Raw genomic sequence first — 115,343 nt, 5'->3', positions numbered from 1 at the left:
GTACCCTGACAGGTCCCAAGCAAGTGGAGAAGCTTGTGGGCGTCAACGGTTATGACGTGGAAATCCCCATCAGCGAGCACTTGGTCGTCGTGGCGTACGCAGACCGTCCCGGTGTCATTGGCACCATCGGCCACATCCTGGGCATGAACAACATCAACATCGGTGGCATGCAGGTTGCGCGCCAGACCGAGGGTGGCCAGGTCCTGGCACTCCTGACCATCGACAGCTCCGTTCCGCAGCAGGTACTGGAAGCCATCAAGGCAGGAATTGGCGCCGATATGGTCCGCGAGGTTGACCTGGAGGACTAGGACTGACAACCATCAGCCAAGTTCGCGTGCTCGCGACACACCACTGACACGCAAGGGTGGCCGGTCTGCTTACAATGGCTGGGTCCGGGATTCGGACCCGGCAGCAGGCCGGCCACTACTTTTTGCACATAAAGCCCGGGATTCCTTTGTGTTTTTCGAGGATTCACGGACCATGTGTGCGCGCCCGCAATCAAGGTCTCAGGGAGCCCAATGAACGCCGTCCAAAGGTTCATCAGAAGCCGTGTGCTGCTGCTGACCGCGGCCATTTTGATCGTCGCTATGTGCTTGTCCGTCCTAGTCCAGAGCCAGTCACAGGCCGCTCTGAACAGGACTGTGGATGAGAACTCGCGGGGACTCTACGACATCCTGGTCCAGGCAAAGCCGGACCCCTCACAGGACGGAGACGGCGGTGCCCTCATCCAGCCGGAGATCGCCAATGGCCAAGGCGGGATCAGCTTTGAGCAGTTGGAGAAAATCCGGACGATGGGACAGACAGCCGTAGCTGCTCCCATCAGCCTGGTTTCGCGGGTATCGCAGAACCTCGAGGCTCCGCGCCTCAATGCCATGGACTATCTGGGCTACAACGCCGGCCTGGCCGGTGGAGTAACTGCCGGGGACCCCTCCGCCATGGACTCCAGCAAGTGGCCTGCCGCTGAATCGGTCTTGTCCGACAAGCCCAAGAAGTACCGGCTGACGGCCTCCGCCACAAGCTCAGACGGGGTCAACCAGCAAACGCTGTTCAAGACCAGCGCCGAAGGTACCCTCGGCAAGGGCCGCTTGATCCAGGAACAGGCTGCCGGGGGCACGAATGTCCGGATCGCAGGCCCGGACGGCGAGACCGGGATTAAGTTCCCCGCTCCCGCCCTTGGCTCGGAGCACAACCTCTTCAATCTTTCCGTTGCGCTGCCACTGGCGCCCGAGGTGACAGAGTCCGTCGTCGCCGTCGATCCTGCCTCCGAGCGTGCCCTCCTGGGCTCTGCAGGTGACTTCCTTGCACCCTTGCAGAAGGCTCCGCCAGCGGACGCCCGCAATGCGGGCGCTATTGGCCGGCATTTCGAAAGCCTTTTCACCAGCGGCCTCAGCATGGACCAGCTTGAAGAAGGCCCAGATTTCCTCGGCGTGAAGCTGAAGTACTGGGCTCCTTTGATGACGCAGTACCAGCAGGCAAAGCGTGACGGATTGCTGACCAATGATTCCCAGGCCATTCCGCTGATTGTTCGCTCGGGGACGTCCCTTGATTTGAAATACTCCGTCAAGATCGAGGAAATCGACAACAGCGGCAAAGTGGTCAATGAGGTGGGCACAGTAACGCGCTCCCTGGACAAGGACTACCTGCCTTTTGTTTCCAAGGCCCCCTTTGCCCTTGAATGGCCGGGTTCCACTGATCACAGCCAGCTCCTTGGCAGTACTGCCTCCTTCGGCCAAGGGCTTTACAACCCGGCCACCTGGAGTACCGCTTTTGCTGCCGCGCCCAAGTACAAGGAGGGCGGCGAGGCCTCCAACGGTGCTTCGGACAAGACGGCAACGCCGGGGGACTGGGTGACGGTCAACCGCCTTCCCGAAAAGTCGTCCTTCGGTGCAGCTGTGGACCAGACCCAGCGCAAGCCTGTGGATGAGCGCTCCTACCGGGAAGACCTGGAAACCGGAAAAAAGCCCGCTGCTCCCATGCCCATGGTCTACGGAACCTTTGATCCGGCGGACGTTCAGGCTGCGGCCGGCGACGTCAACAAGCTCCCACTCGGTGGCTATGACCCCGCTCCCTTGACCCTGAGCAAGGACGCAGAGGGCAAGGACGTCGATGGCACTGTGCTGAAGCCTTCACTCAGCGCAACAGGCCTGGTCAGCCAATCGGCCGGTGCCATCACCGATTACTACGGCCTGGCCGCAGCCCGCGGCTACGACACCAACGCCGACGTCATCGATGCCATCCGCGTCCGCGCAAACGCCACTGGAACGTGGAAGCAGGCCCAGCCGGACGTTGAAAAACTGGCCGCCCAGATCCGTGAACTCGGACTTGAAGCGACCGTCGTTGCAGGTTCCGCCCGTGAAGACGCCAATATCTTCGTCCCGGGCTACAGCAAGGACGACGCCGGCAAGGAATCTCCGCTGGGCACCGTCCAGCAGTCCTGGGTGCGGCAGGACGCCGCCGACGCCGTATCGGGTTCCCTGACGGGCACCAACATCACGTTGCTCTTCCTGACACTTCTTGGCGCTACTCTCCTGACGGGTGCTTCGACTGTCAGCTACATCCGCCAGCGCAGGAGCGAAGCCGGCATCCTGAGGGCCATGGGCTGGACACAGAAACGCATCAGGTCCTGGGTGCTCGAAGAGTTTGCCGTCGGCGCTGCTGCTTTGGCCGCGGCAGGAGTCATTTTGAGCCTGCTGAGTTGGAACCTCGCTACCGTGATCGTCTCGGTGACCATGCTCATCATCTACGTGGGCGCAGCTTTGCTGGCTGCCCAGCAACTACGTCACCGTGTGGTGGTGGACCAGGAACCGCAGCACGATGAACGCCTTGTAACTGTTGACTCGCCTTTGACGTTCGCCAACAGGCAGCTCACCACCAACCGGTTCAACTCCGTCTCCCTGGCCGTCGCGGTGGGTGTGTTCGGTGCCGCTGTGGGGGCCTTGATCGCACTGCTGATCGACATTCCCCGGGCGGCCGGAGCCAGTGCCTTGAGCGGTCTGGCAGCTGCGAGCATTGCGTTGCCAAGCGTCACCCTGGCGGTCTTCGGCGTGGTTGTGGGCCTACTGCTCACTCTTGTCACAGGGCGGTTCGAACTCCACGCGAAGCGCGAGTATCTGGGCACTTTGCGTGCCATGGGCTGGAACCCGGACATGCTTGGCCAGGTCCGCTTCTTTGAAAATGCACTTGTCGGCACTGTGGCGCTTCCCTTGGGCGTCCTTGGTGCCCTTGGACTGGGGCTCCTCCTTGCTCCGTACGCAGCACTCTGGGCCGGATTGGCCGGGCTGCTGGCCGTAATTTGCTGGATTCCGATTGCAACGAAAGTAGTCAAATGACTGACAACCTCAAACCCGAGCTGACGGCGACCCCGGAATCCACGGACGAGTCGCTGCAGACGCGCGCCAACACCATCGTGAAGTCATCCGACCACGCCACCCCGCTGGAACTCAGCCGTGTCACTATCCACTACGGCGGAGACAAGGGCGGCGCGGAGGAAGTCGACGTCGTGGATGACTTCAACCTCACACTGCACGCAGGCGAGATGCACTGCATCGCCGGCCGAAGCGGCTCAGGCAAGACCAGCATCCTGACCGTCAGCGCAGGACTTACCCTCCCGACGTCGGGCACCGTGTTCTGGGAAGGCCAATCCCTGGCGTCAATGGGCGACGACGAGATCGCTGACCGGCGCCGTGCCTTGATTGGCTACGTGGATCAGGGCGGCGCCTTGATCGACGGCATGAGCGCCCTCGAGAACGTGCTGCTCCCCGCCGTTCCGGATGGAGAAGTGGAGCAGCGCACGGAGATGGCCAAGGACCTCCTTGACCTGGTGGGTCTCGGACGCCGCATGCGGCACCGTCCCGCACAGCTTTCCGGCGGTGAGCGCCAGCGCGTAGCAATCGCACGGGCCCTGATCCTGGGGACCCGCGTGCTGGTGGTGGACGAACCCACTGCCAGCCTCGACCGTGCTGCGGCCAACCGCATCATCGGCATCCTGAAGGACACGACGAGCGATGGCATTGCTGTACTCGTAGCTTCGCACGACCATGAACTGGTGCGGCTCAGCGATACGCTCACCGAACTGAACTAGTCCACAAGACTGCTCCTTCGCCGGAATGTCCGGCACAGACCGGACCGGCCGTCATTTGCGGCCGGTTCAGTCATTCCATCCGAAAAAAAGGTAACTTCTTAGAGTGACGTCTGCAGAGAAATCCCCGTTCTACATCACCACCGCCATCAGCTACCCCAACGGCGTGCCCCACATCGGGCACGCCTATGAGGTCATCGCCACTGATGCCATGGCGCGTTTCAAGCGCCTCGACGGCCATGAGGTGTTCTTCATGACCGGAACGGACGAGCACGGGCTCAAGATGCAGCAGTCGGCCGAGAAGGAAGGCATTACCGCCAAGCAGCTCGCCGACCGCAACTCGGCGGCATTCAAGCAGATGAGCCAGGACCTGGGAATCTCCCATGACCGCTTCATCCGCACCACGGACCCGGACCACTACGCGGCGTCGCAGGCCATCTGGAAGAAGATGGAAGCCAATGGTGACATCTACCTGTCCAAGTACGAGGGCTGGTACTCGGTCCGCGACGAAGCGTACTACGTCGAAGACGACACCGTCGTCAAGGAAGACGGCCTCCGCTATTCCAAGGAGACGGACACCCTGGTGACCTGGACGGCAGAGGAAAGCTACTTCTTCCGCTTGTCCGCATATCAGGAGAAGCTCCTGGCGCTCTATGAGGCCCGGCCTGAGTTTGGTGCGCCTCAGTCCCGGTTTAACGAGGTCATCAGCTTCGTGAAGCGCGGCCTGGAGGATCTGTCCATCAGCCGCACCACGTTCGACTGGGGCGTCCCTGTCCCGGGCGATGAGAAGCACGTCATGTACGTCTGGGTGGATGCCTTGACGAATTACCTCACCGGTGCCGGATACCCGGATGTCGAGTCCGAGTCCTTCAAAAAATTCTGGCCGGCCGATGTCCACATCATCGGCAAGGACATTTCGCGCTTCCACGCGATCTACTGGCCCGCCTTCCTCATGAGCGCCGGCCTCGAGTTGCCCAAGCGCGTCATGATCCACGGCTTCCTGACCAACAATGGCGTGAAGATGTCCAAGTCCCTGGGCAATGTTGTCGCCCCACAGGACTTCGTAGCGCAGTACGGACTGGACCAGTGCCGGTTCTTCTTCCTCCGGGAAGTCCCGTTTGGCGCCGATGGCAGCTACAACCATGAGGCCATTGTGGGTCGCATGAATTCGGACCTGGCTAACAACTTCGGCAACCTGGCGCAGCGTTCGCTGTCCATGGTCGCGAAGAACTGTGACGGTAAGGTGCCCGTCCCCGGAGACTTCACGGCGGAGGACAACGCGCTGCTCGCCAAGGCCGGAGAACTGCTGGCTACGGCCCGGGGGGCTTTTGACAAGCAGGAGTTCAGCCGTGCCCTGGAAGCTATCTGGACAGTGCTGGGCGACACCAATGCCTACTTCGCTGACCAGGCGCCGTGGGTACTGCGGAAGACCGACGTCGAGCGTATGAATACGGTGCTGTACGTCACCCTGGAAGTTGTCCGTATTGTGTCGATCCTCGCCCAGCCGGTCATGCCTTCCTCGTCCGCCAAGCTCCTTGAGGTGCTCGGGCAGCCGGAAGGTGAGGCCAGGCAGTTCTCGGCCATCGCCACTCCGATCGTCCCGGGAACTGAACTTCCGGCCCCGGCGCCGATCTTCCCGCGCTACGAGGAACCTGCCGAAGCATAACGTTCTCTCACATAACAGCCATTAATCAGAAATGCTCTCTCACTTCCTCCCACTCGGGAGAGGGAAGTGAGAGAGCATTTCCCGTATGGCGTGATGATGTGAGAGAACGTCTAGGCGGTGGCCAGGCCCTCAACCGGAGAAAGGCGCGCCGCACGACGGGCCGGAATCACAGAGGCAAGCAGGCCCGCCACCACGGCAACACCGAAAACAGCCGCGATCTGCAGCCACGGAACTGCAGGAACAACATCAGCCACTCCGCCCAGGGTGGCCTGCGCACCGAGCCAGCCATAGACGATGCCCATGCCCGCACCAAGGACTGCGGCCACGCCGGCCACGAGCACCGCTTCGATGGCGAGCATGCCGCGGAGCTGGCCCTTCGTCAGGCCCAGTGCCCTCAGCAAGGAGTTTTCCCGCGTTCTCTCAAGTACGGAGAGGGACAGAGTGTTCGCCACACCGATCAGGGCAATCACCACGGCAACTCCCAGCAAGCCTGTGACCACCAGCAGGAGCACGTCGATGATGCTGTTGAACGTCACGCGCTCGATCGCTGCGCCGCTGACGGTGCGTTCATGCACGCCCAAAGCGGCTGCCATCTCCTTCTGGATTGCTTGGACGCGGTCACCGGAAACGGAATCGTCCAGTTTGACCCACACCATGGCGGGTGCGTCCTGCAGCGCTCCTGCTGGGATGCTTGAGCTTTCCACGAAGGCCGGAACGTGGCGGGTCCGCAGGACCTTCGCGTCGAGGAGTGCAGTACCAGTCGCCGTCCTGATGGTTGCGCGACCACCGGCGGAGTCTTCGGGCAGGTAGACCGTACCCGGGCTCGGCTTCAGGTTGTTGTCGCGCAGGATGGAAGCAGCATCGGCGGACGAGAGCGAGTAGACGGTGGTCCCGCCGTCGGGAGTGGACCCGGCGAGCGTGCCAACTGCCGGTAGCAGGACCGCATTGCTGACCCCGTCGAGTGTCTTGATACGCGAGATGGCTTCTGCTGGATTTGCTGGACCGTCTACCGCGGTCATCGCAGCGAGATCCACAGGGTAGTTCTCGGCCAACGTCGCATTGAACGCTTGCCGGGAAGTGGCGGCTCCGGTCATCATGAGCGAAACCAGCGTTACGCCGATCAACAAGGCAGCAGCGGTCGCCGAGGTACGTGCCGGGTTGCGCGTCGCGTTGACGGCGGCGAGCTTGCCGGGCACGCCTGCGGGTGCGGCCAGACGGCCGGCGAGGGCAACCACTGTGGGAATGAACAGGGTGGAGCAGAGCAGAATCCCGACGAAGGAAACCGCGCCACCGAGCAAAGCAACCAGCAGCGAGACGGTGGTGCTACCGAAAATCAACAGTGATACGCCGCCCACCAGGGCAACCAGGCCCGAGGCCAGCCGGACTTTGCCTCGCCGGTTGCCCACTGAGGCGTCGTCGGCGGGCCTCAGCGCAGCCAGCGGTGCGACCGCCGTAGCCGCCTTGGCGGGGACGAGGGCTGCGACGACGGTCAGCAGCGTGCCGGCAACGAGCCCGGCGATAATTGCCGACGGCGGTACCGCCAAGGTTGCGAACGCCTGGCCGGGCTGGGACTTGGCCCATGCGATCAGCCCGGTCATCAGGCCCGTAGCAGCCAGGACACCCAGAATCGATGAGGCGAAGCCAACCAGCAGGGCCTCCATTATGACGGAGCCGCGGATTTGCGAACGGCCTGCTCCCAAGCAACGCAGCAGCGCCAATTCGCGGGTCCGCTGTGCCACGAGCACGGAAAAGGTGTTGGCCACCACCAAAGTGGAGACGAGAATAGCGACGCCAGCGAAGGCGAGCAGGACAATGGTCAGTTGGTCTTGACCTGCACTGAGCATGGCGACCGTGGACGTGACCTTCTCCTGGGTCGTTTCCAGCACAGGTGCGTTGGCGCCCGCAGATTCCATCCGGTGTGAGATGTAATCCTTGGCTGCGCCAGTCTCTTCGCCGGGCTTGAGGGTGAACTGCATGCCTGTGTATCCGACGCCAGCGTCCTGGACTGCATTCAAGACTGACTCTGAAGCGACAAGCTGGGCCGCCGAGGAGGAGAAGGGATCATTCGTGGTCTGTATCAGGCCAGAAACTCTCACCTTGGCGTTCTTGACCGGGCCGCCACCGTGCAGGTCCAAGGTGCTGCCAACCGTGAGGCCAAGATGCTCTGCGGACTTGACGTCGATGACGGCTTCGAAGGGTTGCGACGGCATGGAACCGGAGGAAAGGACGGCGCCTTCCAAGGATGGAGGTGCTGCATTTCGCAGGCGCCCGTACTGCTCACCGCCGCCAGCCTCGAACGTCATATAGGACGAACGCTCGGCGTAACTGTCCTCCACGGCGGGGGAGGACGCGGCGGCGTCCACCGCGGCTTGAGTGAACGCTTCGCCGTTTCTGGGTGTGGCAACAAGATCCGCGTTGCGGTAACCCTCACCGATACTGGCACCCAGCGATGCATTGGTACTCGCGCCCACCATGAGGGTGGCGGAGAGGAACATGACGGAGAGCACCACGGCGAGCCCGATTGCAACAAATCGTCGGAAATGCGTCGTCAATTGAGATAGGGCAACACGCAGCATGCCCTATGCCCCCAGCTTGCCGAGAGCGGTCAACACGGATTCGGCCGTGGGATCGTGGATCTCGCCTACCAGCCCACCGTCACTCATCAGCACCACGCGGTCGGCATAGCTTGCGGCCACCGGGTCGTGCGTCACCATGATGATTGTCTGGCCCATCTCCTGGCTGCTCCGGCGTAGCAGCGCCAACACTTCGCCACCGGCTTTGGAGTCCAGGTTGCCGGTCGGCTCGTCGCCAAACACGACGTCGGGGCGCGTCAACAGCGCGCGGGCCACGGCGACGCGTTGTTGCTGGCCGCCGGACAACTCGTGTGGCCGGTGCTTCAGCCGGTCCTTCAGCCCGAGGGTGCTGACAACGGTATCCAGCCATCCGGCGTCGGCGGATGTTCCCGCCAAAGCGAGTGGCAGCGTGATGTTCTGCTCCGCTGTCAGGGTGGGCACCAGGTTGAAGGCTTGGAAGACGAAGCCGATCCGCTCTCGTCGAAGCGCAGTGAGCTGCCGGTCCTTGAGCCCGGTGATCTCGGTGCCGCCCAGGATGATCCGTCCGGAGTCCACCGTATCCAGGCCAGCAAGGCAATGCATGAGCGTGGACTTGCCCGATCCGGAAGGTCCCATGATGGCGGTGAATTTTCCGGCGTCGAAGCCCACCGAAACGTCCCTCAGGGCCAGGACACGCGTATCGGCGCGTCCGTAACTTTTTGTCAGCGCGAAGGCTTCGACCGCTGGATGAGGTCTGCCTCGGTCGGCTTCGCCGGGACGGCCATTACCGGAAGCGTGGGGGAGAGGCGTGAAAGTTGTCATGTTTTCACGCTATGTTCCCCGGATCCGCTCTTGGATCCGGCCAAGGGCCCATTGTGTGCCAGCCCGGCTCATACCGTGGTCTGAGCCCGGCGACCACCAGGGTAGGGCGAAACTAGCTCCCCGGGGCCACGACGCCTGTCTCATAGGCGATGACCACTACCTGTACGCGGTCCCGCGCTCCTAGCTTGGCCAGAATGTGGCCCACGTGGGTCTTCACGGTCGCCTCGGAAAGGAAAAGCCCTGCGGCGATCTCCGGATTCGATTGTCCCTGGGCGATTAGCTGGAAGACCTCGCGCTCGCGGGCCGTAAGGCGTTCGACCGCTGCTGTGTGTTCACTCTGTTCAGGCGTCTGGTTTCTGAGCAGCGGAGCCACATGGTCCAGCAGCCTGCGCGTGGTGGATGGAGCGATCACGGCGTCGCCCCGGTATACGGTACGGATGGCTTCAAGGAGCTCTTCCGGTGGGGCGTCCTTCAAGAGGAACCCGCTGGCGCCCGCCTGGATCGCTGCCAAGGCATATTCGTCGAGGTCGAAGGTGGTCAGGACCACAATCTTCACGTCGGCGCGTTGGGAACCGGCGGGCTGTGCTGCTGCCTGCTCCAGGATTCTCCGGGTGGCCTCAATTCCGTCCATCCCGGGCATGCGAACGTCCATCAGGACAACATCGGCCGCGGTGGCATTGAGCGCCTGGACGGCTTCGATGCCGTTGCCGGCTTCGGCCACCACCTGCAAGTCGGCCTGCGAATTGATGAGCATGCCAAAGCCCGAGCGGACCAGCTGCTGGTCATCGACGAGTGCTACCCGGATGGGTGCGGGCAGTTCAGGCATGGCTCAGGCCTCCGAATAGGGGATGAAAGCGGACACACGGAAACCGCCGCCCTGTTCGGGGCCTGCGGTCAATGAACCATCGTAGAGCGAGATGCGTTCGCCCATGCCCCGGAGGCCGTTGCCACCGCCAGCGGTGGGCGGATCAGCGGCGGCGCCCCGACCGTCGTCGACGACGTCCAGCTGTAGACCGCGGCCCTGCCACGTGAGCGCCACACTCGCCACCGCCTGGGGTCCGGCATGCTTCACGACGTTGGTGAGCGCTTCCTGGATGATCCGGTACACAGTGAGTTCGGCCCCTGCCGGAAGTGCCCGGCGCGCCGCGCCGACTTGTTCGAAAGTGACCTGCAGCCTGGCAGCGCGGAAGCCCAGCAGGAGCTCATCAAGATCGGAAAGCCTCGGTTGGGGCCTTGTTGGCGCGTCCTCGTCCGAGCGCAGTACCCCGAGCAGCCTTCGCATTTCGCCCAGGGAATCCCGGCCCGTTGCGGCGATCGTGGCCAGCGCTTCGGTGGCCAGTTCCGGCTTCGCCGCAGCGGCATACCGGGCGCCATCGGCCTGCGTGATGATGACGGACAACGAGTGCGCCACGATGTCGTGCATTTCCCGGGCGATGTGGGAGCGTTCATCAGCGGCGGCCAGTTGGCGCTCCTGCTGTTGTTCGATTTCAAGGCGCCGTGTCCGGTCCTCAAGGGCTTGGAGTTGGAGGCGACGTACACGCGTCAGGTCGCCCAGCGTCCAACTCACCAGCACCAGCATCCAGATAAGGACCGTGTAGAGGGCGCCGATGGTGAGGCCCATGATGCCGGACTCCGCAGGGCTTGAGTATTCACGGGTGGTGAGCATGACGCCGCCCAGCAAACCAAGCAACAGGACCGTCCGGCTCGCCCATGCCGGCCCATAGGCGGCGGTGGCATAGATAACCAGCGGAACAGCGATCTGGCCGGCCACGGGTTCGGCGCCGATCGCCCATTGGACCAGGCACACCAAAACCACGACGGCGGCCGCGACCACAGGACGCGTCCGTCGCCACGCCAGGGGCAACAGGAGGCCGCACGAGATGAAGAAGAGCAGCGGGCGGTCGGCCAGCAGATAGACAGGGCCGAACAAGAGTACGAGAAGGCATGTCGCCGCCATGTCTACCTTGAAGCGGTTGGTTCGGAACCATTCGTATACAGCGTGCCTTCTATCCACGGTACGACTCTATGTGCTGGGTTTGGTCACGGGCGTCATGCTCTGGTCTGATTTCCAGCTGACCATGTTCGAAGAGTGAGACGATTTTGACCAGCATGTGGATTCGTTGGCTAGATAGACCTATGAGCGCATCGTCCATCAATCTCGCTGTCATCCCCGGCGACGGCATTGGCCCCGAGGTCATCGCCGAAGCCGTCAAGGTCCTGGAAAAGGCTGTCGCCGCCGAAGGCGTCACCCTGGAGCAGACCCACTACAAGCTCGGTGCGCAGCACTGGCTTGAGACCGGCGAGACCCTGCCTGACGAGGTCCTTGCAGACCTCCGCACGCGCGATGCTATCCTTTTCGGCGCCGTTGGTGCGGCCCCGGGTGACACCCGGATCCCGTCGGGCATCATCGAACGCGAGATGCTCCTCAAGCTGCGCTTCAGCCTGGACCACTTCGTCAACCTGCGCCCGTCCCGGTTGTACGGAACCATCGGCAGCCCCTTGGCCAACCCCGGCGCCATCGACTTCATTGTGGTCCGTGAGGGCACTGAGGGTCCCTATGTGGGCAACGGTGGCACTTTGCGCGGCGGCACTCCGCACGAGGTCGCCACTGAAGTCTCCCTTAACACTGCACACGGTGTTGAGCGGGTTGTCCGCGACGCCTTCCGCCGGGCCAGCGAGCGTCCGCGCAAGCACGTCACACTAGTCCACAAGCACAACGTCCTGGTCTTCGCCGGACACTTGTGGAAGCGAACAGTCGAGGCCGTGGCCCAGGAATTCCCAGAGGTCACGCACGACTACCTGCACATCGATGCTGCAACCATCTTCATGGTTACCGATCCCTCCCGCTTCGATGTCATCGTCACCGATAACCTGTTCGGCGACATCCTTACTGACCTCGCTGCTGCCATCACCGGCGGCATTGGCTTGGCGGCATCGGGCAACATCAACATGGACCGCACAGCACCGTCCATGTTCGAACCCGTCCACGGATCAGCACCGGACATCGCCGGGCAGCAGAAAGCCGATCCCACTGCGGCCATCCTCTCCGCGGTGCTCCTGCTGGACCACCTTGGCTACACCACGGCGGCCCGCAAGATTGAGGCGGCAGTGGTCGCCGACGTCGAAAGCCGCACCGGCGAGCCACGCAGCACAGCTGCCATTGGCGACGCCATTGCGGCGGCACTTTAGGCCCATTTCTCAGGCGTAAGCTTGTCTTGAATTATTTACCTGCTTCCCTGGTCCACCGCTGAACCGCATCCTCCGGGACCCGTTTCGCGCCACCAGATAGCTGACTGTGGAGGAAACATGACTCAGACTGCCCACGGCGTCGAATTCAGCCAGCAGCTTTCGGAAACCCCGAAGTCTGCTGAGGAGCGTGCAGCCGTCCTGGCGAACCCAGGCTTTGGCGATTACTTCACCGACCACACCGCCGTCGTTGACTACAAAGTCGACGCCGATGGCAATGGTGGTTGGCAGAACGCCCGGATCGAGCCCTACGGACCTATTTCCCTGGATCCCTCGGCTGCAGTGCTGCACTACGGCCAGGAGATCTTCGAGGGCCTTAAGGCATACCGCCACGCAGACGGTTCCGTGTGGACCTTCCGTCCGGAAGCGAACGCCGCCCGCCTGAACAAATCCGCCCGTCGCCTGGCTCTCCCGGAACTGCCCGAGGAATATTTCCTGGGCGCCATCCGTGAACTCGTCCAGGCGGACAAGGAATGGGTTCCTTCCGGCGATGGCGAAGCGCTGTACCTGCGCCCGTTCATGATCGCCACCGAGGCATTCCTCGGTGTGCGGGCTGCCCGGGAAGTGTCCTTCCGCGTCATTGCGTCTCCCGCGGGTAACTACTTCGGCGGCGAGCTGAAGCCCGTTTCCATCTGGATATCCCGTGAATATGCTCGCGCGGGCCGCGGCGGAACAGGTGCAGCCAAGTGCGGCGGCAATTACGCTGCTTCCTTGATTGCCCAGCAGGAAGCCGAGGCCAACGGCTGTAAGCAGGTGCTTTTCCTGGACCACTTCAACGACGACGCCGTGGAAGAACTCGGTGGCATGAACGTCTTCTTCGTCATGAAGGACGGCTCCCTGGTTACTCCTGCCCTGACCGGCACCATCCTGGAGGGCGTAACGCGCTCTTCCGTCATTCAGGTTGCGAAGGACATGGGTCGGGAGGTTGCCGAGCGCAAGATCACACTCGACGAGTGGCGCGACGGAGTTGCTTCGGGCGAGATCGCCGAAGTCTTCGCTTGCGGTACGGCGGCTGTCATCACCCCGATCGGTGTCCTGAAGGACGCCACGGAATTCATCGGATCCGAGGACGCCAAGGCCGGTGAAACCACTATGGCCATCCGCCAGCAGCTCCTGGGTATACAGACCGGTACCATCGAGGACACCCACGGCTGGCTTACCCGCCTGGTCTAGTCCGAGCACAACCAGTCCAGGACATAGCAATAAGCGAACGACGGCGGCCCTTCCACTTGGCAGACAAGCGGAAAGGCCGCCGTTGCCATGCCCAGGGACAGGGCGTCGGTGGAAAGTGGACAGGATGTGAGAGGGCGTCAGTGGGAAGTGGACAGGATGTGAGAGAGCGTCGGTGGTGGTGCAAGATGGGACAGTGACTTCAGAATCCATGGGGACTTCCAACGACTCACCTGCCGGTGGCTACACCCCTGCACTGCAACGAAGCAGCAGCCTCACCCGCTTCCGGCTGGCACCAAACCCGGGCCCGATGAGCTTGGATGGCACCAACTCCTACGTCATCGGCGCCGCGGATTCCGGCCATGTTGCCGTAGTGGATCCCGGCCCGGAAGACGAGAGGCATTTGGCTGAGCTGGCAGCGGCGGGCGTCGTCGACGTCGTGCTTATTACGCACCGTCATGCTGATCACACAGCCGCGTCTGCAAGGTTCCATGAACTGACAGGTGCTCCCGTCCGGGCCGCTGCTGTTGAGTACTGCCACGGCGGCGAGCCTCTGGTGGACGGCGAAGCCCTGCACGCTGGCGGCGTGGAGATCCGTGTTGTGGCAACGCCCGGCCACACGTCGGATTCCCTTTGCTTCCATCTCCCCGCAGACGGCCCAAATGGGTCAGTCCTCACTGGTGACACGATCCTCGGCCGCGGCACCACGGTGCTGGACTACCCCGATGGCCGATTGGGCGATTACCTCGCCAGCCTGGACCGGCTTGAATCCCTGGGCCCGGCAACGCTTCTTCCTGCCCACGGCCCGGTGCTTGAAGCCCTGGACGTGAAATGCCGCGAATACCGCGAACATCGTCAGCAGCGCCTCGACCAGATCAGGGCTGCACTTGAACAGCTCGGCCAGGACGCGCCCATTGCTGCGGTGACTGATACGGTTTATCCCGACGTCGATCCTTCCGTCAGGTGGGCAGCCGAGACTTCGGTTGCGGCCCAGCTGGATTACCTTCGTAGCTAGCGGGCGAACGCCTATCCGCCGGACGGTAGGCTTGAGCCCATGCGTATCGCCCGGTTTGTAGTTGATTCTGATCCCCTTTATGGCGTTGTTGAAGGCGAGCCCGGCAGTGAGGAAATCACTGTCATCCACGGCGATCCCTTCTTCAACGGCGTCGAACGTACCCACGTCAAGCACAAGCTTGAGGATGTGCGGCTCCTTGCCCCGATCATTCCGCGTAGCAAAGTGATCGGCGTTGGGCGCAATTTTGCCGAGCATGCTGCTGAGCTCGGCAACGAGGTTCCCCAACATCCGTTGCTCTTCCTCAAGCCGAACACCTCCGTCATCGGGCCAAACGATCCGATCGTCCTCCCGGAATTCTCCGATGAGGTCTCCTTCGAGGCTGAGCTGTGCGTCATCATCGGCCGTATTTGCAAGGACGTCCCCGAGGAACGCGCCGACGACGTCATTTTTGGTTACACCTGCGGAAACGACCTCACGGCCCGGGACGTCCAGAAGACCGACCTACAGTGGGCCCGTGCCAAGGGCTTTGACACCTCCGCTCCGCTCGGCCCGTGGATCGAAACTGAACTTGATCCTGAAGACCTTTCCATTCAGGGCCGGCTCAATGGTGAACTTCGGCAGGACGGCAGCACCAACCAGATGATCCGCGGCGTGCGTGAGCTCGTCTCGATCGTCTCCCAGGCCTTTACGCTCCTTCCGGGCGATGTCATCATGACCGGGACGCCTGCCGGCGTGGGCCTGGTCACTGAGGGCGACCGCTTCGAAGTGGAGATTGAAGGCATCGGCCGCCTGTCCAACCCGGTGGTTCGCCGCTAGCGGCCGGACCAGGGCAAAATGCTCGACGACGGCGCGGACCTTTCGCACGAAAGGTAAGGGGCCCGTCGTCGAGCCTTTCCGGCGGGCTACAGGCCCAATATCAAGCGGTAAAGTTGAAGCACTATGACTACTGCTTCTGCGTCCAACGCTGCCCCCAGCGCCATCCCTGCCGTCAACGCCGAGACTCCAGTCCGCGTCCGCTTCTGCCCGTCACCTACGGGAACGCCGCACGTTGGCCTGATCCGCACTGCCCTGTTCAACTGGGCTTATGCGCGCCACACCGGTGGCAAGCTGATCTTCCGGATCGAGGACACTGATTCTGCCCGCGACAGCGAGGAGAGCTACCACCAGCTGCTCGATGCCCTCAAATGGCTCGGCATCGACTGGGATGAGGGCGTCGAGGTAGGCGGACCGCATGAGCCGTACCGCCAGTCACAGCGCGGAGATATCTACCAGGACGTCATCGCCAAGCTCAAGGCCGGGGGACACGTTTACGAGTCCTACTCCACGCCGGACGAGATCGAAGCCCGCCATCGGGCAGCTGGCCGCGATCCGAAGCTGGGCTATGACGGCTTCGACCGCCACATGACCGAGGAACAGCTTGCACAGTTCAAGGCCGAAGGCCGCGATGCCGTGCTGCGCCTGCGCATGCCGGATGAGGACCTGACATTCAACGACCTCGTTCGAGGCGAGATCACGTTCAAAGCCGGCTCAGTTCCGGACTTCGCCGTGGTCCGTGCCAACGGTGCCCCTCTCTACACTCTGGTCAACCCGGTGGACGACGCCCTCATGGGCATTACCCACATCCTCCGAGGCGAGGACCTCCTGAGTTCCACGCCCCGACAGATCGCGCTGTACCGCGCGCTCTACGCCATCGGCGTGGCGGAGTACATGCCGGAGTTCGGTCACCTGCCTTATGTGATGGGCCAGGGAAACAAGAAGCTGTCCAAGCGGGACCCCGAATCCAGCCTGTTCCTGCACCGCGAGCGTGGCTTCATCCCCGAGGGACTCCTCAACTACCTTTCGCTGCTGGGCTGGTCCCTGAGCGCGGACGAGGACATCTTCAGCGTTGAGCAGCTTGTGGCCAACTTCGACATCCACGATGTCCTGGGTAACCCGGCGCGCTTCGACCTCAAGAAAGCTGAAGCCATCAATGGGACCCACGTGCGCCTGCTCGAGCCGGAGGATTTCAAGCAGAGGCTCGTCCCTTATCTTCGCGCTGAAGGCTTCGTGGGAGAGATCCTGACCTCCCGGCAGGAGGAGATCCTCGCCGAGGCAGCTCCGTTGGTTCAGGAGCGCATCACCTTGCTGGGTGAGGCTCCAGAGATGCTGGCCTTCCTCTTCAAGGCTGATGACGCGATTGATATTGCAGACGACGCCCGCAAGGGGCTGCCGGAGAATCTGCAGGAAGTGCTTGATGCGGCACTCGCTGCGCTGGAGCCCATAGAGGACTGGACAGCTGAGAACATTCAGACGGCGCTCAAGCAGGCATTGGTCGAGGACCTTGGTATCAAGCCCCGCGCTGCTTTTGGACCGGTACGCACCGCTATTTCAGGCCGGCGTATTTCTCCTCCGCTGTTCGAGTCGATGGTGATCCTGGGCAAGGACTCCTCACTCGCGCGCGTTCGCGCGTTCCGGGGCTAGGCGGCAGCGGTCATGGCTATTGCAAGTTCCTTCGGAACTGTCCGCGGTGTTCTTTTCGACATCGACGACACCTTGGTGGACCTTGAGTACGCCATGACAACAGCCCTGCGTGATGTCAGCGAGCATCTCCTGCCCGGCCTTGACCAGGCCGGGTGGGTGAAGTTCGGCCGCATCTTCACGCACGAAACAACGCACTTCTATGACCGTTACCTTGCCGGTGAGCTGACCTTCAATGAGCAGCGCCTTTTGAGGGGCCGGGCAGCGCTGGGCCATTTTGGCGTGGAGCTCGGAGACGGTGAGGAGTCGCAGTCGTGGGTTGCCGAGTACCATCAGCGGCAGACGGCCTACGTGCGCGCTTTCGACGACGTAGCTGGCGTGCTTGACGCGCTCGACGCCGCGGACGTTCCGTACGGCGCTGTCAGCAACAACGTTCATGACTACCAACGGGCCAAGTTGGACGGAGCAGGCCTGTCCAGGATCAAAATCCTCGTGGGGACGGATACTGTGGGCGTGCCGAAGCCGGACCCTGCTATCTACCTTGAGGGCGTCCGGTTGCTGGGCACGGAGCCGGCGGAGACTCTCTATGTCGGGGACAACCGGCTTCTTGACGCGGACGGCGCAACGGCAGCAGGCCTGATTGGCGTGTGGCTGAACAGGACCGGGGAATTGGTGGAAGAGTTCGCCGGGCGCCAGGTCGATTCCCTGTCGAGACTGCTCGTCAAGGCACCGTCTGCGGCCTGATATCCATGTGATGCAGGTTACGGCCTTGCGATTTGTGCAGGTGGCAAGACTCCGGTAGAGTCATTACTCGTGCTGAGGGGCACGGAGGGAAAAGCCAAGGGAAACCGAGGCAAGGAACTCCGGTCCAAAAGTCACTTTGGGATATGGTGTAATTGGCAACACTACGGTTTCTGGTACCGTCATTCTAGGTTCGAGTCCTGGTATCCCAGCTCTGAAATTCCGCGCTATTGCAGCGGAAAATCGGAATTCCACTTCGCTTTAGTCGATTTGGAAGAGAGCTGAAAGTATGAAATACTCATTCAGCTTGATCGCCGGAAACGGCGACAAAAAAGTGCAAGGCCCCATCGTATAGCGGCCTAGTACGCCGCCCTCTCACGGCGGTAACGCGGGTTCGAATCCCGCTGGGGTCACAAACAAATCCCCCGGAACTTCGGTTCCGGGGGATTTCTTGGTTTAAACGCATTTCCGGCCAGGTGCGGGGATAGGCCAGGGGATTATCAATGGAACGCCCAGGCAGGCCGCACACGCAATCGGACAGTCTGGCCAAATGGACATTCCCGCCAAGCCGACACTCCCGCTGAGCCGCAGGCGGCCATTGGGCTGGCATGATGATGCTGTGACCGCACATGAAGAGCCGACAAGAGCAGGGCTCAGTCCTGTCCCGACCAAAGCGCAGGCTGATGCTGTCAACACCCTTGAAGCAGCGCGTACGGAACTAGCCGGCCTCGCCCTGCCTTTGGCCCTGCCCGAAGCCGAAGAGGGGCGCCGCTGGATCAGGGAGACCCTTGCCCAGCTCGACGACTACGTGATTCCCAGGTACCGCAGCCTGGACGCTCCTCTGCTGGCCGTCGTCGGCGGTTCTACCGGTGCCGGTAAGTCGACGCTGGTTAACGCGCTGGTGGGCTCCCCGGTGACACGTGCCGGGGCCATCAGGCCCACGACCCGCCAGCCCATTCTCCTGCACCACCCGCAGGACGCGGAGTGGTTTGAGGGCCAGCGCATACTTCCCAACCTGGAGCGGATCAGGGGCAGGGTTTCCACGGACCCGTTGCCTGCAAATCAAGCCGGGATCGCACCGGATGCCCAGGCAATCACGTCCCTCGTGCTCGTGGGGCACGACCACGTGCCCCAGGGCCTGGCGATTCTGGATGCGCCCGACGTCGATTCGATTTCCGACAACAACCGGAGGCTCGCAGGCCAGCTGCTCGCCGCAGCGGACCTTTGGGTGTTCGTCACCACGGCAAACAGATACGCCGACGCCGTCCCGTGGCGTCTGCTCCTGGATGCGGCTTCGCGGGACATCACGGTCGCCGTGGTGCTGGACCGCGTGCCACCGGCAGCGGAGGAAGAAGTCAGGACGGACCTAAAGGCGATGTTGGATCGTCAGGGCCTGGCTGCTGCGGAACTCTTCGTGGTGCAGGAAAGTGGTTTGGACGATTTGGGAATGCTGCCGCCCGAAGCTGTCAGCGGATTGAGACTTTGGCTGGCCAGCCTTGCCGCTGATGCGGCCGGACGAGCACACGTTGCAAGGCGTACGCTCAATGGTGCCATCAAAGCAGTGAGCGCCCGGCTTGAAGCTATTGCAGCTGCGGCTGCGGCCCAGGATGCTGCCGCCCGTGAGCTGCGCTCGGCCTGCGTTCACGAATACGACGACGCCCTACTGCGCATTCTGGAAGCGACCAAGGACGGCGCCCTGCTCCGCGGGGAAGTGCTGGCGCGATGGCAGGATTTTGTGGGCACGGGTGAATTCTTCCGTGCACTGGAGCAGAACATAGGGCGTATGCGGGACCGGATGGGAGCATTCTTCAGAGGTGAACCCGCCCCGGCTGTGAAAGTGGAGACCGCGATCGAGACAGGTTTGCAAGCCGTGATTCTTGATGAGGCCGCCAATGCCGCAGAAAACGTCGACAGGCGCTGGCGCTCGGATACGGCTGGCCGCCAGCTCCTGGGTGCCGCAGATCTTTCAGGGACCAGTCCCGGCTTTGATGCGAAGGCCGCTGGCGCCATCCGCTCCTGGCAGGAAGGACTCATGGAACTGATCCGCACCCAAGGTCAGGAAAAACGCACGCAGGCCCGTTGGCTCTCCTTCGGCGTTAACGGGCTTGGCGCAGCGCTGATGGTGGTGGTTTTCTCCATGACTGCCGGTTTGACCGGATTGGAGATAGGTATTGCCGGTGGAACGGCTGTTGTGGGGCAGAAGTTGCTTGAAGCTGTCTTCGGTGAGGATGCCGTCCGGCGGCTGGCCCAACAGGCCAGAGCCGATCTCCAGACCTCCTGCCAACGCCTTCTCGAGGAAGAGCGGGACAGGTTCCTCGGCCGCCTCGATGCCGCGGGTCCCTACCCCGGCGACGTGCGCGGCGGGATGGACCTCGCCCGCCACGCCCAGGCCCTCCGCCGACTGGCGGGGGCAGCATGAGCCGGCACAGCCAGATCCGGGAATCGTCCCAGCTCCAGCGGCGGCTCGAAGCACTCAACACCGCACGGGAACTTGCCGAAGGGGTTCTGCCAGAGCAGGAACTGCAATCCGTATATGAGGTCCTTGAGCGGGCCACGTCCAGACGCTCGTTGTCGGCAGGGCACACGGTTGTCGGCTTCTTCGGAGCCACAGGAAGTGGCAAGTCGTCTTTGTTCAATGCCGTCTCCGGCAGCAATCTTGCTACCGCCGCGGCCCGCAGGCCCACAACGTCCGAGCCATTGGCAGGCATCTGGGGCGAGGAAGGCAGCGGACCCCTGCTGGACTGGCTCGGAGTACAGGAGCGGCACAGCCTGCCCGAGGGCCCAGGCCTGGCCAACGCTGAGAGCGGCCTGATCCTGCTTGATCTTCCTGACTTTGACTCAACGAAAGTGGAGAACCGGCAGATTGTCCAGCGACTGGTAGGGATGGTGGACGTCCTGGTCTGGGTGCTGGACCCGCAGAAGTATGCAGATGCCGCCGTGCACAACGACTTCCTGCGCCCGATGGCTTCCCATGGAGCAGTCACGTTTGTTGTCTTGAACCAAATAGACAAGCTTAACGATGCTGACACCGCTGATGTGCTTAATTCCCTGAAAGGAATCCTGGAGCGCGACGGTCTGGATGACGTTCGGGTCTTGGGCGCCTCGGCACTGACTGGCGAAGGCATCGATGCCGTCCGTGGTGCCATCCGGGACGTCGTGCTCCAGAGGGAGGCCACCACAAAACGCCTTGCTGCCGACGTCTCCAAGGCTGCCGTCGAACTGTCCCAGGTTTCAGGTGCAGGCGAGGCTCGCGGCGTCAAGGCAAACACCAAGGCTAAACTCGCCAATGAATTGTCGACGGCGGCCAACGTACCTGTGGTGGTTGATGCGGTAGCGCGATCCTTCAAGAGGGAATCGGCGCGCAGGACGGGATGGCCCGTGACGCGCTGGTTGCTGCGCTTCCGGCCTGATCCCCTGCGGAGGCTGAACCTGGGCAGGCAGGACGCCAGGCCCGAACTCAACCGGACTTCCTTGCCGGTGGCGGGCGCACCCGAACGTGCGAGGACGGATGCCGCGGTGCGTGATTTTGTGGATGAGGCTTCGGAAGGCGCTCCTGGCCCGTGGAGGGCGTCCATCCGTGGTGTGGCCAGGGAAGGCCGCGAGCAACTGCCGGATGCCCTGGACCAAGCCATCGCTGGGACGGATCTCAAAACATCAAAACGCCCGTTCTGGTGGTTGTTGTTCAACTCACTTCAATGGATCGCACTTCTCCTGGCCATCGGTGGCCTTGGTTGGCTTGGGGTCCTGGCCGTGCTCGGCTATTTCCAAATGCCCGTGCCCGAGGTGCCGCGGACCGAGGGATGGCCCTGGCCTACGTTGATGGTGGCCAGCGGAGTGATTCTGGGGATTGTTCTTGCGGTCTTCGGCAGAATCATCGGCGGCTGGGCCGCGCGCCTGCGCGCCAAAGGGGTGGCCAAAAGACTGAAAGCGGCTATCGCAGGTGTGGCCGAGCAGCGCATTGTGGAACCTGTAGAGGTGGAAATTGCCAGGTTGAGCGCCTTCAATACTGCACTAAGAACCGCGCGCGCACGGTAGGTGTGCAGTTAAAGGTCCGAGGCTGCGTCCCTGACTTTGACAAGGGTCCGAAGGTTGCGCGTTGTGGTGCTGGCCTTGTAGCGCGGTTTGGCGGAAAGTTTGCTGAAGGGACTTTCCAACGTTCCCCCGGCGGGTGAAAGCCATGCGGAAGCTTCCGGTCCAAGCCGCACCTGTTCCACGCCACCAAGGGCTTCGCCGGCCTCAAAGAGTTCGTCCAGCATGTTCCTGTCAGAGGCGAGCGTTATGTAGCTGTGCGTGGTCTTGTCGTCGGCGGGGTACGGGCAGGCATCCACGAGTTCGGCCACACGCGAAGAAGTGAGGACAACAACCCAGGCGTCGTAGCCGAAGGAATCACGCAGGCACTTTTCGAACTGGGCCTTGACGTCCTTGAGACTCAAGTCACTCTTCAGGACAACGTTTCCACTGGCCAGCAGTGTCTTGACGTCAGAGAACGGGTAGGCCTTAAGTGCTGATTTCAGCTCGGCCATCTTGATGTTGATCCCGCCGACGTTGATGCCCCGGAGGAATACGGCATAGGTGTTCATGGACGTCCCCCTTCAAAGACAGCGGGTCTAGTCGTTGTTCTTGCGCAAGGCTTCGGTAAGTACCCGGGCGGCATTGCAGACAACCTCGGCGTGCAGCCGTCCGGGTTGGCGCGTTAGGCGCTCAATCGGACCTGAGATGGAAACCGCAGCTATGACCCTTCCGGAGGGTCCGCGGACGGGAGCGGAAACCGAGGCGACCCCAGGCTCGCGTTCGCCAAGGCTCTGACCCCAGCCCCGGCGTCGTACTCCTGCGAGGACGGTGGGCGTAAAGCGGGCGTTCTGGAGTCCTTCCAGCAGGCGGTCGTGGTCTTCCCAAGCGAGGAGGACCTGCGCCGCGGAGCCGGCTTTCATGGACAGTTGGGTGCCCACCGGAATGGTATCGCGCAGGCCGATCGGCCGCTCCGCAGAGGCAACGCACACGCGCCAATCGCCCTGCCTGCGGAAAATCTGGGCACTCTCGCCGGTAGCGTCCCGCAGTTGGATAAGTACTGGCCCCGCGGAAGCGATGAGCCGGTCTTCACCAGCCGCCGATGCGAGTTCCACCAGGCGGCTGCCGAGGACGAACCGCCCCTGGATGTCGCGACTGACCAGGCGGTGGTGGACCAAGGCCAGCGCGAGCCGGTGAACGGTGGGCCGGGCGAGGCCCGTAGCCGCTACAAGCTGTGCGAGTGTCGTGGGCCCGGCCTCGAGGGCATCGAGTACTTGGGCCGCTTTATCAATGACACCGACTCCACTAGAATTGTCCATGTAATGATATTGCCGTCTCAATATCTGAGATGCAAGTTGTTTCACTGGCCTATTTTGCGACCGTGCTGGTTCAGTGGTTGCAAGAGTTCAGTGCTTGGAAGAACAGTTCAGTGGATGAAGACCATCCAACTTCAGTGAAGGGAGCAAGGCCGTGGGAAAGACACTGGCCGAGAAAGTCTGGGACGCGCACGTGGTGCGCAAGGGTGAAGGCGAAGGAGCCAACGCCCAGCCCGACCTTCTTTTCATTGACTTGCACTTGGTCCACGAGGTGACGTCACCGCAGGCCTTCGAGGGGCTGCGCTTGGCTGGCCGCAAGCTCCGGCGCACAGACCTCACCATTGCGACGGAAGACCACAACACTCCCACCCTGGACATTGACAAGCCCATTGCGGACCTGACCAGCCGCACGCAGATTGAGACGCTGCGCGCCAACTGCAAGGAGTTCGGCGTCCGCCTGCACTCGCTGGGGGATAAGGAACAGGGCATCGTGCACGTCGTGGGTCCGCAGCTGGGTCTGACCCAGCCGGGCATGACTGTGGTGTGCGGCGACTCCCACACCTCCACGCACGGTGCCTTCGGCGCGCTGGCCATGGGCATCGGAACCTCTGAGGTCGAGCACGTCATGGCAACCCAGACGCTGTCCTTGAAGCCGTTCAAGACGATGGCGATCAACGTGGAGGGCACGCTGCGCCCGGGCGTCACCGCGAAGGACATCATCCTGGCGGTCATCGCCAAGATCGGTACCGGTGGAGGCCAGGGCTATGTCCTGGAATACCGCGGATCCGCCATTCGGGCCCTGTCCATGGATGCGCGCATGACCATCTGCAACATGTCCATCGAGGCTGGCGCGCGTGCCGGCATGGTTGCTCCGGACCAGATCACCTACGACTACATGCAGGGCCGTCCGCATGCGCCCGAAGGCGATGACTGGGACGCCGCGATCGAGTACTGGAACACCCTGCACACCGACGCCGACGCTGCGTTCGACGTCGAAGTGGACCTCGATGCCAACACCCTGGAGCCGTTTGTCACCTGGGGCACCAACCCCGGCCAGGGCGTTTCCCTCTCGGCCAAGGTTCCGGCCCCTGAGGACTTTGGCGACGAGAACGCCAAAGCCGCCGCGGAGCGCGCGCTGCAGTACATGGGCCTCGAGGCAGGCACCCCCATGAAGGACATCCGTGTGGATACGGTCTTCCTGGGCTCTTGCACCAACTCCCGGATCGAGGACCTGCGTGCTGCCGCTGACATCATCCGCGGCCGCGAGAAGGACCCGAATATCCGCATGCTCGTAGTTCCGGGTTCCGCCCGTGTCCGCCTCGAAGCCGAAGCTGAGGGCCTGGACAAAATCTTCAAGGATTTCGGTGCCGAGTGGCGCTTCGCCGGTTGCTCCATGTGCCTTGGCATGAACCCGGACCAGCTGGAACCGGGGGAGCGCTGCGCATCAACGTCCAACCGCAACTTTGAGGGTCGCCAGGGCAAGGGTGGCCGTACGCACCTTGTCTCTCCCGTGGTGGCTGCTGCGACAGCCGTTCGCGGAACGTTGAGCTCGCCGTCGGACCTTGAACCGGCTTCGGCAGGCACATTGACCGGAATCGCAGTCTAGGAGGATCCCATGGAAGCATTCACTACCCACACCGGCATCGGTGTTCCGCTGCGCCAGAGCAATGTGGATACCGACCAGATCATTCCGGCGGTCTACCTCAAGCGCATCACGCGCACAGGCTTCGAAGACGCCCTGTTCGCCGCATGGCGCAAGGACGAGTCATTCATCCTGAACCAGGCTCCTTTCACGTCCGGCTCCGTGCTGGTGGCCGGCCCGGACTTCGGGACGGGATCATCGCGCGAGCATGCCGTCTGGGCTTTGAAGGACTACGGCTTCAAGGCTGTCCTGTCTTCCCGGTTTGCCGATATTTTCCGCGGCAACTCAGGCAAGCAAGGCCTGCTGGCCGCCCAGGTGGCACAGGATGACATCGAGCTCATCTGGAAGGTCCTGGAGAACAGCCCCGGCACTGAGGTCAAGGTGGACCTGGTCTCCAAGACGGTGGAATGCGGCAATGTCGTGGCTCCGTTCGAGATCGACGATTACACGCGCTGGCGCCTCCTGGAGGGCCTTGATGACATCGGGCTGACTTTGCAGCACGAGGAAGACATCACGGCCTACGAGGCCACACGGCCTACCTTCAAGCCGAAGACGCTCCCGGCGAAAAGCTGAGACCACACGATGTTTCCCTCCGCGGCTGGAATGCTGCGGAACAGGACCGGCGGGCCCCTTAGGGTAGGCTCGCCGGTCCTTTTTTTCGGGGGATTGATGGACGCCGGATGTGCCCGCCACGCGGTGGCTCCATTTCGGTTAGGTAACCCGAGCTTCTATGCTTAGCTGGAGCCTTTGTAAGTATGGGGGGCGAGTAGTCGTGAGGAAACCGGTATAGATGAGTAGTGTTCTGACAATCCGCGGTGGCGTCCCGTTGACAGGGCGAGTGACCGTTCGCGGTGCCAAGAACCTTGTGCCCAAGGCCATGGTGGCCGCGTTGCTGGGCAGCGAACCATCAGTGCTTCGGAACGTGCCGGAAATCAAGGACGTGGAGGTTGTCACCAGCCTCCTGAAGCTCCACGGTGTGACTGTGGTCAAGGACCCCGCTACGGGCGACCTGACCTTGAATCCCAAGGATGCCAAGACGGCGTCCAGCACCGCTATTGACGCGCATGCCGGCGATTCGCGCATTCCGATCCTGCTGTGCGGTCCACTGATCCACGCAATCGGAGAGGCCTTCATTCCGGACCTTGGTGGCTGCAAAATTGGCGATCGTCCTATCGACTACCACCTGAACGTCCTGCGCCAGTTTGGTGCCGTTGTGGAAAAGCGCCCTGGTGGCATCCACATCTCCGCGCCCAACGGCCTGCATGGGGCCAAGATTTCCCTTCCGTATCCGTCTGTTGGCGCAACCGAGCAAGTATTGCTGAGCGCTACGAGGGCGGAAGGAATCACGGAGCTCAGCGGGGCAGCAACTGAGCCCGAAATCATCGATCTCATCGCCGTGCTGCAGAAGATGGGCGCCATCATCAGCGTCCAGACCGATCGCACCATCCGTATAGAGGGTGTCAGGGATCTGGGCGGCTATAACCACCGGGCCCTTCCGGACCGGAACGAAACAGCGTCCTGGGCCTCGGCCGCGCTGGTCACCCGTGGCGACATTTTTGTTGAAGGCGCTTCGCAGCGGGACATGATGACTTTCCTGAACACCTATCGCAAGGTGGGGGGCGGCATGGACATTGGCGACGACGGCATCCGTTTCTACCACCCTGGAGGCAAGCTTTCCCCGTTGGTCCTGGAGACGGACGTGCACCCCGGCTTCATGACTGATTGGCAGCAGCCCTTGGTGGTGGCCCTGACCCAGGCCGAGGGTGTGTCCATTGTGCATGAGACGGTCTACGAGAACCGTTTTGGCTTCACGGATGCCCTGGCCCGCATGGGGGCCAACATCCAGGTCCACCGTGAGTGCCTCGGCAGCGTCCCGTGCCGCTTCGGACAGCGGAACTTCCTTCATTCTGCAGTGATCTCCGGTCCGACCCCCCTGCGGGGCACCGATATCGACATCCCGGATCTTCGTGGGGGGTTCAGCCACCTCATCGCAGCGCTGGCAGCCACAGGTACATCCACGGTCACTGGCATCGATATCATCAACCGCGGATATGAGCGCTTTACGGAAAAGCTCGCTGGCCTGGGCGCCGATTTCGACATCATCACCACCAAGTAGCGGGGGACCCTTTGAAGGAATCGGCCAAGAGCCGGGCCACGTTCATGCTCCTGGCGGGCATTGCGCGTCCGTTGATGAACGTCCTGATGGGCAAGAGGTGGGAGGGCACTGGGAAGCTCCCGGCGGGCGGCTTCATCGCCGTACCGAACCACTGCACCGAGATTGATCCGATTGTGATCGGGCACATGCTGTACAACCAGAAGCGTCCACCGCACTTCCTGGCGAAGGCAGGACTCTTCAAAGCCCCTGTGCTGGGAGCTTTGCTGCGGGCGACCCAACAGATTCCGGTTGAACGCTCGACGGCGGGAGCGAACCGCTCGCTGCAAGTGGCCAAAGATGTGGTGGACGCCGGAGGCGCCATCATTATCTACCCTGAAGGAACCCTGACGCGGGATCCGGACCTGTGGCCCATGAAGGGGCACACGGGTGCTGCCCGGCTCGCGTTGCAGACGGGTGCGCCGGTTGTTCCGATGGCCCACTGGGGTGCGCATGAGGTTTTTCCCAGATACGCCAAACGCTTCCACGTCTTCCCTCGAAAGACCGTCAGGATTCTGGTGGGTGATCCCGTGGACCTGAGCTCCTTCGCGGGCCGGCCCATGGACCGGGCAACCCTGTCTGAAGCTACTGATGTCATCATGGACGCGGTCACCGGACTCCTGGCAACCCTCCGCGGTGAGGAGGCACCCGCCGAACGGTGGGATCCGGCCGTCCATAAGCAGGCCAAGCATGGCCGGTTCGTGGAACGGGGTTCAACTCCCGCCCGGGGTTCAACTCCCGCCCGGGGTTCAACTCCCGCACCGGGTGGAGCGCCTGAAAAGGCTGCTGAACCCGCTGGCAACGAAGCTTCTCCTGGGGATCCGGAATCGGAGGGCGGCAAATGACGGTAAGTGAAAGCCCTGTCCCTGCTCCGGACACCGTCGCCGTCCTGGGCGCGGGATCCTGGGGAACCACGTTCGCCAAGATCCTGGCCGATGCCGCTGCCAGTAGCGGGGTGGAGCGGAAGATTCGGATTTGGGGACGCCGCGCAGGGGTGGTTGACCAGATCAATGCTGAGCACCGCAATGAGCAGTACTTGAAGGATATCGAGCTTCCGCCTGCTGTTACGGCATCCACGGATGTTGCTGAGGTCCTGCGGGATGCCGGACTCGTGGTCCTGGCAGTGCCGGCCCAATCGCTTCGGCCCCAGCTGGGTGAATGGAAGCGCCTGCTGGCACCGGACGCAATTGTCGTTTCCCTTATGAAAGGCCTCGAACTAGGGACTGACGCGCGCATGAGCGAGGTCATCGCCCAGGAGCTTGGGATCCCGGAATCCCGCGTGGTGGTGGTTTCCGGACCCAACCTCGCCATGGAAATTGCCAGGGAACAACCCACTGCGTCCGTGGTTGCGTGCAGCGACGCCGATACCGCCGCCGCAATCGCACTCTGCTGCACCGCACCGTACTTCCGTCCCTACACCAGCACCGACGTTGTAGGCGTGGAGATCGGTGGGATCGTCAAGAATGTCATCGCGTTGGCTGTGGGTATTTGCGAGGGCCGCCAGATGGGGGACAACACCAAAGCCTCCGTCATCACGCGCGGACTTGCCGAGACGTCCCGGCTTGCCCTGGCGTTGGGTGGAGAAGCCCACACCATGGCCGGTCTCGCAGGGCTCGGCGACCTTGTTGCGACGTGCTCCTCCGCGCTGTCCCGGAATCACACAGCTGGAAGGCTGTTGGGCGAGGGACTCAGCCTCGAGCAGGTGGCCGAACAGATGACGCAAACCGCTGAAGGCATTAAGTCCGGCCCTGCCGTGCACGAGTTGGCGGGCAAACTGAATGTCGAAATGCCCATTACGGCCGCCGTTGTGGCGGTGCTTGAGGGCAAAATGTCCGTTGATGACCTGGGGCCGCGATTGCTGGCCCGGGCACTGAAGTCCGAAGGCGACTACTGATTGTGACTGAAGAATCCACCCCCGTGACCGGCCGTAGACCCCGTGTGGCGGTCCTTTTCGGCGGACGTTCCAGCGAACACGCTGTTAGTTGCGTGACGGCGGCAGGCGTCATGGGTGCCATTGACAAGAGCAAATACGATGTGGTGCCTATTGGCATTGCCAAGTCAGGACAGTGGGTCCTTGCGTCTGGGGATACCAGCCAGTGGTCTTTGAGTTCGTCGGCACTTCCTGAGGTATCGCCGTCGGACCGGACTGTCACCTTGGCCGAGGTGGGCGGCGAGCACCAGCTCATAGTGACTGCGCCGAATGCCATCCCTGAGGAACTCGGTTCCGTGGACGTTGTCTTTCCTTTGCTCCATGGTCCTTGGGGCGAGGACGGAACCATTCAAGGTCTCCTGGAACTATCCGACACCCGCTATGTTGGTGCCGGAGTGCTGGCCTCTGCAGTGGGCATGGACAAGCACTTCATGAAGGTAGTTTTTGAAGCCGCTGGACTGACTGTGGGCCCTTACATTGCCGTCACCGATCGCGAATGGCTCACGGATGCCGAGGCTGTCCGCAAGCGCGTGGACAAGATCGGTTTCCCGGTCTTCGTCAAGCCGGCCCGTGCAGGCTCTTCCATGGGAATCTCCAAAGTGGACTCGTTGGAGGGCCTGGATGCTGCCATCGAGGAAGCCCGCCGCCACGACCTGAAGCTGGTCATCGAAGCCGGCATCGTCGGGCGCGAAATCGAGTGCGCCGTCCTGCAAGGCAGGGGCACCGACGCGCCGCGCACCTCCATGCCCGGCGAAATCGCGGTGGCTATCGGCGAACACCAGTTCTATGACTTTGCTGCCAAATACGTCGAAGACGGTGCCGCTGCACTGAGTTGCCCGGCTGATATGCCGGATGAGGCCATTGCCCGCGTACGGGAATTGGCTGCTGTCGCCTTCGACGCCGTGGGCGCGGAAGGTCTGAGCCGCGTGGACTTCTTCTATACTCCGGCTGGCGAATTGATCATCAACGAAATCAACACCATGCCGGGCTTCACTCCAAAGAGCATGTACCCCCAGATGTGGGCGGCTTCAGGCCTGGCGTACCCCGAACTGATCGATGAACTCATCCACTTGGCCCTGACCCGAAAAACGGGCCTGCGCTAACCCGGGGAACACTACTTTGTGGTTGGCAGGTTCTGCAGGTCTTCCTGGCCGACGCAGTGGCGTGTGGCTTTAATCTTGCCCGCAGCGGCCGCAAGTTCGGTGAGGACTGTGGCGGAGCTGATGTTGGCGGCTTCCAGTTTGACAGGATCGACCAGGATTTCCGTTGCGGGTTCGCGGCCGAAGGTGGTCAGGGTGTAGACGCCATCGCCCTCTTTGATGACCCAGTCGATGTCATTGACACTGACGCAGCGGTCAGTAGTTGGCCCGGGGACGTTGACGCCGCAACGCAGGATGATCTGTGAGGGATCGCCCCATGCTGCCGTGGCCTGGCTGTTGGTCTTGCGAAGCGCGGCGTCGCCGATCTTGTCCGGGAGCGCCACCATCATGGGTGCGCAGGCGGGATTGGCTGCGTCAGTGGCCGCCGTGACGTCGACAGTGGGTGCGCAGGCTGACACTGCGAGGACGGACATTGTGGCCAAGGTGAAGGCCACGGCTGTCCGCGGGAGGGTCTTTCGGTGCATTGGTCCAGCCTATCCCGACCACGCGTCCCGGTGGATTGCGGTTGATGCGGCTTGTGGCTGAAGCACAGTTGCGGGAGTCACATTGCCGCCGGATCGGGCCTCACAGGCTGCGGCGATATTTTGTCGGTGTGTCGCGATAGCGTAGAGCCGTGCCACCAAAACAGCCATCCACAGAATATCCAACAGTCGCAGACCTCTCCGAGTCCGAGCTCCTGGCCCGGATCTTCCCTCGCCTGAACAGCAGCCCCAGCATCCTCCTGGGTCCCGGTGACGACGCCGCCTTGGTGGCCTCCACGGACGGCCGCACGCTCATCTCCATCGATACCCAGACCCAGGACCAGGACTTCAGGCTGGAGTGGAACAACGGTTATCGAACCACAGGGTACGACGTCGGCTGGAAGTCCGCCGCACAGAACCTCAGCGACATCAATGCCATGGGTGGCACGGCCACGTCGTTGGTGGTGAGCCTGACCATGCCGCCAGCCACACCGGTGGAGTGGGTTGAGGACTTCGCAGATGGCCTCACCGCTGGAATCATCGGGCTCGGCGCTCCTGATTGCTCCGTAGCCGGGGGAGACCTGGGCCGTGGACGAGAAATAGCGGTGACCGTCGCCGTCGTAGGTACGTTGGCTGGACGGGCGCCCGTGCTCCGTTCCGGGGCGAAGGCCGGAGATGTGGTGGCGGTGGCAGGCACGTTGGGGCGTGCTGCAGCCGGACTGGCTCTCTTGGAAAGCGATGTCTCCTTGAAGGAGCTCACATCCGGGCAACGGGCACTTATGGATAGCCAATGCCGCCCTGTGCCACCATTGGCTGCGGGGCCGCTGGCGGCGCGTTCGGGGGTCACAGCAATGATGGATATTTCAGATGGCTTGTTGCGGGACGGCGGCAGGCTTGCTGCGGCAAGCAACGTTATCCTGGACTTCGACGCCGTTGCCTTGAAAACCCACACACTTCCGCTGGAGCCAGCTGCCGCGTTGCTGGGCGTTGATTCAATGCCCTGGGTTCTCGGTGGGGGAGAAGACCATGGGCTGCTGGCTACGTTCCCAGCGGGAATTCAGCTGCCTCAGGGCTTCACTGCGATAGGCTCAGTTCAGGCCGTTGCCCAGTCACAGGGCAGCGGCGTCCGGATTGCCGGGCAAGCTGCTGACACCGTGGGATGGGATCATTTTGCAGACTAAGATCGCCGCGAATGCGCACGCCATGAAACGTTGGCTCGGCAAGACAGAGGTGGTCCTTGGCAACCATAGCGACCGCCTCAACGCGATCAACATCTTCCCGGTCGCCGATGGCGATACTGGAACCAACCTTTATCTCACCGCGCGGGCAGCTGTGTCAGCTTTGGGGGGAACCGCTCCTGACGCCATCGAAACCGGTAACGACGTCGGTGCCGTGCTCTCGCGCGCCGGTCAGGCTGCCATGGAACAGGCCAGGGGCAACTCGGGCACCCTCTTTGCGGTCTTCCTGTGCGCGGCGGCCGAGCCACTTGCCGGAAAAGCGCGCCTGAGTGCGCCGCTTCTGGCCACGGCCCTCAACCGGGCCCAGATCCGGGCCTGGTCGGCGTTGAGTGAGCCAGTATCCGGAACCATGCTTTCCGTCCTTGAGGCAGCCGCCCACGCGGCCCAGGCGGCGGACTCTTCCCAGAACGGTGATGACAGCAACCACGCCCTGGGCCTTGCTTTGGATGCAGTGGTGGAGGCCGCTTTCCAAGCCGTCGTTCGCACCGAGGACGAACTCGCACCGCTCCATGAGGCGCACGTGGTGGATGCCGGCGGTGTAGGTATGTTGCTGGTGCTGGACTGCCTCCGTTCTGCGGTCCTCGGTGAAGAGTTGCAGGAGGAGCTCCTCGATAGCCTCCATGGCTACCAGCTCCAGGATCCGCACATCCACCAGCAGATGCCGGCCGACGACGGCGTGGAAGTCATGTGTACCATCAACCTTTCGCCCTTGGACGCAGCCGTGCTGCGCCAACGCCTGGATGAGATGGGCGATTCCGTCATCATGAGCCAGGTCGGCAATACTGCAGGCAATCCTGACGACGACGACGAATCCGGTATTGAAGCCAGTTATCGTTGGCGCGTGCATGTCCACGTACCTGATCCCGCGCCAGCTGTTGCGCTGATTCGGTCGCTGGGGGAGCCCACAGACATTGCCGTCAGCCAACTTGCCCTGCCCCGCGATGCCGCAGGCGGACACCAGGACCAGGACGCAACCCCAACTGCAGAACCCAGCAGCACCCCGGGCCAGTCACGGCATGAATACTGAGCTGGAACTGCCCCTCGAACGCAGGATCGGCAAGCGCTCGGCTTCGGTCATTGACAAGCACCTTGGCCTCAAGACAACCGGCGCCCTGCTGAACTACTTTCCGCGCAGGTATTTGAGCCGGGGCGAGCTTACTCCCATCAGCAACCTTCCCCTTGACGAGGAAGTCACGCTGATTGCCCGGGTCCTGTCCAACAGCACCCGTCAGATGCGTGCCAGGCGGGGTTCCATCACGGACGTCGTGGTGACCGACGAAGCCGGTGGAAACCACGTCCCGGGCACCCTGAAAGTCAGTTTCTTCAATGGGTTCCGGGCCAAGGCGGAGCTCCTTCCGGGACGCCGGGCGATGTTTTCCGGCAAGGTGACCCGCTACGGGGGCGCCTTGGGGCTGACTAATCCGGACTTCCTGTTGTTGGATGAGGATCCGGACGCAGACGGCTCCATTGACCCGGAAAAGCTGGCAGCCATGCCCATCCCCGTCTATCCCGCTACGGCAAAGCTAACAAGTTGGTCCATTCACAAAGTGATTACCGCGCTGCTGCAAACCGTGGACCTCGACGCCCTGCCGGATCCGCTGCCGGAGTCCATCGTCAGCAGGGATGGGCTGCTCAGTGTGGCCGAAGCTTATCGCCTCATCCACTCCCCTGAGACGGCCAAGGATTGGCAGCGGGCACAGGAACGATTCCGCTACCAAGAGGCGTTGGTGCTGCAGGCGGCACTGGCGCGACGCCGTGCCCAGCTTGCCGCCGAGGAAGCCACTGCCCGGCGTCCGGTCACAGACGGCCTTCTGGCCGCGTTTGACCGGAACCTGCCCTTCACGCTCACTGCAGGCCAGACTGCGGTGGGCAAGACACTTTCCGAAGAACTTGGCCAGGACACACCAATGAATCGCCTCCTGCAAGGTGAGGTGGGTTCCGGCAAGACCATCGTGGCCCTGCGGGCGATGTTGCAGGTGGTTGATGCTGGTGGACAGGCTGCGCTCCTCGCCCCCACCGAGGTTTTGGCCGCACAGCATTTCGACTCCATCCGGCGCACCTTGGGTTCATTGGCCCGCGATCACATGTTCGGCGGCGCCGGCATGCTCGGTGCAGGCATCCTCGGTACGGATGCCGGGCAGGCTGGCGTCCAAGTGACGCTGCTGACCGGCTCCATGCCCACCGCTGCCAGGAAGCAGGCAATGCTCGACGCCGCATCGGGGAACGCCGGCATCGTCATCGGCACCCATGCGCTATTGAGCGACAAAACCAGTTTTCAGGATCTCGGCTTGATCGTTGTGGATGAGCAGCACCGCTTCGGCGTGGAACAACGGGACGCGTTGCGTGCCAAGGCCCAGCGACCCCCGCATCTGCTGGTTATGACTGCCACGCCGATTCCCCGCACAGTGGCGATGACCGTGTTCGGCGACCTTGAGACCTCCATCCTGGATGAACTCCCTGCAGGGCGTGCCCCCATTTCCACTCATGTTGTGGGGCTCGCGGAGAACCCCGGCTGGGCGGATCGAATCTGGAAACGCTCACGGGAAGAAGTCGACGCCGGCCATCAGGTTTACGTTGTATGCCCCAAAATCGGCGCGGATGACGACGGCGACTTCAGCCCCGGAGAGGCCGAACCAACAGACGCGGAACTCTCGGACGAAGGTCCGGGCCGCGAGCTTGCCTCGGTGACTGCCGTCGTCGAAAGCCTTGTGGAGGAGCCTTCGTTGGCCGGAGTGACTATCGCGCCCCTCCATGGCCGGCAGGATCCGCTGCTTAAGACCGAAACCATGGCATCGTTCGCGGCAAACCAAACCAAGGTGTTGGTGTCCACCACTGTCATTGAGGTGGGTGTCGATGTCCACAATGCCACCCTGATGGTGATCCTGGACGCCGAGCGCTTTGGTATTTCACAACTCCACCAGCTTCGCGGACGGGTGGGCCGTGGCGGCCTGCCAGGAACTTGCCTGCTGGTTACTACATTGGAGCCCGGGCACCCGAGTCGTCGACGATTGGAGGCTGTGGCGTCCACCACCGACGGGTTCGAGCTCTCCCAGGAAGACCTGAAACTCCGCCGTGAAGGCGATATCCTTGGCGCTTCCCAATCAGGTGGCCGGTCCACGCTCAAGCTGCTCCGTGTCCTGGAGCATGAGGACCTCATTGCCCGTGCCCGCGCAGACGCGCAGGCCCTGGTGGCCGAGGACCCGGCACTGCGGCACCAGCCGGTCCTTGCCGCGACCATTGATGACTACTTGAACCCCGAAAAGGAGGCGTTCCTTGAACGCGGTTAGAGATTTCCCAGGTTTGGGCATCTGCAAACGGTCGGACATGCGCTATGGAGAGGCACTGTGAGCCGGATTATTGCCGGCGTGGCTGGTGGGAATCCACTCACCAGCGTGCCCGGCACGGCAACGCGGCCCACTACGGACCGCGTCAAGGAAGCGCTGTTTTCCCGTCTCGAATCCTTGGCCGTCATCGATGATTCGCGGGTGCTGGATCTCTATGCCGGCTCTGGAGCCCTGGGTGTCGAGAGCGCCAGCCGGGGTGCACGCAGCGTGGATTTGGTGGAGTTCGATGCCAAGGCCAGCGATGCGTGCCAGCGCAACGCGGACATGGTGAATCAAATCCTGGGCGCCAAAAAGGTTTCAGTCCATCGGTCCAAGGTTGAGTCTTTCCTGGAGCGTGCCACAGGACGCGATACGTGGGACCTGGTGTTCCTGGACCCGCCTTACCCCTTGGACGAACCAGCGTTGAGTGCGGTGCTCGCCAAGTTGTCGCCCCACTTGGATGAAGGGGCAGTGGTAGTGGTGGAAAGGTCGTCCAGAAGTGCCGAACCGTCCTGGCCCGAAGAACTGGAATGTTTCGCTGACAAAAAGTACGGCGAGACCAAGCTATGGTTCGCTGAACCTGCCTAGTCCGAGATTCTGTCCAGATCCACGCCGTGGAGGACTGTTGCGGGGTGTGGGCCCCGCTCAAGTAATGCGCCGGTCCACGCTGGCGGCCATGGCGCACGGGTGCCTACCAGGATGATATTGCCGGGGTAGCGCCCGGCGAACATTCCCGTCTCGGCGAAAGCGGCGACGTCCGCCAGGGCCTGCCGAAGGGCAGCTACCTGGCTTCGCACCAGAGTCAGTGCCGGTTCATCGCCCACGTTCACGATCAGTATGCCGTTGGGCCGCAGCCGGGCAGCGGCCTCTTCATAGAACTCCCGGCACGCAATATGGGCTGGTGCCTCGGGCCCGGAGAAGATATCAAGGATCACGACGTCGAACCCCACTTCCGCAGGAAGTTCGGCCAGGGCCTCGCGGGCGTCGCCTATGTGCGTGTGCAGCCGCGTGCCTTCCGGCATGGGCAGTTTTTGGAGGACGAAGTCCAGTAGTTCGCGTTCGAGTTCCACCGCATACTGGTCCGAACCGGGACGGGTGGCCTGGATGTAACGGGCCAACGTCAGGGCGCCGGCGCCGAGATGGAGCACGGACAGTGGCTCGCCTGGCTCTGCAACCAGATCCACCACATGACCGATTCTCCGAAGATACTCGTAGAAGATCTCCGCAGGGTTGGCCAGATTCACGTGGGATTGTTCAGCGCCACCGATGCTGAGGATATAGCTGCCTTCAATGAGCGTATCGGAGTCAATAGTGGCGTGCTGTCCTGTGGTCCGAAGGAAACGCGCGGCTTGATGGCGGCCTGAGTCGTTGCGGTTCAGAGCAGGTCCTTGAGCCCGGCCAGTCGTTCGGCAGCTTCTTCCAGGACACTGGTTTTCTTGCAGAAGGCGAAACGCAGCAGGCTGCGGGTCCGTTCTGCCCCTTCAGGATGGCAAAAAACGGGAACCGGGATCGCGGCGACGCCAACCAGGCCCGGCAACCGGCGTGCCAGGTCCACGGAGTCCTTGATGCCCAGCGGTTCTGTGTCGACGTTGACGAAGTACGTGCCGCTGGGCGTGTAGACGTCGAATCCTGCGGCGCGAAGGCCCTCGGAGAGGACGTCCCGTTTATGCCGCAGTGTTTCAGCTATGCCTGCATAGAATTCGTCAGGGAGGGCAAGCCCCACGGCGATGGCGCCCTGGAATGGCGTTCCAGAGCTGTACGTCAGGAACTGTTTGACGGTGCGGACAGCGGCAACCAGGTCCTCGGGTCCCGTGAGCCAGCCGATCTTCCACCCTGTGAAGGAGAACGTCTTCCCGGCAGAGGAGATGGTAAGGGTCCGTTCGGCGGCGCCCGGCAGGGAAGCGACCGGAATATGGGATACGCCGAAGGTGAGGTGTTCGTAAACTTCGTCGCTGACAATGATGGCGTCGTACTTGGTGGCCAGCTCCACCACCTCTGCCAGAACCTCTTGCGGGAAGACGGCGCCGGTGGGATTGTGCGGGTTGTTCAGGAGCACCACCTTGGTGCGGCTGCTGAAGGCGGCTTCCAGCATGGACAAGTCCGGAAGGAAATCCGGAGCGGGCAGGGGAGCAGTTACATGTTGTGCCCCTGCCAATCCGATGACAGCCCCATAGGAGTCATAGAACGGTTCGAAGGTCAGGACCTCGTCGCCGGGCTGGATGAAGGCAAGGAGTGACGCAGCAATGGCTTCCGTGGCGCCCGTAGTGATAATGATTTCCGTCTGCGGGTCCGGGGTAAGCCCGTAGAACCGGCGTTGGTGTTCCGCGACGGCTTCCCGCAGTTCCGTGATGCCCTTGCCGGGTGCGTATTGGTTGGCTCCTGCGGCGATGGCTGCCTGTGCTGCGGCCTTGATTTCCGCGGGGCCGTCCTCGTCGGGGAAGCCCTGTCCGAGGTTGATCGCGCCGGAAGAGATGGCCAAGGTGGTCATCTCTTCGAAGATGGTTACTCCGAGGTTTCCGTCAGGCGAAAGCAGGTTGGCGCCGGTTGCGGCCCGCTGCCATGGCGCGGAGGCATTGGCCGTTGTGTTGAGCGGTAAAGTGCTGCCTGCAGGTGACATGTCAGCCATGGTATCCCGGTGAAGCTATGGGGTAGGTTCGTGTCATGAGACGTGCGGTATGCCCTGGATCCTTTGACCCTATCCACAACGGACATCTCGAAGTCATCGCGCGGGCGGCAGGCCTGTTTGACGAAGTCATCGTGGCCGTGTCCACCAATTACGCCAAGAAGTACCGCTTCAGCCTTGAAGACCGGATGGAGATGGCCCGCGAGACTCTGGCGTCCCTGCGTGGCATCATTGTCGAGCCCATGGGCGAAGGACTGTTGGCCGAGTACTGCCGGCATCGGGGCGTTTCGGCAATTGTCAAAGGCCTGCGCTCGTCCTCGGACTTTGACTACGAACTACCGATGGCCACCATGAACCGTCAGCTTACCGGCGTCGAGACTGTCTTCCTGCCGGCAGAAGCGCACTACGTCCACCTGTCCTCCACCTTGATCAAAGAGGTCAATGTATTGGGTGGCGACATCTCCGACTTCGTACCGAAATCCGTGTTGAAGCGGCTCCTCGCTGGCGAGTCTGGAACGTAACCCTCCCGCAAGGGGGTAGTCTTGACAGGTACCTCGCAGCTTCTTGCGGAGGATCCCAGCTGAAACCGTCGCGCTCTGCGCGCGCCCGGCGCCGGTTTGAGTCCTCAGGCTTGATCAGGCTAAGATGGTACGTCGGTCATATGTTCTACAGGAGTTCTCATTAAGCGAGATGCAAGTTCGCCCTTGGCGCTGGTAGTCAAGGATCTTGGACGCAGTCCAGGGACCATGCGGACACTCAACGAACATGTACCTGCGCCAAGTGACCTTGGTGTGGCGCTCATTGGTGTGAAGGAAGGCTCGGATGTCGAGTTGGATCTTCGCCTTGAGGCCGTACACGAAGGAATTCTGGTATCAGGATCCGTAGTCGTCGAAGTAACCGGCGAATGCGGTCGATGCCTGGATCCCCTTGCGTATGACCTTGAAGTCAATGTGCAAGAACTTTTCTTCTATGAAGGCGTGCAGCTTTCTGACGAAGAAGACGATGAAGAGCAACGTCGAGTCGAGCACGATCTAATCGATCTTGAGCCGGTGTTGCGGGACGCAGTTGTCACTATGCTGCCGTTCCAGCCGGTGTGCCGGGAAGACTGCCAGGGCCTTTGCTCCGAATGTGGAGCACGCCTGGAAGACGAGCCGGGGCACCACCACGAGGTCATTGACCCTCGCTGGGCTGCCCTAGCTGATCTGGCTAAGACTGACCGGCAAACTGATTAGTAAGTGTTGGACTAAGAGAGAAATGAGATAGCCGTGGCTGTTCCCAAGCGGAAAATGTCTCGCGCAAATACACGCGCCCGCCGTGCCCAGTGGAAGGCAACTGCCCCCAACTTGGTCAAGACCATCGAAAACGGTCAGGTTACTTATAGCCTGCCGCACCAGGCAAAGGTCGTCACCGACTCCGCCGGCACCGCGCTGTTCCTTGAATACAAGGGCCGCAAGGTAGCAGACGCCTAATCTGCCACATAGGCTGACAAAGGATGTCTTCAACTGAAGAGCTTCTGAAGCGTCTCGGTGTCTCCATTGACACCGAGACGCTTCGTCTTGCTCTGACACATCGCTCATACGCGTATGAGAACGGTGGGATTCCCACCAATGAGCGTCTTGAATTCCTCGGCGACTCCATTCTGGGGTTCTCCGTGACCGATTCGCTCTACCGTGAGAACCCCGCGCTGCCTGAAGGTGAACTGGCAAAGCGGCGATCCGCCGTCGTGAGTACGCGTGCCTTGGCCGGTATTGGCCGCGAGCTTGGCGTGGGTGAGTTCATCTATCTCGGGCAAGGCGAAAAGCTCACCGACGGCAAGAACAAGGCCTCGATCCTCGCGGACACGATGGAAGCACTGATCGGCGCCACATACCTCTCCAATGACATCGAGACTGCGCGGCAATTGGTGATGCGATTGGTGGGTCCACTCCTCAAGGACGCGGGCGCCCTCGGAGCCGGTACGGACTGGAAGACGAGTATCCAGGAACTGACTGCCAGCCGCCAGCTCGGAGCAATCCACTACGCCGTTGAAGGCTCGGGACCGGACCATGCACGTACGTTCGAGGCCGTCCTGAACATTGGTGGAACTCCTTATGGCCGCGGCTCTGGCCACTCGAAGAAGGAAGCCGAGCAGGAAGCTGCCGCTGACGCTTGGCGTGCCCTGACGGCACTGGACCAAACGCCTGCCGGACCCGGTTCCGCCTGAAGTCCAATCCACAAATCCAATGCCTGAACTTCCAGAAGTAGAAGTGGTTCGTCGTGGCCTGGCCCGCTGGGTTCGCGGACGAACGATCACGGGCGTCGAGGTCCTTGACCAACGGTCAATCCGCCGCCATAACCTTGGCACCGAAGACTTCGTCGGCAACCTCGAACACGCCACGGTTCTGGACGTTGTCCGACGCGGCAAATTTCTCTGGATGCCGCTCGCCATGGACGACGCGCAGGCCGTTGACGGTCCATTGCCCAAGGTAGCCCTCATGGCCCATCTGGGGATGAGCGGACAATTGCTCATGCAGGACCCCCATGTCCCGGACGAGAAGCACCTCAAAGTTAGAATCTCCCTCAGCCCGGTGGACGGCATGCCGGAGCAATTGCGATTTGTGGACCAGCGCATTTTCGGTGGCCTTTTCGTAACGTCCCTGGTGCCGACTTCCGACGACGGCCCTGGAGGCCTGGGGGAAACGCCCTTGCCTGAGATCGCTGAGGAAGCCTCCCACATTGCCCGTGACCCGCTGGACCCTTACTTTTCCTTCGAGGCGTTCTACCGCAAAGTCAGGAGCCGGAAGACAGGCCTGAAGCGGGCCTTGCTGGACCAGTCGGTCATTTCCGGGATTGGCAACATCTATGCGGACGAGGCCCTCTGGCGCGCCCGCCTCCATTACGCCCGGCCTACTGATACGTTGCGCCGCGTCGATGCCGCCCGGCTTATACAGGCGGTAGAAGACGTCATGAACGCGGCATTGGCGGCTGGAGGCACGAGCTTTGATTCCTTGTACGTGAATGTCAACGGCGATTCGGGTTACTTTGCCAGAGACCTTAAAGTTTATGGGCGTGAGGGCGAGCCCTGTTGTCGCTGCGGAACCCCGATTAAGCGCATGGCCTTCATGAACAGGTCTTCCCACTTTTGCCCGAAATGCCAGCGTTCGCGCTGATTTTGAGCGGGGTGTCCATGGTCGGACCTGAGTGATCGCCGGTTAGCCGATTGAACACTCTTAGACACCGCTGGAGCATCAATGTCGCAACGGCGTGCCGAGGAAAACTCTTCGCAGAAAACTTGAAGTGTCCAACCCGGACGATCGCCGCCAGTGCCACGCCCGGGAGACCGTCCGAAACCGCTCGACCACCTGCGTGGGGGAGCGGCCGCGGGCCCTTCGTGAGTTTCGGCCGCGGCGCGGACTTCGTTCTCGTTGTTGGGTTCATGTGTGCCGCAGCGAGGAAGCAGGGGTTCCGCACGTATAGACTTTCGTTGTAACGCCCCGGCAACTCTTCGGGCCTGACGGCTCGGACTCCCGGGGCGATAGTCTTTTTTCGAGGGGAATCAGCTCAGGTTGCTGAAGGGGTCCGCCACGCTCTGCGCCGGGCTCGGTGTATGCAGGCGTCTCCACCCCGAAGCTCACCGAGATCCTTCTGTTCTTCAGCTCGATGCTCCGAAGTAACCAGCTGTCCAGAGGCCGTTATAGAAGCCGCTTCGTTGAGATAATGCAGTCTCCGGTCGATCGTGGGCGAGGTCAGGATCGAACCGCACAGGGGCGTCAGAGCATTCACGACGACCTGGCCAATGTGCGCGAGGGTTTCGATCTGGCCCGTTGTATGCCCCAGCAGCAGCGGGGCCATGCTGCTCAATGTTGCCTGCTCAGCTTTAGGCTTGCCGACGTGGACGCCGCCCTTGACGTGGGCGTAGTGGCGCACCACGTCGCGGATGGTCAGGTCCCGGCCTTCGATCAGGCCGATGTGGGCGCCGACGAACTCCCGGACGGCCGGACTGCCGGGTCATCCGGCCCGCCGACGAACTCCGGACCGCCGGAGCAGCGGGTCGATGCCCAGCAGCTCGTAGCGGCTTCTGGGGCAAGTGGGCTTCTCGGTGATCGGTGACTGTCCGCCCGGCATCTGTCGTTCGACAGTTACCGCCGCCAATGTAGGTCCCACTTCTACTTCATTCGCCGGCTCATCGCATTTGTCGGGCTGCGCTGTACCTGTGTTAGCAACCGCAAGATCGCCGGATGACAAGTTCGGTGGGAAACAGCTGAATCTCGCCGTCTGGCTCGTCATTGGAGAGAGCTGCTTTAAGGACTGCGTCGGCTATTTGGGTGATCGGCTGTCTCGCCGTGGTGAGCTGGGGCCAGCTGAATTCGGATTCGGAGGTTCCGTCAAAGGAGACAACGGCAATGTCTTCGGGGACGGACAGATTGGCTTCGTGGATGGCGCGCAAGGCTCCCACGGCCAACAGGTCAGAGCTGGCGAAGATGGCCGTGGGTGGTTTCGGTAGCTCAAGAAGGCGGAGAGTGGCTTCGTAGCCGCCTTGTCTGGTGAACTCCGTGAATTCCGCGGGTCCGTCGGGCAGGCCTGCCTCGCGAAGTGCATTCCTCCAGCCGTTTTGCCGTGGGTCCACGCGGGAGGGGTCGATGTCCTTGCCGACCAGAATGCCAATGTCCACGTGGCCGTGACCGATGAGGTGCCGCACTCCCATTGCGGCTCCCTGTTCGAAGTCGGTGCTGATGGTGGGGATGCCGTGCACGGCGCTGGACTGGTCGATGAGCACCCGGGGAATTCCCTGGACCGGCATGGCGGCGACTTCGCTTGGAGTGAGCACGGTGGCGAGGATGATCGCGTCGACCTGGCGCGATACGAGATTGAGGGTGTTTTGCCGCTCGGTGTCGGCATCCGTGCGGGAGTTGGCAGCGAGGAGTGCGTAGCCGCGGACGGCGGCCGCCTGCGCAATGGCGTCCGTGAGTTCGGCGAAGTATGGGTTGGTGCTGTCGGGGACAATCATCCCGAGCAGTCGCGTGGAGCCCATGGACAGGGCCCGAGCGGTCGCGTTCGGCTGGTACTGCAGCACCTTGATGGCCTCGCGCACCCGTGCCGCAGTTGCCGCCGCGACCGGTTTGGGGCCCCCGTTGATGACATAGCTGACGACCGCCGTACTGACTCCCGCAAAGCGGGCGACGTCGGTCCGCGTTACTTTTCCGGTTCCGGCCTGCGCCTGCAGACTTGCCATGAAGACCACCTCTATACTCCGTTGTTCCTCATAGTCTACCCGCGTTGACTAGCAGCTTGTCGACGACTCGCCCAACGCTTACCAAGGCTAAAAAGACGCTTGCACTGATGAGTCTACCCGCGTAGACTCGTTCCCAAGCCCATGAGTAGTGATCCTTCTCACGCTTCGCCTGACGATGTCGAAGGCGTTTTGAACGCTTTCCCTAAAAATTTCACATTCTCCGAAGGGATCAATGATGACCATTCCGAAATCCACGAGCGGGGCGCGGATCCTCGCCGCCGCCGCCGCGGTATCCATCGCAGCCATGGCGCTCACCGCCTGCGGCAGTCCGGGAACCGGTATTGCCGGCCCCTCCGTTGAGGCAGGCTCCGGCGAGGGCACCATCAATGTTTGGGCCGTCGATGGTCAGGCTGCCGAGAACGACGCGCTGAAGAAGATCATCTCGAGCTTCGAAAGCTCACAGAGCAAGATCAAAGTAAACCTCAAGCTTTTTCCTTCCGACCAGTACACCAAGGCCGTGAACTCTGCCGCACCGGGCGACTTGCCTGATGTTCTTGACTTTGATGGGCCGACGTTGGCCAGCTTCGTCTACAACGGCAAGATGGCCCCGCTGAAGGGCTCGGTCTCCGACGCGACGCTGACGAACCAGACGGATTCCATCAAGGCGCAGAACACTGTCGATGATGCCGTCTATGGCGTTGGCATGATGAATGCCGGCCTTGCACTGTGGGGAAACAAGAAGCTCCTGGACGCCGCAGGTGTTGCCTACCCGACGACCCCGGAGAAGGCATGGACGGCTGACGAGTTCACGGGAGTCCTGGACAAGCTCGCCACCGTGGTCCCGGGAGGAAAACCCCTGGATCTTTCCGAACAGTACGGTTTTGCCGGCGAATGGGGTACCTGCTGTTCCGCGGGACCGGTCATCTGGTCAGGCGGCGGCACCATGCTCAAAGACAACAAGGCATCCGGGGCACTGGACTCCGAGGCCAACGTGAAATCCCTGACAAAGTTCGCGAGCTGGAAAAAGTACACCGATCCGAACGCTGACGGACTGGCATTCACGAGCGGACGCGTCGCGCTGAGCTGGGTCGGTCACTGGACCTACCCGACGTACAAGTCACTGGGAGCCGATCTGGTTTCCATCCCGCTGCCCAACTTCGGCAAGGGCACCAAGACCGCATCCGGGACCTTTGCCTGGGGCATGGGAGCCACGACCAAGAATGGCACCGCGGCCGGAAAGTTCCTGGACTTCCTGATGTCTGACGAAAGCGTCCGCACCTACACCTCAGCCAACGGTGCGCCTCCCGCCACTAAGACGGCGCTGGCTGCCTCCGAGCTCTATGGCCCCGGCAAGCTGCTGCAGCTCCTGGGCGATCAGCTGAGCAAGGCGTGCGGCCCCGAGGACCAGATCAACGCCGCGTGCGTCAGCGTCACCCGGCCGGTGACCGCTGGCTACCCCATCGTCACTGATCAGGTGGGCAAGGCTGAGGCCGCCATCTACGCAGGCAAGGACGCCAAGGAAGCCCTGAGTGCCGCCGCCCGTGCCATCGATCAGAACTTCGCCGACAACGACGGATACAAGAAATAGACCTTCGGCAGTCGTCCGGCCGCCGCTGACACAGCGGTCGGCCGGACCTCCCGGACTCGCTCCCAGCGAAAGCCTCCATCATGACCACTCAAACGCAACAGATCCAGGCCCCCACCGCGCAGGCACGGCGAGGGTCGTCCGCCAGTCTGACCGGGCACCGGTTCGCCGGCCCGCTCTTCGCCAGCCCAGCCCTGCTCGGCCTCGCCATCTTCCTGGTCGCACCATTCGTGCTCGCACTCGTGCTGTCCTTCTACCGCGTGCAGCTCAACAGCCCGCGCCCGGCCCGCTTCGTCGGTTTCGAACAATACACGCGCCTGTTCACCGACCCCGACTTGTCGGCGGCCTTCGGCAACGCACTCCTGAACAACTTCACCTTCGCCGTGATCGTCGTACCGGTGCAGACCGTCTTGGCTCTTGCCCTGGCGGTCCTCGTGAACCGCAAGCTCCGCGGCATGGTGATCTTCAGGACCTTTATCTTCATGCCCCTGGTCTTCCCGCTGGCCCTGACAGCCGTGATCTGGCGGCTCATCTACTCCCGCGGTGACCAGGGACTCCTCAACGCCATTCTCGGGGTTTTCAGCGGGGGAACCTTCACCGGCCACGACTGGCTCGGCGCCCCGTCCACGGCATTGGGATCCATCATCGTCATGTCGATCTGGCAGAGCGTGAGCTTCCAGATGATCATCGTTCTCGCGGCCCTGCAGAGCGTTCCGACGGAACTCTACGAGGCGGCATCGCTGGACCGTGCCAACAAATGGGCCCAATTTCTCAACGTTACGGTGCCTGGCATCCGGAACACCCTGATCTTCGTCGCCCTCATCACAACGATCTTCTCCTTCCGGCTCTTCGACCAGGTGTACCTGCTGAGCCGTTCCGGAAGTGTTGACCGCGGTTCGACCGAGACCGTGATGACCCAAATCATCAACACCGGCTTCGACAACAACAACGTGGGCCAGGCCGCCGCCATGACCGTGATCTTTATGCTGATCATCACCGTGATCGCAATCATTCAACGCGCCGCGGCGCGCCAGCGAGGAGGCGTCTGATGCCGATGTCCAAAACCGTGCAGCAAAGCCAGCGACGCGGCAGCATGAAACGCACGCGCCGCTGGCAAACCACGCTGCACTACCTGCTCCTGACCGTAGTCGCGCTGTTCTTCTTCCTGCCCGTCTACTACCTCATCGTCGGAAGCTTCCGCCCCTCTGCCGAGGTCCTCAGCGGAATCAGTGGCTTTGTCCCGACCAACCTGTCCTTTGACAACTACACCGGCGTGTTCGATCACCTCAGTTCAGAGGCCACCGGCTACTTCTGGCAGTTCGCCGCCGTCTCCATCATCGTCACCACCGCCGTTGTCGCCGGCAGCCTGGTCGTGAACTCCATGGCCGCCTACTCCTTCGCCCGGATGCAATGGCGTGGCAAGAAGGTCCTCTTCCTGCTGGTCATTGTCCTGACGATCATCCCGTTCGAAGCCGTTGCCCTGCCCCTGTACTTTATGTTCTCGGGCCAGCGGGACACCATCTATATCCAGGCGATCCCGTTCATGGCCAGCGCGTTCTCGATCTTCCTGTTCTACACGTTCTTCCTCGACGTTCCCGGCGAGATCGAAGAGGCAGCCCGCATTGACGGTGCCGGGCCCTTCAGGACGTTCTTCCAGATCGTTGTCCCCATCACCAAGCCGGCGTTTGCCACCGTCGCCATCCTTACGTTCCTGGCGCAGTGGGGATCGTACCTGTGGCCGGTCCTCATGGTCTCGGACCCAACCGTCCGGCCCCTCCCGCTGGCGATCAGCATTTTCCAAAACCAACAGCCCCCGGAGTGGGGCCAAGTACTGGCCTTCGGCACGATGTTCATCGTCCCGGTCCTGGCGGTCTTCCTGATCTTCCAGCGCTGGTTCGTCGCCAGCATCAGCAGCTCCGCAGTCAAGGGCTAACACTTCCACCACGGCGGCCCAAAGGGCGGCCACCAACAGCAAGGCAATGAATTGGTTTTCAGTCTCAAAGACTCATGGGTGTGGGACTTCTGGCTAGCCGACGACGGCTCCACGTTCCACATGTACTACCTCCACGCTCCCAAGAGCTTGGGCGATCCGGCACTACGGCACCGCAACGCCCGGATCGGGCACGCCACCTCGCAAGACCTGAGCACCTGGGTGTCCCACGGTGTAGTTCTGCAACCGGATGATCCGGATGCCTTCGACGCTACCTCCACCTGGACCGGAAGCGTTGTCCAAGGCCCGGATGGACTTTGGCGGATGTTCTATACCGGTGCCCGGTTCTACGAAAAGCACAATATCGAGGCCATCGGTGTTGCCACCTCTGCCGACCTTCACACCTGGACGAAACAGACCACCGTGGTGATTGAAGCCGACAAGCGATGGTACGAAAAATACGGTGACTCAAGCTGGCCGGAGGAAGCGTGGAGAGACCCCTGGGTGTTCCCCGACTCGGCGGGCGACGGGTGGCACATGCTCATCACAGCAAGGGCCAACACCGGCGATGTCGACGATCGCGGGGTCATCGGGCACGCCATCTCGCCCGACCTTGAGACCTGGGAGGTTATGCCGCCCCTGAGTCAGCCCGGGGCCGGGTTCGGACACCTCGAAGTCCCACAGACCGGAGTTGTCGGCGAACGCAGTGTCCTGTTGTTCTCCTGCGGGGTAGACACACTCGCAGCGAGGAAGACCGAAGGATTCGGGGGAGGCGGGATCTGGAGCCTTGAAACGGACAATGTGGCAGGACCCTACGACGTGGCCTCCGCCACTGTTGTCACCACGGCACCTCTCTACAGTGGACGACTCATGCAGGGCCGGAACGGCCAATGGCTGATGATGGCCTGCCATGACGCCAATAGCGACGGCACCTTCGACGGCGTTGTCTCGGACCCGATGCCAGTCCACTGGGACCCCGAGCGCGACTGCCTGACCCTTAGCGAACCACGTAACAACGTATGAGGAACTCCATGCCAAACGATTGCCCGGACGCGACTGTCCAGCTGACCGCCGGTGGAGTATCCGTTGTCGTAGACGCCACGAATGGCCAGCTGCCCGCCATCGTCCACTGGGGCCCTTCGCTGCCGGAGTTGACCGTGGAACAGGCACAGGCCCTGCTCGCTGCCAGCGTTCCGGTGACCGGTTCCAGCTCTGCGGATCTACCGCCTCGTCCGGGCCTTCTGCCCGGACAATACAACGGGTGGACGGGCCGCCCAGGCTTGCGCGGTTCCTTCGACGGCGTCGGCTGGTCGCCCAAGTTCCGTACCTCTTCGCTGACCCTGAACGGCACGACCGTGACAGAGTTCACGTTCTCCGGAGCAAGTGTTCTCGAAGCCAGCGCTATCGACGACGCCGAGCGGTTGCGCCTTGACCTGACACTTGAGCTGCTCCCGGGCGGTCTGCTGCGAAGCCGGGCACGTTTGACCAACCTGTCCGACGGAAAATTCGCACTCGAAGACCTCGCTCTGGCGTTCCCTATTCCTGCGGAAGCCACGGAATTGCTGGACTTCGCGGGCAACCACTCGAACGAACGCGTACCCCAGAGAGGCACTCTGCGGACAGGAACGCATATGCGCGAGAACCGCAAGGGCCGTACCGGATTCGACAGCGCCTACATCCTGCACGCGGGAACCCCCGGATTCGGATTTGGCAACGGAGACGTCTGGGCCGTCCACACGGCCTGGAGCGGCAACCACCAGCACTACGCCGAGAGGATTTTCAGTGGCGAGCAGCTGCTCGGCGGCGGTGAACTGCTCTTGCCAGGTGAGGTTCGGCTTGGCCGTGATGAAAGCTACGAGAGCCCCTGGATCTATGCCTCCTATGGGGCAGGACTCGACGAGCTCGCGCGCCGTTTCCACTCCCATGTGCGCAGCCGCCCGCGGAGGGTCTCCGCTGACCGGCCCGTGACCCTCAACGTCTGGGAAGCCGTCTATTTCAACCACAACGCAGGAAAGCTCCTCGACCTGGCAGAGCGGGCCGCCGCCCTCGGCATCGAACGCTACGTGCTCGACGACGGGTGGTTCGGTTCGCGCCGCGACGACACCTCCGGTCTGGGCGATTGGGTAGTGTCCCCGGAAGCGTGGCCGGCTGGGCTGCACCCTTTAGTGGACCGTGTTCACGAGCTCGGCATGGAGTTCGGCCTGTGGTTTGAGCCCGAGATGGTTAACCCTGACAGCGATGTTGCCCGTGCGCATCCGGAGTGGATCATGGCGGCGCGCCCCGAATGGCCGGTGAAGTCACGCCACCAACAAGTGCTCAATCTCTGCATTCCCGAGGCCTACGAACACGTGAAGAAGCAGATACTTGCGATCCTTGCGGAGTACCGGATCGACTACATCAAATGGGATCACAATCGTGACCTCATCGAGGCCGGAAACCAACTCGACGGCGGACGGGCCAGCGTCCACGCACAGACTCTCGCTTTCTACGCCCTGCTTGAGGAAATCCGGTCGATGCACCCGGGGCTGGAGATCGAATCCTGCTCCTCGGGCGGTGCCCGAATTGACCTGGGCGTCCTGGAACACACGGACCGGGTCTGGGTATCGGACAACATCGACCCGCATGACCGGCAGTCGATGTTGCGTTGGACCACCCAACTGCTGCCGCCCGAATATCTGGGCTCCCACATTGCTTCGGGCCGTTCCCACACGACGGGCCGCTACCACGACCTCGACTTCCGTGCCGGCACCGCCGTCTTCGGACATCTCGGTGTCGAGTGGGACTTGGCCGCTGCCAGCCAGGAAGAACTTGCGAGCCTGCGTGAATGGATTGGTTTTTACAAGCTGGAACGGGGCCTCCTGCTTGCAGGCGACGTCGTCCGGATGGACGGCCCCGATTCGAATGTCCTGGTGCACGGCGTCGTCAGCAAAGACCGTTCCAAAGCGATCTTCGCGGCCGCGGCACTCGACAGCCTCTACCCGGACCCTGCTGCGCGCTTGAAGCTGCGTGGCATTGCCCCGGAGGCAAATTACCAGGTAGAACCGATCTTCCTAGGGGCGACTTCTTCCGGACTGGTGCCGCCGGAGTGGTGGGGCCAGCCGACAGCCGATGGCGTCGTGGTCGAACCTTCTACTCTGCGCGCAACCAGTCGGCATGGCGTGGTCTTCCCCGGGGGGGTCTTCCCTGGTGATGTCCTCGCGAAAGTCGGAGTTGCATCCCCGAGGATCCACCCCGATCAGGTGGTTCTATACCGCGTCACCAAGGCCAGCTGAACCTATCACCGGTCGACATCGGCACACCGACACCTCCGAGTTTGGGCGCGCTGAAGAGTCCTTGAGCAGCAAGGAGCACCACGATGATCACCCCGATCGAATCCGGACAAGTCCTGCACGTCACCGGAAACAGCACAAGCCACATCGAGAATGAACTGAGCACTGCGGTCGTGCTCGTGCGCCAACGGGCCCAAGAAGTCCAACAAGGCATTCTCGTCACTCGGCTGGGACCTGCCTCGTACACCGTCGCTCTCGATGAGGGTATCCCGTATGGCGTGACGGATGAACGAGACGAGTGGACCTCGCGAGGGCCTCGTGGTGACTCTGGAGACGTGACCGACGAATTCCTGACGTGACTCATTCGGCTGCTGTTCGATTCTCTTCGCCGTTTGCCTACCAGGCTTTCTCCAGTGGGAAGTAGAAAGAAAATCCTATGAACTATTCAGCCACGGACACCCGCTACGACACCATGCCCTATCGCCGCGTCGGACGCAGCGGTCAAAGTGGCCCTCGCCGGCCACCTCAACCAGATCAGCACCCAGTGGGCATCACGCGAAGAAGTCGACTCACGCGGTGACGAAGACTGAGATCGCTCACCGCACAGGAAACCGATAGCTGGTAGTCGCCCCGCGGTCGCGATCGGGACCCGTGAGTCCACTCCAAGCACAGCGGCTGTCCGTCGAGCCTTGCCAGGCCATTCCTTATCGTGTGGCCATAAGAGTTTCGTCTAACAGTCCGGCAGCTGTAGTCGGGAGCGGTCTTTGTGAAACCCGGCCATAACCAGCGCAGTATGTTCACTAGATGTCGATCCTCGAGCGCACACGCCAGGCAAACTCGATGCCGAGGAAGGGAAAGATCGTGTGGTGCATCCGCAGAGGTTCCGCACTGGAGGCATGTCCTTGGTTCGCTGCCGCGTGTCTCCTATGACTGATGGTCATAGGAGACACGCGGCCATCGTGCGCCGATGCCATTCACCATGTGGTGATCGCAATGGGATGAGTCGCTTGTGCTGATTTGCAGGCGATTTCCACTCGCATACCGAGCACATCAAACCAACGATTCACAGACCCCCGGCAGCGGGGAAGGCAATGCTTGCCGAACGGTTCCAGGCTGCGGAGCGGCGGTTTCTGCGAAGCGCCGGAAGTCCGCGGTTCCGGGACAAAATGCGCCAGTGAACTCGCAAGATGGCGAGTAGACAGCCCCGGGAGCGAAGTCGTGAAGCGGCGGGCCTCCTCCTTGTTCGTCAAACTTTAACACTCTCCGAATGCGCAGCCGTTGCGAAGCAGCAGGCTTGCACAGCATCATCAAGCGTGAGCAATTCATGAACCGCTCTTCCTACACGTGTCCGGTTTGCCAGCCACGGCCGCGAAACGGGCGTTGGTAGGGCTAAAACTGTTCCGGAATCCGGATCGCAATGGCAGACTGTCCCCATGAAAAGCTTGGCGGTTCGGATCGCCATCGCATTGGTTTTCAACGCCATCACGTTGTGGGTGGCGTCAGTTCTTCCCGGGGTCCGTTTGGGAGCCGGGTTTCTTTGGGCCGTCGTGGTGTTCACGGCGGCCACGCTTTTGGTCAAGCCCTTGATCCTGGCCTTTTTCCATCGCCGTCACGCGCAGCGGGCAGACCGGCGTACGTGGGTGGTCACCAAAGCCCTGACGGTGCTTGCAGGGCTGCTGGCCACATTCGCCATCCTTGTGGTGACGAGCATCTTTTCCAATGGGTTCACCATCAACGGCATCTTCGGCTGGATCGCGGCGACCGTGGTGATCTGGTTGGCATCATTCATTTACGATTTCGTCGACGACGGGCTTGAGGCGAAGGCCAATGAGCTCCTCGGCGGCGCGGCAAGTCCGGGCAAGCCATGATGGCCCGGCGCCTGGTGATCGCGGGCATCTGCCTCGCCGTGCTGATTGCGGCCGTTGCTCTTGTGCTGGACCAGATGGCCTCCAAACCCGGACCTGTTACGGCCCAGAGTCCGGCATCCTCGAGCCCTGGCGCGAACCCCTCGAACGGCACTGCTTCCGGCAGCGCCAGCCCATCTCCCTCCGGCAGTCCGACGTCGGGCAGTTCCGCAACTGGCCCAGCGGACGGTGGAGGCAACGGTGCAGGCGACGGCGGAACAACAGCCAAGCCACTCGAGGTCCTGCCCCCGGTCACGTCCACACCCACAGGGCTCCCGGAGCCGTCTGCACCGGCCCCACTCATCACTGCTCCGTTACCGAAATCCGGCACAGCGAAGGGCTCGCTGGTGGAGGGCTGGCCGAGCAGCGTTGTGGCCATGCCAGCCGGGACCACCGTGGGATCCACCAGCATCTCGACCTCCGGCAACGTCCTGCAGTTGACGGCGGACGGAATCGTGGGCACCTCGCAAGAGGACGTTCTGGCTGCCTTCCGCCAGTCCTTGGTCCCCCAAGGCTTCTGGTCCGAGGATGCGCCCGCGCCGGACGGAGCCGTAGCAGCGAGGTTCGTGCGTGGCACGGACACCGTGACGGTGTCAGTGTCGCTGACCGGAACCGGCATTTCACGCTTCCAGCTTTTGGGCAGCCTGCACGCGGCGGGGGACTAGGGGCACGTATGTACATCTCACTTTCGGATCGTAGCGGTGGCAAACGGGAAAAGCCCCGGGGAGCCACGACGGCACTATCCAGCGAGGTGCCGTTTCGTTTGTCTCCCGTCATCCTGTGGCTGGGCGTTGTCAGTATGGTGACGGATGTGTCATCCGAATCCGTGACGGCGATCCTTCCGCTGTATGTGACAGGATTCCTGGGCCTTTCGACCATCGCCTTCGGATTCATCGACGGCATTAACCAAGGCGCAAGCGCCATTGTGAGGATTGCCGCTGGCTGGGCCGCGGACCGCAGCGGCCACCCGAAACGGATCGCGTTGGCTGGCTATGGGCTGTCCATGCTCGCCCGGATAGGGTTCCTGTTCGCAGGAGGGTTCTGGGCGGTAGCTGCCATTGTGACCGGTGACAGGATTGGCAAAGGCATTCGGACGGCTCCACGTGATGCGCTCATCACTGTTTCAGCGCAACCGGAACATCTGGCCCGTTCCTTTGGCGTGCACAGGATGTTGGACAACATCGGTGCGGCGGCGGGGCCGATGATTGCTTTCCTTGTGCTGCTCATGATTCCCAATGGCTTCAGCACCGTGTTTGTGGTGTCGCTGGCCTTTGCCGTCATCGGCGTTGCAGTGCTCGGATTGGTGGTGCCGGACCTCCGGGCGGATGGGCTCCAAGGGATCGAAGCCAAGAGCGACACCGAACAAACCGCCGGCTCCCGGACGCAACGCCACAGGCTCTTTGCGTTCTCGTGGAGCCATCTGCGGGAGCCGGGCCTGGGCAAGTTGCTGGTTTCTGCGGGGCTCCTTGGATTGCTGACCATCGGCGATGGTTTCGTTTACCTCGTGCTGCAGAACCGGGATTCCTTCGCGGTGCAGTGGTTTCCGTTGCTTTTCGTCGGCACCAATGTGGTGTTCCTGGCCTTTGCGGTTCCGTTGGGACGGCTGGCTGACCGGGTGGGCAAGGTGCCGGTCTTCGTGGGCGGTCACATCGCGCTGCTGGCTTGTTACTTCCTGGCTGCGGCGCCTTTCGGTGGCCTTTTGAGCACTGTGGGCTGCCTGGTCCTTCTGGGTGGGTTCTATGCAGCCACTGACGGAGTGCTGGCGGCGTTGGCCAGCCAACTGACACCTCCGGGGAAGCTTGCCACGGGAATCGCCTCCGCGCAGACTGTGGTTGCGTTGAGCAGGATGACCGCTTCCGCTGGATTCGGCGTGCTGTGGTACGCCGTTGGTGCTTCCACAGCCATGGTTGTTGCGGGCGCGATGTTGGCCAGTGCTGTGGTTGCCGTCATCTTCATCCTTCCCGGGGCCAGGCCAAAGCTGGGCAGCGAATGAGCACTACCTTCACCGGTGGGAGGCTGCGCTGGGGCATCCTCCTTGCGGTAACGGCGGTGGTGCTTGCTGCGGCGGGGATTTATGCAGTTGGGGCGTATCAGCGGTTTGAGCAGAGCCGTACGGCCGCGCCTTCCGTAGGGGTCACTGCAGGCCAACCGTTGCCGGCCGTTCCCTTCGTGCTTTTTCGGAACACGGCAGGCGGACAGGGGTATGGCAACGCCGCGACTGTCGCGTTGTCCTCTCCTGATGGCACGCGTGCCGTGAGCGAGCAGGCCTGTGACAGGGTCTACGGCACAGGATCCACGGTAATTTGCCTCAAGACGAACCGTGGCCTCGTGACCGCTTTCGAAGCCGCCGTCCTGGACCGTGACTGGCAGCAGCAGCGTGCATGGCCGGTGCCGGGGATACCGAGCCGGACCCGGATCAGTGCGGACGGGTCCATGATTGCAACCACCGTGTTCGTCACGGGCCATTCATATGCGACTGCAGGGTTCTCCACCGCTACCGAAATCAACTTCACTGCGCCTGGTTCGTCTGGTTCGGGAAACCTGGAGGACTTCGCCCTGATAGTCAATGGGGAGCGCTTGCAGGCCACAGACAGAAACATTTGGGGCGTCACCTTTGCGCCCGGGCAAAGCGACGTCTTCTACGCCACTGCGGCTTCCGCCGGGCGTATATGGCTTGTTCGCGGCAGTTTGTCGGCCAAGACACTGACTGCGGTCCACGACAATGTCGAGTGCCCGTCCATCTCGCCGGATGGCACACGGATTGCCTATAAGAAGAACGACGCCGGGCCGTTGACTGCGCACTGGAAAGTCGCACTGCTTGACTTGGCTACGGGACGGGAAACTGTCCTTTCGGAAAAGCGAAGCGTGGATGACCAAATCGAGTGGCTGGACAACCACAACGTGCTTTACGGATTGGCCGATGAAAACATCCCCGGCGACAGCAACGTCTGGAAGCTGGGAACGGATCCGGCGTCCCAACCCAGCCTGTTTATTCCCCATGCGTGGTCGCCAAGCGTAGTCCGCTGAATGAAGCTGGTGAACGGTAAGGGCGCTGGGGTTGATGCTTAAATGCTGACATCCGGCCCTGGAGTTCAGGGGGCCGGACGCCAGCAGTACGGAGGTGAGGTTAGCGCATCAGCAGAACCTCAGCAGGCCACTCGCCTGGGCTTAGGCTGGAGGGGCAGTGGTGGCGTACACCACGTCCACAAAGTAATTTGTAGCGTTCCAGGAATTGGCGGGCATTGTTCCAGAGGCACCATACCGGTACAGACCGTTGTTGGGTCCCGAAGCGGTGAAGACGCCACTGGTCCATGTCTGGTTGAAGAAGCCGGTGGTGTAGGAATATCGGCCATTGGGCGCCCGGTAGGAGACAACGTAGGTCTGGCCCGTCACCAGTGCCACTGGTGTGGACAGTGAGGCTGTTTGCCATCCGGTCGCTGTCTCGTTGACGAATGTCACTTGTGCAAGGCGTGTGCCGGCCGCGTTCCACAGCGACCCAACATGGGTCCCGGTGTTCCCGGTCCCTTTGTAGAAACGGATGCCTGTCACATTGCCTGCCTGGGAAACGCTGAACGCGGTCCCCAGTTCCACGGCCTTCGTCTCCGAAGCCGAGGCCACTTGCGGTTGAAGCGCCCCAAAGATCGTGGACTGTTGCACGGTGGGGCTGGCTGTAGTGAACTGCCAACTGGTAGTCGGCAGGGTTTGCCCCTGTTGCGAGACCACGTTCGTCACACTGACGGACACCGCCGTGCTGTTCGGCAGGGCCGTTGCCGGCGTGAACGTCACGGTCCGGCCATCGGTTGACAACGCGGTGCTGCCGGCCACAGATGCGCCATTGGCAGTCACCGTCATCGATGCTCCCGCCCGGATAGCCGAGGACAGCGTTATGGAGGGTTTTACGTCGGTGGGAATGCCGGTGGCGCCCGGTGACGGTACTTGCGCCGTAACCGTCAGAGGAGGCTCCGGCACCGTGAGCACCAAGTCAACAAGGTAACTCGCCGTGGACGGTACGTTCGGGAAATCGCTGCTGTAGGAGTAGGCACCTGCATCTGATGTGGTTCGCAGGGGTCCGCTGGTCAGACCCTCACCGAAACCGCCCGCAGTGTAAGAGTATTTGCCAGTCGGAGTCTTGTAGGCAACAACGTATTCAGTATCAGCAGCAATATTCACTGGCTGGCTGAAACTCGCTGTTTGCCAGCCCATACTCGACTCGTTGGTGAATGTGACCGATGCCAGGAGCTGCCCGCTGCCGGAGTAAAGCCAACCCGTGTGGGTGCCGGTGTTTCCAGCAGACTTGTAGAAGCGGACGCCTGTAACCTGGCCTGCGGTGTCGCTGGAGAAGCGGACGCCCAACGTCAGCGGGGCACCATCATCAACCTCTGCAGTGGTCGGCGTGACGGAGTCCTGGTACAGCGTGCAAGGGCAGGCCCCCGGTGTGCGCGGGGCTGGAACTGTGGTGAAGGTCCAGGTTCCTCCAGTCAACGACTGCCCGGAGGTAGACGATGTCGCAGCCAGTGTGGCCGTGAATGACGTACCAGCGGCGAGGGGCGAGGCGGGGGTGAACGTCACTTGGCGCGTTGTTTGGTCATAGCTCGTTGTTCCTGCCACGGCGGCGCCACCTGTTACCTTCACTCCAAGCGTGACGCTGGACGGCGTCGCCGCTTCGGACAGTACGGCACTGACCTTGCTGTCCAACGGAACACTGGATGCACCGGGCAAAGGCGACTGTGCGCTTGCCGTGAAGGCAGGCGGTGGAATCATAGCGATGACGTCAACCAGGTAGCTCGCAGTTGACCGGGAAGCAGGGAAGCCTCCGCTGTAGGTGTAGGCACCAGCATCCGAGGATGCCCGCAAAGGTCCAATACTCATGCCTGAACCGAAGCCGTTGGTGGTTGCGGAGTACGTGCCGGTCAGGGACGTGTAGGACACAATGTATTCCGTGTTGGCGGCGATCTGGACAGGCTGGCTGAACATTGCCGTTTGCCAACCCGAAGCACTCTCATTGGCGAAGGTTACTGTCGTCAGCTGCTGACCGGATGCGGTGTACAGGGCACCGTTGTGCGTGCCGGTGTTGCCGGCCGACTTGTAGAACCGGACGCCGGTAACTTCACCGGCCCTGATGCTTGAGAAACGCACCCCAAGAGTTAGCGGAACTCCGTCCCGGATCTCGGCGATTCCCGGCGTAACGCTGTCATCGAAGAGGCTGCACGGGCAATCCCCGGCAACCGGCAAGGTTGCCGCTGTCGTAAAGGACCAGGTCCCGCCGGCCGTTACAGATCCGCCGATCGAATCCGTGCCTGAGAGAGTGGCCGTGTATTGCGTGCTGAAAGCCAAAGCAGACGACGGCGTAAACGTCGCCCGACGCGTTGCGGAATCGTATGTCGTGGTGCCGGCCACCGGGCCGGAGGACGACGTCAAAGTTAGCTGGACGCTGGATGCAGTGACGGGTTTGGAGAACACGGCACTGACTTTGGTATTGACGGAAACGCTCGACGATGACGGGTATGGCGTTTGTCCGGAAACCGTCATCGGCGTGGTGTCAACCGTGCTGAAAAGGGCGTCGACGAAGTAGTTGCCGCCGTTGTGGCTTGCGATCGGGAATCCTGATCCGCTGTAGACGCCTGCCGGCTGGGCGCCGAAGCCGCCGGCAACTGTTAGCGGCGCATCGGTGGAACCGCCATAGGCCCACTGGAATTCCTTGCTGGCATAGTGACCGTTCGGAGTCCAGTATGAAACCGTGTAAGTCTGGCCCGCGGCCACGGGTACGGCCTGGCTGAAGAGGACCTGCTGCCAACCGGATGGTGTTTCGTTGGCGAAAGTGGCCGTGGCGAGGCGCTCGCCCGAACCGCTCCAGAGTGAGCCGATGTGCGTTCCTGTATTGGCCTGGCTCTTGTAGAACCTCACGCCAGTGATGAAACCATCCACAGTGGGAGAGAACCGCAGTCCCAGTTCGTAGGAGCCGGCGTCGCCGGAATCCTGTATGGCGGGGACAGTTTGGCCGAATACGCTGTAAGGGCCCGTGACTGTGAGGTTTCGGACCGAAGCGGCACCAATGTTGGCGCTGTCATCGATGGCCCGGACCTGGACAGTGGCCGCTGAGAGGCCTTTCTGGATGTAGGTGTAGGTCCAGTTTTGCTTGCCTTGGGCCGGGTGCCACGTAGTGCCACCGTCCGTTGACACCTCTACGCCGGCCACAACGCCGCCGCTGTCTGAGGCTGTACCGGACACGGTGACACTTGCACCATGGGCAATGGTGGCAGCGTTGGCCGGTGCGGTAATGGAGACAGTTGGCCCGGTTCGATCCGTGCTGGCCGTGGCGGCGACGATGCCCGCTGCCCGTGTAGCGGGTTGGGCACCCATGTCCGCAAGCAGGTTGACTTGGGCCTGGCGCATCCGGGGATCGGCCGCTTCGCCTCCGCCGTCGTGTTCCTGGTCAAGGCCCCATGTCCATTGGACGCTGCCGGCAGAGAACACCAAGGCGCCGCTCGGGGCACGATACAGAGTTAGATGATGTGTCGTCCGGCCCGGCTTGACGGTGTTGCCGAAGTCTTGCAGGTACTGGTCAACGTTCCCAACCGTGGTGGACAGTTGGATCAGGCCCGCTGGCCGGAAGCCATTGTCCAGATCCTCGTTGGACTCATATCCAATGGTGTGGGGGGCCAAGGCCGCCGAGGAACCTGCCGGCAGCGAAGTCAGGGAAGTATTACGCCACAGCCTCGTCTTCCCTTCCTCAGCGGAGACGGTCACGGGGAGATCGGTGTAGTTGGACATATAGAGAGTCCCAGTTAGCCCGTTCTCCGGCAAGCCGGCGCCATTGCTCTGCGAAGCAAACCGGGGATCACGCCACGTGCCGGTCCATTGGGTACTTGGGTCGCTCTTGCTGTTGGCCCACGTCTCCTTGTAGCAAGTCAAAGTGCGGCCAGCGCCCCCATCAACCGTCGAGGCCTCGAAACGCGTGCGCCAGTACATCTCATTGCCGGAAAGGAACTGCAGGTTTACCCCCGCGTCCCTGGCCGCCGTGACGGCGGCGCGTTGCGGACCGGACCAGTATTCATCGTGGCCCACTGACAGGAAGACCTTGTGATTAAGCAACTGGGCGCCGCTGCGGTCGGTATCCAGACCACTTATGTAGCTGACGTCGTATCCGTTCTGCTCCAGGAAGCGCACCATCGGATACTCGTTGGCGAAGTAGAAGTCCCGTCCGCCGATCCCGCCACGCGTATCCATGGGACGGTTGTAACTGAGTTTGTAGGCCCGGCCGTTGGCCGCGCCCTGGTAGAAGTTGGATCCGCCGTAACCGTTGTACGCCTGCCATGTGGTATCGGAGGTCTGGAAGACGACGTCGGAATGGTTGCCATCGTTTCGCACAATGAACGTGATGTGGCTTTGGTCTCCGTTGTCAGGTCGCGTTAGGAGAGCTATGTAAATTCCCGAGACCGCTGTCGAGGGAACCTGCCAGGTAGCTGAAACGGCCCAGTTGCCGCAGTCATAGAGTTCGGTGGTCAGATCGCTGATGCATTGGGGCTGGTTCTGCCGCAGTACCGAAGGCGTCACGTTGGCGATCTTCCGGGCTCCATTACCCCCGTACCAACCTGTGCGATAGATGGCAATGGTGTAGTTGGAGGCGTTCGTATCGATCTTGAACTTGATTGGCTGCCCGGCGTTGACACTGATCTCCGTGGAAAATCCCTGTATCCCGGCATCCCCTGCTCCGGCAATGTCCCACTCTGAAGGTGGACTTCCGGGTTTGGAGTTTTCACAAACGATCGGATTCACCACGGGATCGCACGGTCCCGCTGCAACGGCCACAGGGGCGGTGAGGGGCAGCAGAGCTGCAACCATGGCAATCACCAAAGGCAAGAGAAAGCCTTTGAGGACTCGCTGTGGTCGGGTAGCTGAAGGACCGGTCATCAGAACTCCTGGAGTGGTACGCCAATTGCGAATGTGGGTCCGCGTCTAGCGCACGGTCCCTGCTTGCCGCTCCCCAGCCAGGGTCAAACCAAGATCTTCAGTTATGGAATATGGGTCTCTGCACTTGGATGATCGTTCCGAACATCTGGACCGCATCCAGCCTCTACCCGAGGGACCTTCAGGTCGAAGCCGGACCACCGGAGCGAATCCGCCAAGTAACCCTTGGCAGGAGTGTAGGGGCGCGGCATCCCTGCCGCAAGGCTTTCCCGTTACAGATCCATGGATTTCGGCCAAACGGCAGTAGATTTAGGGGGAGACAGCCGCCCGCAAGGGCTGTCAACAGGCCACCCAGGAGAACCGAACCGCCTTGCATTTGAAAAGTCTGACTGTCCGCGGATTCAAGTCGTTTGCGTCGGCCACCACGTTCGACTTCGAGCCCGGCGTCACCGCAGTCGTCGGTCCGAATGGCTCGGGTAAGTCCAACGTTGTGGATGCCTTGGCGTGGGTCATGGGGGAGCAGGGCGCAAAGACCCTCCGCGGGGGAAAGATGGAAGACGTCATCTTTGCCGGCACGTCCGGTAGGCCCCCTCTGGGACGAGCCCACGTTTCACTGACCATCGACAACGCCGACAACGCGCTTCCCATTGAGTACAGCGAAGTCACCATCTCACGGACACTGTTCCGGACGGGTGGTTCGGAGTACGCCATCAACGGGGCCCCTTGCCGGCTCCTGGACATCCAGGAGCTCTTGTCCGATTCCGGACTGGGACGCGAGATGCACGTGATCGTGGGCCAAGGCCAGCTGGACCGCGTACTGCACGCGACGCCCGAAGACCGCCGCGGCTTCATCGAGGAAGCCGCCGGTATCCTGAAGCACCGCCGCCGCAAGGAAAAAACCGTCCGCAAGCTCGAAGCCATGCAGGCCAATCTTTCCCGGCTTGGCGATCTCACTGCGGAGATCCGGCGTCAATTAACGCCTTTGGGCAAGCAGGCGGAAATCGCCCGCCGCGCACAAACAGTCCAGTTCGATGTCAGGGACGCCCGTGCGCGGCTCCTCGCCGACGACCTCGTCCAACTCATGACTAGCCTCGAGCAAGACGTCGCAGACGAGGCCGCCCTAAAGGAACGCCGCCAAGTGGTTGAGGCAGAACTGGGCCATGGGCGGCGACGCCAGGCCGCTTTGGAACAGCAGGCGGCTGAGGCAACCCCGCGGCTCAATGCTGCACGGGACCATTGGTACCAACTGTCGGCAGGCCGGGAGCGGCTACGGTCGCTGGGGTCCCTGGCCGCTGAGCGTCGCCGGCTACTGGGCTCCTCGGAGGCTGTGCCGGACTCCGGCCGAGATCCCGAACAGCTGGAGCGGCAGGCGGCGAGGGTTCGTGAGGAACAGGCCGCCCTGGAACACGACATCCTGGCAAAGCAGGCAGCCCTCCTGGAAACAACAGTCGCCAAGGATTCTGCGGAGGCGCTCGCCGCCGCCGAGGACAAACGGCTGACGGCCATGTTGAGGGCAGCTGCTGACCGCAGGGAAGGTTTGGCCAGGCTCGCGGGCCAGGTCGCGGCCGCACGCTCCCGTGCCGAGGCGGCGGAGGCCGAGCGCGGTCGGCTCCGGGAATCACTCGCTGCGGGTAACGAGCGCCGCCGCCACGCCCAGAGCGAATTCACCGCACTCGAATCCCAAGTTGCGGGGGTTGAAGACGGCGAAGAGAGTCTTGACGCCGAGTACGAGAACGCCAATGAGGCCCTGGACTCCGTGCTGACGGAGATCGAAGAGTTGAAATCCGCAGAGCGGGAAGCACTTCGTCAACGGGACGCCCTGACCGCCCGCCGCGACGCACTCCTTTTGGGACTCAACCGCAAGGACGGCTCGGAGCGCCTGCTCTCCGGCGATGTCCAAGGCATTCTGGGGCCGCTTGCCGGGATGCTGGCCATTGAGTCCGGTTATGAGGCCGCGATATCGGCGGCACTGGGCTCTGCATCGGACGCGCTCGTGGTGGGGGACTCTGCTGACGCCGTGGCCGCGATCCAACTGTTGAAAGAGGACGACGCCGGCAGGGCCGCGCTGCTCATGGCTGACGCCGTGGCCGGGGCTACTGAAGCACCATCCTCCTCGCGACTCCCGGCTGGCTGCAGATGGGCCGTGGACGTCCTCAAGGTCACTGAACCAGCTGCCCAGGGTGCCTTGGCGCTCCTGGCCGGAGTCGCCGTCGTCGATGATCCGGCAGGAGCCGCAACGCTGATCGGCGAGCACCCCGGACTCAAGGTGGTCACCCGTGCAGGCGACGTTTTTACTGCGCTGACCGCCCAGGGCGGTTCGGCCACGGCGCCCTCGCTGTTGGAGATCCAGGCAGCAGTGGACGACGCCGTAGCCAGCCTTCAGGAGGTTACGGCACGCTTGGAACGGGGACGGTTCGCCCTGGCTGGGGCCGAAGCGCGTCGCGCCGAAGCCCAGGACCGCACTGATGCCGCCTTGGAAAGACTGCACGAATCAGACGCCAGGCTTGCGGCCGTAGCCGAACGCCTGGGACATCTGAATTCCCTCCTCCGCAGCGCCGTTGGCGAAAGCGAACGGCTTGAGGCTTCGCTGGCACGGGCGGAAGCGAACATCGCAGAAGCCCGGCTGGACCTGGAAGTCGCGGCAGAGCGGCTGGCGGCTGCCCAGGAAGCGCCCGACGACGAACCGTCCACCGATCAGCGGGATGAGCTTGCATTACAGGCCAGGTCGGCCCGCGCCTTGGAAATGGAGGCGCGGCTTGCCCTGCGGACCGCGGAAGAGCAACTAGGAGCCATCAGTAATCGCGCGGCCGCCCTGGAACGCGCCGCAGCCACGGAACGGCGGGCCCGCGAAGAAGCTGCACGGCGGGCCCAACGGCGCCGCGCACAGGCCCGGCGTGCTGCGGCTGTTGCGTCAGCCGTGGAGCAGGCGCTCCACTTCATCGATATTTCAGTGGATCTGGCAGGGCAGGAACGCGACCTTGCCGAGCACGTTCGGGAACAGCTGGAGAAGGAGTTGACCCGGGTGCGCTCGGGGAACGATTCCCTGGCAAAGGAACTCGCCGAACTTACTGACTCTGTGCATAAGGACGAGATGGCCAGGACCCAGCAGCGTCTTCGAATCGAGGCGTTGGAGGCTCGTTCCATCGAAGAACTCGGGCTATCGGCCGAACAGCTCGTTGCAGATTACGGCCCTGATCAACCGGTCCCACAGCCAGCTGGCGCAACCACGGACAAGTGGGCGGAACTCCGGGCGCCGGTGGACGAAACGGGTGCACCGCTCGTGGAAGGAATTCCCTTCGACCGGGCGGAGCAGGAGAAAAGGCTCAAAAAGGCCGAGCGCGAATTGGCGGCACTGGGCAAAGTCAACCCCCTGGCGCTGGAAGAGTTTGCCGCCCTTGAGGAGCGTCACCAGTTCCTCAGTTCCCAACTGGAGGATCTCAAGTCCAGCCGGAAGGACTTGCTGGACATCATCAAAGAGGTGGATAACCGCGTCCAGCAGGTCTTCACCGAAGCCTTCGCCGATACCTCAGCGCAGTTTGACCACGTCTTCGCACGGCTCTTCCCCGGAGGCGAGGGCAGGCTGGTCCTGACGGATCCGGACGACATGTTGACCACTGGCATCGAGGTGGAAGCCAGGCCGGCAGGTAAGAAGATCAAGAGGTTGTCCCTGCTCTCCGGCGGCGAGCGGTCACTCACCGCAGTGGCACTGCTGGTGGCGATCTTCAAAGCCAGGCCGTCGCCGTTTTACGTCATGGACGAAGTGGAAGCGGCCTTGGACGACACCAACCTGGGCCGGCTCATCACGATCTTCGAAGAGCTTCGGGAGTCCAGCCAGTTGATCGTCATCACACACCAGAAGCGCACTATGGAAGTGGCCGACGCCCTCTACGGCGTCACAATGCGTGGCGACGGGGTGTCCACCGTCATCAGCCAGCGGCTCGGTGCCGGGGCATAGCTTTATGAGAAGGTAGGGGAGTGAACGATTTCCTACCCATAATTCTGTCCATTCTCGCTGCGCTCGTCGTGCTCGGCGGGCTGGTGCCGGTACTGATGAAGGCCCGGAAGTCAGGGGCCAAGTACCCCGGAACCCGGGACGCCAATGACCCGGTTCAGTCATCGGCCGCAGGCAGCGGAACCCTTGTGGAGGATCGGCCGGATGCCGTGACAGCACCTCCTGCCCCAACCTTCGACGGAAGAGTTGAAGGTGCTGATGTTCCGGATGATGCCGCTGGGTTGGAGACCATCGCCGTTGAGACGCCGGCGCCTGTGGAAGGCCGCCTGACCCGCCTCCGCGCCCGTTTGGTGAAATCGAACAACATTCTGGGCAAGGGTCTGCTGGCTCTGCTGTCCGGGGACAAAATCGACGAGAACGTGTGGGACGAGGTTGAGGAGACACTGCTTCTTGCCGACCTCGGCACCGAGCCCACCATGGAGTTGGTCGATGCCCTCCGGGAACGCGTCAAGGTGTTGGGCACCCGCAGCCCCGAGGATGTCAAAGCCATGCTCCGTGAAGAACTCATCAAACTCGTCGATCCCACCATGGACCGTTCCCTCAACGTGGAGCGCAAGGGCGACCGACCCGCCGTCGTGCTTGTTGTTGGCGTCAACGGCGTGGGCAAGACGACGACGGTAGGTAAGCTGGCGCGCGTGCTGGTGGCCGAAGACAAGGACGTGCTGCTGGGTGCGGCCGATACTTTCCGCGCGGCCGCAGCTGAACAGCTGGCTACATGGGGTCAGCGTGTTGGCGTTCCCACGGTCAAGTCGGACATCGATGGTGCCGACCCAGCCTCCGTTGCCTACGAAGCCGTCAAAGCAGGCATCGACCAGGAAGTCGACGTCGTCATGGTCGATACCGCCGGGCGCCTCCAGAACAAGACCGGCCTGATGGACGAGCTCGGCAAGGTCAAACGAGTGATCGAGAAGTTGGCTGAGGTGGACGAGGTCCTGCTGGTCCTTGATGCCACAACGGGTCAGAACGGCCTCAACCAGGCACGGGTCTTTGCCGAGGTGGTCAACATCACAGGCATCGTGCTGACCAAGCTGGACGGCACAGCCAAGGGCGGCATTGTCGTCGCCATCCAGAAGTCCCTTGGCGTGCCCGTCAAGCTCATCGGTCTCGGGGAAGGCCCTGACGACCTCGCACCCTTTGAAGCCGAGGGCTTTGTGGACGCGCTGCTTAATTAGTCCCCGTCCATCCAACAGTCTCCACGCTGGCTGGCTGGCAGCGGTGGTCCTCGGTGAGGGCAATCGCTGCTTGCCAGTCAGTTTTTGGCTTTAAGGGGTTCGCGCGCCACCAGCCATGCAGCGGCGGTGAGCAGCAGAACTCCGCCGGTGACAGCGAAGGCGAGCCCGTAGCCGAAGCGGTCGGCGAGGATCCCGGCTACGACGGGGCCGATGATGGCCCCGGTGTCTGCCGCCATCTGGAAGACCGCCAGCACCTTGCCGCCGGAGCGTCCCCGCCCAATGACATCAGCGACGGCGGCCTGTTGCGCAGGACCCAGCAAGCCGGAACCGAAGCCCGCCACAGCCGAAGCGGCGAAGAATGCCGGAAGGTCAGTGGTCAACCCGATGACACCGGTGGCGAGGCCAGTGATGACAAGGCCTGGAATGAGCAGGGGCTTCCTTCCCCAGGCATCGGCGAGGCGCCCGGAGAACGTCAAGGCAATGGCGTTGCCTACGGCAAAGACCGCCAGCGCCCACGCCGCGGTCTCCGGCCGGGACGCAAGTGCAGCGACGGCAAAGAGGGGAATCGTGGCCATTCGGACACCAAACGTCACCCAGCCATTACCGAAGCTGGAAAATACAGCCGCCCGGTACGCTGAATCCGCCAGCGCTTCCTTCAGGGTCATGGGTGGAGCGGGGGCGGCATCCTGTCCAGCCGTACCCTCGCCGCTAAGCATGGTGCGGACTACCAGCGCCGCAAGGAGCAAGGCTGCCGCATAGGCAAGGAATGGTACGCGAAGGCCGAAGCCTGCCAGCAGGCCACCAACAACCGGGCCCAGGACGCTGCCAATCAGAAAAGCTGACGCGTACGCCCCCGACACGCGGCCCCTTCGTTCCGGTGGTGCCAAACGAATGAGCAGCCCCATGGCAGCGACTGTAAACATCACGGACCCCGCTCCGCCCAGGCCCCGGAAAATCAGCAGCTGCCAATAGTTCTGGGCGAAAGCACATGCAGCTGTGGAAACGGCAACGATCAGTAGGCCGGAGACGTAGACGTTCCGCTCTCCGAAACGTCCGATGAGCGAACCGCCAGCCGGGGCGAAAACAAGGCGCATGAAGGCGAAGATGCTGACAATGACGGCGGCAGCTGTGGCACCAACGTCGAAGGTGGTGGCGAATTGCGGGAGGACGGGTGCTACAAGCCCGAAGCCCAGGGCAATAAGGAAGGCTGCGGCCAACATCACCTTAATGTCGCGGGGCAGCGGATTCTTCTCCTGCCGGATCCTTGGATCTTCAACGGATCTGGGCGACTCAGCCATGCGGTGGGGGTCCTTCAATTCTGTGTATTTGCGGGGAAGTGTGACGCATGAAACATATCCGTAACAGCGGGGATATGCACCATTTACGTTGGGGAGGTTGTTGTAACGAGCCTGCAATGTAAAACCTGCGCAGGCGAAACACGGTGGCACAAAAATCTTAAGCAGGACGCAAAACGGCGTCAGGACGGCGGTTGAACCGCAGATCTAGCAAGAGAGGAACGTGCACCATGGAACTTACCGCAGGTCACGTATGGGTCATGGTGGCGGCGGCACTCGTGCTGTTCATGACTCCCGGTTTGGCATTCTTCTACGGCGGCATGACCCGCGCCAAGGCAGCACTGAACATGATGATGATGAGCTTCATCTCCATCGGCATCGTGGGTGTGGTCTGGGTGCTGTGGGGCGCATCGATGAGTTCGGGCGAAGGCTTCATGGAGGTCGTGGGCAATCCGTTCGCTACCTTCGGCCTGGAAGGCATCACCACGCCTGATGGCTTGATCAAGGTCGGCTATGCCGCCACCTTCGCTATCATCACGGTAGCCCTCATCAGCGGTGCTATCGCAGACCGCGCCAAGTTCGGCGCCTGGAGCCTCTTCGTTCCCGTTTGGGTCACCCTGGTCTACTGCCCGCTTGCCTACATGGTGTGGGGCGGCGGCCTGTTCGGCCCTGAAGGTGCAATCGGCAAGGCCCTCGGTCCGGCCATTGACTTCGCCGGCGGCACCGTGGTGCACATCAATGCAGGTGTGGCGGCACTCGTCCTGGTCCTCATCATCGGTAACCGCCGCGGCTTCGGCAAGGACCCGAACCACCGTCCGCACAACATCCCGTTCGTCATGCTCGGTGCAGCCATCCTCTGGTTCGGTTGGTTCGGCTTCAACGGTGGTGCAGCAGCCACTGCTGAACAGGCTGGCCTGATCTGGATCAACACCTTGGCAGCCCCCGCCGCGGCCATGATCGCCTGGCTCGTCACAGAACGCATCCGCGATGGCCACCCGACCTCACTGGGTGCAGCGTCCGGCGTGGTCGCCGGCTTGGTCGCCATCACTCCCGCCTGTGCCAACGTCAGCCCGGTGGGCGCCCTTGGACTCGGTGTTGTAGCCGGCGTCGCCTCCGCCCTGGCAGTCGGCCTGAAATTCCGCTGGGGCTTCGATGACTCCCTGGACGTCGTCGGCGTCCACCTCGTCTCCGGCATCATCGGCACTGTGGCGCTTGGTTTCATCGCCCTTCCGGCAGACGGCGTTGGCGGTGGCCTCTTCTACGGTGGCGGTCTTACCCAGCTCTGGGCACAGCTCGCAGCAGCCGGCGTTGCAATTGCCTTCTCGGCAATCATGACGGCCATTATTGCCTTCGCCATCCACAAGACCATGGGCTTCCGGGTCTCCACCGAGCAGGAGAGCGTGGGTGTCGACCTCAGCCTGCACGCCGAGACTGCCTACGAGTTCGGCGTCGGTGGCCACGGCGGAAGCTTCCAGCCGCTGCACGACCTCGTTACGGGCAAGTCTGAAGAGAAAGCTTCCGCAGAAGGCAAGGAGAGTGTCCAGGCATGAAGCTCATTACAGCGATCGTCCGCCCGGAAAAGCTTGAAGCAGTCCGGGAAGGCCTGGAAGCGTACGGGGTCCAGGGTTTGACGGTCAGCGCGGCAAGTGGCTACGGCCGGCAGCGCGGCTACACCGAGGTGTACCGCGGCGCCGAGTACAACGTAGACCTGCTGCCCAAGATCCGCATCGAGGTTCTTGCCACGGACGAGCAGGCAGATGACATTCTTGATGTTCTGATCGCCAGCTCCAACACAGGACGCGCCGGGGACGGCAAGGTCTGGACCGTGGATGTTTATGAAGCAGTTCGAGTTCGGACCGGTGAACGCGGCTCAGCCGCCATCTAGGTTCTGAAACCAGACACGAAAGCGGGCCGGGTACCAGCAAAGGTACCCGGCCCGCTTTCTGCGTTGCCGGTGTGTCGATTCACCCCTGTCTTAATTCACGACGGCGGTGTGCCAGTCCGCCGGTCCGGCGCTACCGGCGTCGTACTCATCCAGGGGGACGCTGTCCTGGCCCCAGGCCCGGAGGACGGGCTCAATGATCCGCCAGCAGTCCTCGGCGGTGTCGCCCCGGACTGAAAGCAGGGGATCGCCGGTGAGCACGCCCTCGAGCACTTCACCGTACGGCAGCATGCCGGGCTCGTTGAGTTCGGCCAGCAAGGTGGCACGGTCCAGAGCGAAAATGTTACCGGGGCCATTCACATCGACGTGGAGCTCGAGGGTGTCCGGCCCGAAGCCGATCCGGAGTTGATTGGGGGAGTCCACGCCGGTGAAGCCCACGGGCAAGTGGGGAACAGGCCGGAAAGTGATGACGGCCTCCTTCCGGCGTTGTCCCATGGCTTTTCCGGAACGGAGGATGAACGGGACACCCTTCCACCGCCAGTTATCGATGTTCACCCGGACTTCGGCGAGGGTCTCGGTGTTGCGGGAAGGGTCGACGCCTTCCTCTTCGGTGTAGTCGGGCACCTTCCGATCTCCGAGGCTCCCCGCCGTATAGCGGGCCCGCCGCGTCGAGTCCTTGTAAGGCGCCTTGACGCTGCTCGCGCGCAAGACCGTCGCCACGGCGTCGCGGAGATCGCGTTCCTCGATGGTTGCCGGTGCATCGATGGCAATGAAAGCCATGATGTGCAGGAGATGGCTCTGGATCATGTCGCGCAGGGCCCCGGCGCCATCGTAGTAGCGGGCTCGTCCTTCGAGGGCGAGGTCCTCATCGAAGACAATTTCCACCTTTTCTACGTGCTCACGGTTCCACACCGGTTCGAGGAACCGGTTGGCAAAGCGGAGGCCAAGGATGTTCAGGACTGTCGCCTTGCCGAGGAAGTGGTCCACGCGGTGGATGTGGTCCTCGGGCACCAGCGTGGCAAGTGTTTCGTTGAGTTCGCGTGCTGATTCCGCGCCGGAGCCGAAGGGTTTTTCCAGCACCAGCCGGGTGCCGGGCGGCAGCTGCTCCCGGCGGAGAACCTCGCAGGCCTTCTGGCTGACGTGCGGCGGCAAGGCGAAATAGATGGCAATGGGCCCCTCCAAGCGCGCCAGGAGGTCTGCCAGGGGACCATCGGCGGTTACATCCACTTGGTGGTACTCCGTGGATTCTGCAGAAGCTGCCAATGCCTTGCGACCGCTTGCATCGGCTGCCTTTGAGGCAGCCGCAAATGCGCCATTAACCCTCTCCTGCCATTGCTCCGGCGTCCAGGGATCGGACCCCGCTCCCACCAGCCGCAATCCTGGCACCCTGCCGGTGGCCAGTAGCCCCGCAAGTCCAGGGAGGAGCAGCCTGCCCGTAAGGTCCCCGGATGCGCCGAGGATGAGCAACGTTTTCACAGTTGTTTTGCTGGTCACTGTGCCAGCATGCCATCTTGCAGGTGCGACTTGGTACCCTAGATAGTCGAGTCCCGTAGTTGAGGCAAATTTGTTGGGGCAAGAATAAGTCAAGACTCTGGCGTGCCGCATTGGCCGCCAATCGCAGACCATCGAAAGAAGTGCACGGCGCGTGTTCAATTCACTCTCTGACCGGTTGACAGCAACCTTCAAGAACCTCCGTGGCAAGGGCCGCCTCTCCGAGGCTGATGTCGATGCCACCGTCCGGGAGATCCGCCGTGCCCTGTTGGACGCGGATGTTGCCGTTTCGGTGGTCCGCGAATTCACCTCGCGCATTCGCGAGCGGGCTCTGGGCGCTGAGGTGTCGGGTGCGCTGAACCCGAGCCAGCAGATCGTCAAGATTGTCAACGAGGAACTCGTGGAGATCCTCGGCGGTGAAACCCGGCGCATCCGCATGGCCAAGACCGGCCCCACCATCATCATGCTTGCCGGCCTCCAGGGCGCCGGCAAGACCACCCTCGCCGGCAAGCTCGCCAAGTGGCTGAAGGCCCAAGGCCACAGCCCCATCCTCGTAGCTTGCGACCTCCAGCGGCCCAACGCCGTGACGCAGCTCCAGGTTGTGGGCCAGCGTGCTGGCGTCCCTGTTTTCGCGCCGCACCCGGGAGCAACCTCGGAGTTGGAGCACCCGGCCGGTGACCCGGTAGCGGTCGCCAGCGCCGGGGTGGCAGAAGCGCGCCAGAAGCTGCACGACGTCGTGATCGTGGATACCGCCGGACGCCTCGGTGTGGACGCCGAGATGATGGACCAGGCACGCCGGATCCGCCAGGCGATTATCCCCAACGAAGTCCTCTTCGTGATCGACTCCATGATCGGCCAGGATGCCGTCAACACGGCCATGGCGTTCGACCACGGCGTTAACTTCACCGGCATCGTGCTGTCCAAGCTCGACGGCGATGCCCGCGGTGGTGCCGCACTTTCGGTTGCGTCCGTGACGGGTAAGCCGGTCATGTTCGCGTCGACCGGTGAGGGACTGGACGACTTCGAACTCTTCCACCCGGACCGTATGGCTTCGCGCATCCTGGACATGGGCGACGTCCTCACCTTGATCGAACAGGCTGAAAAGGCCTGGGACAAGGACGAAGCTGCCCGGATGGCGAAGAAGTTCGCCGACCAGGAAGACTTCACCTTGGATGACTTCCTCGCCCAGATGCAGCAGATCCGCAACATGGGTTCCATGAAGAAGATGCTCATGATGATGCCGGGTGCGCAAAACATCCGCCAGCAACTGGAGAACTTCGACGAACGCGAAATCGACCGTGTCGAGGCGATCGTCAGGTCCATGACTCCGCACGAGCGCGTTGCTCCCAAAATCATCAACGGCTCCCGCCGTGCCCGCATCGCAAAGGGTTCAGGTGTGCACGTCTCGGAGGTCAACGGCCTCCTGGAGCGCTTCGCCCAGGCCCAGAAAATGATGAAGAAGATGGCCCAGGGTGGCATGCCTGGTATGCCGGGCATGCCCGGAATGGGTGGTCCCGGCGGCGGCCGCAAGGGTGGCAAGAACGCTCCCAAGAAAAAAGCGCGCTCCGGTAACCCCGCGAAGGCGGCCCAGGAACTGCGCGACGCCGAGGCCAAGCGGGCCAACGCGGCCTCGGCGGCTCCTACCGGAGCGGCGTTCGGCCAGGGCGCTGCGGACTTCGATCCGTCCACGCTGAACCTCCCCAAGGGCTTCGAGAAATTCCTGGGTAAGTAACCCGAATTTCCATCCCAGCCAATTGACAGTTGACGGGCGTTGTGGGAGCTCATCACGGCGTCAGCTGTCATTTGGCTGGGATGTCAGGCCTCTGGACTAGGGTGAATCCATGCACAAGCAGCGCGTAGTCTTCGTCCACGGACTGGGGAGTTTTGGCGCCTCGGCATGGCCCAGGCAGCACGGTATGGCTCTGTCATATGACGCGCTTTTCCTCCGCCGGCACGGCTTTGATCCCACGGACGAACCCTTGAAATCGGACGTCGCTGCTGACATCGGCATCGTGGTGGCGTCGCTTGAGGATGCAGGTGGCGGCCACATCGTGGCGCATGAGCAGGGCGCAATTTCCGCCATGCTCGCAGCGGTTGACCGGCCGGAGCTGGTGTATTCGCTGACACTCGTTGAGCCAGCCTGTCTGTCCTTGACAGCTGAGCTGCCTGCCACCGCATACCATCGTTCGCTCATGGAGCCACTGTTTGCGGTGCGGGACCAGCTCAACGACGCCGACTATCAACGCGAGTACTTCAGGCGCGCATTCTCAGCCGAAGCGAGCGGCCTGGACACGCTGGAAGCGCGCCGTTCCGCGCGTCGCCTCCGGCTTCAGGCGCCCCCGTGGGAGGCGCCCCTGCACATCGTCCCTGGCGTACCTACTCTCGTCCTTACAGGCGGCTGGGAGCCATTGTATGAAGAAATTGCCGGGTACCTGCAGGAAACCGGCGCCCTCCGACGCGTAGCAGCGGGAGGGCACCGGCCTCAGGACTCGGTTGATGGAGACCGGATTATCCGCTCCTTTGTAGCCGACGTCGTCCGGACGAGGTCAGTTAAGGTTTCCTGACGCTCCCGCCGCTTGGGTGGAGGGAACCTGCAGCTCCGGCAGGTAGACCTTGCCGCCTGACGCCAGGAACTCTTCGCTCTTCTCCCGCATCCCGCTGTACATTTCCGCAATGGCTGCCTGCGACTCCGCTGATCCGTATTCGTCGCGGATGTCCTGGCTGATGCGCATGGAACAGAATTTGGGTCCGCACATCGAGCAGAAGTGGGCTGTCTTCGCCGGTTCCGCAGGCAGTGTTTCGTCGTGGAATGCCTCTGCAGTGACAGGGTCCAGGGAAAGTGCGAACTGGTCGCGCCAACGGAATTCGAAGCGGGCCTTGGAGAGGGCGTCGTCGCGTTCGTTCGCTCCAGGGTGGCCCTTGGCGAGGTCAGCGGCGTGCGCCGCGATCTTGTACGTGATGACGCCGGTCTTGACGTCGTCCTTGTTCGGCAGTCCGAGGTGCTCTTTCGGCGTCACGTAGCAGAGCATGGCGGTACCGTAGCGGGCGATTTCCGTGGCGCCGATGGCTGAAGTGATGTGGTCGTAGCCGGGGGCGACATCGGTGACCAGGGGACCCAGGGTGTAGAACGGTGCACCCTTGCAGAGTTCCTGTTGGCGCTCCACGTTCTCCCGGACCAGATGGAACGGTACGTGGCCCGGTCCTTCGACCATCACCTGGACGTCGAACTCCCATGCCCGCTGCGTCAGTTCGGCGAGGGTGTCCAGCTCGGCGAACTGGGCAGCATCGTTGGCATCCGCCGTGGCGCCCGGGCGCAGCCCGTCACCGAGGGAGAACGCGACATCGTACTTGGCGAAGATTTCGCACAGCTCATCGAAGTGCGTGTAGAGGAAGTTTTCCTGGTGGTGCGCCAGGCACCAACCCGCCATGATCGAGCCGCCGCGGGACACGATGCCGGTGACGCGGTTGGCTGTCAGCGGCACATACCGAAGCAGCACGCCTGCATGGATGGTCATGTAGTCAACACCCTGCTCGCACTGCTCGATCACGGTGTCGCGGAAGATCTCCCACGTGAGCTTGTTGGCTTCGCCGTTGACCTTTTCAAGGGCTTGGTAGATCGGGACAGTGCCGATGGGCACCGGGGAGTTGCGGATGATCCACTCACGGGTGGTGTGGATGTCATCTCCGGTGGAGAGGTCCATGACGGTGTCGGCGCCCCATTGCGTGGCCCACTGCAGCTTGTCTACTTCTTCGGCAATGGAGCTCGTGACCGCGGAGTTGCCGATGTTGGCATTGATCTTGACCAGGAATGCCTTGCCGATGATCATCGGCTCGGATTCAGGGTGGTTGATGTTGTTGGGGATGATGGCCCGGCCTGCGGCGACTTCACTCCTGACGAGTTCAACATCGCAGTTCTCACGCAACGCCACGAACTGCATTTCAGGCGTAATGATGCCTTGCTTGGCGTAGTGCATCTGCGTGACGGTCTTGCCCTCGACGGCGCGGCGGGGCACCGGCTGAGCGCCCTTCCACTCTGCCGACGCTGCGCCGCGGCGGACAGCCGACTTGCCGTCGTCGAGCAGGTTCCGTTCGCGGCCCGAGTAGGCTTCCGTGTCGCCGCGGCCCTCGATCCATGCGGCCCGGAAGGGCTCCAGGCCCACTACGGGATCACTGCCCGGCCCCGCGGTTCGGTACACCTGCAGCGGAGCGTTTGCTTCGCCGTTGGGGGACGGTTCAAGCGCGATCTCCGTGACGGGGACGCGAATGCCATTCGCGGGGTCTTCCAGCCAAGCCAGCGAATGGGATTTCAGCGACTGTGTGACGCTTCCCGCCGCATTTTCGCTGGTACTGGCCTGGCTTTGGGCAGGGCTGTGCTGTGTTTCGGTGGTGCTCAAGGATTACTCACTTCCTTCGCCGGCATTACCCGGACAGGTTCAACGGTCGCAGACTGCGTCAGTCCGATCTCAGCCCCTGCAAGGGCCCCCGTGTGGTCGTAGACGAAGCTACCACAGCCCGCGGCCTGCACCCCAGTCATATCCGAAAACGTCGAGCCCGAAGCTACGGGGCCCACTAGGCTTTTTGCCATGCAGAACATCATCGAATTCAGCGGACCTGTGCTTGTGGCAGGAGACGACCAACGGCACGGGTTGTGGTCCGTCGATGGCAGGCTGACCTTCCAACGTCCCGCCGCACCGCCCGATTCCGTGCTGGATGGATGGGTCCTTCCCGGTTTTGTTGACGCCCATTGCCATATTGGACTTGGCGTTGGTGGGACGGTAGATGAGCAGACTACGCTTGCCCAGGCGCAGGCGGACCTTAAGGCCGGCACGTTGCTGATCCGCGATGCTGGGTCGCCCAGCGACACGCGATGGGTCCAGCAGCGCCAGGACCTGCCCCGACTCATCAGGGCAGGCCGCCACATCGCACGCAGCCGCCGGTACTTGCGCGGCTTGGGCCATGAAGTCGAGCCGGACGAGCTTGTGGAGACGGTCCGCAAGGAAGCCCGTGACGGAGACGGGTGGGTGAAGATCGTCGGCGACTGGATCGACCGCGACGCCGGTGACCTTGCAGTTTCCTTTCCCGCGGACCTGGTCCGGGATGCCATCGCCGCCGCCCATGACGAAGGTGCCCGGGTGACGGCCCACTGTTTCGCTGAAGACACCATTGACGACATGCTCGACGCCGATATTGATTGCATTGAACACGCCACCGGCCTCTTGCCCCGGCACATTCCCCGTCTCGTGGAGCAGTCCGTGCCGATTGTTCCTACGTTGGTCAACATTGCGACTTTTCCGGAGATCGCCGCCCAAGCTGCCCCAAAGTTTCCTGGGTACGCCGACCACATGACGCGTCTGTGGGAACGACGCCGTGAACGGGTGTTGGAGGCTTTTGAAGCCGGCGTGACGATTTTTGCGGGAACGGATGCCGGCAGCGTGATCGAGCACGGCCGTATAGCGGATGAGATGCAGGAACTGCACGACGCCGGCCTGCCGCCAACCGCTGTCCTCGACGCTGCGTGCTGGGGCGCACGAAAGTGGCTGGGAGCTGAGGGTATCAGCGAAGGTGCCAGTGCCGACGTCGTGGTCTGCCGTGAGGATCCTCGCCAGAGGATCGGCACTGTCGGGAGCCTGAATCATGTTGTCCTGCGAGGAAACGTCGTCCGCTAGGAATAAATTGAAGCTTCAAGTAATTTAGATAGGTAGAACGTGCCGAAGGGCGGCCACCTATAAACCGGGAGCTTCACATGACCACAGCATCAAGCCAGGACCTCCTTCCTGCCGAACTCACCATGGGCACCGTCATGCTCAAGGTTGGCGACATGAAGCTCATGAGCGACTACTACCAAAGGGCCCTGGGCCTTGAGGTAGTTGCCGAGCAGGATGGCGGACTTTACCTGGGGCGGCTGGGGAAGCCGGTGGTTCACCTCGCACCCGCCGCCGGACTGCAGATTCCGGGTCGCGGCGAAGCGGGACTTTTCCATACGGCCATCCTTTTCCAGGACCAGCCGTCCCTGGCGGCCACTATCGCCACGGCCGCCGAATATGAACCCCGCGCGTTTGTGGGCAGCGCCGACCATCTGGTGAGTGAAGCGTTCTATTTCACTGATCCCGAAGGTAATGGGATTGAGCTCTATTACGACAAGCCGCGCGAAGTCTGGCAGTGGGACGGGAAAAATGTGGTGATGGACAATGTTGCCCTGCCGCCCCAGCGCTTCCTTCAACAGCACTTGAGTGAGGCCGCCGTGACTGGCCAGCGGGAAGCCGCTGCCGGCGTCGGGCACGTGCACCTTCAAGTAGGTGACGTGCAGACTGCCCAGGATTTTTACGTGGACACCCTGGGTTTCGAAAGGACCGCGGGCTGGCATGGGCAGGCGTTGTTCGTTTCCGCCGGCGGATACCACCACCACATGGCGATGAACGTGTGGAACAGCCGCGGGGCCGGGCCCCGCAGGGACACCCTTGGCTTGGGCGAAGTCCTGATCGAGGTGCCGACCAGCGACGACGTCGCCGCACTGGCTGACCGGCTGAAAGTTGCGTCCGTGGCCAACCATCACACGGGCCTGGAGTTGCAATTTGAAGACCCCTGGCGCAACAGGCTGCGCGTCGCCGTGCGCTAAGTTGCCTCGCGCTGCTTTCGAGTGCGGTGGCCCGGACTGCACTAGGCTGGGCTTTGGTGGTATTCGTTCTTTTTGGGCCGTTGCCGCCGCCCCGTCAGCACGAAGGAATGAGAGTACTCTCCATGGGCTTTGCCGAAATTTTTGTAGCCACCCACGATGAAGCACTCAAGAGGGCCGCTGCCTTGGACCGGGGCGCCGATGTTACGGGACCTGCCGTCAGGATTGATGGCATCACCGACTTTGAGGTCGAGCAGCTGGGAGACCTTGCTGGCCAGGCCGTCCACGCTGCCGGTGCCGATTATGAGCTGGCTCTGGTTGATGTCACCAGCGATGCCCTCCTCGGCGTTCCCGAGGCCATGGTGCGGGCGCTTGCCGAACTTCTTACCTATGAAAGCGAAGGCGACGGAAACGTTCTCGACGACGTCGCCGCGGCCTGGGCTGCGCAGGAGGACATGCCTTTTGGTGCGGATGAATCGCGTCAGTACGTCCAGCAGTTGGCCGCTTTGGCAACTGACGTTGAAAAGGCGGAACGTTCAGGGCTCTACGTCTGGTCCGTCTGACCCTTGGTACGTTCCGGACCGCGCTGACAATCAAGAAACAGTGCCCGGAGTGGCGTAAGTCGTAATTACTTCCGGCATCTGGCACAATGGTCAGGTACTTGATTGGCGCGGCCCCTCTCTCCGTGCCCAAATCTTGTCCTTTTGGAACCCCCAAGTATGGCCCGCCCCACGGGTGCAGAACGTCGGGTTCAACCCCGTTTCAGAAACAGGAGTGACCACAAAAGTGGCCGTAAAGATTCGCCTTAAGCGCTTCGGTAAGATGCGCGCACCGTACTACCGCATTGTCGTCATGGATGCCCGCGCCAAGCGCGATGGCCGCGCCATTGAAGAAATCGGTAAGTACCACCCCACCGAAGAGCCGTCGTACATCGAGGTCGCCTCCGAGCGCGCCCAGTACTGGCTTTCCGTTGGCGCCCAGCCGACCGAGCAGGTTGCCGCGATCCTCAAGATCACCGGTGACTGGCAGAAGTTCAAGGGCCTGCCGGGCCAGGAAGGCACCCTGAAGACCAAAGCTCCGAAGGAAGCCTTCGTAGCCCCGGAGAAGGGTTCCGTCATCATCCCGGAAGCCATCACCAAGAAGGCCAAGAAGGACGAAGCCGAAGCTCCGGCCGAGGCTGAAGCAGAGACCACCGAGGCTGAGTAAGTTGCTGGCAGAAGCGCTCGAACACCTGGTCCGTGGGATCGTTGACAGCCCTGAGGATGTCAAGGTCAGTGCCAAGAACAACCGCCGCGGGGAATCCCTCGAGGTGCGTGTTCACCAGGAGGACCTCGGACGGGTGATCGGCCGTCAGGGACGCACCGCACGCGCATTGCGCACTGTGGTTGCGGCCTTGGCAGGTGGCGAGCAGGTCAGGGTCGACGTCGTCGACACCGATCGCCGCCGGTAACGCGCTCAGCAATACTTGCCTTAGATCCGGCCCCTTCACCGAATATGGTGGAGGGGCCGGATTGCTTTATCGATCATTTCATTCCGTAGCTGCCCGGCAGCGCGGGCACAACGAGAATTCAGAGGAACCCATGCAGCTCCAGGTGGCCCGGATCGGCAAACCCCATGGCATCCGCGGCGAGGTGACGGTCCAAGTGCTTACCGACGCCCCCTCAGAGCGTTTCGTCGCCGGAACCGAGTTCGTTGTGGAGCCGGCCGCTGCTGGCCCGCTGACCATCCGAAGTGCCCGGTGGAACAAGGACATCCTCCTGCTCGGCTTCGAAGAGATTGCTGACCGCAACGCCGCCGAAGCCATTCGTGGTGCGAAGCTTTTCATCGAAACCGAAGAACTCGACGACGAAGACGACGAAGGCTGGTACGAGCACGAACTCGTTGGCCTGGAAGCGCGCGTTGGCACACAGGTTGTGGGCAAAGTTGCCGCGCTGACCACACTGCCGGTTCAGGACCTGTTGACGGTCAAGACGGAGGAAGGAAAGGAAATCCTCGTTCCCTTCGTCGACGAAATCGTTCCCGAGGTCAACATTGAGGAGGGGTTCATCCTCATCACTCCGCCTGCCGGGCTCTTCGAAATCAACGATGACACAGCAGGGGAGTCCGGGGACGGCGCCGGAGATGATGCCTGAATGAGGATCGATGTTGTCAGCATTTTCCCTGAGTACCTTGCTCCGCTTGAACTTTCGTTGATAGGCAAGGCCCGCCAGGATGGGCTGCTGGAACTTAACGTCCACGACCTCCGTACCTTCACCACTGACAAGCACCGGACCGTGGACGACACCCCTTATGGTGGCGGCGCCGGTATGGTCATGAAACCCGAGCCGTGGGCACAGGCGCTCGAATCGGTTGCCGGCGTTCGTGAGGGCGCTAAACCTGTCCTGATTGTTCCTTCGCCGGCGGGGGAGAGGTTTACCCAGGCGCTTGCCTACGAGCTCGCAGAAGAGGAACAGCTCGTCTTTGCCTGCGGACGCTACGAGGGGATTGATGAGCGTGTCATCGACTGGGCCCACGAGCACTTCACGGTGCGGCCTGTCAGCCTTGGCGACTACGTCCTCAACGGCGGCGAGGTTGCTGTCCTGGCCATGGTTGAAGCAATCGGCCGCTTGCTCCCAGGCGTTGTAGGCAACCCCGAATCCCTTATTGAAGAGTCCCACTCAGACGGGCTCCTGGAATATCCCGTATATACCAAACCATCCTCGTGGCGGGACCACGAAGTGCCGCCGGTCCTGCTCAGCGGCAACCATGGGAAGATCGCGCAGTGGCGGCGCCATGAACAGTTCCGCCGCACTGCCGAGCGCCGTCCGGATCTCCTTGAACACTTCGACGCCGGTCAGTTGAGTCGCGCGGACCGCAACGCCCTTGCGGACCTGGGCTACGACGTCGTGGAGGGGCGCCTGCGCAGCCGTCCCGGGCACGAAGCACAATAACTGTGCGCGAATCTGCACAATTGGCCGGATGCTGCGGCGTGTGGCAGAATTAACCCTTGTGTCTGCTGGGCTAGCACCTGCCACAGGGGGAGCGTAGCCAACAGCCGGACAACCCGGTGCCGCCAAACAGTGGCGGGAACCGGACACTAAGAAACTTCGGCGGAGATTTCCGGCTGGCTTTGGTGCCGCGGGCTTGTCTGCCGTAACCCAAAGTGAATGACCTGTGGCGTTCACCAGGAGTGGATCAATGCATATCCTCGATAGCGTAGATGCAGCCTCGCTGCGTAACGATGTTCCTGAGTTCCGCGCGGGTGACACCCTCAAGGTTCACGTCAACATCATCGAAGGCAAGAACTCCCGTATCCAGGTATTCCAGGGCTTCGTCCTGGGCCGCCAGGGTGACGGCGTTCGCGAAACCTTCACCGTGCGCAAGGTTTCCTTCGGTGTCGGCGTAGAGCGTACCTTCCCGGTGCACTCCCCGATCATCGACAAGATCGAGGTCGTCACCAAGGGTGACGTCCGTCGTGCCAAGCTTTACTACATGCGCGCACTGCGCGGTAAGGCTGCGAAGATCAAGGAAAAGCGCGACTTCGCCAAGTAAGTCCACCGACTTACGCAACGGGTCCAGGATTCGTGCCCGGTTCGTTCCGGAGCAATCCGCAACGCAACAGGGATACGAGTCATGGACACAGCCGAACGCCAGCCCCGGAAACAGGGCTGGCGTTTTGCTTTGCTGGCATTGGTCCTTGCCGTCGCAATCAGCGGGTTGATCCGCTCCCTGTGGATCGACGTCTACTACATTCCTTCCGAGTCCATGGAGCCGTTGCTCGGCACCGGGGATAGGATCCTGGTTTCACGCACAGCATTCACCACGGATCCCATCAAGCGCGGGGACGTCGTTGTCTTTGATGGGCGTGGATCGTTTGCCCCGCTCAGCAGCGGTAAGGGTCCATTTGTTGACGCGGCTGCAGCTATGAGCCAGTGGCTCGGGCTTACGGGTAGCGACACCACGTACGTGAAGCGGGTCATTGGTGTTCCGGGTGACCACGTTCAGTGCTGCTCCGCCGATGGGCGCCTCACAGTGAACAGTCAGGTACTTGAGGAACCCTATATTTACCCCGGCGATGAACCCAGCACACAGAAGTTCGACGTCGTGGTCCCCGCGGGACGGCTCTGGCTGATGGGCGACCACCGATCCCGCTCTGCTGATTCCCGAGGATTGCTGGGAGCGCCCGGTGGAGGAATGGTCCCGCTGGACCGGGTGATCGGCAGACCGGTCCAGATCATCTGGCCCCTTGATAGATTTGCAGAAGTGCCTCGCACCACGCAGGCCGAACCATCAAAGAACGGACAATAAATGCCGGACAGAGTTCCCGAGAATCCCGAGCCGCACGACGACGACGTGCGGCTCTCGGACGGGACGGCTGGCGTCGCCGGTGTGGCTGAGCCCCGCCCGGTCGATGACACTGCTGACGCTACCGGCAACAAAGCGGACGAGGGCGATAAGCCCCGCAGGAACCCTGTCCTTGGCTGGTTGAAGGAAATCGTCACGGTCGTGGCGATTGCCGTGGTGCTCTCCTTCCTTATCAAGACATTCCTTTTCCGGGCGTTCTACATTCCATCTGAATCGATGGAAAGCACCTTGGACGTGAATGACCGCATCTTCATCAACCTGCTGGTGCCGGAGCCCTTCGCCTTGGAACGCGGCGACGTAGTGGTCTTCAAGGATTCGCAGGGATGGCTTCCGGCAGTTCTGAAAAAACCGGCCGGCCCTCTTGACTGGGTAGGCGACACCTTGGAATTCGTTGGCTTGGCGGCCGACGACAATGAACAGCATCTGGTCAAGCGGGTTATCGGGCTCCCGGGTGACCACGTTTCCTGCTGTGACGCGCAAGGTCGCCTCAGTATCAATGGTGTTCCCGTGGACGAAACGTACATCAACCCCTCGGAAGTACCGCAGCCCAACCCGTTCGACATCATCGTTCCAGAGGGCAAAGTCTGGGTCATGGGAGACAACCGCAACCACTCGGCCGATTCCCGGGCGCACCAGGAAGTCAATGGTGGTTTCATTAATATCGAGGACGTCGAAGGCAAAGCCACGGTCATAGCCTGGCCCGTCAAACGGTGGACTGTGCTGGACAATTACCCTGATGTCTTCAAGAACGTTCCCGCGGGCACTTCAGGAAAGTAACAGCCATGGCAAGCACCCGGCTGAAGACCAAGGCACCGACCGAAATTCCGACCCTTGACGTCGAGCGTTCCTTCCTGTCTCCCCGCGTGCGGTTGCTGGCCGGCGTGGACGAGGTTGGCAGGGGTGCACTGGCTGGCCCTGTGAGTGTGGGAATCGCCGTGGTCAACCTCGAGGACCACGCCCTACTGGCCGATGTCCGGGACAGCAAGTTGCTTAAGCCCGAGGACCGCGACCGGTTGGAGCCTCTGGTCCGGGACTGGGCCGTAGCATCTGCAGTTGGCCATGCGTCCGCCCGGGAAATCGATGACGTCGGTATCATAGCGGCCCTGCGCCTGGCGGGAACGCGGGCATGGTTTGAGATCCTCGCCGGTGGCGTCACGCCTGATGTGGTGTTGTTGGATGGCAGCCACAATTGGCTCTCTCCGGAAGTTCAAGCGTCACTGTTCGACACCGCGTCCACGGGACCTTGGTGTGAAGCTCCCGTCCATACGAGGGTGAAAGCGGATATGAGCTGCCTGAGCGTGGCCGCTGCCAGTGTCCTGGCCAAAGTAGCCCGCGACCGCATCATGGTGGATCTGCACTCTGAAGTACCTGCCTACGGCTGGAACGAAAACAAGGGTTACGCCACCGCAGCGCACCGCGAAGTGATCAGGCTGCAGGGTCCCAGTCCCTACCACCGGACAAGCTGGAACCTGACTGGACCAGATGTGTCCTAAAGGCTTGCTACGCAGCGTCTGTCCTACGGATGGCGTCCGGTGCGCGGCAGATGGTGCAAGATGGAACTATGAGCGCCGAGGACCTTGAGAACTATGAAACCGACATGGAGCTGCAGCTCTACCGCGAATACCGGGACGTTGTCGGTTTGTTCAGCTACGTTGTCGAAACTGAGCGGCGTTTCTACTTGGCCAACCATGTTGATTTACAAGCCCGCAGTGCAGACGGCGAAGTCTATTTTGATTTGACCTTGCAGGATGCCTGGGTTTGGGACGTCTACCGTTCAGCCCGCTTCGTGAAAAATGTCCGGGTCATTACCTTCAAGGACGTCAACGTCGAGGAACTGCCGCGCAACGAGGATCTTGCGTTGCCCAAGGACGGTGGCCTCGGAGACCTGGGCGATCTCGGAAACTAGCCCCGCATCCGCGCTTAACTCTTCCTCCACAAGACGGTGATGTGACGGGTTTACCCACATAGCGCCAGGACTGTCTGTCACCGGCCGCTGCCAGCGATAAAGCTGGGTAGCGGAGGTGGTGCTCATGAGGGCAAAAGACATTCTTGGCCGTAACGGCGAGGCTTTGGCGGCAGGATTCCTGGAAGGCCAGGGCATGCGGATCGTCGATCGAAATTGGCGGTGCGCCGACGGTGAAATCGACATCGTGGCGCTGGAGGGTGACACCCTGGTGGTCGCGGAGGTTAAGACCCGCAGCAGCCTGGATTACGGACATCCCTTTGAAGCAGTAGGTCCAGCCAAGCTGGCACGGTTGCACCGGCTCGCGGCGTCGTGGTGCCGTGAGCATGAACTGAATGCTCCGCGAAGACGTGTAGATGTGGTGTCAGTCATCCATAACGGCATTGGGGATCCCCAAATGGAACACCTGAGGGGTGTTGGCTGATGGGGGTGGGGCGCAGCTACTGCATTGCCTTGGTGGGACTTAACGGTTACATCGTGGAGGTAGAAGCCGATATCGGACAGACCCTTCCCGCATTCGTGATTCTGGGACTACCTGATGCCGCACTAAACGAAGCCAAAGAACGGATACGCTCCGCGGCACAAAACTCGGGAATTCCCTTGAGCCGGCGGAAGATCACGGCCAACCTCATTCCGGCATCCTTGCCCAAGCGGGGTTCGGGTTTTGACCTGGCCATCACCATGGCTGTTCTCCGTGCTGCGGAGGACATTCGATCCATCGATGGAACGGTATTCATAGCTGAGCTCGGTTTGGATGGCCGGTTGCGGCCAGTGAGGGGCATCCTTCCTGCAGTCATGGCCGCTGTGCAGGCAGGATATCCGGAGATTGTGGTCGCCGAAGCAAACGTCGCTGAGGCAACGCTGGTACCGGGGGCACAAGTCAGGGGATACCGGACCCTCGCCCGGCTTGCGTACGATTTTGGTGCGGACCCGAAAGACCTGGCCCTGGACTACGACCCGACCGGCAGTGATCCGGAGGATGGGAACGATGACGCCATGGGCATCGTGCCTGATCTTTCCGACGTTTCCGGGCAATCTGATGCCCGGCGTGCGCTGGAGGTCGCTGCCGCCGGTAGCCACCATATGCTCCTGACCGGTCCACCGGGTGCGGGTAAGACGATGCTTGCAGAGCGTCTGCCGGGACTCTTACCTGATCTGGAGGACAAGGCAGCAATGGAGGTTACTGCCATTCACTCCCTGGCAGCGGTCCGCTCATCTACAGGCACGTTGCTTCGGAGGCCGCCGTTCGAGAATCCCCACCACAGCGCCACTGCAGCTGCCATCATCGGAGGCGGCTCGGGACTTCCCCGCCCCGGTGCTGCCTCCCGGGCACACCGAGGGGTCCTCTTCCTTGACGAGGCTCCAGAATATGAACGGCGCGTCCTGGATGCCCTGCGCCAGCCCCTGGAGAGCGGCGAACTGGTGATTCACCGTTCGGCAGGAACAGCGGCTTACCCTGCGAGGTTCCAATTGGTGCTGGCAGCCAATCCTTGCCCCTGCGGCAAAGCCTCGGGCAAGGGGATGGACTGCACATGCACGGCACTCATGCGCAGGCGGTACTTCGGGCGCATATCGGGTCCCCTCTTGGATCGCGTCGACATACAACTCCAGGTGGAGCGCGTCTCCCTTGCTGACTTTGGACAGTCCGGCACGGAAGAGGGCACGGACGCTGTCGCAGGGCGCGTACTTGCTGCGAGGCAGAGGCAAGCCGAACGTCTGGGGGCGTTCGGCATCGAGACCAACTCGCAAGTGCCGGGACGCACCCTGCGCGGGGAACTGAGGCTGGCACCTGGCACCACCCGCATCCTGGACACGGCCCTGGAACGAGGCATTCTCACGGCCCGCGGCTATGACCGCGTTCTCCGATTGGCCTGGACGCTGGCAGACCTGGACCATAGCAACATTCCCTCCGCAGACCACATCGGACAAGCGCTCGGCCTCCGGCAAGCGACGGCAACGGCATGAAGGACAACGTGATGAAGGAAGGCACAGGCGCAAGGGTGCTGGGAACGCAGGAAAAGGAAAAGATTGCGCGGGCAGCGTTGGCCCGTCTGATGGAACCGCAGGATTCCGTGGGACTCGCATTGGTTCATGCAGTTGGAGCAGTTGACGCGCTGGGTATCGCGACGGGCGAACTCGCTGCCGGCCCAGGCCTTGAACAGGAGATCTCCGCCTTGCTGGCGGAAAGCGGAGGGTCGGCATCCTGGGCGGGGCTCGCGGACAGCAAGCGGCGCTGGGCTCCGCGTGTCCCGGACCTCGCGCCGGACCGCGACCTGGAGACGATGAAGAGACTCGGTGGCCGCCTGATTGTTCCGGGTGACGAGCTATGGCCTGGGCAGTTGTCGGACCTCGGCCTGCAGGAGCCGCTGTGCCTGTGGTGGCGGGGACACGAGCAACCCCTTCCGCCAGCCCGGCAGACCATCGCATTGGTGGGGTCCAGGGACAGCACAAGCTATGGAGCGTCGGTTACGGGGGATCTTGCCTACGGTTTGGCCCAACGCGGCTACTGCGTAGTTTCCGGGGGCGCCTACGGCATTGACGCCCACGCCCATCGTGGGGCCCTCCGTGGCGGGGTCGCAACCGTACCAACCATTGCGGTCATGGCAGGGGGCGTGGACCGCTTCTATCCATCCGGAAACGAGGACCTTCTTCGTGCCGTGGCCAACCAAGGTGCCGTGATTTCCGAGGTACCACCCGGCTCTGCCCCGACACGGTATCGATTCCTGCAGCGAAACCGCCTCATCGCTGCGCTGGCATCTGTCACGGTGGTGGTCGAAGCCCGGTGGCGCTCAGGCGCACTCAACACAGCCCATCATGCTGAGGGCATAGGAAGGGTAGTGGCAGCTGTTCCCGGATCCATTCACAGTGCGAACTCGGCTGGTTGCCACCGGCTGCTTCGGGATGGTGGGGCGATCTGCGTGACGGACGTCGGAGAAATAGCTGAACTGGCCGGTCAGAACGGCGAGATGATGGTCACTGACAAAGATTCGGCGGCAGCACCCCATGATGGTTTGTCCTTGGAAGACCTGATTCTCCTGGACGCCTTGCCGCTTCGATCAGTGAGCTCCGTGGAAAAACTCACGGTAGTTGCCGGCCTCAGCCCGGACTCTGTGCGTGCCGGCCTGGGGCGCTTGGGACTTCTAGGACTGGCATCCTCTGAACGGGGGGCCTGGAAGCGAACCAAGAATGCCTGAGGCGGGCAGGTAGCGAAGCATGTTGATGCACCCGGACGGTGCATGTTGCTGGCAAAGTGGAAGGGTGGACGCAGAATCATTGCCGGCATCGCTGGAGAGCGCCGTGGAGGGCTTCGAACGCTATCTCCGCGGTGAGCGCGCGAGATCGGCACATACAGTCCGCGCGTATATGGCAGATGTGCATAGCCTTCTCGGATTCGCCGTCCAGGAGGGCATGCGCAATCTCGATCAATTGGAGCTGGGTTCCCTCCGTCGCTGGCTAGGGGCGCAAAGTGAAGCAGGGATGGCCCGGTCCACTCTCGCCCGCCGTGCCGCTACCGCCAGGTCGTTTACGCGGTGGGCCCTGAGGGAGGAACTGATCGCCACGGATCCTGCCATTCGCCTGCAAGCGCCCAAACGGGAGAAGTCGTTGCCGGGAGTCCTCCAGCAGCAGCAAATTGCCAGGCTGGTAGATAGCCTGGATACCGCCGCGGCGGATGGAGGTCCACTGGCCCTCCGGGACCGTGCCATGGTGGAACTGCTGTACGCGTCGGGTGTGCGCGTCGGGGAGCTTGCCGGGCTGGACATCGATGATGTGGATCCGGATCGAAGGACCCTCCGTGTCATTGGCAAGGGAAACAAGGAGCGGACCGTTCCGTTCGGAGTTCCGGCTGCCGCTGCCGTCAAAGACTGGTTACGCCGGGGACGGCCGACGCTGGTAAATGCAACGAGCGGGCCAGCCCTGTTCGTGGGCGTGAGGGGAAACCGCGTTGACCCACGCCAAGTCCGTGCAGTTGTGGCCGCCTTGCTGCAAGCCCTTGGCGACACCGCTGCAACCGGGCCCCACGCATTGAGGCATAGTGCCGCCACCCACTTGCTCGATGGTGGGGCCGACCTTCGGGCGGTGCAGGAAATTCTTGGCCACAGCAGCCTCGCCACTACCCAGATATACACCCATGTTTCCGTGGACAGGCTTCGGAAGAGTTACCAGCAAGCCCATCCTCGCGCCTGAAGATGACGGCCAGGGAGTTGCACTGGCGGAAAAGGGAAGGGTACGGCAAAATGAAAGCACCACCGCCGAACCTTCAATTTAGGGTTGAGGGTTCGTTTCGTGCCAGAATCAAAGAGTCTTAGCTAATTGAATAGCCTGTAGGGTCCATAAGAATGACAGGGCCGGGCAGCAACAGCAAACATCCGTGGCAGAGGTCGTTGGGGAAGACGTACCTACAGCTATGGAGGATGGAATGTCTGTTGCAACAACCCGCGGTGTCCTGTTCGTGCACTCGGCCCCTACGGCACTGTGCCCGCACGTTGAGTGGGCTATCGGATCGGTCGTGGACAAGCGGACCGATCTTGAGTGGACCCCTCAGCCAGCTGCGCCCGGAATGTTTCGGGCTGAATTGTCCTGGACCGGCACGCCCGGCACCGGGGCCCTGTTGGCGTCCGCTCTTCGGGGCTGGGCGCATTTGCGGTATGAGGTCACTGAAGAACCGAGCCAAGGCGTGGACGGGGCCCGCTGGTCGCATACCCCTGAGCTCGGCATTTTCCATGCGGTCACAGACGTGCATGGAAACATCATGGTGAGTGAGGACCGCATCCGCTATGCCTATGAGTCAGGAGCGGGAGACCCTTCGGCCGTTTACCACGAACTGTCGTTGGCCCTGGGTGAGGCCTGGGACGAGGAGCTGGAGCCCTTCCGCCACGCAGCTGAAGGCGCTCCGGTCCGGTGGCTGCACCAAGTTGGTTAGCTGTACGTAGAACCACACCCCATAGCAATGAAGAGGGCCCCACCTGGTGGTGGGGCCCTCTTCACGTCTCAATGAGGCAAAGCCCGTCTTAGACGTTGCGCACCGCGATGACGGCGTTGTGTCCGCCAAATCCGAACGAGTTGCTCAGCGCGACGATGTCACCTGCGGGCAAGTCACGAGCGGAGGTCACGACGTCGAGCGGGATCTCGGGATCCTGGTTCTCAAGGTTGATTGTGACCGGTGCCTTGCGCTCATAGACAGCCAAGACGGTGAGGACGGCTTCTACAGCCCCGGAGGCACCCAGGAGGTGGCCCATCTGGGATTTGGTGGCAGAGACCGCAACGTTGTCCACGTGGGTCCCCAGGGCGGCACGCAGGGCCGTGTACTCGGGCTTGTCGCCAACCGGGGTGGAGGTGGCGTGGGCATTGACGTGGACTACGTCTTCGGCCTGGATCCGGCCGTCGAACATCGCGGCCTTCAGTGCGCGCGTGGCACCAAGGCCTTCGGGATCGGGGGCCGTGATGTGGTAGGCGTCAGCCGTTACCGAGGTTCCGGCAAGCTCAGCGTAGATGCGCGCGCCGCGGGCGATCGCATGCTCTTCTGCTTCGAGTACCAGCGCGCCGGCACCCTCACCCATGACAAAGCCATCGCGGTCTACGTCGTAGGGCCGGGAAGCACGCTCGGGCTCGTCATTGCGGCGTGAGAGCGCCTGCATGGACGAGAAGGCTGCCAAGGGCATCGGGTGGATAGCGGCTTCGGCTCCACCGCACATGACGACGTCGGCCTTGCCGGAACGGATCAGGTCCAAGCCAAGGTGCAGGGCCTCGGTACCGGATGCGCAAGCGGAAACAGGGGTATGCGCTCCGGCGCGGGCGCCCAAGTCAAGGCTGACGGCAGCGGCCACGCCATTAGGCATGAGCATTGGAACGGTCATGGGCAGGACGCGGCGCGGACCCTTCTCCCTGAGCGTGTCCCATGCATCAAGGAGCGTCCATACGCCGCCGATGCCCGTGGCAAAAGCCACCGCCAGGCGGTCGTGGTCGATGTCCTCGATGCCTGAGTCAGCCCATGCTTCCCGGGCAGCGATGACGCCAAACTGCGTGGACGGATCCATGCGCTTGGCTTCTACCCGGCTCAGGACTTCCAGGGCGGGCGTCGAGCACCTGGCCGCAAAGTGGACGGGGAGGTCGTACTTAGCCACCCACTCGTCTTCGAGCGTGCGGGCACCTGAGACCCCTTTCAGCGCGTTCTGCCACATTGTGGGGACGTCGCCGCCGATGGGAGTGGTGGCCCCCAGACCGGTTATGACTACTTTGCGTGCCATGCGATCACTCTCTGTCGGATCAGCCGTCCCCTCTGCGGATTTGCGGGGGGCGGCAGGAAAAACTTTGGGCGTTACTGCGGCTGTGCCGGGCCAGGATTAAGCATCCTGGCCCGGCACAGCTGGTACCAGGCTTAGGCCTGGGCGTTTGCGATGAAGCTGACGGCGTCGCCGACGGTCTTGAGGTTCTTGACCTCTTCGTCAGGGATGCGCACGCCGAACTTCTCTTCGGCGTTCACGACGATGGTCATCATGGAGATGGAGTCGATGTCCAGGTCCTCGGTGAAGGACTTGTCCAGCTCGACAGCTTCGGTAGCCAGGCCTGTTTCTTCGTTGACGATTTCAGCCAGGCCGGCCAGGATTTCTTCGTTGCTAGCCATTGTTGGCTCCTTTTCTTGTTGTGCCGGCTATGCCGGAAAGGGGGCAAACCGCGGTTACGGTTTGGGTTTGTAAGTCATATTCAGTTGGCTGGAGGCCACCGGGCCGGTCCAGGTCTTATGGCAGAACGACTACTTGGGCGCCAAACACCAATCCGGCGCCGAAGCCGATCTGCAGGGCCAGCCCACCGCTGAGTTCAGGGTTCTCCTGGAGCAGGCGGTGCGTGGCCAGGGGGATGGAAGCAGCTGACGTATTGCCGGCTTGGGCGATGTCGCGGCCAACCACAACGGTCTCCGGAAGCTTCAGCTTCTTCACCATCTCGTCGATGATCCGCATGTTGGCCTGGTGCGGCACGAAAGCCGCGAGGTCGCTGGCTTCGATGCCGGCAGCGTCGAGTGCCTGCTGCGCGACCTTGGCCATTTCCCAGACGGCCCAGCGGAACACCGTCTGGCCGTCCTGGCGCAGCGTCGGCCAAACATCCTGCGCGGCGGAAATAATCGCCTGGTCATCGGACTCATCCGAATGGCGGGCAGTCTCCCCAAGGGTGCGGACTTCGTCGAGGGAATGCGTCATGCCGATCGCGTTCCACTTGCTGCCATCCGAGCCCCACACAGACGGTCCGATGCCGGGAGTGTCGGACGGTCCCACCACTACGGCGCCGGCACCGTCGCCGAGCAGGAACGAGATGGTGCGTTCGTGGTTGTCGATGACATCCGAGAGTTTCTCGGCGCCAACCACCAGGACATATTCGGCAGAACCGGAGCGCACCAACGCATCAGCCTGGGCCACGCCGTAGCAGTACCCCGCACAGGCGGCGGAGATGTCGAAGGCGGGTGCCGGCGTCGCGCCCAAACGCTCGGTAAGGGCAGCGGCGGCCGACGGCGTTGCGTAAGGGTGGGTCACGGTGGAGACGATGACTGCACCCAGCTGGGAAGGTTCGATCCCCGCCCGCTGGATGGCTTCGCGGGCGGCACCTTCGGCCATGTCGATGACGCTGACACCAGCGGGTGCGCGGTGGCGGGTGATGATGCCCGTGCGTTGCCGGATCCATTCATCCGAGGAATCGATCCACTGGCAGACGTCGTCGTTGGTGACGATGACATCGGGACGGTAAGCGCCGATACCCAGGATGCGGGCATTCTCGTTGACCTTGGCCTTGTTGAGTACCGGGGTGCTCACGCTTGTCCCTCCAATTCGGCGAAGAGTGCCAGCGCCGCGGACAAATCATCCGGGGTTTTGACGGCAACTGTCTTGACCCCTGGCATTCCACGCTTGGCCAGGCCGGCGAGCGTACCGGCGGGAGCCAGCTCGATTACACCGGTAACTCCGCGGGCCGAGAGGTTCTCCATGCACTGGTCCCACCGGACGGGCCTGGAGACCTGCGCAATCAGGCTGTCGACGGCGGCAGAACCTGCCGTAACTTCCTTGCCGTCATAGTTGGACAGCAGGGGGACCTTGGGGTCCTGCGGAGACAAGGAAGGCTTCAGTGCTTCCAGCGCGCTGACGGCGGGAGCCATGTGCGACGTGTGGAAGGCGCCGGCAACCTTCAAGGGGATGACGCGTGCCTTGGCCGGAGGGTTGTCCGCCAAGGCCTTGAGCTGCTCGAACGTTCCTGCGGCGACTGTCTGGCCAGCCCCGTTGACGTTGGCAGGAGTGGCGCCGGATGCCTCGATGGCCGCGAGGACCTCTGCGGGATCGCCACCCACCACGGCGCTCATGCCTGTGGGGGTTACGGCCGCTGCGGCGGCCATGCTGTTGGCACGCTCGCGGACGAAGGTCATGGCTTCCTGCTCCGTGAGGACGCCCGCAAGGGCTGAAGCCGTGATTTCACCGACGGAGTGCCCTGCAAGGACCACAGGAAGTGTGCTGAGTTCGACATCGAACAAAGACTTGGCTGCCACCAGGCCTGCGGCAACGATCAGCGGTTGGGCCACTGCGGTGTCTTTGATGGTTTCTTCATCAGAGGTGGTTCCGTGGGCTTTGAGGTCGATGCCTGCGATCTCGCTCAGGGTGGCCAATTGGCCTTCGACGGAGGGGAGTTCCAGCCAAGGGGCCAAAAATCCAGGGGTCTGGGAGCCCTGTCCAGGGCAGACGATTGCAAGCACGTATCCAGCTTTCCAAATTGCCACGTGATCCACTGGTGTTTTCGTACACCAAGCTCACTGGGTCAGTTTGTAGGAAGTCTACAACGGTTCAGTTCTGTGAACGCGATGCGTGACGCTCGGGGGCGGCTTTGGGCTGGGCCGAAAGCCGGCCCACCACCAAGGCAGTTTGAAGTACGAAAGCTTCCCTCGGGAGGAGCGGATCCCAGCCTGTCACATCGCAGACACGCTTCAAACGGTAGCGCACAGTGTTGGCATGGACGAACAATTCACGCGCCGTGGCCTCCAATGAATGGCCCAGCTCAAGGTAGGTTCCCAGGGTTTCCACCAGGCCGTTTGAGGCCGCCAGCAGCGGGCGGTAAATGTTCTTGATGAGTGATCGCCGGGCCGCATCATCCCCGGAAACAACGCGTTCCGGGAGGAGGTCGTCCGCTGCAACGGGTCGCGGAGCGGAGGGCCAGGCGCGGGCAGCGGTAAGGCCGGCGAAGGCGGCTTGGGCGGAATTACTGGCCTCCAGCAACGAGCCCGCCTCAGGCCCATACACAACGGCGCCCGGGGCAAACAGCTCACTGAGCTTTACGTATGCCGTATCGCGGTCCTGGACTCCGCCGAGGATGAGGATGAGGCGGTCGCCTTGGATTCCTACCAGCGCGTCTTCGGCAAAACGGCCCGCCGTCCGGCGTAAGTCACTGACGTAACTTGCACTGGGTTCCGATGGCGAGTTGCCCACCATGACCGTGAAGCGCTCCTGCGCTTTCCAGCCCAGGGCGGCAATCCTTGATCGCAACGCGTCCGTGTTTTCGCCCCGCAGGATCGCGTCCACGATCAACGCTTCAAGCCGGGTATCCCAGGATCCGCGTGATTCAGCTGCGCGGGCATAGACATCCGCAGCTGCGAACGCCACTTCACGGGAATAGCGCAGCACGGCTTCACGCAGCGAAGGCTGGTCCGATTCGGGGGCGATGACCGGAACCTGGTCTTCGACAACCTCCACAACAATGCGGATCAACTGCAAGGCTTTCTGCAGGCTGATGGAGCGGGTCAGTTCAGTTGGCGCGTTGCCAAAAACATCGGTCAGGATCCAGGACGGCGAACTGGGTCGCTCATACCACGTCACGAAAGCGGCAATGCCGTTTTGGGCCACGAGTCCCAACGCGGAGCGTTCATCAGAGCTCAGCCGACTGTACCAAGGCAGAGATTTCTCAAGCTGCCGCATGGTGCTGGTGGACAACTGCCCGACGTTTGCACGGAGCTGCCGCAGAGTCTCCGCCTTTTCCGGCGACAATGCCTGGGTAGCTGCTTTGCGCTTTGTAGTTGTTTTGCTGGGCTCTGCCATGCAACGAGCATACGGTGCATCTCTGGCAAGCTCCATTTGTGCGAAGGCTACAACTTACGTTGTCGCTGGTCACGTCACCTTGAGCAGTGAAAAGGCTTTGTTAAACGCCCGACGGCGCCACCCACCTTCCGGTGGATGCCGCCGTCGCGGTTACTGCTTGAGTGGTGTCGTCTTGGGCCCTGCCAGGACTTCTCCGTGCTCCTAAGCGCCGCCGTTCTTAGGCGTCGCCGCCTGCTCCGCCGGTGGTGCCGGCGTTCACATCCAGGAGCCGGTACTTATCGATGGCCTTTTCCAGGGCACCTTCTTCGACTTCTCCCTTGGCGGCGAGGAGTTGGAGGGTTTTGGCGACGATGGAGTGGGTGTCGTTTTTGAAGTAGCGGCGGGCGGCTTGGCGGGTGTCGGAGAAGCCGAAGCCGTCTGCTCCGAGGGAGGCGAAGTCGTTGGGGATGAATTGGCGGATTTGGTCGGGGACGGCTTTCATGTAGTCGGACACGGCGATGACGGGTCCGGTGGTGCCGGCGAGTTGTTCGGTGATGAACGGGGTGCGGGCGGGTTGGCCGGGGTTGAGGAAGGCGTGTTCCTCGGCGGCGAGGCCGTCGCGGCGTAGTTCGTTCCAGGAGGTCACGGACCATACGTCGGCTGCGACGCCCCAGTCCTCGTTGAGGATGCGGGCCGCTTCGATGGCCCAGGGCACGGACACGCCGGAGGCGAGGATGTTCGCGGTGGGCCGGTTGGTGTCGCCTTCGGGTGCGGGGGCGAGGTGGTAGATGCCCTTGATCAGCCCGGTGGTGTCCAGGTTCTCGGGTTCCGCGGGTTGGGTGATGGGTTCGTTGTAGACGGTGAGGTAGTACATGACGTTTTTATCGGTACTGTTTTCGCCGTACATTTCTTCGAGGCCGTGGCGGATGATGTGGCCGATTTCGTAGCCGTAGGCGGGGTCGTAGGTTTTCACGGCGGGGTTGGTGGAGGCCAGGAGGGGGGAGTGCCCGTCGGCGTGTTGGAGTCCTTCGCCGGTGAGGGTGGTCCGTCCTGCGGTGGCGCCGATGATGAAGCCGCGGGTCATTTGGTCCGCTGCTGCCCAGAAGGAATCTCCGGTGCGTTGGAAGCCGAACATGGAGTAGAAGACGTAGATCGGGACCAGGGGTTCGCCGTGGGTGGCGTACGCGGTTCCGGCGGCGGTGAAGGCTGCGACGGCGCCGGCTTCGTTGATGCCGGGGTGGATCAGTTGCCCGGCGGGGGATTCCTTGTAGGCCAGGACGAGGTCCCGGTCCACGGAGAGGTAGTTCTGGCCCTTGGGGTTGTAGATTTTCGCGGTCGGGAAGAACGCGTCCATGCCGAAGGTGCGGGATTCGTCCGGGACGACGGGCACGAACCGGGCGCCGAAGTTTTTGTCCCGCATGAGGTCCTTGAGGAGCCTGACGAAGGCCATGGTGGTCGCGGCTTGTTGTTTGCCGGATCCGCGTTTGGCGACTTCGTAGGATTTGGCCTCGGGCAGGGTGACGGGGGTGTGGGTGCGGCGGCGTTCGGGGACGAACCCGCCGAGTTCGGCCCGGCGTTCCATGAGGTATTTGATTTCCGGGGCGTCCATGCCGGGGTGGTAGTACGGGGGCCGGTAGAGGTCCGCGTCGAGCTGGTCATCGCTGATGGGGATGCGCAGGTGGTCACGGAAGGCCTTGAGGTCTTCCATGGTCAGCTTTTTCATCTGGTGGGTGGCGTTGCGGCCCTCGAAGTGCGGGCCCAGTCCGTAGCCCTTGACGGTTTTGGCCAGGATCACGGTGGGTTTGCCCTTGAACTCGGTCGCTGCCTTGTACGCGGCGTAGACCTTGCGGTAATCGTGCCCGCCGCGTTTGAGACCCCAGATCTGGTCATCGGTCAGGTCAGCGACCATGTCCTTGGTCTGCGGGGACTTGCCGAAGAAGTGGTCCCGGACGAACCCGCCGGACTCGGCCTTGTAGGTCTGGTAGTCACCATCGGGGGTTTCGTTCATGATTTTCACCAACGCCCCGTCGGCGTCCGCTTCCAGCAGGGAGTCCCATTCCCGGCCCCAGACGACCTTGATCACGTTCCAGCCCGCGCCGCGGAAGAAGGCCTCCAGTTCCTGCATGATCTTGCCGTTGCCGCGCACCGGCCCGTCCAGGCGCTGGAGGTTGCAGTTGATCACGAAGTTCAGGTTGTCCAGGTTCTCGTTCGCCGCGAGCTGGAGCAGGCCGCGGGACTCGGGCTCGTCCATTTCCCCGTCACCCAGGAACGCCCAGACCTGCTGGTCCGAGGTGTCCTTGATCCCGCGGTTGTGCAGGTACCGGTTGGACTGGGCCTGGTAGATCGCGTTCATCGGCCCGATACCCATCGACACGGTCGGGAATTCCCAGAAGTCCGGCATCAGGCGCGGGTGCGGGTACGAGGACAGCGCGTGGCCTTCCCGGGACTTTTCCTGGCGGAACCCGTCCAGGTCCTCCTCCGAGAGCCGGCCTTCCATGAACGCCCTGGCGTACATGCCCGGGGACGCGTGGCCCTGGAAGAACACCTGGTCCCCGCCCGAGGGGTGGTCCTTGCCGCGGAAGAAATGGTTGAACCCGACCTCGTACAGCGTCGCCGCGCCGGCATAGGTGGAAATATGCCCGCCCACCCCGATATCGGACCGCTGCGCACGATGGACCATGACCGCGGCGTTCCAACGCATGTACGCACGGTACCGGCGCTCGAACTCCTCGTTCCCGGGAAACTCTGCTTCCTGGTCCACCGGGATCGTGTTCACATAATCAGTGGTCGTCACCATCGGCACACCCACCGACCGGGCACCGGCACGCTGCAACAACGAACGCATAATGTACTGGGCACGCTCCGTGCCCTGCTCCGCGATCAACGCATCAAGTGACTCAATCCACTCCGCGGTCTCTTCCGGATCACGATCAGGCAGCTGGGCAGTCAACCCGCTGAGGATGTGTGAGGTCTCTTCTCCTGCAGCCACGTCCAACCTTCCTTTAGGCGCATGCATCGGCGCCTCAGGTCCGGCAGGGTAACTGCCCGTCATGAACGCGTCGTGTGCGACATCTCGGTTTCAACAGCCCGGTCGGATGCGCCGGGCAGGTCTTGTGAGCGCATGGCTGCCCAGTAGAATTCCTCGGGGCGATCGCCCTGCAGCCAAAGCGCTCATGGCCACTCTAGCTTTGACAGCGCTGGGATGCGTAGCCGCGGGGCTTCAGGGGCGTTGTATGTCACATGTTGGTGCCCTCCGTGACGGAAGCCACGTAATTGTCACAGCCCCGAAACACCCTAGGTAGTGCGGAATATGCGTCATCGCAGGGACAATGGCTTGAAGCACACGCCCAAAGGGTGTTGGCTGTTAGTAATGGAAGTCACTTCAAAAGGAGGAAACGTGAGCGAGGCCGACGCCGCCACATCGGTAAATGTGGCGGAAAGATTGGGTTTCAAAGACGGGGATCTGATTCAGGAACGCGGCTACGACGACGACGTCGATTTCGACTTACGTGACGACATTGAAGATGTCACGGGCTCTGAGCTGTTGGATGAAGATGATCATGACGTCGTAGACGCTGTTATTTGCTGGTGGCGGGACGGCGATGGTGACCTGGTCGATGCTCTGATGGATTCGCTCACCACCTTGAAAGAAGGCGGCGTGGTGTGGGTTCTGACCCCCAAATCCGGCCGCGACAATTACGTTTCCCCGGCCGACATCCAGGACGCGGCTCCCACGTCCGGGCTGCACCTCACCACTTCTGCCGGGGTCTCGAAGGACTGGAGCGCCACCCGCTTGGTGCCAAAGAAGAACAAGTGACGGAAGTCCAGCAAGCGCCGGCCCCCGTACTCGTCCCTGGGATCGGACAGGTTGCGCCTGACTTTGAACTCTTGAATCAGTATGGCGAGCCTGTCCGCTTGTCGGATTTTAGGGGTCGCAACGTTGTCGTGGTTTTCTATCCGTTCGCGTTCTCCGGCATCTGCACGGGAGAACTGTGTGAGATTCGCGACCATCTCGGCATCTTCGAAGACTCGAACGCAACTGTGCTGGCTATCTCCGTGGACAGCAAATTCGCCTTGCGTGCGTACGCCGAGCAAGAACGCTACGGGTTCGATCTTTTAGCCGACTTCTGGCCACATGGAGCGGTGGCACAGGCTTACGGGGTCTTTGATGCCCGTAGCGGGATGGCTCTCAGGGGAACGTTCATCATCGATGCCGAGGGAATAGTCCGGTATGTGGTGGTCAATCCGCGGGGACAGGCGAGGGACCTCGCAGGCTACCGTCAGGCACTCTCCGAATTGGGTGAGCAGCAGGGGTGAAGCAGGTACGGCCCGGTGTGGGTATGACCGGATTCGCCAGCATGGAGCCCGCCCTCGCTGCCACCTTGGAGGCAGGGGAAGAGGCGGCCCTGCAAAAGGCCCTCGACATCCTGGCCGGCAAGCGGCTAGCCATGCTCACTGGCGCCGGCCTCAGCACCGATTCCGGCATCCCGGATTACCGCGGACCTGGTTCAGCGCCCCGGAACCCGATGACGTATCAGGAATTTATCGGCAGCGCCGCCAATCGACGGCGGTATTGGGCGCGGAACCATATCGGCTGGTCCCACCTCCGGCATGCTCATCCGAACGCAGGCCATGACGCCGTCGCCCTCATGGAACGGCGGGGCCTGCTGACCGGCCTCATCACCCAAAACGTGGATAGGCTCCACGAGGACGCCGGGAGCATCAACGTGGTGGATCTGCACGGGCGCTTCGACCAGGTGATTTGCCTTGAGAACGGGCACATATTTTCCAGAAAACTGCTGGCCGCCATCCTTGAGGAGCTTAATCCGGGGTTCGTGGCGGCCGCGCTTGAGGCAGGCGTGGTGGAGATGGCGCCCGACGCTGATGCCACGGTGGAAGATCCGGAACTCATCAAGTCGTTCGTGATGGCTGTTTGCCCTGTTTGTGGTGGCACGCTGAAGCCCGACTTCGTCTACTTTGGCGAAAGCGTGCCGAAAAACCGCGTCGAACGGGCATATGCCATGGTGGACGAAGCCGAAGCCCTCCTGGTTGCCGGTTCCTCGCTTACGGTGATGAGTGGGTTGCGGTTCGTGCGCCATGCGGCAAAAGCCGTCAAATCTGTGGTCATCATCAACAGGGGGCAAACGCGTGGTGACGAATTTGCTGCCCTGAAACTCGACGTCGGAGTCAGCGGCGCCCTGGGTTACCTCGCACGGAATTTGCCCGAGCTTCCTGCGGCAGGCGGCCCGATTGGTGTTTCTCCCGAATGATCATGTAGAGTCATTGTTCGTTGGTTGAAGCGCTAAGGCACTGAAGCCGCACTTTGGGTCTTTAGCTCAGCTGGTAGAGCGCCACGTTTACACCGTGGATGTCATCGGTTCGATCCCGGTAGGACCCACCAAGAAACCCCGTCATCCTGAACCATAAGGTTTGGAATGACGGGGTTTTTCGTTTTCCCCAGGCAGAAAAGGCCGGTCAGAAAAAGTCGGTGCCCGCGCCTAGTGTCTGGCTTATGGAACAGGTATACATCCGCAGCACGTCGGACGGCACGGCCACGGCGGTGGTCCGTGGCTGTCACGAGTGGCAAATTGCCGAAGAGCCGTTCAGGTGGTTCGAGAGGGTGCCATGGTGGGAGAGCTCCAAGCGAATGCCCCGGGGGCAGGGCCGCGTGGATGTTGAGGTCCTGCAAGTCCAGGTGCGGCTGGGAAACAACGCACTGTCCCACCTGGCAACATGGGAACTCGTGCGCGATGGAAGCGGTGGTGGCTGGTACCTGCGGGGCGAAGAGCTGGCGGCCGCGTAGAATCCGGGCCGGGAAATGGATGAGCTCTCCACCACGACTATTGGGGGATGCCGCGGTGGAGAGCTCGAAAATGAATATACAGCGAACTTTTCGGTTTGGAAAGCAAAGCCCTTCATGAAGCCTTGTATGTCGGTACAGTCGTCATTCTTGCCGGTCTAACAGCTCAGACTGACACTATGATGGGTACTGTTCAGCTGAATGAACAGCCGGTTTGACATGACGAAGGAGAATCATGGCCGATTCCCGCATCACCCGCTCCGAAGGGCTGGGCGCCTCTTCGCCGGCACCTGCGGTGACCCGCGCTGCGGCAGTTCTGGAGGCACTTGCTGAGTCATCGTCGGGTCGCCTCACGCTGAGTGATCTGTCCAGGGAGCTGGGGATTCCCAAATCTTCCACGTCCAATCTCCTGCTGGCGCTCGAAGAAGCACGGCTTATTACCAGGCAAGGGGCAGATTTTGCCTTGGGGCGGAAGCTCGTGGAGCTCGGTGCTGCCTACTTGAGCCGGTTGGACGAGGTGCAGGAGTTCTATAAGTACTGCGAGCAGGCACCAACCCTGTCCGGCGAAACTGTCCGCATCGCAATGCTGGACGGGGACCATGTCATCTACCTTGCCCGCTATGAGGGTCATCCAGCTGTGCGGCTGACCTCCAACATTGGCGATAAGATGCCGGTTTCCCTCTGCAGTGTGGGAAAGGCGCTTCTGGCGCAGTTGCACGACCACGATATCGATGCCATGTTCCCGGATGGAATGGAACTTCCGGTCATGACGCCGAACTCGCTGCGTACGGCCGAGGAACTGAAGGCGCAGATTGGCACTATCCGCAAGCAGGGGTATGCCTTCGAAGACGAGGAATCCACTGTTGGCGTGGTGTGCCTGGCTGTTCCCGTGCCCACGCATGGAGCGCACGGCCCCAGCCTCGGCCTCTCCGTTACTGCGCTGAAGGCCACATACTCCGAGGAGCAAGGCGCACTCATGGTTAAGGAGCTCAAGGAACTGGCCCGTTCCCTGGGGAATCCCATGGGCTAGTCACCGAATGCCATGCGTCACATTTCCCCGGATTGAATAAATCTGATTTCAACCTTGGCAGCAAGTTCAACAAGCTGTACGCTGTTCACCATAGTGATCTTGGCGGTGATGCCATCACTATCTCACCGGGCCAACGGGGGCCTGGGGTGATTTTGAGGGAGTGCTTGTGACAACTCGTACCAATGCAAAGCTCGCAGCTGAAGCTGACGATGCTGTTGTTGAGCCGGAACAGCTTCGTAGGGCGACGCTGGCCAGCTCCGTGGGTTCTGCCCTGGAGTACTACGATTTCTACATTTATGGACTGGCCTCGGCGTTGATCTTCGGGCCCTTGTTCTTCAAGCCGTTGGGTGAGAGTGGCGCTTTGATCGCCTCCTTTGCCACCTACGGAGTGGGATTTGCGGCCAGGCCGTTCGGCGGTATTTTCTTCGGATTCATCGGAGACAGGTTTGGCCGCAAAATGGTCCTCTTGCTGACAATCGGCATGATGGGACTCGCCAGCTTTGCCATCGGCCTGCTGCCCACCTTCGAACAGGCCGGAATGCTCGGCGCCGTGCTCCTTGTGACGTTGCGCATCATCCAGGGTTTGGGTGCCGGGGCGGAGCAAGCTGGGGCCACAACCTTGATATCCGAGGTAGCGCCGCCGAAACGCCGCGGGTACTTCGCGTCGCTGCCATTCGTGGGTATTCAGCTGGGAACGCTACTGGGTGCTGGAACGTTCGCGCTGCTGCAACTGGCGAATAAGGATGCCTTTGAGGCCTGGCTCTGGAGGGTGCCGTTCCTTGCCAGCTTTGTACTGATCATTGTTGCCGTCTTCATTCGCCTGAGGTTGAAGGAAACCCCAGTGTTTCAGGAGTTGGAGAAGCACAAGAATGTGGTCAAAAACCCTGTCGGGCAGCTTTGGAAGCACTCCAGAAGGAACGTGCTTGTTGGCATAGGACTCCGTATGGGAGAGAACGGCAATTCTTCCATCTACTCGGCACTGCTGATTTCCTTCATGTCGGTCAAGGAAGGTGTCTTCCCTGGGGACAAGTTCATTGGCCCTGTGGGACTCCTGATAGCCGCCGGATTCGCAGCCGTCATGGTGGTCACCTTCGGTGCTCTCTCGGACCGCTTTGGCCGAGTGCGCGTCTACCGCTACGGGGCCTTGTTCCAAGCGGTCTTTGCCATCCCGGCCTTCTATCTGGTGACCCTTGGAAATGTGACGCTCGTATGGGCTGTCATGGTGGTTGGCATCGCACTGGGTGTCCAGTCCATGCTGGGGCCGCAGTGCCCTTTGTTGCCTGAGCTGTTTGGTTCCCAGTATCGCTTCACCGGCGTTGCCCTGAGCCGGGAAATCTCTGCCGTGCTGGCGGGCGGCCTTGTACCGCTGCTTGGCGCGATCCTCCTGGCTGCCACGCACAACTCCTGGGTGGTCCTTGCGGTCTACTCACTCGTGTTGGCGCTGATTTCTTTCATTACGACGTTCTTTACGCCTGAAACAGCTGGACGCGACCTTCGTTCTCTTGAGGACGCGAAGTAGTCCAGCGGCAGTTCAGACTGGAAAGGCTCCGACCCCTGCGGGGTCGGAGCCTTCCTGTTGGAGTTTACGGAGGCTTAGTAGAAGTGAACCGGATCCACCAAGTGGGGAAGGTCGCCACCGTCGAGGAAGGCGCGGAGGTTGCTGCAGAATCGTTCGGCAATGAGGCGGTTCTCGGCCGTGCTCAGTGCGGAGGTGTGCGGCGACACCAGGACCTGCGGATGGTTCCACAGCGGGCTGTCCTGCGGGAGTGGCTCGACGGCAAAGACGTCCAGGCAGGCATAAGCCACCTGCCCGTTGTTGAGGGCTTCCAGGAGCGCGTCCTCGTCCACCACGGTTCCGCGGCCAACGTTGACGAAGACCGTTCCTGGCTTCATCGCATCGAAGACGTCCTTGTTGAACAGTTTTTCCGTGTAAGGCGTTCCGGGGAGCGTGTTCACTACGGCGTCAGCGCTGGAAAGCAGGCGTGGGAGGCTGTCGTTGTTGGTGACCTCGTCGATCCCTTCGATAGCCTCAACGTTGCGCTTGGTGCCGCTGACCTTCATGCCCAAAGCGCGGGCTATGCGCGCCGTTTCCATGCCGATCTCGCCGAGCCCTGCGATGACCACTTTGGACCCGTTGACCAACTTGGTGGGTGTCCGCAATTCGGGCCAAACCTTGGCGGCTTGGTCCTGGGCCATTTCGGCGCTGCGCTTGAAGCCGTTGAGGATGCCAAAGGCGGAGAACTCCGCGAGCGGCAACGCGTGGACCCCGGCTGAAGTAGTCACGCGGAATTTCCGTAGCGTTTCAGTGTCCAGCCCCGAAGCCTTGACGGCTCCGCCGGCGCCGGCGGCCATGGCGTGAATCCATTGAAGGTGCGGATTGCTCTGGGCAATCCGGGCAAGGCCGGCCGGGCTTTCGTTGGGGAAGCCGTAGAGAACCTGGGCCCGGTTAAGCATGGCCCAGTAGCGTTCTTCCTGGTCGGGGGTGCGTTTGAAATCCGGGTCCCCGCTGTGGTCGGCCGGGAAGCGTTCGGGTGGAAGGAGGTCGGGTTCGTACAGAACAGTGATGGAGGGGTCTACGGCGCGGATACGCTCCACATGCTCAGCTTCGAGCGGTACAGCGATCGCGATGGTAAGTTCATCAGTCGTCATAGTGTTCATCATACTGAATGGAGGCTAGGATATTGAACAGATTTTCTTTTGGTGGACACAAAGAAGTGAGGTTCTTCACAAAATGACCAGCAAACGTGTGGGTTTCGTGGGCTTGGGGCTCATGGGAGCTCCTATGGCCGCCAACATCGCCAAAGCGGGATGGGCTGTCACGGCGTGGAACCGTTCCGACACTGTTTTCCAAGGCCTTGCCGGCATCAGTCGCGTAGACACCCTTGCCGAGCTCCGGGACGAACCAACCCTCGTTTTCATGCTCCCCGACTTGCCCTTGATTGAGGCAGCAGCACACGGCTTGCTCGATGCGTGGCGCGCCGAAGCACCCCAGCCGGGCACCGCCGTCATCGTGATGAGCAGTGTGTCGCCAGCGGCGGTCCAGGAGTTTGGCGAAACCGTCCGTGAGGCCAGCGGTGGAAACGCTGTGGTGGTTGACGCGCCCGTGAGTGGCGGGACTACGGGGGCGGAGAGCGGAACGCTGGCCATCATGGCAGGGGCATCGGAAGCGGACTTTGAACGGCTCATGCCGCTGTTCGAAACCATGGGAACCACCGTCCGCCGCATGGGGCCGCTGGGTTCCGGCTCGCTCGCCAAAGCGTGCAACCAACTGATAGTGGGGACCACGACGGCGGCACTCGCCGAGGCAGCCGAGCTCGCTGAACGCTCGGGCATGGATGTTAGTGCCCTCTACGACGTGCTGGCCGGTGGCCTGGCCGGAAGCAAGGTCTTGGAGATCGTGGGTCCTCGACTTGCCGCCAAGGACTATGCCCCCACAGGTCCGGCAAAGTTCATGCACAAGGATCTGGCCTTTGTGGTCCAAAGTGCGGAATCCATCGGAGTTGCCGTTCCGATGGCCTCGGCAGCCATTGAACTCTATGCCGAACTGAAACGGCAAGGACTCGGTGACCAGGACCTCGCCGTTGTCCGCAAAACCATAGCCAACATGAGCTTGGCCGCAGCTGGCTCGCCGGGCACCAACTGAGAAGGAAAGAACGCTGACTATGAGTGGACTATTCGACCTGACCGGGCGCATCGCCTTGGTCACTGGATCCAGCCGGGGGATCGGCAATGCCCTTGCCCGTGGCCTGGCAGACGCCGGCGCTACGGTGGTGCTCAACGGCATCAATCCGGAACGGCTGGCCACGGCGCACGATGCCATGGCTGCCGATTATCCCGACGGTCGGGTCTTCAGCCGGGCTTTCGACGTCACAGATGCCACCTCGGCAGCTGAAGGCGTGCAATGGATCGAGGGCACTGTGGGGCCGTTGGACATCCTGGTGAACAACGCCGGCATCCAGCACCGGGTTCCGATGCTTGACCTCGACGTCAAGGACTGGGACCGCGTGATCACCACGGACCTGACCAGTGCCTTCCTGGTGGGCCGGGAGGCCGCCCGGCACATGATCCCGCGGGGTCGGGGGAAGATCATCAACATCTGCTCGGTGCAGACCGACCTTGCCCGTCCCACGATCGCCCCGTATGTCGCCGCCAAGGGTGGGTTGCGGAACCTCACCCGCGCCATGACTGCTGAGTGGGCCGCCTCCGGCTTGCAGATCAACGGCATCGCCCCCGGCTACATCCACACTGAGATGACGCAGAACCTGGTGGATGATGAGGCGTTCAATTCCTGGATCCTGGGCAGGACCCCGGCGAATCGTTGGGGAACGGTGGCCGACCTCGCCGGACCTACGGTCTGGCTCGCGTCCCAGGCGTCCAACTTTGTTAACGGCCAGACGATCTTCGTCGATGGTGGAATGACGGTGGTGGTCTGATGGGCATCAAGCTTCCAACCTCCGGCCCCGCCGTCGTAGCCCATGGCAAGGGTGACCTGCGCATTGAGGACATCCCGTTGACCGTGCCGGCGGTGGACGAATCGATCGTGGAGATTGCCTATGGCGGTATTTGCGGATCTGATCTGCACTACTGGCTCCATGGCGCAGCGGGCGAGTCCATCCTCAAGGCGCCGATGGTACTCGGCCACGAAATCGTTGGTGTGGTTATCCAGCAGGCAGCCGATGGTACCGGCCCGGCGGCTGGAACGCCCGTGGCCGTCCACCCGGCGACCCCGGCCCCGGGCGAGGTCCGCTACCCGGAGGACCGGCCCAACCTTTCCCCGGGCTGCACCTACCTGGGCAGTGCTGCCCGCTACCCGCACACCGACGGCGCGTTCAGCCGTTACGCGAACCTGCCCTCACGGATGCTCCGTGCCCTTCCCGACACCCTTGACCTGCGGACCGCGGCGTTGGTCGAACCTGCCAGCGTCGCCTGGCACGCGGTCGCCCGCGCCGGGGACGTCCAAGGGAAGACCGCGCTGGTGATCGGCAGCGGACCCATCGGGGCCCTGACGGTCGCCGTCCTCAAGCGTGCCGGCGCGGCCCGGATTGTCGCCGTCGACATGCATGACAAGCCGCTGGAGATCGCCCAGGCCGTCGGCGCCGATGCCGTGCTCAAAGGTGACCAGGCCGAGGCCATCGCCGCGGTGGACGCCGACGTCGTCATTGAGTCTTCCGGGAGCCACTACGGACTGGCCTCGGCCATCAAGGGAGCCACCCGCGGCGGCACAGTGGTCATGGTGGGACTTTTGCCGTCAGGGCCGCAGCCGGTGTTCATTTCGCTGGCCATAACCCGCGAACTGGAACTGCGGGGCTCCTTCCGCTTCAACAACGAAATCGATGACGTCATTGCGGCATTGGCGGACGGATCGCTGTTTGTGGATCCGGTTGTCACGCACGAGTTCGACCTCGCACACGGACTTGAGGCATTTGAAGTGGCCAGGAACTCCGCCGAATCCGGCAAAGTCCTCCTGAACTTCCAGCGCTAGTTCTTCGCCACGGGTACGAAGACGCGGGGCTGGTCGTTCCAACTGGGCGCCAGCTCCGCGATCGTTTGGCGCATTATTTTTCCGGCCGCGTCCCTGGCCTGCTGGCCGTCGCCGGCGTCGATGGCGTGGGCGACGTCAATATGCCACTGCAGCGCCTGCTTCTGCGGGTGCTCCGGCATGAGTCCGTGCACCGTACGTCCCGTCAGGGTCTCTGTCACTTGGCCAATCAGGTTGGCAAACATTTCGTTCCCGGAGCCGGAAAGCACCAGCGCATGGAACCGGATATCAAGGTCCAGGAACCGTGGCATGTCACCGGCGTCGCCGGCCTCCTTCATGGCCAGCGAAATGTCCACAAGTTCCTGGCGGAGGCTTTCCGGAGCGTTGCCGGCTGCCAGTTCTGCAGCAACAGGCTCGACGGCGGACCGCAGCTCCGCGAGGGACCGCAACTGGGCGCCACGGCCCTCGCCAGCCAAACGCCAGCGGATGACCAGTGGATCGAAAGGATTCCAACGATGGGCGGGGAGGACACGGATTCCTACACGCTTGATCGTCTCCACCAGGCCCAGCGATTGCAGCACGCGGACGGCCTCCCGGACCACCGAGCGCGAAACGTTGAGCTCATCTTCCAAATGTTCGGCCAGCATGACGTGGCCGGTGGGAAGGGCGCCGCCCACGATCCGGGTTCCCAGATGCTCTACGGCGCGGTGGTGGAGGCTGGTTGACATAGACGTAAGCATAGTGGGGCGAAGACATTCCGCGTGCAGCCTCCGATGTCCTTGGCGCCCCGAGAGTCTGCGGAACGTTCGCGCATCATAGACTGTTTATGACGCGGCGCCGTTCCAAAACGTGGGCGCTGCTTTCCCGCTCACGGCTTAGATACGTATGGTTTATTACAGCCCCTGGTTATGAAATCGCTTCCTGCGTGTCCGCAGGACTGTTTGTACACGATCGAATTGGAGTTTTGATGTCAGCACACATCGGTGTCACCGGCCTTGCGGTGATGGGCGCCAACCTGGCCCGCAACCTTGCCCGCAACGGCTTCACCGTGGCTCTCCACAACCGCTCCGTGGAAAAGACTGACGCCCTGCTGGAAAAGCACGGCACGGATGGCGATTTCATCCGCACGGAATCGCTGCAGGAACTCGTCGACTCCCTCGAAAAGCCCCGCCGCGTCCTCATCATGGTCAAGGCCGGCGCTCCCGTCGACAACGTCATCGAGCAGCTCGAGCCGCTGCTTGAGGCCGGCGACATCATCATCGACGCCGGTAACTCGCACTACGAGGACACCCGCCGCCGCGAAGCCGCCTTGGCCAAGAAGGACCTGCACTTTGTGGGCGTTGGCGTTTCCGGTGGTGAAGAAGGCGCGCTGAATGGTCCTTCGATCATGCCCGGTGGTTCCAGGGAGTCCTACGACGCCCTTGGCCCGCTGCTGGAAAAGATTTCCGCCAAGGTGGACGGCGAGCCGTGCTGCGCCTGGATCGGTACCGACGGCGCCGGCCACTTCGTCAAGATGGTCCACAACGGCATCGAATACGCCGACATGCAGGTCATCGGTGAAGCTTTCGACCTCCTCCGTTCAGGTGCGGGCATTGAGCCGGCCGAGCAGTCCAAGATTTTCGCTGAGTGGAACAAGGGCGATCTGTCCTCCTTCCTGATCGAAATCTCCGCCGAGGTCCTGGGCCACGTTGACGCCAAGACCGGCAAGCCTTTCGTTGATGTCGTGGTGGACGCCGCAGGCCAGAAGGGCACCGGACGCTGGACCGTTATCTCCGCCCTCGAGCTTGGCTCCCCGGTCTCCGGCATCGCCGAATCCGTTTTCGCCCGCGCACTCTCTTCCCAGACCGAGCAGCGTAAGCTCGGCCAGGAACTGCTGGCAGGCGAAGAAGCTTCCGTGGAAATCCCCGAAACGTTCGTCGAGGACGTCCGCCAGGCGCTGTACGCCTCCAAGCTGGTCTCCTACGCACAGGGCCTGGACATGCTGACCTCCGCTGCCAAGGAGTACGGCTGGGACCTTAAGCTGGACGAGATCGCCTCGCTGTGGCGTGCCGGCTGCATCATCCGCGCCGAGCTGCTCAAGGACATCACCAAGGCCTACGCGGCCGAAGAGAAGCCAGCAAACCTCCTGTTCGCGCCGGCCTTCACCAAGGCCATCGCCGAAGCCCTCCCGGCCTGGCGCCGCGTTGTAGCTACCGCTGTCCAGCTGGGCATCCCGGTACCGGTCTTCTCCTCCTCGCTGGCATACTACGACGGCCTGCGCCGCAAGCGCGTTGCCGCTGCGCTGATCCAGGGCCAGCGCGACCTCTTCGGTGCGCACACCTACGGCCGCGTTGATGCCGAAGGTACGTTCCACACTCTGTGGGGCGAAGACAAGTCCGAGATCTCGGCAGTCGACACCCACTAGGTATCCACCGCAGGGCCGGTTCTTCCCCGATACGCTGGGAGGAGCCGGCCTTTGCCGTGCCGGAACGGGTACTGGGCCATCGCGGCGAGTGCCACGAGTCAAGGAGCCAGTGCCATGACCGACCGTATTGCCTTTGTCACTGGAGCGTCTACCGGCATCGGTTTCGAGACGGCGCGTGCCCTGAGGTCCCACGGCTTCATTGTCTACGCCGGTGCGCGCCGAGTGGAGAAGATGCATCCTCTTCAGGCCCAGGGAATCACCGTCATGCATCTTGACGTGACGGTAGAAGAGTCCGTGGCCTCAGCTGTGGCACTTGTTGAGGCTGCACACGGACACATTGATGTACTGGTGAACAACGCAGGGTACGGCTCCTATGGCTCCCTGGAAGAGGTTCCTTTGGCCGAAGGCAGGCGCCAATTCGACGTGAACGTGATGGGTTTGGCGAGGATGACACAACTCGTCATTCCCAGGATGCGGCAAGTCGGTTCTGGTCGGATCATCAACGTCTCGTCCATCGGCGGAAAGATCTATGAGCCCCTGGGCGCTTGGTACCACGGAACAAAATTCGCGGTAGAGGGGATGAGTGATTCCTTGCGGCTCGAGTTGAAGCCGCACGGCATCGACGTCGTCCTCATTGAGCCGGCCGGCACGGACACCGAATGGGGAACCCTCGCCGGCGAAGGCCTGTTGTCTGCGTCCGGTAGGGGTCCATACAAAGAGCAGGCCAACGTCATGGCAGCCGCTCTGGCGTCAACGTCCGGACAGATTTTGTCTACGCCCCCTAGGGTCGTGGCGAGGGCAATAGTTCGTGCGGCAACGGCAAAACGCCCCAGGACCCGCTACCCGGTGGGCAGGGGAGCCTGGAGCGTCCTGGCGTTGCGCAGGGTGCTTCCTGACCGCGCCTTCGACGCGGTGCTTTGGAACTCCTACAAGAGATTCACCGGGTAGCTCAGCTAGATCCGGTATTCGATGTAGTACTCGGCCGGGTCAACCGCCGGTTTGGTTTCGGATTTCGCATCGCGGTGCCGCCACGTGGCTGGAATGCCGGTGATGATCGACTCCGGGGGAGCGTTCTTCACCACTACGGCGTTCGCGCCAATTGCGCTGTCTGCGCCGATGGTGATGGGTCCCAGGACCTTGGCGCCGGCGCCGATGGTCACCCGATCCCCGATGGTGGGATGGCGCTTGACCTTGGCAAGGGACCGGCCACCCAGCGTCACACCGTGATAAATCATCACGTCCTCGCCGATTTCGGCTGTTTCGCCGATCACGACACCCATGCCATGGTCGATGAAGAAGCGCCGGCCGATGGTTGCGCCCGGATGGATTTCGATGCCCGTCAGGAACCTCGCCAACTGTGAAATCAGGCGGGCAGGGAAGCGAAGGGCCGGGTTTTGCCAGAGCTTGTGGGTCACGCGGTGTGCCCAGATGGCATGGAGGCCGGAGTAGGCGAAAAAGTTCTCAAAAGAACCTCGAGCCGCCGGGTCATGTGACCGGGCGGCATCGAGGTCTTCCTTAAGCCTTGCGAAGAAGCTCACAAAGACCTTTCTACAGGAAATGAATGCTTGCGGGCGAAGTGTTAGCCGCGGATATCGTCAAAAAGCACTGTGGAGATGTAACGCTCTCCGAAGTCCGGGACGATCACGACGATCAGCTTGCCCTTGTTCTCGGGTCGCTTGGCGACCTCCAAGGCACCCCATACCGCGGCACCGCCGGAGATGCCGGCGAGGACACCTTCCTTGGAACCGAGGGCGCGGGCCGTGGCGACGGAGTCTTCAAGGGTCGCGTCGAGAACTTCGTCGTAGACGTTGGTGTCCAGGACCTCCGGGACGAAGTTGGCGCCGAGGCCCTGGATCTTGTGCGGACCCGGGCTGCCACCATTAAGGATGGGGGAGTCCTTGGGCTCGACTGCAATGATCTGGACTTCGGGCTTGCGCTCCTTGAGGACCTGTCCCACGCCGGTCACGGTACCGCCGGTGCCGACGCCGCCAACGAAGATATCTACTTCGCCATCGGTATCAGCCCAGATTTCCTCGGCAGTGGTGTTGCGGTGGATCTCAGGGTTGGCCGGGTTGGCGAACTGCTGCGCCCAGACGGAGTTCTCCGTGTTGGCAACAATTTCCTGGGCCTTTTCAACAGCCCCGCGCATGCCTTCGGAACCCGGCGTCAGCACGATCTCTGCACCGTAGGCGCGCAGCATGACACGGCGTTCCGTGGACATCGTCTCAGGCATTGTCAGGATGACCTTGTAACCGCGCGCAGCACCCACCAGGGCCAGCGCGATTCCCGTGTTGCCCGAGGTACCTTCCACGATGGTTCCACCCGGCTTCAGGGCACCGGACTTTTCGGCGGCGTCGATGATGGCCACGCCGATGCGGTCCTTCACGCTGTTGGCCGGGTTGTAGAACTCAAGCTTGACCGCAACAGTGGCCTCGAGGCCTTCGGTAAGCCGGTTCAAACGGACCAGCGGAGTGCGGCCGACCAGCTGGGTGACGTCGTCGTAGATCCTTGCCATGAAGATTATGCCTATCTCTGAAGAGGGAATGCTGAGGTCAGCCTAACCAGCCGCATCGACACCCTGCTAAGCAGTTAGCCATGCAGAGTAATATTTCCGGGCCTTGGCCAGCTTGGGATTGATGATGACCTGACAATAACCCTGGTACGGGAACTTGGCGTAATAGTTCTGATGGACTTCCTCTGCCTCGTAGAACTCGGGTAGCCGGCTCACTTCCGTCACTATCGGATTGGCCCACAAGGATTGGGCGCGTTCGATTGCTTCCTCGAAGAGGATCTTTTCCTCGGTAGTGGTGTAGAACATCGACGAACGGTATTGGGTTCCTGTGTCGTAGCCCTGCCGGTTCAAGGTGGTGGGGTCGTGCAACGCGAAGAACATGTCGAGAATGACTTCCTCCGGCACCACGGTTTCATCGAATGTCACCGCAACCACCTCCGCATGACCGGTGGTTCCCGAGCAGACGTCGTAGTAATCGGGATTGCGGACATGGCCCCCTGTGTAGCCGGAGACCACGGAACTGACGCCACGGGTTTTCTGGTACACGGCATCCAGGCACCAGAAACATCCACCACCAAGTACAAAAGTTTTCATGATCTCTTCAATGGATTGGAGGGCCTGATGATTCCCGCAATACCTTACGGGACAATAACGCCACTGGGCAGGTGCGGCGGCTACCAAGACTGCCCCATCGGGCCCAGTAGGTAAGAATAAGAGTATGGAAGCAGTAGACACCGCCATTTCTGATGCGGATTCCAGCGACGACGCCGGGACAGTGGAAGCAAGCGGGGACCCGACCCTTGGCCAGGTGTTGCTTGCCGTTGAGGAACTCTGGCCAGAGTCCTTGGCTGAGGATTGGGACGAGGTGGGCCTCGTAGTGGGGCGCCCCAACGCGCCCATCACCAAGATCCTGTTTGCTGTGGATCCCACCTTGGCAGTCATAGACGAAGCCATTGAGTGGGGCGCCGGGCTCCTGATTACGCATCATCCGTTGCTGCTCAAAGGCGTCAACTCCGTCGCCGCCACTTCCGCGAAGGGCTTGGCCGTGCATCGGCTGATCGAAGCGGGCATGGGACTCCTTACCGTCCATACCAACGGTGACTCCGCCGTCGGGGGTGTATCCGACGTATTGGCGGACGCCTTTGGCTTGGAGAATGTCGTTCCTCTTACCCCTGCTGCCAATGGCTTGCCCGAGGAAGGCATTGGCAGGGTTGGTGATCTTCCTGAGCTGATGACGCTGGGTGATTTCGCTGCCCGCGTCTTCGGGATGCTTCCCGCGGTGGCCGGAGGCGTCCGCGTGGCCGGTGACAAGGACGGGCTGCTGCGCCGTGTCGCCGTCTGCGGTGGCGCGGGGGACAGCTTGTTCGATGCTGTCAAGGCCAGCAACGCAGATGTGTATGTTACAGCTGACATGCGGCACCATCCGGCGTCGGAAGCGCGTGAAGGAGCGGTCAACGGCCGGCCGTACCTCATCGACGTCTCGCACTTTGCCAGCGAATGGCTGTGGCTGCCCGTAGCCGCGGAAGCGCTTGGCAACGTACTGGCTGATCAGGGCTACGACGTCGAGATCCGCATCAGCAGCACCAACAGCGATCCTTGGGACTTCATACTCACTCCCGGCGGGGACTAGAGTCTAGAAGACACGGACAGTCCCAACACAGGCCGTCCATCCGGAACTGATCCCCAGGCCCGGAAGTGATAAGCGGAGGTAAGCGTGGCGAAAGCAGCACCGGCAGAACAATTGAAATTGCTTGAACTGCAGGGACTGGACGCCAAGCTCAAGTCGTTGGCGGGCCGCCGGAAGGTGCTGGAAACAGATCCGCGGATAGCCGACCTGCAGGATGCACTCAGCGTTGCCAATGGTGAGCTGGGTGCGGCCAAGATGGCCGTACACGACGCCGAAGCCGAACTGCGTCGTTCGGAAGCGGACGTGGAGCAGGTCGCATCCCGCATCGAACGGGACGAAGCCAGGCTCAACAGCGGAACCGGCCTCTCCAAGGACCTCGTTGCGCTCCAAAGTGATATTGCGTCCCTTAATAAGCGCCGCTCCGACCTTGAAGATGTCGAGCTCGAAATTCTTGAGCGGCTCGACACCCTGCGGGAGCGCCAGGCCGCACAACAGGTCATTGTGGACGACATCCAGGGTTCATTCGCTAGTATCCGCGCGGAATTGGATGAAGCAATCGCAGAGATCGCAGCAGAGGAAACCACAGTCAGGGGGCAGCGGGCCGCCTTCGCGGAAGCCCTTGACGCCGGAGTGTTGGCGGTTTACGAGAAGACGATCGCCAAACGGGGAGTTGGCGCCGCGCGCCTTTTCCACGGTAAGTCGGAAGGTTCAGGCATGATGCTCAGCCCCGGCGACCTCGCCGAAGTCAAGGCTGCCGCTGACGACGACATCGTCTTCTGCCCTGACTCAGGCTGCATCCTGGTCCGTTCGGCCGAGTGGAATTGATCTAGCCAGCCAGGATGATGTTGAGGGCGTGCGGCTTGCGGGGCGTCCCGGGAACAAGCTCCGCTGTCCAGACTTCTTTGGCGGCCTTTAGCAGCTGATCAGGTGCGGCAGGGGCCTTGCCGCGCCTGGTCAGCAGATGCCTGGCAAACTCACCCCGCGTGTGCTTGGCAAAGTGGCTCACCACTGTGCGCTTGCCGTTTGCCTCACTGAACACATTCACCGTGACGGTTTGCGCTGCTGGTGGAGCCCATGCCGCTGCGTATGTGCTGGAACGGCAATCCACCAGCAATTCTCTTTCAGCCCGTTGGGCGAGGGCCGCGTTAAGGTGCGGTTTCCAGAAGGAGGCGAGGCGTCCGACGTCGGGCAGTGCCGTTCCCATGGACAGCCGGTAGGCGGGCACTTGGTCGCCAAAACCGATGGCGCCCCACAGGGCCGAAACCACCAGAATGGATTCGGTAGCCTTGCGGCGCTGGGACGGCGTCATGGAGTTGTAGCCAAGCGCGTCATAAAGGACACCTGAGTAGATCTGGTGAGCGGGCGCCGCCGGCTCGGCGTGCAGCCTGGTATTACGTTCGACGTCGTCCTTCAGCGAGGCGCCAACGCCCAGCAATGCCAGAGCGTCCTCGTGCGCGCTGACGGTGCCCAACGATTCCAGGACCTTGGCGCGGTACGGGTTCAGCTCGGGAAAGCTGAGGGATTCCCAGGCCACGGCGGGACCTTTGACGGCGGGGGTCTTGCCTTCGGAAGGCGGCAGCAGAATCAGCACCCGTCGATATTACCGGGGACCGAAGCCACCTCCGACGCCGGTAGACTGTACGGCGGATGGGTTGACCAGGCGGCCGCGCGTCACGCAAGTGGCTCGAGGAACGTCCGGGCTCCGCAGAGCAGGGTGGTGGGTAACGCCCACTCGGGGTAACCCGCAGGCCAGTGCCACAGAGAACAGACCGCCTGCGCTGGCCGATGCTTGCATCGGTTGGCAGCAGGTAAGGGTGAAACGGTGGTGTAAGAGACCACCAGCTCCCTGGGTGACCGGGGAGGCTAGGTAAACCCCACCCGGAGCAAGGCCAGACAGGGCACGTTTGAGGGCTGCTCGCCCGAGTGTCCGGGTAGGCCGCTGGAGGGCGTCGGCAACGGCGTTCGTAGATGGATGGCCGCTACTCCCTCGCCGGTAACGGCAGGGGATGACAGAACCCGGCGTATCGGTCAACCCATCCACACATTTGCCACTGAGGTCACGGGCATTGTGACGTTCATTGTGACTGCCATGTGAGTGATTTCACGCCCCGGGGCGCCCAACCGTGGGTCCTTCCGCCTTAGACTTGTTATGAACGTGGATGTTCTGCCGCCGGGACTGCGTTCGCAGCCGGCGGTCTTTTCTTTGCAATCGTTCAAGGCGCTGTGGGTGGACCGAAGCCCGGCCAGTGCTTGTGCCGCAGGATTACTCCGGGCGGCCGCCATCTGCATACGAGGACGTATGTGGTTGACCCAAGGAAGGTAGTTCTGTGAGCCAGACGTCAGATTCTTGTCTTGATAAGTGGATGGGCCGGGAGGCTCTCGCCGAGGCCATGATTCCGGTAATCGGCCGGTTGTACCGGGAAAACAACGTGGTCACGAGCATCCACGGCCGGAGCCTGATCAACAAGTCGACCATGAACATCCTGAAGGCCCACCGCTTTGCGCGCCGGATGAGCAACACCGAGCTTCTGCTCGAAGAAACCGCACCCCTGTTGAACGCGCTTGCTGAGCTGGATCTCGGCGCGGCTGCCATCGACATTGCCCGTCTCACCGAGAAGTTCCGCGTCGAGGGCCACGGCACCTCGTTGGACGAGTTCCTCCGGGCCGAGCTTGCAGAAATCGTCGGAAAGCGCGGCGCTGATGACCGCACCAGCACCGACGTCGTGCTGTACGGCTTTGGCCGCATCGGCCGCCTCCTGGCCCGCATCCTGATTGAAAAGGCCGGTGGCGGGCATGGCCTGCGGCTGCGTGCCATCGTCGTCCGCAAGGGCGCCGAGAACGACCTCGTCAAGCGTGCCAGCCTCCTGCGCCGCGACTCCGTGCACGGTTCCTTTGAGGGAACCATCCGCGTGGACGAGGAAGCCAATACCATCACCGCCAACGGCGTTCAGGTCCAGGTTATCTACTCGGACAACCCCGCCACCGTGGACTACACCGCCTATGGCATCAAGGATGCCTTGGTAGTTGACAACACGGGACGCTGGCGCGATGCGGAGGGCCTGTCCCAGCACCTGCAGAGCAAGGGTGTTTCGCGCGTCCTGCTGACGGCTCCGGGCAAGGGCGACCTGAAGAACATCGTCCACGGAATCAACCAGTCCGACATTTCCGACGACGACAAGATCGTCACCGCTGCGTCGTGCACAACGAACGCCATTACTCCGGTGCTGAAGGCCATCAACGACAAATTCGGCATCATCCACGGCCATGTCGAAACGGTGCACTCGTTCACGAACGACCAAAACCTGATCGACAACTTCCACAAGGGAGACCGCCGCGGCCGTTCGGCAGCGCTGAACATGGTTATTACGGAGACCGGTGCTGCCAAGGCTGTTGCCAAGGCGCTTCCGGAACTTCAGGGCAAGCTCACGGGTAACGCCATCCGCGTACCTACCCCGGATGTATCCATGGCGATCCTGAACCTCAACCTTGCCAACGGCACCACGCGCGATGAGGTTAACGACTACCTCCGCGAAATGTCGTTGCACTCGCCGTTGCGCAAGCAGATCGACTACATCGACTCCCCGGATGTTGTCTCCACCGACTTCGTTGGTTCCCGCCGCGCAGGCATCGTCGATGGACTGGCCACTATTTCCAACGACAAGAACCTCGTGCTCTACGTCTGGTACGACAACGAATTCGGCTACTCCTGCCAGGTGGTTCGTGTCATGGAGGAAATGGCCGGCGTCAACCCGCCGTCCTTCCCTGCCCGCGACATCGTCGCTCCCATTGCAGTGCTCGAGGCGGCCAACGCCTAAGCCTGGAAGTATTCACGGGTTTCCCGGCTGAGTTACTGGTATCAGCCGGGAAACCTGACCAAAATGGGGTTCATGGAAAATGAATCGATCTTGGAACACGAGACCACGCTGGAACACGCACTGGATGTAGCACGGGCCAACCACAAACAGGCCCAGAAACTACTGGACCAGGCCATCGCAGCAAATGCTGCAGGGGACGTCACCGACGAACGCGTCCAGCAATTGCGTACGCTGCTGGAAGTGGCTGCCGAAGACCTCAAACGCGTGATGCGTGAGCAGTAAACGGGGAATGTTCCCCACCCCTGCAGTGTGACTTCTCCTACACACTGTGGATATCAGCTCTGACTGTCGGTGCCTTGTCCTACGCTCGAAGGACACGACTCACACCGACTGGACGGAGCCCCTTGAGTATCACCTGGTCTGCCTACAAACGCGCGCGCAGACGATCACGCCAAGCCT

The 115,343-nt window shown here is 62.1% G+C and carries 103 protein-coding genes, 3 tRNA genes, 1 other RNA gene, 1 pseudogene and 1 riboswitch (2 of these 109 only partly in view); of the genes and pseudogenes, 82 read left to right on the top strand and 26 right to left on the bottom strand.

Features of this window, described 5'->3' with window-relative positions; genetic code table 11:
* From serA to metG, 4 genes are all read left to right on the top strand, one after another.
* On the top strand, window positions 1-308 hold the final stretch of the coding sequence (gene serA, locus ACZ5G6_RS15180; RefSeq protein WP_223933339.1) for a phosphoglycerate dehydrogenase. The gene continues 1,288 nt to the left of window position 1, outside the view; only the last 308 of its 1,596 coding nucleotides appear in the window; the start codon falls outside the window, past its left edge; its stop codon occupies window positions 306-308.
* A 210-nt stretch (window positions 309-518) separates the two neighbouring features.
* Window positions 519-3,329, top strand: coding sequence for an FtsX-like permease family protein (locus ACZ5G6_RS15175; RefSeq protein WP_498686321.1), 2,811 nt, complete (start codon window positions 519-521; stop codon window positions 3,327-3,329).
* Window positions 3,326-4,081 carry an ABC transporter ATP-binding protein gene (locus ACZ5G6_RS15170; protein ID WP_498686319.1) on the top strand — a complete coding sequence of 252 codons (756 nt, stop codon included), beginning with the start codon at window positions 3,326-3,328 and terminating at the stop codon, window positions 4,079-4,081. The genes ACZ5G6_RS15175 and ACZ5G6_RS15170 overlap by 4 nt, the downstream gene beginning before the upstream one ends.
* A 103-nt stretch (window positions 4,082-4,184) precedes the next feature.
* Complete coding sequence (gene metG / locus ACZ5G6_RS15165; RefSeq protein ID WP_223933333.1) at window positions 4,185-5,744, top strand: methionine--tRNA ligase; 1,560 nt, start codon at window positions 4,185-4,187, stop codon at window positions 5,742-5,744.
* Between the two features lie 110 nt (window positions 5,745-5,854).
* On the opposite strand, the gene ACZ5G6_RS15160 is transcribed toward metG, so the two are convergent.
* The 4 genes from ACZ5G6_RS15160 to ACZ5G6_RS15145 all read right to left on the bottom strand — a co-directional run bounded on the left by ACZ5G6_RS15160 (window position 5,855) and on the right by ACZ5G6_RS15145 (window position 11,132).
* Window positions 5,855-8,320, bottom strand: coding sequence for an ABC transporter permease (locus ACZ5G6_RS15160; protein WP_498686316.1), 2,466 nt, complete (start codon window positions 8,318-8,320; stop codon window positions 5,855-5,857).
* Window positions 8,321-8,323: 3 nt separating this feature from the next.
* A complete protein-coding gene (locus ACZ5G6_RS15155; protein ID WP_223933329.1) occupies window positions 8,324-9,118 on the bottom strand; it encodes an ABC transporter ATP-binding protein in 795 nt (264 codons plus the stop codon).
* Between the two features lie 112 nt (window positions 9,119-9,230).
* Window positions 9,231-9,944: a response regulator gene (locus ACZ5G6_RS15150; protein WP_223933327.1), complete on the bottom strand. Its 714-nt coding sequence runs from the start codon at window positions 9,942-9,944 to the stop codon at window positions 9,231-9,233.
* A gap of 3 nt (window positions 9,945-9,947) precedes the next feature.
* Window positions 9,948-11,132, bottom strand: a complete 1,185-nt coding sequence (locus ACZ5G6_RS15145) for a sensor histidine kinase (protein ID WP_498686310.1) — start codon at window positions 11,130-11,132, stop codon at window positions 9,948-9,950.
* A 122-nt stretch (window positions 11,133-11,254) separates the two neighbouring features.
* On the opposite strand from ACZ5G6_RS15145, the gene ACZ5G6_RS15140 reads away from it, so the two are divergent.
* The 10 genes from ACZ5G6_RS15140 (at window position 11,255) to ACZ5G6_RS15095 (ending at window position 21,782) form a co-directional block, all read left to right on the top strand.
* The gene (locus ACZ5G6_RS15140) at window positions 11,255-12,307 is read left to right on the top strand and encodes a 3-isopropylmalate dehydrogenase (protein ID WP_498686309.1); all 1,053 of its coding nucleotides are present in this window, start codon (window positions 11,255-11,257) and stop codon (window positions 12,305-12,307) included.
* A gap of 117 nt (window positions 12,308-12,424) precedes the next feature.
* Window positions 12,425-13,537, top strand: coding sequence for a branched-chain amino acid aminotransferase (locus tag ACZ5G6_RS15135; RefSeq protein ID WP_223933321.1), 1,113 nt, complete (start codon window positions 12,425-12,427; stop codon window positions 13,535-13,537).
* 208 nt (window positions 13,538-13,745) lie between these two features.
* On the top strand, window positions 13,746-14,549 hold the full coding sequence (locus ACZ5G6_RS15130) for an MBL fold metallo-hydrolase (protein WP_498691898.1): 804 nt from the start codon (window positions 13,746-13,748) through the stop codon (window positions 14,547-14,549).
* Between the two features lie 39 nt (window positions 14,550-14,588).
* On the top strand, window positions 14,589-15,365 hold the full coding sequence (locus ACZ5G6_RS15125) for a fumarylacetoacetate hydrolase family protein (RefSeq protein WP_498686307.1): 777 nt from the start codon (window positions 14,589-14,591) through the stop codon (window positions 15,363-15,365).
* 123 nt (window positions 15,366-15,488) lie between these two features.
* Window positions 15,489-17,009: a glutamate--tRNA ligase gene (gene gltX / locus ACZ5G6_RS15120; protein ID WP_498686306.1), complete on the top strand. Its 1,521-nt coding sequence runs from the start codon at window positions 15,489-15,491 to the stop codon at window positions 17,007-17,009.
* A gap of 12 nt (window positions 17,010-17,021) precedes the next feature.
* Window positions 17,022-17,750: an HAD family hydrolase gene (locus ACZ5G6_RS15115; protein WP_498686304.1), complete on the top strand. Its 729-nt coding sequence runs from the start codon at window positions 17,022-17,024 to the stop codon at window positions 17,748-17,750.
* 137 nt (window positions 17,751-17,887) lie between these two features.
* Window positions 17,888-17,959, top strand: a tRNA-Gln gene (locus ACZ5G6_RS15110).
* A gap of 128 nt (window positions 17,960-18,087) precedes the next feature.
* A tRNA-Glu gene (locus ACZ5G6_RS15105) sits at window positions 18,088-18,160 on the top strand.
* Window positions 18,161-18,297: 137 nt separating this feature from the next.
* On the top strand, window positions 18,298-20,166 hold the full coding sequence (locus tag ACZ5G6_RS15100; protein ID WP_498686301.1) for a dynamin family protein: 1,869 nt from the start codon (window positions 18,298-18,300) through the stop codon (window positions 20,164-20,166).
* A complete protein-coding gene (locus ACZ5G6_RS15095) occupies window positions 20,163-21,782 on the top strand; it encodes a GTPase (protein ID WP_498686298.1) in 1,620 nt (539 codons plus the stop codon). Before ACZ5G6_RS15100 ends, ACZ5G6_RS15095 begins: the two co-directional genes overlap by 4 nt.
* Before the next feature lie 8 nt (window positions 21,783-21,790).
* On the opposite strand, the gene ACZ5G6_RS15090 is transcribed toward ACZ5G6_RS15095, so the two are convergent.
* Together ACZ5G6_RS15090 and ACZ5G6_RS15085 are read right to left on the bottom strand one after the other, a co-directional pair.
* Window positions 21,791-22,327, bottom strand: coding sequence for a DUF1697 domain-containing protein (locus ACZ5G6_RS15090; RefSeq protein WP_223933311.1), 537 nt, complete (start codon window positions 22,325-22,327; stop codon window positions 21,791-21,793).
* A gap of 27 nt (window positions 22,328-22,354) precedes the next feature.
* A complete protein-coding gene (locus tag ACZ5G6_RS15085; protein ID WP_014922101.1) occupies window positions 22,355-23,074 on the bottom strand; it encodes an IclR family transcriptional regulator in 720 nt (239 codons plus the stop codon).
* Window positions 23,075-23,225: 151 nt separating this feature from the next.
* Between ACZ5G6_RS15085 and leuC the strand changes: the two genes are divergently transcribed.
* The 6 genes from leuC (at window position 23,226) to ACZ5G6_RS15055 (ending at window position 29,898) form a co-directional block, all read left to right on the top strand.
* Window positions 23,226-24,677 (top strand): 3-isopropylmalate dehydratase large subunit, encoded by a 1,452-nt coding sequence (gene leuC / locus ACZ5G6_RS15080; protein WP_223933309.1) that lies wholly within the window; start codon window positions 23,226-23,228, stop codon window positions 24,675-24,677.
* A 9-nt stretch (window positions 24,678-24,686) separates the two neighbouring features.
* A complete protein-coding gene (gene leuD / locus ACZ5G6_RS15075; RefSeq protein WP_223933307.1) occupies window positions 24,687-25,286 on the top strand; it encodes a 3-isopropylmalate dehydratase small subunit in 600 nt (199 codons plus the stop codon).
* Between the two features lie 217 nt (window positions 25,287-25,503).
* Window positions 25,504-26,829: a UDP-N-acetylglucosamine 1-carboxyvinyltransferase gene (gene murA / locus ACZ5G6_RS15070; RefSeq protein ID WP_498686296.1), complete on the top strand. Its 1,326-nt coding sequence runs from the start codon at window positions 25,504-25,506 to the stop codon at window positions 26,827-26,829.
* An 11-nt stretch (window positions 26,830-26,840) separates the two neighbouring features.
* Window positions 26,841-27,710, top strand: a complete 870-nt coding sequence (locus tag ACZ5G6_RS15065; RefSeq protein ID WP_498686293.1) for a lysophospholipid acyltransferase family protein — start codon at window positions 26,841-26,843, stop codon at window positions 27,708-27,710.
* On the top strand, window positions 27,707-28,759 hold the full coding sequence (locus ACZ5G6_RS15060) for an NAD(P)H-dependent glycerol-3-phosphate dehydrogenase (RefSeq protein ID WP_223933301.1): 1,053 nt from the start codon (window positions 27,707-27,709) through the stop codon (window positions 28,757-28,759). The genes ACZ5G6_RS15065 and ACZ5G6_RS15060 overlap by 4 nt, the downstream gene beginning before the upstream one ends.
* Window positions 28,759-29,898: a D-alanine--D-alanine ligase family protein gene (locus ACZ5G6_RS15055; RefSeq protein ID WP_498691896.1), complete on the top strand. Its 1,140-nt coding sequence runs from the start codon at window positions 28,759-28,761 to the stop codon at window positions 29,896-29,898. Before ACZ5G6_RS15060 ends, ACZ5G6_RS15055 begins: the two co-directional genes overlap by 1 nt.
* Before the next feature lie 11 nt (window positions 29,899-29,909).
* On the opposite strand, the gene ACZ5G6_RS15050 is transcribed toward ACZ5G6_RS15055, so the two are convergent.
* Window positions 29,910-30,419, bottom strand: coding sequence for a DUF3515 domain-containing protein (locus ACZ5G6_RS15050; RefSeq protein WP_223933299.1), 510 nt, complete (start codon window positions 30,417-30,419; stop codon window positions 29,910-29,912).
* A gap of 149 nt (window positions 30,420-30,568) precedes the next feature.
* Between ACZ5G6_RS15050 and thiL the strand changes: the two genes are divergently transcribed.
* From thiL to rsmD, 4 genes are read left to right on the top strand one after another with little or no spacing between them, the layout of a single operon-like run.
* Complete coding sequence (thiL, locus tag ACZ5G6_RS15045) at window positions 30,569-31,597, top strand: thiamine-phosphate kinase (protein WP_498686289.1); 1,029 nt, start codon at window positions 30,569-30,571, stop codon at window positions 31,595-31,597.
* A 22-nt stretch (window positions 31,598-31,619) separates the two neighbouring features.
* Window positions 31,620-32,681 carry a DAK2 domain-containing protein gene (locus ACZ5G6_RS15040; RefSeq protein ID WP_498686287.1) on the top strand — a complete coding sequence of 354 codons (1,062 nt, stop codon included), beginning with the start codon at window positions 31,620-31,622 and terminating at the stop codon, window positions 32,679-32,681.
* The gene (locus tag ACZ5G6_RS15035; RefSeq protein ID WP_498686285.1) at window positions 32,671-34,941 is read left to right on the top strand and encodes an ATP-dependent DNA helicase RecG; all 2,271 of its coding nucleotides are present in this window, start codon (window positions 32,671-32,673) and stop codon (window positions 34,939-34,941) included. Before ACZ5G6_RS15040 ends, ACZ5G6_RS15035 begins: the two co-directional genes overlap by 11 nt.
* Before the next feature lie 57 nt (window positions 34,942-34,998).
* Complete coding sequence (rsmD, locus tag ACZ5G6_RS15030; protein ID WP_498686283.1) at window positions 34,999-35,565, top strand: 16S rRNA (guanine(966)-N(2))-methyltransferase RsmD; 567 nt, start codon at window positions 34,999-35,001, stop codon at window positions 35,563-35,565.
* Here the strand turns inward: rsmD and ACZ5G6_RS15025 are convergent.
* Complete coding sequence (locus ACZ5G6_RS15025) at window positions 35,562-36,356, bottom strand: spermidine synthase (RefSeq protein WP_498691894.1); 795 nt, start codon at window positions 36,354-36,356, stop codon at window positions 35,562-35,564. The two genes, rsmD and ACZ5G6_RS15025, sit on opposite strands and share 4 nt — an antisense overlap.
* Window positions 36,353-37,603, bottom strand: a complete 1,251-nt coding sequence (locus ACZ5G6_RS15020) for an aminotransferase class I/II-fold pyridoxal phosphate-dependent enzyme (protein ID WP_498686280.1) — start codon at window positions 37,601-37,603, stop codon at window positions 36,353-36,355. The genes ACZ5G6_RS15025 and ACZ5G6_RS15020 overlap by 4 nt, the downstream gene beginning before the upstream one ends.
* Before the next feature lie 35 nt (window positions 37,604-37,638).
* Here ACZ5G6_RS15020 and coaD point away from each other — a divergent pair, with 35 nt between their 5' ends.
* From coaD to ACZ5G6_RS14990, 6 genes are all read left to right on the top strand, one after another.
* Window positions 37,639-38,121 (top strand): pantetheine-phosphate adenylyltransferase, encoded by a 483-nt coding sequence (gene coaD / locus ACZ5G6_RS15015; RefSeq protein ID WP_223933289.1) that lies wholly within the window; start codon window positions 37,639-37,641, stop codon window positions 38,119-38,121.
* 183 nt (window positions 38,122-38,304) lie between these two features.
* A complete protein-coding gene (locus ACZ5G6_RS15010) occupies window positions 38,305-38,832 on the top strand; it encodes a YceD family protein (protein ID WP_223933287.1) in 528 nt (175 codons plus the stop codon).
* Window positions 38,833-38,865: 33 nt separating this feature from the next.
* A complete protein-coding gene (gene rpmF, locus ACZ5G6_RS15005) occupies window positions 38,866-39,069 on the top strand; it encodes a 50S ribosomal protein L32 (protein ID WP_011775139.1) in 204 nt (67 codons plus the stop codon).
* A gap of 23 nt (window positions 39,070-39,092) precedes the next feature.
* A complete protein-coding gene (gene rnc / locus ACZ5G6_RS15000; RefSeq protein WP_223933285.1) occupies window positions 39,093-39,803 on the top strand; it encodes a ribonuclease III in 711 nt (236 codons plus the stop codon).
* A gap of 19 nt (window positions 39,804-39,822) precedes the next feature.
* Complete coding sequence (gene mutM / locus ACZ5G6_RS14995) at window positions 39,823-40,749, top strand: bifunctional DNA-formamidopyrimidine glycosylase/DNA-(apurinic or apyrimidinic site) lyase (RefSeq protein WP_498686276.1); 927 nt, start codon at window positions 39,823-39,825, stop codon at window positions 40,747-40,749.
* 721 nt (window positions 40,750-41,470) lie between these two features.
* Window positions 41,471-41,689 (top strand): hypothetical protein, encoded by a 219-nt coding sequence (locus ACZ5G6_RS14990; protein WP_498686273.1) that lies wholly within the window; start codon window positions 41,471-41,473, stop codon window positions 41,687-41,689.
* A 106-nt stretch (window positions 41,690-41,795) separates the two neighbouring features.
* Here ACZ5G6_RS14990 and ACZ5G6_RS14985 read toward each other — a convergent pair whose 3' ends face one another.
* Window positions 41,796-42,812, bottom strand: coding sequence for a LacI family DNA-binding transcriptional regulator (locus ACZ5G6_RS14985; protein WP_498686272.1), 1,017 nt, complete (start codon window positions 42,810-42,812; stop codon window positions 41,796-41,798).
* A 232-nt stretch (window positions 42,813-43,044) separates the two neighbouring features.
* Between ACZ5G6_RS14985 and ACZ5G6_RS14980 the strand changes: the two genes are divergently transcribed.
* The 11 genes and pseudogenes from ACZ5G6_RS14980 (at window position 43,045) to ACZ5G6_RS14930 (ending at window position 54,527) form a co-directional block, all read left to right on the top strand.
* Window positions 43,045-44,400, top strand: a complete 1,356-nt coding sequence (locus ACZ5G6_RS14980; RefSeq protein WP_498686270.1) for an extracellular solute-binding protein — start codon at window positions 43,045-43,047, stop codon at window positions 44,398-44,400.
* An 80-nt stretch (window positions 44,401-44,480) separates the two neighbouring features.
* Window positions 44,481-45,446, top strand: coding sequence for a carbohydrate ABC transporter permease (locus ACZ5G6_RS14975; protein WP_498686268.1), 966 nt, complete (start codon window positions 44,481-44,483; stop codon window positions 45,444-45,446).
* Window positions 45,446-46,330, top strand: coding sequence for a carbohydrate ABC transporter permease (locus ACZ5G6_RS14970; protein ID WP_498686266.1), 885 nt, complete (start codon window positions 45,446-45,448; stop codon window positions 46,328-46,330). The genes ACZ5G6_RS14975 and ACZ5G6_RS14970 overlap by 1 nt, the downstream gene beginning before the upstream one ends.
* Window positions 46,331-46,381: 51 nt before the next feature.
* Window positions 46,382-47,350 (top strand): glycosyl hydrolase family 32, encoded by a 969-nt coding sequence (locus ACZ5G6_RS14965; RefSeq protein ID WP_498686265.1) that lies wholly within the window; start codon window positions 46,382-46,384, stop codon window positions 47,348-47,350.
* Window positions 47,351-47,358: 8 nt separating this feature from the next.
* The gene (locus tag ACZ5G6_RS14960) at window positions 47,359-49,599 is read left to right on the top strand and encodes an alpha-galactosidase (RefSeq protein ID WP_498686263.1); all 2,241 of its coding nucleotides are present in this window, start codon (window positions 47,359-47,361) and stop codon (window positions 49,597-49,599) included.
* An 83-nt stretch (window positions 49,600-49,682) separates the two neighbouring features.
* The gene (locus ACZ5G6_RS14955) at window positions 49,683-49,955 is read left to right on the top strand and encodes a hypothetical protein (RefSeq protein WP_498686261.1); all 273 of its coding nucleotides are present in this window, start codon (window positions 49,683-49,685) and stop codon (window positions 49,953-49,955) included.
* Between the two features lie 917 nt (window positions 49,956-50,872).
* Window positions 50,873-50,983: pseudogene (locus tag ACZ5G6_RS14950) on the top strand (bifunctional DNA-formamidopyrimidine glycosylase/DNA-(apurinic or apyrimidinic site) lyase); the annotation flags it as partial.
* A gap of 46 nt (window positions 50,984-51,029) precedes the next feature.
* Window positions 51,030-51,464 carry a hypothetical protein gene (locus ACZ5G6_RS14945; protein WP_223933281.1) on the top strand — a complete coding sequence of 145 codons (435 nt, stop codon included), beginning with the start codon at window positions 51,030-51,032 and terminating at the stop codon, window positions 51,462-51,464.
* On the top strand, window positions 51,461-52,165 hold the full coding sequence (locus tag ACZ5G6_RS14940) for a hypothetical protein (protein ID WP_498686256.1): 705 nt from the start codon (window positions 51,461-51,463) through the stop codon (window positions 52,163-52,165). The genes ACZ5G6_RS14945 and ACZ5G6_RS14940 overlap by 4 nt, the downstream gene beginning before the upstream one ends.
* An 8-nt stretch (window positions 52,166-52,173) precedes the next feature.
* Window positions 52,174-53,493, top strand: coding sequence for an MFS transporter (locus tag ACZ5G6_RS14935; RefSeq protein ID WP_498686252.1), 1,320 nt, complete (start codon window positions 52,174-52,176; stop codon window positions 53,491-53,493).
* Window positions 53,490-54,527: a TolB family protein gene (locus tag ACZ5G6_RS14930; protein ID WP_498686247.1), complete on the top strand. Its 1,038-nt coding sequence runs from the start codon at window positions 53,490-53,492 to the stop codon at window positions 54,525-54,527. The genes ACZ5G6_RS14935 and ACZ5G6_RS14930 overlap by 4 nt, the downstream gene beginning before the upstream one ends.
* Window positions 54,528-54,668: 141 nt before the next feature.
* On the opposite strand, the gene ACZ5G6_RS14925 is transcribed toward ACZ5G6_RS14930, so the two are convergent.
* Window positions 54,669-59,411: a DUF4082 domain-containing protein gene (locus tag ACZ5G6_RS14925; RefSeq protein ID WP_498686246.1), complete on the bottom strand. Its 4,743-nt coding sequence runs from the start codon at window positions 59,409-59,411 to the stop codon at window positions 54,669-54,671.
* 367 nt (window positions 59,412-59,778) lie between these two features.
* Between ACZ5G6_RS14925 and smc the strand changes: the two genes are divergently transcribed.
* A complete protein-coding gene (gene smc, locus ACZ5G6_RS14920) occupies window positions 59,779-63,363 on the top strand; it encodes a chromosome segregation protein SMC (protein ID WP_498686244.1) in 3,585 nt (1,194 codons plus the stop codon).
* 20 nt (window positions 63,364-63,383) lie between these two features.
* Window positions 63,384-64,592: a signal recognition particle-docking protein FtsY gene (gene ftsY / locus ACZ5G6_RS14915; protein WP_498686242.1), complete on the top strand. Its 1,209-nt coding sequence runs from the start codon at window positions 63,384-63,386 to the stop codon at window positions 64,590-64,592.
* Window positions 64,593-64,669: 77 nt separating this feature from the next.
* Here ftsY and ACZ5G6_RS14910 read toward each other — a convergent pair whose 3' ends face one another.
* Window positions 64,670-65,890: an MFS transporter gene (locus ACZ5G6_RS14910; RefSeq protein ID WP_498686241.1), complete on the bottom strand. Its 1,221-nt coding sequence runs from the start codon at window positions 65,888-65,890 to the stop codon at window positions 64,670-64,672.
* Window positions 65,891-66,117: 227 nt separating this feature from the next.
* On the opposite strand from ACZ5G6_RS14910, the gene ACZ5G6_RS14905 reads away from it, so the two are divergent.
* Together ACZ5G6_RS14905 and ACZ5G6_RS14900 are read left to right on the top strand one after the other, a co-directional pair.
* Complete coding sequence (locus tag ACZ5G6_RS14905; RefSeq protein ID WP_223933267.1) at window positions 66,118-67,437, top strand: ammonium transporter; 1,320 nt, start codon at window positions 66,118-66,120, stop codon at window positions 67,435-67,437.
* Window positions 67,434-67,772, top strand: a complete 339-nt coding sequence (locus ACZ5G6_RS14900; RefSeq protein WP_223933265.1) for a P-II family nitrogen regulator — start codon at window positions 67,434-67,436, stop codon at window positions 67,770-67,772. The genes ACZ5G6_RS14905 and ACZ5G6_RS14900 overlap by 4 nt, the downstream gene beginning before the upstream one ends.
* Window positions 67,773-67,862: 90 nt before the next feature.
* Here the strand turns inward: ACZ5G6_RS14900 and ACZ5G6_RS14895 are convergent, their stop codons facing one another.
* On the bottom strand, window positions 67,863-69,263 hold the full coding sequence (locus ACZ5G6_RS14895; protein WP_498686236.1) for a glucose-6-phosphate dehydrogenase: 1,401 nt from the start codon (window positions 69,261-69,263) through the stop codon (window positions 67,863-67,865).
* 151 nt (window positions 69,264-69,414) lie between these two features.
* Between ACZ5G6_RS14895 and ffh the strand changes: the two genes are divergently transcribed.
* Together ffh and ACZ5G6_RS14885 are read left to right on the top strand one after the other, a co-directional pair.
* The gene (gene ffh, locus ACZ5G6_RS14890; protein WP_223933261.1) at window positions 69,415-70,992 is read left to right on the top strand and encodes a signal recognition particle protein; all 1,578 of its coding nucleotides are present in this window, start codon (window positions 69,415-69,417) and stop codon (window positions 70,990-70,992) included.
* A 109-nt stretch (window positions 70,993-71,101) separates the two neighbouring features.
* Window positions 71,102-71,824 (top strand): alpha/beta fold hydrolase, encoded by a 723-nt coding sequence (locus ACZ5G6_RS14885; protein WP_498686232.1) that lies wholly within the window; start codon window positions 71,102-71,104, stop codon window positions 71,822-71,824.
* On the opposite strand, the gene thiC is transcribed toward ACZ5G6_RS14885, so the two are convergent.
* Window positions 71,807-73,654 (bottom strand): phosphomethylpyrimidine synthase ThiC, encoded by a 1,848-nt coding sequence (gene thiC, locus ACZ5G6_RS14880; protein ID WP_498686229.1) that lies wholly within the window; start codon window positions 73,652-73,654, stop codon window positions 71,807-71,809. The genes ACZ5G6_RS14885 and thiC overlap by 18 nt on opposite strands.
* Window positions 73,649-73,756, bottom strand: a riboswitch (TPP riboswitch). It overlaps the preceding gene by 6 nt.
* Window positions 73,757-73,843: 87 nt before the next feature.
* Between thiC and ACZ5G6_RS14875 the strand changes: the two genes are divergently transcribed.
* The 17 genes from ACZ5G6_RS14875 to ACZ5G6_RS14795 all read left to right on the top strand — a co-directional run bounded on the left by ACZ5G6_RS14875 (window position 73,844) and on the right by ACZ5G6_RS14795 (window position 87,101).
* Window positions 73,844-74,926, top strand: coding sequence for an amidohydrolase family protein (locus ACZ5G6_RS14875; RefSeq protein ID WP_498686227.1), 1,083 nt, complete (start codon window positions 73,844-73,846; stop codon window positions 74,924-74,926).
* 77 nt (window positions 74,927-75,003) lie between these two features.
* Entirely contained in the window at window positions 75,004-75,876 is an 873-nt protein-coding gene (locus ACZ5G6_RS14870) for a VOC family protein (RefSeq protein WP_223933255.1), read from the top strand.
* 107 nt (window positions 75,877-75,983) lie between these two features.
* Window positions 75,984-76,436, top strand: coding sequence for a hypothetical protein (locus ACZ5G6_RS14865; RefSeq protein ID WP_498686224.1), 453 nt, complete (start codon window positions 75,984-75,986; stop codon window positions 76,434-76,436).
* 223 nt (window positions 76,437-76,659) lie between these two features.
* Complete coding sequence (rpsP, locus tag ACZ5G6_RS14860; protein WP_017199647.1) at window positions 76,660-77,079, top strand: 30S ribosomal protein S16; 420 nt, start codon at window positions 76,660-76,662, stop codon at window positions 77,077-77,079.
* Between the two features lies 1 nt (window position 77,080).
* Window positions 77,081-77,323: an RNA-binding protein gene (locus ACZ5G6_RS14855; protein ID WP_011775119.1), complete on the top strand. Its 243-nt coding sequence runs from the start codon at window positions 77,081-77,083 to the stop codon at window positions 77,321-77,323.
* A gap of 130 nt (window positions 77,324-77,453) precedes the next feature.
* Window positions 77,454-78,005, top strand: a complete 552-nt coding sequence (gene rimM / locus ACZ5G6_RS14850) for a ribosome maturation factor RimM (protein ID WP_223933252.1) — start codon at window positions 77,454-77,456, stop codon at window positions 78,003-78,005.
* Window positions 78,006-78,803 (top strand): tRNA (guanosine(37)-N1)-methyltransferase TrmD, encoded by a 798-nt coding sequence (trmD, locus tag ACZ5G6_RS14845; protein ID WP_498686222.1) that lies wholly within the window; start codon window positions 78,006-78,008, stop codon window positions 78,801-78,803. It begins immediately after the preceding gene.
* A gap of 247 nt (window positions 78,804-79,050) precedes the next feature.
* Window positions 79,051-79,404, top strand: coding sequence for a 50S ribosomal protein L19 (rplS, locus tag ACZ5G6_RS14840; RefSeq protein ID WP_223933248.1), 354 nt, complete (start codon window positions 79,051-79,053; stop codon window positions 79,402-79,404).
* Window positions 79,405-79,485: 81 nt separating this feature from the next.
* The gene (lepB, locus tag ACZ5G6_RS14835; protein ID WP_498686220.1) at window positions 79,486-80,160 is read left to right on the top strand and encodes a signal peptidase I; all 675 of its coding nucleotides are present in this window, start codon (window positions 79,486-79,488) and stop codon (window positions 80,158-80,160) included.
* Window positions 80,161-80,994: a signal peptidase I gene (gene lepB, locus ACZ5G6_RS14830; RefSeq protein WP_498686219.1), complete on the top strand. Its 834-nt coding sequence runs from the start codon at window positions 80,161-80,163 to the stop codon at window positions 80,992-80,994. It abuts the gene before it with no gap.
* Window positions 80,995-80,999: 5 nt separating this feature from the next.
* On the top strand, window positions 81,000-81,710 hold the full coding sequence (gene rnhB, locus ACZ5G6_RS14825; protein WP_223933242.1) for a ribonuclease HII: 711 nt from the start codon (window positions 81,000-81,002) through the stop codon (window positions 81,708-81,710).
* A 68-nt stretch (window positions 81,711-81,778) separates the two neighbouring features.
* Window positions 81,779-82,123, top strand: coding sequence for a DUF2469 domain-containing protein (locus ACZ5G6_RS14820; protein ID WP_216923842.1), 345 nt, complete (start codon window positions 81,779-81,781; stop codon window positions 82,121-82,123).
* A 115-nt stretch (window positions 82,124-82,238) separates the two neighbouring features.
* Window positions 82,239-82,604, top strand: coding sequence for a YraN family protein (locus ACZ5G6_RS14815; protein ID WP_498686217.1), 366 nt, complete (start codon window positions 82,239-82,241; stop codon window positions 82,602-82,604).
* Window positions 82,604-84,145 (top strand): YifB family Mg chelatase-like AAA ATPase, encoded by a 1,542-nt coding sequence (locus ACZ5G6_RS14810; RefSeq protein ID WP_498686215.1) that lies wholly within the window; start codon window positions 82,604-82,606, stop codon window positions 84,143-84,145. Before ACZ5G6_RS14815 ends, ACZ5G6_RS14810 begins: the two co-directional genes overlap by 1 nt.
* Window positions 84,142-85,374: a DNA-processing protein DprA gene (gene dprA / locus ACZ5G6_RS14805; RefSeq protein ID WP_498686214.1), complete on the top strand. Its 1,233-nt coding sequence runs from the start codon at window positions 84,142-84,144 to the stop codon at window positions 85,372-85,374. Before ACZ5G6_RS14810 ends, dprA begins: the two co-directional genes overlap by 4 nt.
* A gap of 64 nt (window positions 85,375-85,438) precedes the next feature.
* Window positions 85,439-86,365, top strand: a complete 927-nt coding sequence (locus ACZ5G6_RS14800; protein WP_498686213.1) for a tyrosine recombinase XerC — start codon at window positions 85,439-85,441, stop codon at window positions 86,363-86,365.
* 232 nt (window positions 86,366-86,597) lie between these two features.
* Window positions 86,598-87,101 carry a DUF3145 domain-containing protein gene (locus ACZ5G6_RS14795; RefSeq protein WP_498686211.1) on the top strand — a complete coding sequence of 168 codons (504 nt, stop codon included), beginning with the start codon at window positions 86,598-86,600 and terminating at the stop codon, window positions 87,099-87,101.
* An 88-nt stretch (window positions 87,102-87,189) separates the two neighbouring features.
* On the opposite strand, the gene ACZ5G6_RS14790 is transcribed toward ACZ5G6_RS14795, so the two are convergent.
* The 6 genes from ACZ5G6_RS14790 to aceE all read right to left on the bottom strand — a co-directional run bounded on the left by ACZ5G6_RS14790 (window position 87,190) and on the right by aceE (window position 95,233).
* Complete coding sequence (locus tag ACZ5G6_RS14790) at window positions 87,190-88,425, bottom strand: beta-ketoacyl-[acyl-carrier-protein] synthase family protein (RefSeq protein ID WP_223933233.1); 1,236 nt, start codon at window positions 88,423-88,425, stop codon at window positions 87,190-87,192.
* Window positions 88,426-88,556: 131 nt separating this feature from the next.
* Window positions 88,557-88,802 (bottom strand): acyl carrier protein, encoded by a 246-nt coding sequence (locus ACZ5G6_RS14785; RefSeq protein ID WP_011692310.1) that lies wholly within the window; start codon window positions 88,800-88,802, stop codon window positions 88,557-88,559.
* 115 nt (window positions 88,803-88,917) lie between these two features.
* Complete coding sequence (locus ACZ5G6_RS14780) at window positions 88,918-89,979, bottom strand: beta-ketoacyl-ACP synthase III (RefSeq protein WP_223933232.1); 1,062 nt, start codon at window positions 89,977-89,979, stop codon at window positions 88,918-88,920.
* Window positions 89,976-90,905, bottom strand: a complete 930-nt coding sequence (locus ACZ5G6_RS14775; RefSeq protein WP_498691891.1) for an ACP S-malonyltransferase — start codon at window positions 90,903-90,905, stop codon at window positions 89,976-89,978. The genes ACZ5G6_RS14780 and ACZ5G6_RS14775 overlap by 4 nt, the downstream gene beginning before the upstream one ends.
* Before the next feature lie 88 nt (window positions 90,906-90,993).
* Window positions 90,994-92,238 (bottom strand): PucR family transcriptional regulator, encoded by a 1,245-nt coding sequence (locus ACZ5G6_RS14770; protein WP_223933231.1) that lies wholly within the window; start codon window positions 92,236-92,238, stop codon window positions 90,994-90,996.
* A gap of 217 nt (window positions 92,239-92,455) precedes the next feature.
* On the bottom strand, window positions 92,456-95,233 hold the full coding sequence (gene aceE / locus ACZ5G6_RS14765) for a pyruvate dehydrogenase (acetyl-transferring), homodimeric type (RefSeq protein WP_498691889.1): 2,778 nt from the start codon (window positions 95,231-95,233) through the stop codon (window positions 92,456-92,458).
* Between the two features lie 381 nt (window positions 95,234-95,614).
* On the opposite strand from aceE, the gene ACZ5G6_RS14760 reads away from it, so the two are divergent.
* From ACZ5G6_RS14760 to ACZ5G6_RS14730, 7 genes are all read left to right on the top strand, one after another.
* Window positions 95,615-96,034: a DUF3052 domain-containing protein gene (locus ACZ5G6_RS14760; RefSeq protein ID WP_216925434.1), complete on the top strand. Its 420-nt coding sequence runs from the start codon at window positions 95,615-95,617 to the stop codon at window positions 96,032-96,034.
* Window positions 96,031-96,534, top strand: a complete 504-nt coding sequence (locus tag ACZ5G6_RS14755) for a peroxiredoxin (protein WP_223933230.1) — start codon at window positions 96,031-96,033, stop codon at window positions 96,532-96,534. Before ACZ5G6_RS14760 ends, ACZ5G6_RS14755 begins: the two co-directional genes overlap by 4 nt.
* Window positions 96,535-96,557: 23 nt before the next feature.
* On the top strand, window positions 96,558-97,487 hold the full coding sequence (locus tag ACZ5G6_RS14750; protein ID WP_498691887.1) for a Sir2 family NAD-dependent protein deacetylase: 930 nt from the start codon (window positions 96,558-96,560) through the stop codon (window positions 97,485-97,487).
* 55 nt (window positions 97,488-97,542) lie between these two features.
* A tRNA-Val gene (locus ACZ5G6_RS14745) sits at window positions 97,543-97,618 on the top strand.
* A gap of 111 nt (window positions 97,619-97,729) precedes the next feature.
* A complete protein-coding gene (locus ACZ5G6_RS14740; RefSeq protein WP_498686209.1) occupies window positions 97,730-98,020 on the top strand; it encodes a hypothetical protein in 291 nt (96 codons plus the stop codon).
* 232 nt (window positions 98,021-98,252) lie between these two features.
* Window positions 98,253-99,047, top strand: coding sequence for an IclR family transcriptional regulator (locus ACZ5G6_RS14735; protein WP_223933225.1), 795 nt, complete (start codon window positions 98,253-98,255; stop codon window positions 99,045-99,047).
* Between the two features lie 160 nt (window positions 99,048-99,207).
* On the top strand, window positions 99,208-100,566 hold the full coding sequence (locus ACZ5G6_RS14730) for an MFS transporter (RefSeq protein ID WP_498686207.1): 1,359 nt from the start codon (window positions 99,208-99,210) through the stop codon (window positions 100,564-100,566).
* A 74-nt stretch (window positions 100,567-100,640) separates the two neighbouring features.
* Here ACZ5G6_RS14730 and ACZ5G6_RS14725 read toward each other — a convergent pair whose 3' ends face one another.
* Window positions 100,641-101,708 carry a D-2-hydroxyacid dehydrogenase gene (locus ACZ5G6_RS14725; RefSeq protein ID WP_498686205.1) on the bottom strand — a complete coding sequence of 356 codons (1,068 nt, stop codon included), beginning with the start codon at window positions 101,706-101,708 and terminating at the stop codon, window positions 100,641-100,643.
* A gap of 70 nt (window positions 101,709-101,778) precedes the next feature.
* Here ACZ5G6_RS14725 and ACZ5G6_RS14720 point away from each other — a divergent pair, with 70 nt between their 5' ends.
* Genes ACZ5G6_RS14720 through ACZ5G6_RS14710 form a run of 3 tightly spaced genes read left to right on the top strand, consistent with a single transcriptional unit; the run spans window position 101,779 to window position 104,529 of the window.
* Complete coding sequence (locus ACZ5G6_RS14720; RefSeq protein ID WP_498686203.1) at window positions 101,779-102,690, top strand: NAD(P)-dependent oxidoreductase; 912 nt, start codon at window positions 101,779-101,781, stop codon at window positions 102,688-102,690.
* A gap of 19 nt (window positions 102,691-102,709) precedes the next feature.
* Window positions 102,710-103,480, top strand: a complete 771-nt coding sequence (locus ACZ5G6_RS14715) for an SDR family oxidoreductase (RefSeq protein WP_223933219.1) — start codon at window positions 102,710-102,712, stop codon at window positions 103,478-103,480.
* Window positions 103,480-104,529 carry an L-idonate 5-dehydrogenase gene (locus ACZ5G6_RS14710; protein WP_498686201.1) on the top strand — a complete coding sequence of 350 codons (1,050 nt, stop codon included), beginning with the start codon at window positions 103,480-103,482 and terminating at the stop codon, window positions 104,527-104,529. The genes ACZ5G6_RS14715 and ACZ5G6_RS14710 overlap by 1 nt, the downstream gene beginning before the upstream one ends.
* Here the strand turns inward: ACZ5G6_RS14710 and ACZ5G6_RS14705 are convergent.
* A complete protein-coding gene (locus ACZ5G6_RS14705; RefSeq protein WP_223933215.1) occupies window positions 104,526-105,254 on the bottom strand; it encodes a FadR/GntR family transcriptional regulator in 729 nt (242 codons plus the stop codon). The genes ACZ5G6_RS14710 and ACZ5G6_RS14705 overlap by 4 nt on opposite strands.
* A 239-nt stretch (window positions 105,255-105,493) precedes the next feature.
* On the opposite strand from ACZ5G6_RS14705, the gene gnd reads away from it, so the two are divergent.
* Window positions 105,494-106,930 carry an NADP-dependent phosphogluconate dehydrogenase gene (gene gnd, locus ACZ5G6_RS14700; protein WP_223933214.1) on the top strand — a complete coding sequence of 479 codons (1,437 nt, stop codon included), beginning with the start codon at window positions 105,494-105,496 and terminating at the stop codon, window positions 106,928-106,930.
* A 114-nt stretch (window positions 106,931-107,044) separates the two neighbouring features.
* On the top strand, window positions 107,045-107,878 hold the full coding sequence (locus ACZ5G6_RS14695) for an oxidoreductase (RefSeq protein WP_498686198.1): 834 nt from the start codon (window positions 107,045-107,047) through the stop codon (window positions 107,876-107,878).
* A gap of 5 nt (window positions 107,879-107,883) precedes the next feature.
* Here ACZ5G6_RS14695 and epsC read toward each other — a convergent pair whose 3' ends face one another.
* The 3 genes from epsC to msrA form a co-directional block, all read right to left on the bottom strand.
* Window positions 107,884-108,468: a serine O-acetyltransferase EpsC gene (epsC, locus tag ACZ5G6_RS14690; protein WP_223933212.1), complete on the bottom strand. Its 585-nt coding sequence runs from the start codon at window positions 108,466-108,468 to the stop codon at window positions 107,884-107,886.
* Between the two features lie 41 nt (window positions 108,469-108,509).
* Complete coding sequence (cysK, locus tag ACZ5G6_RS14685; RefSeq protein WP_223933210.1) at window positions 108,510-109,445, bottom strand: cysteine synthase A; 936 nt, start codon at window positions 109,443-109,445, stop codon at window positions 108,510-108,512.
* A gap of 66 nt (window positions 109,446-109,511) precedes the next feature.
* On the bottom strand, window positions 109,512-110,036 hold the full coding sequence (gene msrA / locus ACZ5G6_RS14680; protein ID WP_223933208.1) for a peptide-methionine (S)-S-oxide reductase MsrA: 525 nt from the start codon (window positions 110,034-110,036) through the stop codon (window positions 109,512-109,514).
* 124 nt (window positions 110,037-110,160) lie between these two features.
* On the opposite strand from msrA, the gene ACZ5G6_RS14675 reads away from it, so the two are divergent.
* Together ACZ5G6_RS14675 and ACZ5G6_RS14670 are read left to right on the top strand one after the other, a co-directional pair.
* Window positions 110,161-111,072: a Nif3-like dinuclear metal center hexameric protein gene (locus ACZ5G6_RS14675; protein WP_498686194.1), complete on the top strand. Its 912-nt coding sequence runs from the start codon at window positions 110,161-110,163 to the stop codon at window positions 111,070-111,072.
* An 84-nt stretch (window positions 111,073-111,156) separates the two neighbouring features.
* Window positions 111,157-111,894, top strand: a complete 738-nt coding sequence (locus ACZ5G6_RS14670) for a zinc ribbon domain-containing protein (protein ID WP_498686192.1) — start codon at window positions 111,157-111,159, stop codon at window positions 111,892-111,894.
* A 1-nt stretch (window position 111,895) separates the two neighbouring features.
* On the opposite strand, the gene ACZ5G6_RS14665 is transcribed toward ACZ5G6_RS14670, so the two are convergent.
* On the bottom strand, window positions 111,896-112,660 hold the full coding sequence (locus ACZ5G6_RS14665) for a YaaA family protein (protein WP_498686190.1): 765 nt from the start codon (window positions 112,658-112,660) through the stop codon (window positions 111,896-111,898).
* Between the two features lie 57 nt (window positions 112,661-112,717).
* Between ACZ5G6_RS14665 and rnpB the strand changes: the two genes are divergently transcribed.
* From rnpB to ACZ5G6_RS14645, 4 genes are all read left to right on the top strand, one after another.
* Window positions 112,718-113,109: RNase P RNA component class A (gene rnpB, locus ACZ5G6_RS14660), an RNA gene on the top strand.
* A gap of 323 nt (window positions 113,110-113,432) precedes the next feature.
* Entirely contained in the window at window positions 113,433-114,884 is a 1,452-nt protein-coding gene (locus ACZ5G6_RS14655; RefSeq protein WP_498686189.1) for a glyceraldehyde-3-phosphate dehydrogenase, read from the top strand.
* Window positions 114,885-114,956: 72 nt separating this feature from the next.
* Window positions 114,957-115,166 carry a hypothetical protein gene (locus ACZ5G6_RS14650; protein WP_498686188.1) on the top strand — a complete coding sequence of 70 codons (210 nt, stop codon included), beginning with the start codon at window positions 114,957-114,959 and terminating at the stop codon, window positions 115,164-115,166.
* A 122-nt stretch (window positions 115,167-115,288) separates the two neighbouring features.
* Window positions 115,289-115,343: the 5' end (the start) of an HNH endonuclease family protein gene (locus ACZ5G6_RS14645; protein WP_498686186.1), read on the top strand. Its footprint extends 746 nt past the window's final position; the window shows 55 of its 801 coding nt (coding positions 1-55); its start codon is at window positions 115,289-115,291; its stop codon lies beyond the right edge, outside the window.

The organism is Arthrobacter sp. TmtSoilC51 (assembly GCF_055388015.1).
This window is presented reverse-complemented; position numbering and strand designations above follow the sequence as displayed.

Coding starts and splice junctions, on each gene's coding strand:
- ACZ5G6_RS15175 (WP_498686321.1), top strand. CDS start 519: ATGAACGCCGTCCAAAGGTTCATCAGAAGCCGTGTGCTGCTGCTGACC.
- ACZ5G6_RS15170 (WP_498686319.1), top strand. CDS start 3,326: ATGACTGACAACCTCAAACCCGAGCTGACGGCGACCCCGGAATCCACG.
- ACZ5G6_RS15160 (WP_498686316.1), bottom strand. CDS start 8,320: ATGCTGCGTGTTGCCCTATCTCAATTGACGACGCATTTCCGACGATTT.
- ACZ5G6_RS15155 (WP_223933329.1), bottom strand. CDS start 9,118: ATGACAACTTTCACGCCTCTCCCCCACGCTTCCGGTAATGGCCGTCCC.
- ACZ5G6_RS15150 (WP_223933327.1), bottom strand. CDS start 9,944: ATGCCTGAACTGCCCGCACCCATCCGGGTAGCACTCGTCGATGACCAG.
- ACZ5G6_RS15140 (WP_498686309.1), top strand. CDS start 11,255: ATGAGCGCATCGTCCATCAATCTCGCTGTCATCCCCGGCGACGGCATT.
- ACZ5G6_RS15135 (WP_223933321.1), top strand. CDS start 12,425: ATGACTCAGACTGCCCACGGCGTCGAATTCAGCCAGCAGCTTTCGGAA.
- ACZ5G6_RS15130 (WP_498691898.1), top strand. CDS start 13,746: ATGGGGACTTCCAACGACTCACCTGCCGGTGGCTACACCCCTGCACTG.
- ACZ5G6_RS15125 (WP_498686307.1), top strand. CDS start 14,589: ATGCGTATCGCCCGGTTTGTAGTTGATTCTGATCCCCTTTATGGCGTT.
- gltX (WP_498686306.1), top strand. CDS start 15,489: ATGACTACTGCTTCTGCGTCCAACGCTGCCCCCAGCGCCATCCCTGCC.
- ACZ5G6_RS15115 (WP_498686304.1), top strand. CDS start 17,022: ATGGCTATTGCAAGTTCCTTCGGAACTGTCCGCGGTGTTCTTTTCGAC.
- ACZ5G6_RS15100 (WP_498686301.1), top strand. CDS start 18,298: ATGGACATTCCCGCCAAGCCGACACTCCCGCTGAGCCGCAGGCGGCCA.
- ACZ5G6_RS15095 (WP_498686298.1), top strand. CDS start 20,163: ATGAGCCGGCACAGCCAGATCCGGGAATCGTCCCAGCTCCAGCGGCGG.
- ACZ5G6_RS15090 (WP_223933311.1), bottom strand. CDS start 22,327: ATGAACACCTATGCCGTATTCCTCCGGGGCATCAACGTCGGCGGGATC.
- ACZ5G6_RS15085 (WP_014922101.1), bottom strand. CDS start 23,074: ATGGACAATTCTAGTGGAGTCGGTGTCATTGATAAAGCGGCCCAAGTA.
- leuD (WP_223933307.1), top strand. CDS start 24,687: ATGGAAGCATTCACTACCCACACCGGCATCGGTGTTCCGCTGCGCCAG.
- murA (WP_498686296.1), top strand. CDS start 25,504: ATGAGTAGTGTTCTGACAATCCGCGGTGGCGTCCCGTTGACAGGGCGA.
- ACZ5G6_RS15060 (WP_223933301.1), top strand. CDS start 27,707: ATGACGGTAAGTGAAAGCCCTGTCCCTGCTCCGGACACCGTCGCCGTC.
- ACZ5G6_RS15050 (WP_223933299.1), bottom strand. CDS start 30,419: ATGCACCGAAAGACCCTCCCGCGGACAGCCGTGGCCTTCACCTTGGCC.
- ACZ5G6_RS15040 (WP_498686287.1), top strand. CDS start 31,620: ATGAAACGTTGGCTCGGCAAGACAGAGGTGGTCCTTGGCAACCATAGC.
- ACZ5G6_RS15035 (WP_498686285.1), top strand. CDS start 32,671: ATGAATACTGAGCTGGAACTGCCCCTCGAACGCAGGATCGGCAAGCGC.
- ACZ5G6_RS15020 (WP_498686280.1), bottom strand. CDS start 37,603: ATGGCTGACATGTCACCTGCAGGCAGCACTTTACCGCTCAACACAACG.
- coaD (WP_223933289.1), top strand. CDS start 37,639: ATGAGACGTGCGGTATGCCCTGGATCCTTTGACCCTATCCACAACGGA.
- rnc (WP_223933285.1), top strand. CDS start 39,093: ATGTCTTCAACTGAAGAGCTTCTGAAGCGTCTCGGTGTCTCCATTGAC.
- mutM (WP_498686276.1), top strand. CDS start 39,823: ATGCCTGAACTTCCAGAAGTAGAAGTGGTTCGTCGTGGCCTGGCCCGC.
- ACZ5G6_RS14985 (WP_498686272.1), bottom strand. CDS start 42,812: ATGGCAAGTCTGCAGGCGCAGGCCGGAACCGGAAAAGTAACGCGGACC.
- ACZ5G6_RS14980 (WP_498686270.1), top strand. CDS start 43,045: ATGATGACCATTCCGAAATCCACGAGCGGGGCGCGGATCCTCGCCGCC.
- ACZ5G6_RS14975 (WP_498686268.1), top strand. CDS start 44,481: ATGACCACTCAAACGCAACAGATCCAGGCCCCCACCGCGCAGGCACGG.
- ACZ5G6_RS14970 (WP_498686266.1), top strand. CDS start 45,446: ATGCCGATGTCCAAAACCGTGCAGCAAAGCCAGCGACGCGGCAGCATG.
- ACZ5G6_RS14960 (WP_498686263.1), top strand. CDS start 47,359: ATGCCAAACGATTGCCCGGACGCGACTGTCCAGCTGACCGCCGGTGGA.
- ACZ5G6_RS14955 (WP_498686261.1), top strand. CDS start 49,683: ATGATCACCCCGATCGAATCCGGACAAGTCCTGCACGTCACCGGAAAC.
- ACZ5G6_RS14945 (WP_223933281.1), top strand. CDS start 51,030: ATGAAAAGCTTGGCGGTTCGGATCGCCATCGCATTGGTTTTCAACGCC.
- ACZ5G6_RS14940 (WP_498686256.1), top strand. CDS start 51,461: ATGATGGCCCGGCGCCTGGTGATCGCGGGCATCTGCCTCGCCGTGCTG.
- ACZ5G6_RS14935 (WP_498686252.1), top strand. CDS start 52,174: ATGTACATCTCACTTTCGGATCGTAGCGGTGGCAAACGGGAAAAGCCC.
- ACZ5G6_RS14930 (WP_498686247.1), top strand. CDS start 53,490: ATGAGCACTACCTTCACCGGTGGGAGGCTGCGCTGGGGCATCCTCCTT.
- ACZ5G6_RS14925 (WP_498686246.1), bottom strand. CDS start 59,411: ATGACCGGTCCTTCAGCTACCCGACCACAGCGAGTCCTCAAAGGCTTT.
- ACZ5G6_RS14910 (WP_498686241.1), bottom strand. CDS start 65,890: ATGGCTGAGTCGCCCAGATCCGTTGAAGATCCAAGGATCCGGCAGGAG.
- ACZ5G6_RS14905 (WP_223933267.1), top strand. CDS start 66,118: ATGGAACTTACCGCAGGTCACGTATGGGTCATGGTGGCGGCGGCACTC.
- ACZ5G6_RS14900 (WP_223933265.1), top strand. CDS start 67,434: ATGAAGCTCATTACAGCGATCGTCCGCCCGGAAAAGCTTGAAGCAGTC.
- ACZ5G6_RS14885 (WP_498686232.1), top strand. CDS start 71,102: ATGCACAAGCAGCGCGTAGTCTTCGTCCACGGACTGGGGAGTTTTGGC.
- ACZ5G6_RS14875 (WP_498686227.1), top strand. CDS start 73,844: ATGCAGAACATCATCGAATTCAGCGGACCTGTGCTTGTGGCAGGAGAC.
- ACZ5G6_RS14870 (WP_223933255.1), top strand. CDS start 75,004: ATGACCACAGCATCAAGCCAGGACCTCCTTCCTGCCGAACTCACCATG.
- ACZ5G6_RS14865 (WP_498686224.1), top strand. CDS start 75,984: ATGAGAGTACTCTCCATGGGCTTTGCCGAAATTTTTGTAGCCACCCAC.
- rimM (WP_223933252.1), top strand. CDS start 77,454: ATGCAGCTCCAGGTGGCCCGGATCGGCAAACCCCATGGCATCCGCGGC.
- trmD (WP_498686222.1), top strand. CDS start 78,006: ATGAGGATCGATGTTGTCAGCATTTTCCCTGAGTACCTTGCTCCGCTT.
- rplS (WP_223933248.1), top strand. CDS start 79,051: ATGCATATCCTCGATAGCGTAGATGCAGCCTCGCTGCGTAACGATGTT.
- lepB (WP_498686220.1), top strand. CDS start 79,486: ATGGACACAGCCGAACGCCAGCCCCGGAAACAGGGCTGGCGTTTTGCT.
- lepB (WP_498686219.1), top strand. CDS start 80,161: ATGCCGGACAGAGTTCCCGAGAATCCCGAGCCGCACGACGACGACGTG.
- rnhB (WP_223933242.1), top strand. CDS start 81,000: ATGGCAAGCACCCGGCTGAAGACCAAGGCACCGACCGAAATTCCGACC.
- ACZ5G6_RS14820 (WP_216923842.1), top strand. CDS start 81,779: ATGAGCGCCGAGGACCTTGAGAACTATGAAACCGACATGGAGCTGCAG.
- ACZ5G6_RS14810 (WP_498686215.1), top strand. CDS start 82,604: ATGGGGGTGGGGCGCAGCTACTGCATTGCCTTGGTGGGACTTAACGGT.
- dprA (WP_498686214.1), top strand. CDS start 84,142: ATGAAGGACAACGTGATGAAGGAAGGCACAGGCGCAAGGGTGCTGGGA.
- ACZ5G6_RS14795 (WP_498686211.1), top strand. CDS start 86,598: ATGTCTGTTGCAACAACCCGCGGTGTCCTGTTCGTGCACTCGGCCCCT.
- ACZ5G6_RS14790 (WP_223933233.1), bottom strand. CDS start 88,425: ATGGCACGCAAAGTAGTCATAACCGGTCTGGGGGCCACCACTCCCATC.
- ACZ5G6_RS14785 (WP_011692310.1), bottom strand. CDS start 88,802: ATGGCTAGCAACGAAGAAATCCTGGCCGGCCTGGCTGAAATCGTCAAC.
- ACZ5G6_RS14770 (WP_223933231.1), bottom strand. CDS start 92,238: ATGGCAGAGCCCAGCAAAACAACTACAAAGCGCAAAGCAGCTACCCAG.
- aceE (WP_498691889.1), bottom strand. CDS start 95,233: ATGCATGCGCCTAAAGGAAGGTTGGACGTGGCTGCAGGAGAAGAGACC.
- ACZ5G6_RS14750 (WP_498691887.1), top strand. CDS start 96,558: ATGACCGGATTCGCCAGCATGGAGCCCGCCCTCGCTGCCACCTTGGAG.
- ACZ5G6_RS14740 (WP_498686209.1), top strand. CDS start 97,730: ATGGAACAGGTATACATCCGCAGCACGTCGGACGGCACGGCCACGGCG.
- ACZ5G6_RS14735 (WP_223933225.1), top strand. CDS start 98,253: ATGGCCGATTCCCGCATCACCCGCTCCGAAGGGCTGGGCGCCTCTTCG.
- ACZ5G6_RS14725 (WP_498686205.1), bottom strand. CDS start 101,708: ATGATGAACACTATGACGACTGATGAACTTACCATCGCGATCGCTGTA.
- ACZ5G6_RS14720 (WP_498686203.1), top strand. CDS start 101,779: ATGACCAGCAAACGTGTGGGTTTCGTGGGCTTGGGGCTCATGGGAGCT.
- ACZ5G6_RS14715 (WP_223933219.1), top strand. CDS start 102,710: ATGAGTGGACTATTCGACCTGACCGGGCGCATCGCCTTGGTCACTGGA.
- ACZ5G6_RS14710 (WP_498686201.1), top strand. CDS start 103,480: ATGGGCATCAAGCTTCCAACCTCCGGCCCCGCCGTCGTAGCCCATGGC.
- ACZ5G6_RS14705 (WP_223933215.1), bottom strand. CDS start 105,254: ATGTCAACCAGCCTCCACCACCGCGCCGTAGAGCATCTGGGAACCCGG.
- gnd (WP_223933214.1), top strand. CDS start 105,494: ATGTCAGCACACATCGGTGTCACCGGCCTTGCGGTGATGGGCGCCAAC.
- ACZ5G6_RS14695 (WP_498686198.1), top strand. CDS start 107,045: ATGACCGACCGTATTGCCTTTGTCACTGGAGCGTCTACCGGCATCGGT.
- cysK (WP_223933210.1), bottom strand. CDS start 109,445: ATGGCAAGGATCTACGACGACGTCACCCAGCTGGTCGGCCGCACTCCG.
- msrA (WP_223933208.1), bottom strand. CDS start 110,036: ATGAAAACTTTTGTACTTGGTGGTGGATGTTTCTGGTGCCTGGATGCC.
- ACZ5G6_RS14675 (WP_498686194.1), top strand. CDS start 110,161: ATGGAAGCAGTAGACACCGCCATTTCTGATGCGGATTCCAGCGACGAC.
- ACZ5G6_RS14655 (WP_498686189.1), top strand. CDS start 113,433: ATGGGCCGGGAGGCTCTCGCCGAGGCCATGATTCCGGTAATCGGCCGG.
- ACZ5G6_RS14650 (WP_498686188.1), top strand. CDS start 114,957: ATGGAAAATGAATCGATCTTGGAACACGAGACCACGCTGGAACACGCA.